This window comes from Rhodococcus sp. DMU2021 (genome assembly GCF_019641445.1).
GTDB lineage: Bacteria > Actinomycetota > Actinomycetes > Mycobacteriales > Mycobacteriaceae > Rhodococcus > Rhodococcus pyridinivorans.
In genome coordinates this window covers 172,857-271,737 of record NZ_JAIFKB010000005.1, presented here as the reverse complement: position 1 = coordinate 271,737, position 98,881 = coordinate 172,857, and the positions used below count along the sequence as shown (strand labels likewise).

The following is a 98,881-nucleotide window of genomic DNA, read 5'->3' as shown; positions in this document are numbered from 1 at the left end:
TTGGTGGCGGTGACGATGCTGGGCTGACCGTGGTTACCCGCACGCCTAGCTTCCGGAGGCGGTGACGTGCGCACCCGAGGTGGCCCGCAGGTCCTCGAGGAAGGTGCGCGACCAGCGGGCGACGTCGTACTCCATGACGTGCGCGTGCATGGTCTTCATGCGCTTCTTCCGTTCGGCCGGGTCCTCCTCTATCGCTTCCACGATCGCGCGCTTGACGCCTTCGAGATCGTGTGGGTTGACCAGAAGAGCGCGGCGGAGTTCGGCTGCCGCCCCGGCGAATTCGCTGAGCACCAACGAACCGCTGCCGTCGGGGTGGCAGGCGATGTATTCCTTGGCGACGAGGTTCATGCCGTCGCGCAGGGGAGTGACCAGCATGACATCGGCACCGGTGTACATCGCGAGCAGTTCGTCGCGGTCGACCGAGGCATGGAGGTAGTGGACGACGGGGGAACCGAGCCGGGCGAACTCGCCGTTGATCCGACCCACTTCGCGCTCCACCTGGTCGCGGAGTTGTGCGTACGCCGTCAAACGCTCGCGGCTCGGCGTGGCCAACTGCACCATCACGACCTTCTCGGGATCGAGGGTGCCTTCGGCGAACAGCTCGTGCAGGGCCTCGAGACGTACGTCGATCCCCTTGGTGTAGTCGAGCCGGTCGACGCCGAGCAGCATGACCTCCGGATCGCCCAGGTCCCTGCGGATCTCGGCGGCACGCTCCTGAACGGCGGTGTCGCGGGAACGTTCCCGGAGCTGCGCGGAGTCGATGGAGATGGGGTAGGCACCGACACGAACCTGCCGGTCGCCGAGAACGATGGTGCCGCCCGACGAGGTCCCGCGCGGTGCCGGAAGTCCGAAGAGCCGGTTGGCGAGATAGAGGAAGTTCTGTGCCCCGCCGGGGAGATGGAAACCGACGAGATCGGCGCCGAGCAGACCGTCGACGATCGCCTTCCGCCACGGCAACTGCAGGAACAGTTCGGTAGGCGGGAAGGGGATGTGGAGGAAGAAACCGATCGTGACGTCGGGCCGGAGTTCACGCAACATCCGGGGAACGAGCTGGAGCTGGTAGTCGTGCACCCACACCGTCGCCCCGGGGGCAGCGGCACGGGCCGCGGCCTCGGCGAATCGCTGATTGACCGCGCGATAGGTCCGCCACCACCGGCGATCGAAAGTGGGTGGGATGAGCGCGTCGTGGTAGAGCGGCCACAGAGTGTCGTTCGAGAAACCCTCGTAGTACTCCTCGACCTCCTGGGAGGACAACTCCACCGGATACAGCGAGAGCCCGTCCTCCTCGAAGGGATCGACCGTCACGTCGGGAGTGCCGGGCCAGCCGACCCAGGCGCCACTGTTGGACCTCAGGACGGTCTCCATCGCGGTCACCAGGCCACCGGGGCTGCGTCGCCAGACCGGCGGGCCACCGTCGGTCGGCGTCTCGAGATCCACCGGCAAACGGTTGGCGACCACGACGAAATCGTCGGAGTTCGGTTCGTTCATAATCCCGCCTTCGTGCAACTGCCTTACGGCGAACCAATCCCACATGTTCGAAATCGACTACTTCTTGTTATCAAGGCGGGTAGGGGGCCGCAAACTGCGTGCACCGCTGCGGGCCTTCGACCAGCAGTTCTCCGGAAGATCAGCTTTCGCTCGGCAGGGGAGCAGCCGGGTTGTCGAACATTTCGTCGATACGCTTCTTGATCTCCGCGGTACTGAATCGCACGCCCTGGTGGAGGGCTGCGGGCGGGAAGAAGGTGGCGCCGGAAACGGGGCTCTGCTCGAGCATCGTCGAGGTCCTTTCGGAAAACAGGCGGAGATGGACCGGGACCTTTGTGGTCGCGGTCGGTGAAGTGACGAGGATCGGCCTGCGTCGTGGCCCGAACGATTCAGCTCGCGGGGTTCGCCGCGAAGAGATCTATGAGTGCCTTGCAGAATGCCGGCAGGTCGCCGGGGTTGCGGCTCGAGACCAGGTTGCGATCGACGACCACCTCTTGATCGACGACGTTTCCGCCGGCGTTGCGGATGTCGGTACGAACGCTCGGATACGACGTGAGGGTGCGGTCGCGCACCACGTCGGCCTCGACGAGCATCCACGGTCCGTGGCAGATCACGCCGACCGGGCGCCCGGAGGTGACGAACTCCCGCACGAACGACACGGCCTTGTCGTCCTGGCGCAGCTGATCGGGATTCGTGGTTCCACCGGGAAGCACCAGGCCGTCGAAGTCGCCGGGGGAGACCTCCGAGACGAGGTGATCGACGGTGTATTTCCCTGCGGCGTTGACGTCCTTCTCCATTGCCTGGATCTCGCCCTGCTCGATCGAGACGAGTCGGACGGTGGCGCCCTCGTCCTCGAGAGCTTTACGCGGCTCGACGAACTCGACCTCCTCGACTCCGTTCGTCGCGAGAATTGCGATGGTCAGTCCGGACAGTCGTGCCCCATCGGCGGAATTCATGTTCGTGTGTCCTTTCTCGGCTGCTGTCAGAATTACCCGGCTCGGATGGTGTGAAACGCGGGCTCTCACGCCTTTTTCCACCCTCGGCGTCACCTGGGGGAAAGGTTGCCGGTCGCGGGCCCCTCCAGCAGAGTGCCGTCGGCAGTGAATCGGGAGCCGTGCAGCGGGCAGTCCCACGACGACTCCGCGTCGTTCCACCGCAGGATTCCGCCGAGGTGCGGGCAGACCGCGCTCACGCGGTGCGTCCGGCCGTCGACCGTGGACACGCCGACGGGACGTCCGCAACTGCGTACCACCCGTCCCTGTCCTTCTTCCGGCTTTGATCCGGAGGACGTCGCGGCCTGCAACCAGCCCTTGGCCATGTGCAATGCGACGGTGGCATTGAGTTTGGCTGCGGTGGGAATGCCGGTCACCAGTTCGGTGCGCCATGCCGCCATGGCGGGCGCCCACGCCTCGACCTCGGGATCCGGCGACTCCGAGAACCGGGACGCGATGATGTGCGCCGCCGCGACCCCGCCGGTCATGCCCCACTTGCCGAAGCCGGTCGCCACCCAGATCCGGTCGGCACCGGGCAGGATGGGCCCGACCTCGGGGAGGCTGTCCATGTTCGTGTAGTCCTGCGCCGACCACCGGTACAGTTCGTGGGCGCCGGGGAAGGTCCGTTGACTCCATCGCAGCAGGTCGTCGTATGCGGAACGGGTCGAATCGTGCCGGCCGACGACGTGTCCGTTGCCGCCGACGAGCAGTAGTCGATCCGCCGACGAGGACGTTCCCGCCGCAGAGGCGGTGCGGAGCGACCGGGTGGGACTGTCCGCGGACAAGAACATCCCTTCCGGCGGGCCACCGGGCACTTCGACGGCGATGGAGTACGAGCGGTCGGGTTCCATCCTGGCGAAGAATGCACCGCGGTCCAGGATGGGGATGCCGGTTGCAAGTACGACGCGATCTGCACGGATGTTGCCGTCGTCGGTGCGGACGATGCATCCTGCGTCCTCGGTGTCCACGGTCTTCACGCGCCGCCCGACGAACACTTCGGCGCCGCACGCACGCGCCCGGTCGACCGCCGTGAACAGAATGGGCATGGGATCGACCTGCACCTGGTCGGGAATCGTGACTGCCGCGGCCACGCCGAAGGGCAGCGGGATCTCACCGACCCTCTCGGCCGGTAACCCGGCGGCGCGGCAGTGGTGGTATTCCGCGTCGATCATGCTCACGTTCGACGGATCCTGCGCGTAGGTATAGGCGTCCGCACGGTCGAAGTCGAGTCCGTGCCGCGTGCAGAAATCGACCACCCATCGTTGTGCCGCGAGGGTGCCGTCGACATATCCCTGACGGATCGCACCGGAATGTCTGCGGCCGATCTGCGACAGGCGTGTGCCCTGCACGACGCTGACCTTGCCGGTGGTGTTCCCGGTGGTCACCGCCCCGATGTCCCGGGCTTCGAGCACCGCAACGCGCAGTCCCCTCTCAGCGAGGAGCAGCGCCGTCACGGTGCCCGTGATCCCGGCGCCGACGACCACGATGTCGTAGCGCTCCCGGCGGGCCGTCCAGTCGTCGTACGTCGCGATGTGCGGGGCGCGATCCCGCCAGAGGGACACCGTGGTCTCGGTAGGCATATGCGCTGGTTACCTCCCCGGCCGGACCGGTAAACGGGGCGCTGCGGGAGCCTCTCGCATCGTTGTTTCCGGTTCGTGATCCGAACCGGGTGTTTCGATGCCGGACAGGTGTGGGTAAACCGCAGTACCACGTCGCGTAAGGCGAAATAAATCAACCGGTTTCGTGGGTGTCCCACGGGAGGTTCCAGTGCTGTCTTCTGAGATGGACGATTTCGGTGGAGGTGAGGGCGTCAGCCGCACCCACCGAGGTGGAAGCGTGCGCTCCCGAGTCGTTCGGGGCGCGGTACGCGCACTCGCGAAGCCGGTCGTCGGGGCATGGATGGCCCGGCCCGACCTCGCGTGGCCACTGTCGGTCGTCGACGGCGCTGCGTCCCTCCTCCCCAAGCCCTCCGGAGCCCAGTACGTGGACGTCGACCTGGGCGCGTGCAGTGCAGAGTGGATCCGCGCGGAAGGACGATCGACCAAGCGCGCGGTGCTGTACCTGCACGGTGGCGCGTTCCTGATGTGCGGATTGAACACTCATCGTTCGCTGGCCGTGAGCCTGTCGGATCGCGCCGACGGCGCGGTGCTCAGCGTCGACTACCGCATGCTGCCGAACGCTCCCATCGCACACGCGGTGGACGACGCGGTACGCGGTTACGAGTGGTTGTGCGAGAAAGGTTATCGGGGAGAGGACATCGTCGTCGCAGGCGACTCCGCCGGGGGATACCTGTCGTTCATGACGGCCCTGGCCATCGCAGAATCCGATCTGCCCCGCCCCGCCGGAATCGTCGCGCTGTCGCCCCTCGTCGACCTCGATTCCGATCGTCGCGCCGAACACGACATGCAGGCGGCCTGCCCCATGTTCCCCGGATCGGCCGTGCAGTCGCTCGTACGCTACATCGAGGGCACCCATACCCGTCTGACCGTCGACGGGGAGCCCGGACCGCTGATGTGCCCGCTCGACAACGACCTCAGTGTGCTGCCCCCGGTGATGATCCACGCCGGTCACGACGAATTGCTGCGCAGCGACGCAGAATCCATGGCGCGGGCCGTGCGGGAGGCAGGGGTCAGCTGCGACCTGCACCTGTGGCGACACCAGGTGCACGCCTTCCCGATCTTCGCCGACAGCGTTCCCGAGAGCCGGCGTGCGCTCGCCGAGGCCGGCCGGTTCGTGCAGTCCGTGACGGACACGACCGGTCGTGCGCAACGGTCCGTCGTCACGCCGATCTCTCGCTACGTCTCCGATTCCGCAGTCGCCTGAGCACTGCAGTGCTCTGAGAACTGCAGTGCTCTGAGAACTGCAGTGCTCTGAGAACTGCAGTGCTCTGAGAACTGTAGTTCTCTGAGAACTGCAGCGGCCCGAATCAATTGGAGTCGGGACCGCTCGGTCGCGGCACTCGTGACCGAGCGGTCCCGGAACCTTCTACAGCACCTACTGCTGCGAACTACCCGAGTGGGCGAATTCCAAGGTTCCGAGATCGGCTTCCGCCACCTCGAAAGGCATCGTCAGCACGGTCGCGGTCGCCCACCCCCGGCACACGAGAACGGCGTCGCTGTCGTGGGATTCGTCGAGTTCGACCGCCCGGAAGGTGACCGGCAAGGCGCGGGAGATGTCGCCGTCGTCCTCGACCTCCCCGATCTCGGCCTGGACGGCACCGAATCCTGCCAGAGGAGCACTGCGCAGTCCGCGTAACTCGTGGACGGGCATGTCGGGGATGTTGACGTTGAGAACCGTGCCCGGACGGCTGTGTTCGACGGCCCACTCGAGAGCGCGACGGGTCACCAACTCGGCGGTCTCCCACTGCGACGGAGCTGTCCCGTTGAGGGACAATGCGACCGCGCGGGCACCGTGGGTGGCCGCGGTCAGGGCTGCACCCACCGTGCCCGAATGCAGGATCGCGTGACCGGTGTTGGGGCCCAGGTTGATTCCGGATAACACGATGTCCGGTGCCGTCCCGAACGCGCCGTACGAGGCGAGGAAGGTGATCAACGCCGGAGATGCTTCCACCGCATAGGATTCCACCTCGGGCAGGTCGTCGAGCGGGCGACGGCTGAGCAGGAGTTTTCCTTCGTCCTGGAGAGCGGTCAAGGATGCACTGGCGCCGCTGCGCTCGACATGGGGCGCCGCGACCTGCACGTCGAATCCCGCCTCGACCGCGAGGCGGGCGAGCAGGGCGAGACCGGGACTGTCGATGCCGTCGTCGTTGACGATCAGTGCTTTCATGAACGCTTCCCCTTCACCTTCCGGACCTCCACCTTCTCGGCCATCTTCTCCACAGCGCCACGATGCCCCGTCGCCAGACCGCGGCGCGTGACGTTGACCGCACCTGCTGCGGCGCCGAGACGCAGCGCGTCCTCGAACTTCGCGCCCGCGGCGTAGGCCGACGCGATGCCGGCGGTCATCGAATCTCCGGCACCGTGGTGGTCCACGGTCTGCACCGAGGGTGCCTCCACCTCCCAGATGGTTCCGTTGTCCAGTGCGATCGCCGGATCGCCGGCGCGGGAGATCACCACCGAGGCGGCACCTTCGTCGTGGAGACGGTGCAAGGCCTCGATGAGATCGTCGAGATCCTCGGACTTCGCGCGACCGTCCTCGATGAGATCCTCGTGGCTCACCTTCAGCACGGTCACCCCGCCTTCGAGGGCCGCACCGAGGGTGGGGCCGGACAGATCGGCGACGACCGGGATGCCGAGGGCTCCCAGATCGGCGCACAGGCGCGTGTACACCTCGCTCGGTACGGCGTCGTCGTTGTGCGGTCCGCCCAGCATCGCGACCTTCGCGCACATCGCGGACGCCAGCGACGCGCTGAACAGATCGTCGGTCTCGTGACGGGTGAGTGCCGGCGGGTCGATCTCCACGATCTCCTTCCGTTCGCCCTCGCGCCGGTCGTGGATGTAGGAACCGTTGGGTGATGCGGTCTCCACGGCATGCACCGTCACGCCTTCGCGGTTGATCATGTCGACGAGGATCGTGCCGGACTCGCCGCCGAACGGTCCGCACAGGTGCACGTCCATTCCCAGGGTCGCCGCCATGCGGCCGATCCAGAATCCCTGCCCGCCGGGATGGACGTGCAGCTCGGTGCTTCCGTCGGGTGCCTTCTCGAGGGTTACCGTGAGGAGCGGGGACGGCGCGAAGACGAAGGCGTACGGGTTGGAGGAGGGGGTGTTCTCGGCTTCCATGCCCGCCCGGATACCCCCTCCGAACAGCGATGACACCCGGCGTCGTGTGACACCTGCGGAAGCGGGGTATGCGTCTGCCGCAAGCGAGCTGTCGTCCAGAGGATGAGGAGCGGGCATGGCCAGGATCGCGACGATCGAGACTTCGGTGGCACCGGCGCGTGTATGGGAGATCCTCGCCGACGGCTGGCGGTACGCGGCATGGGTGGTGGGTGCGTCGCGCATCCGGGCCGTCGACCCCGCCTGGCCGCAACGGGACACCCGGATCCATCATTCGGTGGGTCTGTGGCCTCTCCTGCTCGACGACCACACCGAGGTCAGCGAGGTGGTGCCCGAACGGCAACTGGTGCTGCGCGCACGTGCCTGGCTGTTCGGCAAGGCCGAGATCGCGATCTCGCTCGAACCCACCCACGACGGCGGCACCCGCATCACGATGGCCGAACACGTCGTCGAAGGACCGTACGCCCTCGTCCCCGATCGCGTACAGGAGGAAATGGTGTTGCCACGGAACCAGGAATGCCTGAGACGGCTGGTGCTGCTCGCCGAAGGCGCCACCGAATGAGCGACGCGACGGTCGATGCGGTTGTCATCGGCGCCGGACCCAACGGTCTGACCGCCGCCGCGGTGCTCGCCGACGCCGGATGGGACGTCCTCGTACTGGAGGAACAACCCGAACCCGGTGGAGCGGTGCGCAGCGCAGAACTTCACCCGGGATACTGCGCCGATCTGTTCAGCGCGTTCTATCCGCTCGGTGTGGCCTCACCGGCCTTCCAAGCCCTCGATCTCGCGTCGCACGGCCTCCGCTGGGCGCGTTCCCCGAAGGCCTTCGGTCACCCGCTGGGCCCCGACGACGAGGACGCGATCGTCGTCTCTCCGGATCCGACCGACACGGCGGCCGACCTCGAGCGTCGCTACGTCGGTGACGGGGAAGCGTGGCTGGCGCTGTTCGACCAGTGGAAGCAGGTACGCGGCGCGCTTCTCGAACTGCTCCTCGGTCCGTTCCCGCCCGTCCGGGGTTCCGTGGACCTGCTGCGCACCATGAAGACGGGAGATCTGCTGCGCTACGCGCGCATGCTCGCGCTGCCCGTCACCCGGATGTCGTCGGAGTTGTTCGGCGGTTCGGCGGCGCGGCTGCTGCTCCTGGGCAATGCCATGCATGCCGACACACCGCCCGAGGCGCCCGGCAGCGGCGTGATGGGTTACATGCTCACGATGCTCGCGCAGGACGTCGGATTCCCCGCGCCGGTCGGCGGCGCGGGAGCGCTCACCGACGCGCTGGTCCGGCGCGGCGCCGCAGCGGGTGCCCAGCTGCGGTGCGACTCGCCGGTCGTCGGCGTGGAGGTGCAGGGCGGGAAGGTCTCCGCAGTCCGGATCGCCGGTGGCGAGCGGGTGAAGGTGCGACGTGCCGTCCTCGCCGATACCTCGGCCCCGGCCCTGTACACGCGGCTCCTCCCGGCCGACGCCGTCGGGTCACGGGTACTCGACGACCTGCGCAAGTTCGAATGGGACACCCCGGTCGTGAAGGTGAACTACGCGCTCGACGGCCGCGTGCCGTGGCGTTCGCCCTCGTTGAGCGGGGCCGGCACGGTGCACGTCGGTGCCGATACGGACGCGATGATCCGGTGGTCGGCCGATCTGTCCACCGGGGTCGTCCCCGAGTCGCCCTTCCTCCTCTTCGGGCAGATGACCACCACCGACACGACGCGGTCGCCCGAGGGAACCGAAAGCTGCTGGGCCTACACACATCTGCCGCGGGGCATCACCGACGACGCGTCCGCCGACCACCTCGCCGAACGCGTCGACGCGCAACTCGAGGCCTACGCACCGGGTTTCGGTGCACGCGTGGTCGGCCGGCACGTCCAGCGACCCGGCGACCTCGAAGCAGCCGACGCAAATCTCGTCGGCGGCGCCGTCAACGGTGGAACCGCGCAGGTCCACCAGCAGTTGTTCCTGCGGCCCACTCCCGGTTTCGGCGGACCGCGGACGCCGGTCGAAGGGGTGTATCTCGCCAGCTCGGGTGCGCATCCGGGCGGGGGAGTCCACGGCATGGGTGGCTGGAACGCCGCTCACGCCGCACTCGCGGACGGCAAACGCACCGCTCCGGTGACCCGACGCGTGCGAAATGCCGCTCGCCGGGTGCTGTTCTCGTGATTGCTGGACCTCCCACGCGGAACGGTGGCGTGTTTCACACGGAAGTCGCGCGGGTATCCGCCCGCGAACGGACGGATCCGGGTTTTCGGCCCGGGGTGGTGGAGATGCCGGCGAACTCGAGATACCGAGGTGGTGTGACGTGACAGCTTCCCTGGCGCTGGACGGATCGGATTCGCCGCGGGTATGGCGTCTTCCGGGGGTGTACCGCCCCCAAGAGGATTCGTATCTGCTCGCAGGCGCGCTTGCGGACGCAGGCGGTACGAAGGGTGCGAAGGTGCTCGACTTCTGCACCGGGACAGGGTTTCTGGCGGTGAACGCCGCCATGCTCGGTGCCTCGTCGGTGACCGCCTTCGACATCAACCCGCGAGCCGTGTTCAGCGCCCGCGTCAACGCGTGGTCGCGCCGGCTGCCGATCCGTGCCCGGCAGGGAGGCCTGGACGAGGCGTTGCGCCACGGTCCGTTCGACATCGTCTTGTCGAATCCGCCGTACGTTCCGTGCGACGGGGAGAACCGCGACCCGCGCTGGGATGCCGGCGCCGACGGCCGCTGCGTGCTCGATCCGTTGTGCGACAGCCTGCCCACCCTGCTCACGCCCGGCGGATTCGCGCTGATCGTGCACTCCGAGTTCACCGGTGTGGAGGCAACACTGTCCCGGCTGCGCGAGGCGGACCTCAAGGCATCCGTCGTCGCCCGCAGCCGTATCCCCTTCGGACCGGTCCTTCGCAACCGCACGGACTATCTGTACTCGTCGCAGCTGGCGGAGCCCGGGGCACTGACCGAGGAGGTGGTCGTCGTCCGCGCCGACCGCCCCCGCACGAGGAGTTGAGAACGTGAGCAAGGCACCGAAGATCACGCAGCTCACCGCCGACGGAGAGTGCGAAGCACGGGTCGTGCGGCAGGTGAGGGGCGGTCCCACCCTCGTCGAGGGCCCGGTGCGGATCGTCGAGGACGACGGCGCCGAGACGGTCTCGGACCGTTTCGTGGTGGCCGTGTGCCGGTGTCACCGCAGCGCGCTGTACCCCCTCTGCGACACCAGCCATCGCGCACTCCGTACGCCGAAGGCGGCGGCGCGCACCGACACCTAGGGCATCGAACTAACCTTCCGGTCCGGGCCGGTCCCTGCACAGGGGCCGGCCCGGACGTCGTTCCGGGACCCCGGGCCGCCGGTCGGCCTGTCGTATCGGGGCGGGGTCGTAAGGGTCCGGAAACGACGAATCCCGGGTGCCGTGAGCACCCGGGATTCGCAGTTCTGCCTCGTGCCGAACGTCTCCTTCCGGCACGGACGATCGACAGGGGGTCAGTACCAGTGCGCGCGTCCGCCGATCGCCCGGCCCGTCGCGCCCAAGATCGCAAGGATCACGCCGATCACCAGAAGTATCACTCCGAGTGTGGTGAGGATCGAGATACCGGTGAAGAACCCCACCACCAACAGAATCAGACCCAGAATGATCATTGTCGCCACCTCAGATGTCATGACCGAAACCTGGAAGCCTCGGTGCCCGGCGATCGAATAACCGGGTTGGTCCGTTTCCAAACGTTTGTGACTCGCCTGATCCGGACAAATTCATTCGACGCAGGTCACGGGACGTCCGGTGCGCCCGGATGTTTGGATTCCACCGTGCCTCGGGTATTCGCCTTCCGACACACCCGAGAGCATTCCGGAGGAAGAATATGTCGAACTCGAGCTATACGGTTCCCGGTCTGAGCGATGCCGACGGCTCGCGCACCGCGAAGATTCTCCAGGAGCGCCTGAGTGCCTACAACGATCTGCACCTCACGCTGAAGCACATCCACTGGAACGTCGTCGGTCCGAACTTCATCGGCGTCCACGAGATGATCGACCCGCAGGTCGAGCTCGTGCGCGGATACGCGGACGAGGTCGCCGAGCGGATCGCCGCGCTCGGTGCGTCGCCCAAGGGCACGCCGGGCGCCATCGAGAAGAACCGCACGTGGGACGACTACTCGGTCGGCCGCGACACCGCGCAGGCGCACCTCGCTGCGCTGGACCTTGTCTACGACGGCATCATCACCGACAACCGCAAGGCGATCGACGAGGTCGGCAAGCTCGACCCGATCACCGAGGACCTCCTGATCGGCCAGACCGGCCAGCTGGAGAAGTTCCAGTGGTTCGTCCGCGCGCACCTCGAGAACGCTGCCGGTATTCTCCCGAACGCCGATGCGCAGACGGAGAAGGACGCAGCGGAATCGGCCCGCTGACCGGGACACCCGGACGATACCGACGATGCCGATGGCTTCCACACCCCGAACCGGTCTGCCACGACGCATCGTCGTCACCGGAGCGAGCGGAAATGTCGGCACGGCGCTCCTGCGCCGGCTGGCCGCTCACCCCGCGCAACTCGATATCGTCGCGATCGCGCGCCGGATTCCCCCGGCGCGCGATCCGTATGCGGCGGCGAAGTGGTGCGCCGTGGACCTCGGGGCTCCCGACGCCGCCCGGGTCCTGACTCCGATCTTCGCGGAGGCCGACGCCGTTGTGCACCTGGCCTGGGGATTCCAGCCCTCGCACCGTCGCGACTATCTCCGGCGGGTGGCGGTGGACGGTACCCGCGCCGTCATGACGGCCGCCGCCGACGCCGGTGTCGCGCACGTGATCCACATGTCCTCCGCCGCCGTGTACTCCGAGGGCGCCTACCGTCGGGAGGTCGACGAGTCGTGGGCCCGCGAAGGCGTGCCCACCTGTGTCTACAGCGTCGACAAGGTTGCGGCGGAGACATTCCTCGACGACTTCGAGTCCGGCACGAACGTGCCCGTCCTCACCCGTTTCCGCCCGGGATTCATCGGGCAGCTCGTCTCCGGCTCGGGCCTCGAACGCTACGTGCTGCCCGAGTTCGTGCCCGCCGGCATCACGAACCATCTGCCGTTGATCCCGATCGATCACAAGCTCACGATTCCCGCCGTGCACTCCGACGATGTGGCGGACGCGCTGGTCGCAGCGCTCGAGCGACGGGTGCCCGGTCCGTTCAACCTGGGTGCACCGACCCCGGTGGGAGCGCGGGACTTCGCCGCTCCGTTCGACTGCCCGACGATTCCGGTGCCGCGATGGGGTCTGTCGGCGCTCGCCGAAGCGACCTGGCGCCTACGGTTGCAACCGGTGCAGGGCGGATGGATCGACCTCGCCTACACCTGCCCGATGCTCGACTGCAGAAGGGCCCGCGAGGAACTCGGATGGTCGCCGAAGTACGACGGTCCCGAGGTGTGGTCCGAGACGGTGCGCGGCATGCGCAGCGCGACGGGCACCGACAGCCCCGTCCTCTCTCCGCGCAGCGCGCGCGAACGACTCGCCGCGCTCGTCGAACGTGGGCCCATCGGCCGGCGGATACCGCCGTAACACTCTCGGCCGTAACGCTCTCCTGCGCAGAACCATCCGCCGCCCTCCGTCGTCCCCTGCTGGGCCGTGGAGGGCGGGTTCGTGGAGGGCTGGTTTCGTGGAGGGCCGGATGCGGTATCCACCACCATGACGAAACCATCGAATCGAGCTCACGCTCCCACCACTGCGTCCCGAGCTTCGGGCTGGGTCGGATACGCCTGCATCCTCGCGGGGATCGCTGTCGTCGCTCTCGTACTCTACGCGGCGGGCGACGGATTCGAGGGATGGGTGATCGTCGGAGCCATCGCTGCCGCCGTGCTCATCGTCGTCGGCGTGGTGATGTCCGCGCTCAACCTCCGTCGACGCCGCCTCCGCGGGTCCGGTGGTACCCCCACACACGAACCCGGCCTGATCGACTGAGCCGGGACCCCGGCACCGACGAGTGGAGCCCCGGGACGCACTGTCCCGGGGCTCCACTCGCTGTCTCGTACCCGAGTGTCAGGCCGGTGCCTCCGCCGACGTGAGGAGCGAGCTGCGACCGGCGGTCCATCTGCCCAGCAGATGGCTTCCGAGCCGGCCCTCGAGGAACTCGATGGCCTGCGCACCGAACGAGATGTCCTGCGCCCGAGCCGGATCCTGTTCGATCATGTAACCCACCACGTCGTGCCGCAGGACGAGCTCGTGGACGGCGTCGGCCTCGATGTGCTCGGAGTAGAAGAGGACGCACGCGTCGTCGGCGCCCAGACGCTCGAGAGCCTCGACCATGCGGCGGGCGCTGGGGGCGGTGGTGATCTCGGCCGCGGCGAACATCCCGACCAGCATCGGCGTATATGCGCGGTGCAGACCGCACAACGACATGAAGTTCACCGTTGCAAGGGTGACGGCGGGAACGACGTCGAGATAGCCCAGATAGTCGTCCTTCAGGCCGGCGGCGAGCAGCAGGTCGGCGAACAACCGCGAGTGCATGCGCTCGGCCCGACCTCCGCCGTACTCGTCGAACTCGACGGCGACCAGCGCGGCTTTGGCGCGACCGGACAGTCGCGGGATCGCGAGGGCGTGTGGGTCCGCTTCCTTGAGGTGGTAGATCGAGCGATGCACGAAGAACTCGCGCATCATCTCCCACGTGCCGTTCGCGGCGAGCTCGTGGGAGACACCCCACGAGTCGTCCGGCTCGCGGCACAGGTCCTCGAGGACACCCTGCGGATCGTCGGAAGCCGGGACGTCGGCGCGCAGCCGATCGAGGAAGATGCGCTCGAGACGCGCCCGGACCCCGAGCGGGCCCGGTGCCCATTCCCAGGCCGGGTCGACGCCCGCGAACCCGCGGTAGTGGAGCTCGTAGAGAACGGCCAGAGCGAGTTGGACGTCCTCGCCATAGGCATCCGCGCCGTCGGTCGCGACGTCCCACACGGCATCGTCCACCGGGCCACCGAGTCGCTCGACGATCTCGGCGGAGATGGGTCCGCGGGGCGTGGGAAGCGGAGCGTCGTGCACGTCGCACATCCGGGTCTCATGAGCCATACGCCGGGGTTACCCTCTCGGAGCAGTGCAGAAACGACCCGTCGGTCGGTGCAGAAACGACCCGTCGGTCGGTGCAGAAACGACCCGTCGGTCGGTGCGGACCGGGGAAACGGGCGTGAATATCGATGCAGCCTGTGGGTATCCGGCGGCCATGAGCGAGGACCGCGAACGAGAACCACACACCATCGACGATCCCGGTGAGACCGACGAGATGGCCGAGCGCCCCGCCGACGAGATGCGCGGTTACGTCGGCCGCGGGTTGCTGTCCGGCCGCAAGGCCCTCGTCACGGGCGGCGACTCCGGCATCGGACGGGCGGTCGCCGTCGCCTTCGCGAAGGAGGGTGCCGACGTCGCGATCGCGTACCTCGAGGAACACCGCGACGCCGAACACACCGCCGACCTGGTGCGACGCGAGGGCCGCACATGCCACGTGATCGCGGGCGACCTCGGCGACGCGCAGCACTGCCGGGCGGTGGTGGCCGAGACGGTCGAGCAACTCGGTGGCCTCGACATCCTCGTCAACAATGCCGGCACCCAGCAGCCTGTCGACGATTTCGCCGAGTTGAGCGAGGAGCAGTGGCGCCACACCTTCGCCGTGAACATCGACAGCTTCTTCCACGTGACGAAGGCGGCCCTGCCGCATCTGACGCCGGGCGGTTCCGTCATCAACACCGCGTCGGTCAACGGTCTGCGCGGCAACAAGACGCTCATCGACTACTCGGCGACCAAGGGCGCGGTGATCGCCCTGACCTACTCGCTCGCGCAGGCACTGCAGGACAGGCAGATCCGCGTGAACTGCGTGGCGCCCGGACCGGTGTGGACACCGTTGATCCCGGCGACGATGGACGCGGAGAAGGTCTCCGAGTTCGGGCAACAGGCCCCTTTCGGCCGCGCCGCGCAGCCCGACGAGATCGCCCCGTCCTACGTCTTCTTCGCATCGGAGACGATGTCGTCGTACTACAGCGGTGAGGTACTCGCCCCGCTCGGCGGCGAGACCATGCCGGGCTGACCGGGTGAGCCGGTAGAGAGCAAGAACGGTCGGGCGGCGGCCGGGGTCTGCGCGCGACACTGAACGCATGACCTTCGGCCGTGATCGACTGCGGGAACTGCTCGACGCCGTTCTCGACGAGAACAACGCGACCCTCGAACGGATGGCGCAGCACGCCTACGCGTCGCAGTGGCACTTCAGCCGCACCTTCGCGGTGGGCACCGGCGAGTCGCCGGTGGCGTTGCGGCGCCGGGTGATGCTCGAGCGTGCCGCCTGGCAACTGCGTCACGGCAGTTCGGTCACCGATGCGGCGTTCGCCGCCGGCTACGACAGCGTCGAAGGGTTCGCCCGGGCCTTCGTCCGTGCCTACGGATATCCGCCCAGCGAGGCCGCCCGGGTGCTCGGCACCGGCCGTAGGGATCCCGGGGCGCCTGCGCCCGTCGACCCCGGGGCGCCCGCACCCGTCGACCACTGGGCGCCCGCGCCCGTCGATCACTGGTTGCCCGCCCCCAACGGCGTACATTTCCATCCGCCCACCAATCTCTGGGTCGAGGAGGACGGAGGGCGGTCCACCGCGCCCGACTACCCGGCCGCCGAGGTCCTCGCGCAGATGGTGCAGCACGACCTCGCGGACACCCGCTATCTCCTCGAGCGCGCCACCGAGCTCGACGACGACGAGCGCGACCGGATCAGGTTCCCCGGACTGGTGGTCCTCGAATGGGACGGTCCCGAGGAATCCGTCTCACGTGTGCTCGGCAACCTGGTACGTGCCAAGGAGATGTGGTTGGCCTCGATGGCCGGCGCTGACCACCCCGAGGATTCTGACAACGGGATCGACTCTCTGACAGTGCGTTTCGAGGAAGTTGCTCCGCGCTGGGTGGAGACGATCCGCGACATCCATCGCCGCGGCGCCTGGGGCGACGTGCTCATCGACGCCCTGTGCGACCCTCCCGAGAGCTTCGTCCTCGGGGGAGTGGTCGCCCACGTCCTAACCTTCGCCGCACACCGCCGTCAACTCGCGCGGCACATGATGCGGGCGGTCGGGCTCGACGTCGATCACGGAGATCCACTCGACTGGAACAGGAGCAGCTCATGACCCGGATGATCTACTACACCGCAAGCACACTGGACGGCTTCCTCGCCACCGAGGACCATTCGCTCGACTGGTTGCTCACCCGGGAGTCCGGTGACGGCGGGCCGTTCGACTACGAGAAGTTCATCGCCGGTATCGGCGCCATCGTCATGGGATCGTCCACCTACCGCTGGGTGCTCGACCATGCAGGCGAGGACAAGTGGGAGTACGACCTGCCCTGCTGGGTGTTCACGCATCGCGACGACCTGCCCGTCGCCCGGGCAGGCGACGAACCCGGCGACATCCGCTTCACGCAGAAGGACGTCCGTCAGGTCTACGACGAGATGGCCGAGGCCGCGAACGGCCGCGACCTGTGGATGGTGGGCGGCGGTGATCTCGCCGGACAGTTCGCCGAGCGCGGTCTGCTCGACGAGCTCGTCGTCTCCTTCGCGCCGGTGACCATCGGTTCCGGCCGTCCGTTGCTCCCGCTACACGTGGAGATGCGCCTCACCGAGCTCGGGCAGAGCGGCGAGTTCGCCGTCCTCCGCTACGAGGTGCTGAAGGAATCCACCGGTCGGTTGTGATGCGAGTCACGTGCAGGTACCGTCGGCATCGAGAGGGACACACCTCGTCCGAGGAGGCCGGTCGTGAAACTCAATCTGTTCGTAGCCTGGAGCGCCTATGCGCTCGCACTCGCCTCGATCCTGATGATCGCCCTGACGATCGTCGCCGCGGGGTACGGATTCTCGGGCTGGGCGCTCGTCGCGGCGCTCGGCGCTGTCGTCGCACTCGGCGCGGCATTCGGCATGATGGCCGGAACCGTGCGCCGAGACCGCAGACGGCACTACGACACCCCGCATCTGTTCTGAGGGTGATACCTGACGCGAGTCGGTGAAAGCCGACTCGCATCACTCACACGACATCACGACTCTGCGAGTCTGTGACATCACGACTCTGCGAGACATCACGACTCTGCGAGACATCACGACTCTGCGAGTCGGCGCTTCTCCGTTTCGATGTCGAAAGTCGGCTCCGGCCAATCGAGGTCGAGACGTTCGAACGCGTCGATGAGCAGTTCCGTCACCGCGAGGCGGCTGTACCACTTGCGGTCGCACGGTACGACGTACCAGGGCGCCTCGTCGGTGCTGGTCCGATCCAGCATGTCCTGATAGGCCTGCTGGTACTGCGGCCACAGGGCGCGCTCCGAGACATCGCTCGGGTCGTACTTCCAGTGCTTGTCGCGGCGCTCGAGGCGCTCGGCGAGGCGCTTCTTCTGCTCGTCCAACGAGACGAACATCGCGACCTTCACGATGGTCGTGCCCTCCCGGACGACTTCGCTCTCGAACCGGTTGATCTCGTCGTAGCGTCCGCGCCAGACATTCTCCGGCACCAGTGATCTCACCCGCGCGACCAGCACATCCTCGTAGTGCGACCGGTCGAAGACGCCGAGCTGACCGTTGCGGGGGAGGGCCTTCGCGATCCGCCACAGGAAGTGGTGCCGCTTCTCCTCCTCCGTCGGCACCCCGAAGGCCTTATGGTCGACGCCCTGCGGGTCGATTTGGCCGACGACGTGACGCACCATGCCGCCCTTCCCGGCGGTGTCCATGCCCTGCAGGATCAGCAGCACCGAGCGGGTGCCGCCGGTCCGCCCCTCGGCGAACAGCATCTCCTGCAGATCGGAGAGGACGGCACCACGTTCGGCGAACAGACGTTCGCCGAGCGCCTTGTCGCCGTCGAATCCCGGGGTGCCGTTCGTGTCGATGTCGGCGACGCGGGTCTCGGGCGTCGCCCGGAGGGCTTCGACGATCGATGCGGGCCGGAAGACGTCGTCCTTCGTCATCCCGCCAGCGTGTCACACGCAGGCGTCATCGGGCGTGTGCCACACGCAGTGGTCATCGGGCGTGTGCCACACGCAGTGGTGATCAGGCGGGATCGACACCGTCGGTCTCGGTTGGCAGAGGGTAGGGCGGTCGCGAGATGCCGTCGACCATGTGGCTGCCCCACAGGTCGACCTCCGAGATGCGGGCGGTCGCGGTCTCGGGGGCGTCGGGCACCGTAATCGTCACGGTGGTGCCGGGGGCGGGCGAGGCGTCTGCTCCGAGGGTCTCGGCGAGCCTGCGGAGCCGGCCGCGCCACACGTGCCGGCCGAGCAGGGGGTCGAAACGTCCGGAGATCTCGACGTCGACGGCGACCGTGCGGTTGCCCACGGTGACCTCGGCGGGACCGCGGTAGCCGGGATCGTCCTCGTCGTGCAGGTCGTCGGCGTGGTCGCTCATACCCGCACTATACGTGCAACTTCGAGTAACAGTAAAGGTGTCGATCAGGGAGTGGTCGACGACTCCGGCAGGAGTGGATGCGGTTGCGACTTGAAGCGCACCGGAGATCCGGCGACTCCGGCGATGCCGTTCATGCCGCCCCAGATCATCATCGTCAGATAATCGATCAGGTCCTCGGCGGTCATCGACTTGTTCGAGATCCACCAGTGCGTCGCGAGCTGGATGCCGCCGACGATTCCGTACGCCCACGGCACGGCACCACCCGAATCCATCTCGAGCAGCCGCAGCCGTTCCCCGAGGACGGTAGCGACGAGTTCGGCGATCATCCGCTCCGAATCGGCCACCACGTCGCGCCCCGCCGACGCGCTGTTGCTCATCACGTACAGATAGACCTCGGGATCGTCGGCGACGGTCTCGACGTAGGCGGTGATCGCCTCCCGGGTGAGCTCGTACTCGTCGAGATCCTCCGCGACCGCCGCGTAGATCCGGGGAGCGAGGACCGTCTCGACGTACCGCAGCATCGTCGCGGTCGTCAGGTCGCTCTTGTCGGTGAAGTAGCGGTAGAGCACCGTCTTCGACACGCCGATCTCGGCGGCGATCTCGTCCATGCCGATCTCGTGGCCGCGGGAGCGGATCGCGTTGATGGTGCCGTCCACGAGCTCTTCCCGGCGGGCGATCTTGTGCTCGTGCCAGCGCCGTTTGCGGCCGTCCTGCTTCACGGGCGGGGCGGCCTCGCTCGAGGTCGTGGTCGAAGTCGTCTGCGGTCTGCTGGACACTGTGTGGCACATCCGTTCGGTTTCGATCGTCGGCTCAGTCTACGATCCGGCCCCCCGTCCTTCAGAACTCGAGGGCGATCCGTCCGCCGAGTGCCGACTTTCGGCACAATCGATCGGGTGCAGCTCCTGACGACCGACGACGAGATCAAACGCCGAGAACTCCGCCGTATGAAGGCGGTCGCGACCGGCTTCCTCGTCGCCGCCGCGATCATCTATCTCTTCTGCCGCTGGCAGGAAACCCGCGGCGCCGGCGCATGGGTGGGTTACGTGCGCGCGGCTTCCGAGGCCGGCATGGTCGGCGCGCTCGCCGACTGGTTCGCCGTGACCGCCCTGTTCCGGCACCCACTACGGATACCCATCCCGCACACGGCGATCATCAAGCGGAAGAAGGACCAGCTCGGCGCCAACCTGAGCTCGTTCGTCGGCAACAACTTCCTCGCACCCGAGGTGGTGTCGGCCAAGGTCGAGTCGGCGCAGATCCCGCTGCGGGTCGGTACCTGGCTCGCCGAACCCGAGAACGCCCAGCGTGTGGCCAAGGAGACGTCGACGGTCCTGCGCGGCGTGGTCGGAATCCTGCGCGAGGACGACATCCAGCAGATCATCGACCACACCATCGTCAAGCGGATCGCCGAACCGGAATGGGGACCGCCCATCGGGCGTGTCCTCACCGAACTCCTCGCCGAGAACCGCCACCTGCCGCTCGTCGACATGCTCGCCGAACGCGCGCACCAGTGGGCGCTCGGGAGCCAGGAGACCATCGACCGCGTGATCAGCCGCGACTCGCCGTCGTGGTCGCCGAAGTTCGTCGACCTGCTGCTCGGCGAGAAGATCCACCGCGAACTCGTGGAGTTCACGTGGAAGGTGCGGTCGAATCCCGACCACGAGGTGCGGCTCGCGGTCAACAAGTTCCTCGCCGACTACGCCCGCGACCTGCAAAGCGATCCCGTGACCATCGCCAAGGCGGAGAAGGTCAAGGCCGAGATCATGGGCCGCGACGAGATCACCGGGCTCGCCGCGGCGACCTGGCGGACGGCCAAGCGAATGATCCTCGACTCGGTGGACGACCCGAACAGCACCCTGCGCACGAAGATCGCGGAGAACGTCATGGCGTTCGGCATCCGGGTGCGTGAGGACGCCGAGCTGCGCACCAAGATCGACGGCTGGTTGCTCGACGCGGTGCGTTTCGTCGCGTCCAACTACGCCGACGAGATCACCTCCGTCATCCGCGAGACGGTCGAGCGCTGGGACGCCGAGGAGGCCAGCCGCAAGATCGAACTCGCCGTGGGTCGCGACCTGCAGTTCATTCGCATCAACGGCACGGTGGTCGGCTCACTCGCAGGGTTGACGATCTACACGGTCTCGGAGTTGCTGTTCGCGTGACGACGGTCACGTGCTAGCAAGGTGCTTGCTGTAGCTAGCACTTGTCCGTAGACTTGTCGGTGTGTCCACGGAACCAGATCCGATCGAGGGCTCGGACACGCCGGACGACAGCGCCGGACCGGGGGATATCGCCGTTCGGGTGGTCAACAACGCCGCCCAGGACATCGGTGCCTTCATTCGGTCGCAGCGCGAGGCTGCACAGGTGTCGCTCCGCCAGTTGTCGCAACTGGCCGGTGTCAGCAACCCGTACCTGAGCCAGATCGAACGGGGCCTGCGCAAGCCGTCCGCGGAAGTGCTCGCCCAGATCGCCAAGGGGTTGCGGCTCTCGGCCGAGGTTCTCTACGTGCGAGCGGGGATCCTCGAGCATCGAGCGGAGAGCGCCGTGCGCGACGCGGTGCTCGTCGACACCGTTCTCACCGAGCGGCAGAAGCAGGTCCTGCTCGACATCTACGACTCGTTCTGCCGAGAGAACCAGCAGAACACCGGCGAGGCCCGGCCCGACCATCCGACAGACTTCGACGAGGAGAAAACTCCATGACCGATCCCACCAACATCCGTACCTCCCTCTACGCCGCGGTCGGTGCCGGCGACGCCGTCGTCCAGGCCGTCGCCGACCTCGTGGCCCAGGCGCGCCGACGTGCGGAGACCAACCGCACCGAGGTGGCCGAGCGGGTCGAGACCGCCCGCGACCGCTTCGCGACCCTGCCCGCCGATCTCACCGAGACCGTCGAGTCCCTCCGCGAGCGTCTCGCCGAACTCCCGGCCGAGCTGCCCGAGGAGATCGCGGAGCTGCGCGAGCGCTTCAGCACCGAGGAGCTGCGCAAGGTCGCCGAGGCGTACCTGAAGGTCGCCTCCGACCTCTACACCGCACTTGCCGAGCGCGGTGAGGAGACCATCGAGCGTCTGCGCTCCCAGCCGGCCCTCGAGGACGGCCTCGGTCGCGCCGAAGCCGTGCTCGGCGACGCCGCCGACCTCACCGAGGAAGCCCTCGGGACGGTGGCCCGCCGGACCCGCGAGGTCGGCGAGCAGGCCGCTAAGCTCGCGGGTCGCGCGGCCGGCCGCATCTCCGAGACGAGCGACGAGGTGAGCGAGGCCGTGTCCGACGCCGGCGGCAAGGCCGCCGAGCGCGTCGTCGAGCTCGGTGAGCGTGCCGAAGAGACGGGCTCCGAGACCGCCGGACGGGTCGAGTCGGCCCGCGGCGAGGTCCGCGAAGCGGCCGACAAGGCTGCGGAGAAGGTCGAGTCGGTGGCCACCCCGGTCGAGCCGGTCGAGGTCACCCCGGCCAAGGCTCCGGCCAAGAAGACTCCCGCCAAGACTCCGGCGAAGGCCCCGGCCAAGACGGTTGCCAAGACGCCCGCCGCCAAGGCTCCGGCCAAGACCGCCGCCAAGACCCCGGCGAAGAAGACCCCTGCCAAGAAGGCGGCTCCGCGCAAGACCAGCGGTTCCTGACCTGCAGTGATCGATCGGCCCTCGTGCGAACTCGCACGAGGGCCGATTCTCGTAGACTGGTGTGGTGACCAATGTCGATTCACTTGCCGGTCTGATCATCCTCGCGCTGCAGATCATCGCCATCGCCGGGGCGGGATTCGCGCTGTTCCACGTCGTGCGTCAGCCCGCCGAGGCGTTTCCGGCCGTCGACAAGCTGACCAAGCCCGTCTGGCTCGGCATCCTCGTGGCCGCGTTGCTCGTCCTCGTCGTCTTCGGCGCGGTGGGTCTGCTCGGGATCATCGCGGTCGTCGCCGTGTGCGTGTACCTCGTGGACGTCCGTCCGCGGGTCGAGGAGGTCCAGCGCCCTCGGTGGTAGGGGGTCGGGCCTCCCTTTCGCTTGACAAGTGTGATCCAGATAATGACACTTCGGGTAACGGATAATTTTCCGAGACGAGGTGATCGGCGATGACACTCCTGCGAAAGCACGACAGCCTGCCGGGTGAACACTCCACGGATCACCGGCAGGAGACCGCGCAACGCCTGCTCGATTCGTCGGCGCGGCTCTCCTACGATCCCGAGCTCGAGATCGACTGGGACGCGCCGCTCGTGGACGGCAAGTACGGCATGACCCCGGAGTGGTGCAGTCTCTACGGCACCGACCTGTGGGAACGCATGTCGGAGGATCAGCGCATCACCCTCACCGAGCACGAGGCCGCGAGCATCGCCGGCACCGGGATCTGGTTCGAGATGATCCTCATGCAGATGCTCGTCCGCGATCTCTACCGGCACGATCCGGCAACCCCCTACGTGCAGTTCGGGCTCACCGAGATCGCCGACGAATGCCGGCACTCGATCATGTTCGCGCGGTCGGCGCAGCGATACGGCATCCCCTCCTACCGGCCCAAGCGTTGGATCCGCGAGACCGGCCGGCTGTTCAAGGCCGTCGCGCGCGGCGCCCTCGCCTACGGCGGCACCCTGTTCGCCGAGGAGATCCTCGACATGATGCAGCGCGATTTCATGCGCGACGAGCGGGTGCAGCCCATCACCCGGACGGTGAGTCACGTCCACGTCGTGGAGGAGTCGCGGCACATCCGCTACGCCCGCGAGGAGACACGCAGGCGCTCGGCCCGGCTCGGACGTCTCGAGCGGGCATGGATCCGGATCCACCTCGGGGTGAGCGCGTACTTCGTCGTCACCAGCCTCGTGAACGACCAGGTCTACGCCGCGGCCGGACTCGACGTCGCCGAAGCGAAGAAGGCCGCGCAGGAGAACAGGCACTACCACGACAAGCTCCGTCAGGGCACTCGCCGCACGGTCGAGTTCCTCGACGAGGTGGGACTGATCGGCGGTCCGTCCACTCTGCTTCTGCGTCGCGCGCACGTCCTGTGACGTCGCGCTGCTCCACCGAACCGACAGGAGAATTCCACCCGTGAGAAAGCCGTCCCCGACCGCGTCGATCGCCGCGGGCTCGATCGTCCTCGCTGCCGCGGCGACCACCGCCGTGCTCGTCCGCCGGCGTCGTCGGACGGTCGTCCGTACCGAGGACGTCGCCCCGCACGAGCTGCTGCGCGAACCGGAACTCGAACCCGAGATCCTCGACGTCCGCGCCGACGACGGTGCCCGGCTGAACGTGCTCGCCTATGGCGACGCGGACGCTCCCGTGCTGGTGTTCTGTCACGGCTGGACGTGCAACGCCGCGTACTGGACCCCGCAGATCAACGCCTTCGCGGAGAACTACCGGGTGGTGGTCTACGACCAGCGCGGGCACGGCGACAGCGAGGCCGGGGCGCGGACGCTGGGAGCAGACGTGCTCGCCGACGATCTCCAGACGGTCCTCGACGCTGTGGTCCGGCCCGGTTCGAAGGCCGTGCTCACAGGTCACAGCATGGGCGGGATGAGCATCATCGCGTGGGCCGAGAAGTACCCGGAGAACGTCGGCCGCACGGTCGCAGGCGTGCTGCTCGCGAGCACCGGCACCGACCGGCTGGTCGCGGACTCGGCGATCGTGCCGCTGCCGCAACGCTTCCCGCGGGTGCCGGTGCCCGTCGCGAGCCGGCTCATGGGTGCGACCGTCCCGTTGGCGGCGTCCCCGGTGACGACGCGGGCCCTGCGCTACGTGGCCCTGTCGCCCGGTGCGAGCGCCGCCGAGGTGCAGTTCTGCGAGAAGATCGTGCTCGGCTGCCCGCCGCGCACGCGGGGCGGCTGGGGCAGGGCCCTGAGTGCCCTCGACATCCGTGAGGGTCTGCGCAATCTCACCGTGCCGACGACGGTGCTGGTCGGCACCGCCGACCGTCTCACCCCGCCTGTCCACGCCCGGCGTCTCGCCGAGGAACTCGACCGTGCGGGCAACCTCGAACGTTTCGTGGTGCTCGACGGCATCGGCCACATGAGCTCGGTCGAAGCGATCGACCGGTTCGACGAGGAGCTCGCGCACCTTGTCGAACGAGCCGGTGTGCCCGTCGGCTGAGCCGATCACTCGCACGCACGTCGGCTGAGCCGATCACCCACGCACGAAAGACCGGTCCATCCGCTCGCGGGTGGACCGGTTTCGGCTCGGGGGATCTACCGGAAGACGACGGTCTTACTGTCGTGCACCAGCACCCGATCCTCGAGGTGCCAGCGCAGACCGCGCGAGAGGACCAGCTTCTCGACGTCGCGGCCCTGACGGACCATGTCGCTGACGCTGTCGCTGTGACTGACGCGGATGACGTCCTGCTCGATGATCGGGCCCGCGTCGAGTTCGGCGGTGACGTAGTGGCAGGTCGCGCCGATGAGCTTCACGCCGCGCGTGAAGGCCTGGTGGTAGGGCCGTGCGCCGATGAACGACGGCAGGAAACTGTGGTGGATGTTGATCGCGCGGCCGGCCCAGTGCTCGCACAGTTCCTCCGGGAGCACCTGCATGAACCGGGCGAGGACCACCGCGTGCGGGTCGTGGGCGTCGACGAGCTTGCGGACCTGCTCGAAAGCCGGTGCGCGCTCGGCGGGATCCTTCGGGAACGACACGTAGTGGAAGGTGATGCCGTGTCGCTGCGCGACCGGTTCGAGATCGCGATGGTTGCCGATGACCGCGCAGATCTCGGCGTCGAGTTCCCCTGCGGCGACCCGTCCGAGGATGTCGTGCAGGCAGTGCCCTTCCTTGCTGACGAGCAGCACGACGCGCTTGCGCTTGCCGGTGTCGGAGAGCGTCCATTCGGTCTGCGGGCCGATGTCGGCGGCGACGCTCGCGAACTTCTCGCGCAGCTCGTCGAGTCCGAACGGGATCGACGACGCCCGGACGGCCTGCCGGGTGAAGAACCATCCGGTGTCTTGATCGGCGTGGTAGGCCGCCTCGACGATCGAACCACCGACCTCCGCGAGGAAGGTCGCGATGCGGGCGACGATCCCGGTGGTGTCCGGGCAGCCCAGGGTCAGAACGTAACGTCGATCGTCGGCGGATGAGGCGAGCGTCATGCCCCGATTCTCTCAGGTGACACACGGCGTCCTACTTCCGGTCGGCCCTGCTCCCGGTAGACCCTGTCTCCGGTCGTCAGCCCGAGACCGGAGGACGTCGAACCGTACCCGTGGCGACGAGAGTGGTCGCATCGATCGTGCGCAGTCCGCGTGCGGTGACCTCCTCGGCGATCTGCTGCCGCACCGCCGCCACCTGCCCGGAGTCGAGCCCGGTCAGCACCGCGCGCAAACCGGTGCCCGTTACGAGCGACCAGCACAACTCCTCCGTCGCCGGAAGGAGATTCGACAGGGTGCGGACCTCCACGGAATCGGTTCCGGCGTCCGCGAGCCACGCCTCGAGTGTGTCCGGAGTGTCGATCCGGTGCAGGGGTGTGCGGTCGCGCAGGACGCCGCGCTCGCGCAGCCCGGGGGAGTAGCGCGACGCGACATCGAACACGATCGACGAGAACTCCTCCATCGCGCCGCGTCGCCAGACCGTCACGCCGGCGCGTCCGCCCTGCCTCACGAGCGAGACCAGACGCCAGAAGGTTCGGTCCATGTCCGGGAGGAAGAACACCCCGTAGGAGATCGACAGCACGTCGTAGCCGGCGTCGGGTACGTCCGACGGTGCCTCCCACTGCGAGGCGTCCGCACAGACGAATTCGATGTTCTTCAGGCCGCGGCGTTCCGCGGTCAGGCGGCCGTGTTCGAGCATCTCGTCGGCGACGTCGACGCCGTGGACGAGACCTTCGGGTCCGACGGCGGCGGCGGCGGGAAGCGCGGACGATCCCGTTCCGCAACACGCGTCGAGCACCGCCTCGTCGGGGGCGACGCCGAGCTGGAAGACCAGTGCCTGCCCGGCCGGTCCCCACACCGTCGGGGTCAGCTCGTCGAAATCCCCGCTCGCCGCGTCGAAGGTGCGTGCGGTCTCGGCGGAATCGGCCCAGGGGTTCTCGGGATCGTCGTTCATGCCTGCTCCTCGAGGGCGTAGAACGGCTCGGCGTACCGGAAGGTGCCCCGCAGCTCGGGGTCGTGTGCCGTGAGCGCCCGTGCCTGGAAGTGGGACGCCCACTCCTCGACGTCGGGGGAGATCCCGAGTTCGGCGGCGGGCACGAAACCGAAGCGGGGGTAGTAGTCGGGATGTCCGAGCAGGAGCACGATCGACTCGTCCAGGGCATCCGCCGCACCGAGCACGGCGTGCATGAGAGCGGCGCCCACGCCGGAGCGCTGGAAATCGGGACGGACACCGAGTGGACCGAGGCCCAGGGCAGGGGTGGCGCCGACGTGACCCCGGGTGGCGACGACCTGGCCGACGATCGCGCCCGAGGCGTCCTCGGCCACGAGCGACAACGGCGGCAGCCATGCGTCGCTCGCCCGCAACGACGCGACCAGGCCGGGCTCGACCGGCTCGCGACCTTCCGGGGCGAACGGCGCGAACGCGGCGCGATGCACGTCGGCGGTCGCACGGACGTCGGCGGGGAGTTCTCGACGGATCAGCACGCGATCATTGTCGTGGCCGAAGCGGTGCGGCGGTATCGAATTATCGCCGTCTGCTGTTCCTCCGGACCACCACGACGGCCACAACTGCGACGAGAAGCGCGATCACCAGGATTTCCATGGGAATCGACTACCCGGCACGGGGCGAAGCCTGCTGAGCACGGCCCTCGGATCTCGCCGTGTGGAAAGCTGCAGTCATGTCCGGAACTACGTTGACCCGCGCGCAGGTCGCGTCGATGATCGACCACACCCTCCTCAAGCCCGAAGCGTCCTCGCAGGACGTGCGGGCCCTCGTCGACGAAGCCGTCGAACTCGGCGTGTACGCGGTGTGCGTGTCGCCGTCGATGCTGCCCCTGCGGGCCGAGGGGGTCACGGTCGCGACGGTCGTCGGTTTCCCTTCCGGCAAGCACCATTCCCTCATCAAGGGCGCCGAGGCGCGACTCGCCGTCGACGAGGGCGCACGCGAGATCGACCTGGTGATCGACGTGGGCGCAGCGGTGGCCGGCGACTACAACGCCGTCCTCGCCGACATCCTCACCGTGCGTGAAGCGATCGGTTTCGACCCTGTCCTCAAGGTCATCATCGAATCCGCGGTGCTCTCCGACGAGGCGATCGTCGAGGTGTGCCGCGCCGCGGAGAAGGCCGGGGCGAACTTCGTGAAGACCTCCACCGGTTTCCATCCCGCGGGTGGCGCCACCACCCACGCGGTCGCGCTCATGGCGGAGACGGTGGGCGGCAAGCTCGGCATCAAGGCGAGCGGCGGCATCCGCACCGCCGAGGACGCGGTCGCAATGATCGAGGCCGGAGCGACGCGACTCGGACTGTCCGGCAGCCGCGCGGTGCTGGACGGGCTGCAGAGCTGACGACAGCTCTCGACGGTCTGCCGGACCGGCGTCCTCGCTCACGACAGGAGGCCGCAGCTGCCCTCCTGCTGTTGCTGCTGCTGTCCCTGCGGGGCCTCCGGCAGCACGAAGCGGCCACCCTCGAGGCGGAGATCGATACCGCTGTCGGTGACGTTCACCTCGGTGGCCTGCATACCCAGCGGGTACTGCTGCAGACCCGAGGTCAGGATCTCCACGACGCCGTCGACGAGGGCCGTCGGGAGCCCGATGCCGAGGATCGTCGCGTCGGTCGTCTCGACCGTCACCACACCGCCGTTCACCACCGGTCGCGCGGTGAACTCCGCGAGACCCTGGCCGCCGACCGTGAACGTCAGGGTGCCCGCGTTCTCGTCGGCCATGACATCGGTGACGAGGCCGCCGACCGACTGGCTCTGCACGGTCGCGAGGATCCCGGAGGTGGGCCACGAGACGTCGGCACTCGAGCTGCCGATGGTGCCGGCGCCCTCGGCGGAGTCGCGCAGGTCGACGTCGTTGACCTCGGCGTGCACCTGCATCTGCTGGGCCGGGCCGAAGGCGGTGTCGTCGCTGTCGAGAGCGACCGAGGGAACCTGCCGGTCGAGCAGCTGGAGCAACACCGGCTTCCAGCTCAGGTCGACGTCGACTCCCGTGCCGAGCTCGCTCTCGAAGGACTGGGCGAGGCAGGCCGTCGCGCGGTTGCGGACGTAGACCTCCGCGCCCACCAGGACTGCGACCAGCGCCGCGACGAGAACGACGGCGATCGTGACGGTGCGGTTGCGCTTCCGTTGCGTCATGGTCGCCGATTCTTCCGGACGACGCTGAGGATCGACTGAGCACACGGCCACAGGATGAGGAAAATATGTGAGGTGTACCACATTCTTCGGCTACGCTGGGCGCCATGACAGGGTGGACGGATTCAGGTTACGACGCAACCGGGCGGGCCGATGCCGACGACTCGCTGCGGCGCCTCGCCGCCACACAAGCCGGGTTCTTCACCGCACGCCAGGCCGTCGGTCACGGAATAGCAGCTCACGACTTCGCGGAACGCATCGAGGCGGGACTGTGGATCCGCGTCGAGACCGAACTGTTCCGCCTCAGCGACAGCCCACGGACGAAGTTCGACGAATTCGCCCAATGGTGCACCTGGTACGAGGGGGAAGCGGTCGTCTCGCACCAGAGCGCCGCCGACCTGCACGGCATGGGCCACCTGCAGCCCCGCTTCCTGCACCTGTCCACACCCGACCAGCGCACCGTGCCGAGCAACCGGCTCGCGCTGCATCACCGGACGCTGGCAGAGGAGGACTGCGAGGTCGTCGGGGCCTTCCGGATCACCACACCCGCCCGCACCGCGGTCGACCTCGCGGCCGGCGGCGTGTCCCAGGAAGTGCTCGACGAACTCGTCGGCGACGCGATCGCGCTCGGCCGGGTCGACTCCGACCAGCTGCACGCCGCCGTGGCGAACCAGCCGGCCGCAGTGGCCGACCGGATCGAGCTCGCGCTCCTCGCCGCGGGCTGACCGACCGGAGCGACGACGAACTCGGACAGACGGTCTCAGACCGCGACCAGCTCGGATGCAACGGATGCGCCGGCGGGCGCGACCGCGTCCCACGGCACCGTCAGCACGCAGTCACGCAGACGGCGGCGGGGCGGAGACACCGGGAAGCCCTGATCCCGCAGCAGCTCGAGCGTCGCCTTCCATCGGATCCGCGGCCCGAACGCCGCGTGCGGAGCGCTCGTCGCCCACGCCCGGTCGGCCGCGCGGAGCAGCGCGTGGATCGGCTCGCCCGGGACGTTCCGGTGGATCAGCGCCTTCGGCAGCCGTTCGGCGACGTCGGACGGTCTCTCCACGTGGAACGGGCTCCACGCCAGGGTCAGCGAACGGGGACCGTGCTCGTCGAGGAGCACCCAGGCGCAGCGCCGGCCCAGCTCGTCGCACGTGCCGTCGATGAGCAGGCCGCCGGAAGCGAGGCCGGAACGCAGGTGCGCCCACGCCGGTTCGACCGCCTCCTCCGGATACTGCCGGAGCACGTTGAAGGCCCGGACCAGGGTCGGACGCAGGCCCGCGAGCTCGAAGCCGCCCCGGGCGAACGCGACACCGTCGCGGCCCGGGACCACACGGTCCGGATCGATCTCGAGACCGACCACGCGCAGATCGCTGCGGACCCGACGCAGGCGCGCGGCGAGTTCGAGGGTCGTCACCGGCATGGCGCCGTAACCCAGATCGACCACCAGCGGGTCGGTGGCGTGCGTCAACGCCCTCATGATGTGGGGGTCGTGCATCGCCCAGCGGTCACTGCGGCGCAGCCTGTTGATGCCGGTGGTGCCGCGCGTGACGACACCGACGGGTCCTCGATTGCGCACGCGCTACCGGCCGGCGAGCCAGTCGGCGGTGATGGCCGCTTCGGTGCGGAACACGTCGACGAGATTGGTGAGGATGAGTTCTTCGAGTTTGCCGCCGACGAACGGAATGTGCACCTTGGCCTCGGAGGTGGTGCGGAGCGTGGCGCCATGGTCGTCGCCGAAGAGCTCCATCGTGCCCGTGAGGCTACCCGGACCGCCGGGGATCGAGGCCTGGTAGGTGCCGGTCGCGCCGTCGGTGAACGGCCCGTAGTTCTCCTTGCGCGTGATGACCATGTCCTTCTTGATCACCGTGCGGGCGATCTCCGGCAGGTCGGAACGCGGCAGGACGTGGTGCAACACCAGCGCGATGCCCGATTCGGAGACCGTGAACCCGCGGACGTGGTTCTCCGAGTACTTGCGCATCTCGGTCATCCGCGCTTCCCAGTGGGCGGGGTCGGCGAGAGCCTCGTACACCCGCTCCGGTGGATGAGGGAAGCGGGCGGAGTAGTCGATACGCCGTGCCACGACCGGCCAGGTTACCGCGCCGGACGGCCTGCCCGGAAATCGCGACCGTCCACGGAGAGCTCAGCGGGGGTGCGATCAGGCCGAGTGGTCCCCGTTCAACCACTGCTCGGTGAAGGTGCGCTCCGCGTCGAACAGCTCGACGAGCTGCTCGACGATCATGCCCTCGATCTTGGAACCGAGGAACGGGATCTTCACCTCGACGGTCCCACCGATGACGACGGACGAACCCGCCCCGTCGGTGATGAGGGTCATCCCACCGGTGACCTCGCCGGGCATGCCGTCGACGTGCGCCGAGAACCTGCCCTCGGCGCGACCGCCTGCGAACGCGCCCCATGCCTCGTGACGCCGGATGACGAGATCGCCCGGGCGGAGGCTCGTCACCATGCTCGGCAGGTGCTCGGCCGGGATGGCCTGATGGAGGTCGAGCTCGATCGTGCCGTCACCGGAGTCGGCGCGTTCGACCGCCGCACCCGGGCCCCCGACCTCACTCAGCCGGGTCTGCCAGTACTGCGGATCGACGAACGCCGCGTGGACCGCAGCAGGCGGGGACGAGTAGTTCGCAGTGTGGTCGATAGGGCTGCCCATACGGGGCACGCTACCGTTTGCTGGTGCTTGATCCACGTACCAGGGCCCGGCTCGTCGAAACGGGAGCCACGGTGTCCGAGCAGGTGTCGCTGTCGGAATTCACGACCCTCCGGCTCGGTGGCCCCGCCCGGTATCTCGTCGAATGCACGTCCACCGCGTCGTTGATCGAGGTCGTGCGCCTGCTCGACGAGCAGGAAGTGCAGCTGCTGCTCCTCGCGGGTGGCTCCAACCTCGTGATCGGCGACGACGGCTTCGACGGCGTGGTGGTGCGTGTCGCGACCACCGGTGTCGACCTCCGCGACGACCACGTCCGGGTGGACGCGGGAGCCGAATGGGACGCCGTCGTCGCGGCCACCGTGGAGGCCGGCCTCGGCGGCCTCGAATGCCTGTCGGGCATCCCCGGCTCCACGGGAGCGACGCCGGTGCAGAACGTCGGCGCGTACGGCGTCGAGGTGGGCTCGATCCTGCGTCGCGTCCGCCTGTTCGACCGCGCCACCGGCCAGGACTCGTGGGCCGGCCCCGAGGCACTCGGTCTCGGCTACCGGACCAGCATCCTCAAGCACACCGACGCAGCGGTCGTCCTCGAGGTGGAACTGGACGTGCGGAGCGACGGTTCGTCCGCACCCCTCGCATACCGGGAGCTCGCGGTCGCGCTGGGTGCGGAGGAGGGCGAGCGCCGGCCGGCGGCGCAGGTACGCCAGCACGTGCTCGCGTTGCGCCGCAGCAAGGGCATGGTGCTCGACGCCGACGACCATGACACCTGGAGCGCCGGATCGTTCTTCACGAATCCCGTCGTCCCCGACGACCGCCTGCCGCAGGTGCTCGCGGCCATCGCGGCGAAGGTGGGGGAGGACGTGCGCATCCCGCAGTTCCCCGCGGACGGCGGCACCAAACTGTCGGCCGGATGGCTCATCGAGCGGGCCGGTTTCGTGAAGGGTTTCCCCGGCGCCGACGCACCGGCGCGGTTGTCGACGAAGCACACGCTGGCGCTCACCAACAGGGGAGCGGCATCGGCCGCGGACCTCGTGGCGCTGGCGCGGACGGTGCGCGACGGCGTCGAGGACGCCTTCGGGGTCCGTCTGCATCCCGAACCCGTCACCGTGAACTGCGTGATCTGACGGACGGCCCGCCCGTCGCCCCCGGTCGAACACCCCGAAGGCGGTGGCGGGATCGAAGACCAGCTCCCGCCCACCCACGGTGACCGTGACAGTACCGACGGGGGTGGGCGCGACCGCCTCGCCGCGCCCACCACCGCGGTGGGTCAGTCGGTGACGCGGTGGAACCGGCCGGCATTGGCCTGGTCGCGCGGCTTGACGATGATCTGGTCGAGGTTGACATGCGACGGCCGCGACGCGACGAAGCCGATGATGTCGGCGATGTCCTGGGCGACGAGCGGGGTGATGCCCTCGTACACCTTGTCGGCCCGATCCTTGTCGCCCTCGAAGCGCACCAGCGAGAACTCGGTCTCGACCGCGCCCGGCGCGACTTCGGTGAGGCGGACGGGCTGTCCGAGCAGTTCGCCGCGCAGCGTGCGGTGCAGCACGGCCTGCGCGTGCTTCGCCGAGGTGTAGCCGGCGCCGTTGTCGTAGGCCTCGAAGGCCGCGACCGAGGTGATGGTGACGATCAGGCCGTCGCCCGAGGCGATGAGCTTGGGGATCAGCGCCTTGGTGATGCGCATGGTGCCGATGACGTTGGTCTCCCACATCCAGCGCCAGTCGTCCTCGACGGCCTCGGCCACCGGTGCGAGTCCCTTGGCGCCACCGGCGTTGTTGACCAGCACGTCGACCCGCGGCAGCACCGTGGTGAAAGCGTCGACCGAATCCTCGTCGGTGACGTCGAGCTCGAGCGCGGTACCGCCGATCTCGTCGGCGAGCTTCTGCAGGCGGTCGAGGCGGCGTGCGCCCACCACGACGTGGAAGCCCTGTGCGGCGAGCGTGCGGGCGGTCGCCTCGCCGATTCCGGAGGAGGCTCCGGTGACGACGGCGACGCGGGAATCGGGAGAGATGCTCATGGGGGCAATCGTAGTGTCGGGCACCGGATGCCGCCGCACGTCCCGGCCTGCGAAGTCCTTTCCGTGCGGCTACCCTGCGGCGTATGACCACCACCCGCGGTCGATACAGTTCGGGCGAACAGACCCGGATCCGGCTCGTCGAAGCCGCCGAGCGGCTCTTCGCCCGCAGTGGATACGACGGGGTCACCCTCGCCGACATCCGCAAGGCCGCCGGACAGCACAACTCGTCCGTGGTCGGTTATTACTTCGGCACCAAGGAGGGGTTGCTCGAGGCGGTCTTCTCCCACCGGTTGCCCGCCCTGAACTCCCAGCGGGAAGCGCTCCTCGCCGAGATGCTGCGGACGCGGGAGACCCTCTCGGTCCGCGACCTGCTGTGGATGATCATCCGCCCCCTGGCCGGCACGCTCGGCCGCAACAACCACTACGTCGCCTTCCTCGACCGGCTGTCGAACCACGACCGGTTCGCCGAGTGCTTCCGCGTCACCGGACCGACGGGAACCGAGAGCGGCCGCCGGTCCGACACCGCGCTACGGACCCTGCTCGGGCCGTTGCCCGACGATATCGCCGGGCAGCGTCTGCGGCTGGTCTACTCCGGCACCGTCGGTGCGCTGGCGCGGTGTCACCGTGCAGGCGAATCACCCACCACGGCAGAACTCGCCGCACTCGTCGACGCGTGGGAGGCGTTGCTGCTCGCCCCGGTGTCGGCGGAGACCGCGCACGCACGCGGGGACGTGCAGGAAGATTTCCCACCGGATCGGTGAGGATTGGACACGACGCGGTTCGGGCGATAGTTTGAGCGACATGTCAGTCGGCCACGCCTTCGCACCGCGGGTCACCTATGTGACCGCCGCGCTGGGATCACGGCTGCCTCTGGCGCGCGAACTCTGTTGTCGCTGCTGCGGAAAGTAACTCCGCACCGATCTCGCCCTCGTTGTGCGGGTCCGTCTCCGATCATGTTCTCCACGTCGGGGTCTCGGTGCGTCGATCGTCTCCCGCCCGTTCTCCGGTCATCACGTCCGGATCAGCAGCCAAGGATCAGCGCCGTGTCGGTTCCCACTCTCTCGCCGTCCGTTTCCCTTCCCTCGCGGTCGTCCGCGCCCCGTCGCGCCGCCGGTTCCGCCGTCCGTGGATCCACGCGTGCGACGGTCGTCCGTCCCCGCACCTCCCGTGTGTCGAGCCCCGTCAGGATCGTTCCGCCGGACCTGCGTATCGCCGACGGCACCGGGGCGTCGGTCTTCCGTGTCGCCGCCAACCGCGGACCCGTCTCGCGCGACGTGATCGCCAAGGTCACCGGTGCGAGCATCGCCACCGTCAATCGTCAGGTGTCGGCCCTGCTCTCGGCAGGTCTGCTGCGTGAGCGCGCCGACCTGACCGAACCCGGCGCGGTCGGCCGGCCGCGTGTTCCCGTCGAGGTCGACCACGAGCGGTACCTGACGGTCGGCATTCACATCGGTGCCGTCACCACCGGCATCGTCGCCAGCGACCTGCGCGGTCGCATCATCGGCGCCGTCGAGGTCCCCACGCCGACCGGCGACCAGGACGCCGCGCTCGCGTCGATCACCGCGAGCGCCAAGGCCTTCGTCGGGCGGTGGCACCGCCGCGCCCCGTTGTGGGTCGGCGTCGCACTCGGCGGGCGGGTGGACTCGAACACCGCCGTCGTCACGCACCCGCGACTCGGCTGGGTCGACGCCCGGGTCGGCGCGATCGTCGGTGGCGGTATGGGGCTTCCGGTCTCGGTGGCCGCGCACGTCGAGGCGATGGCCGCCTCCGAGCTGCTCCTCACCCCCGATCGCGACGCCCCCGAGGCCAAGGGCACCGGCCTGTACTTCTACGTTCGTGAGACGGCCGGTGTGGCAATCACTTTCGAGGGCAAGGTGCACACCCCTGCCGGCGGTCCGGGTTCGGTGACGCATTTCCCCACCGGTTCGTCGACCCGGTGCTCGTGCGGCGGCACGGGTTGCCTCGAGGCGACGGTGAGCGATCGGGCGGTCGTGCAGCGCGCGGTGGCCGAGGGCATCCTCGCCGACGGCGACAACACCATTCAGTCGCTCTACCGCCTCGCGCGCGGCGGTTCCGAGGCCGCCCACGGTCTGCTCGTCGAGCGGGCCACCGTGCTCGGCCGCACCGTCGGAATGCTGCGCGACCTGTTCAATCCCGACCGTGTGATTCTCGGCGGACAGGCCTTCACCGAGTACCCGGCCGCGGTTCCGCACGTCGCCCGCGCGTTCGCCGCGTCGACCACCCTGCCGCGCAAGGACATCCGCATCACCGGCTTCGGCAACCGGGTGCAGGCCCACGCCGCGGGTGTCGTCTCGCTCAGCTCGTTGTTCTCGGATCCGATCGCGGCGATGAAGCGCACCGAACTCTGAGCGATCCCGTCGGATTCACACGCTCGGTGGGGCGTCCGTCGCGTCCGCAGCGGCGCCCCGCCGGTCGAGTTCCGCCCGGGCCCGGTCCAGCCCGCCGTGTTCGAGTGCGGCCGAGTGCGATTCGTCGGCCCACACCAGTTTCCCCCGTTCGTGGACCGTCACGGTCATGCGACCGCCGAGATGTTCGATCGAACCGGCGACGTTCCGTCGTTCCGCGGGAACGGGGACCGGCAGGACGTGTGCCGCTCCGAGGGGTGAACTTCCCGAGATCTCCACGCTCCAGCGGGCATTGCGGCCGCGCAGGTGCCAGCTCTCGTCGGTGACCGTCGCCCGGACCGGGGATGTGACGGGATTGCCCAGCCGCACGATGCGCCCGTCGGGTAGTGCGACGACGACCGCCGTGACCTCCGTGTGCAGCGGACCCGAATGCACCTGCCCGCCTGCGAACGCCAGACACGCCTGCGGGTCGGCGAATCCCTGCGCCTGACCCCACCACCACGACTCGGGGAAACCGCCCTTGCCCCAGTTCTTCTCGCCGTAGACCTGGGCGCCGGTCAGATCCCACTTCTCGTCGCCGAGGATCGCGTGCCCTTCCACCCGGCCGCCGAGCAGCCAGGAATGCCAGTACTGGTTGAGACCGGGGACGGAATGGAACACGCTCGACGCGCCGAAGCGGCGTCGCGGCCAGAGCCACAGATCCGACAACCGGATGTCGAGACGGGCGTCGTCGCCGAGATCCATCCACACGCGTTCTCTGTCGCCGCAGAAGACGTCGCCGGCCGATGCGCCGAGCCGATCGGGATCGGAAGCGGCCACCGGATGCGCGGCGGTGCGCAGGAAACCCCCGGGATGGGCGGCCAGACCGAGCGTCGCCCAGTGCGAGCCGGGCCCTCCCGAGTCGTCCGCACGGTTTACCCCGCACAGAGCGATGACGACGCGGCCGGTTCCGGGCTGGGTGAAGCGCCAGAAGTAACCCTCCATCGCGACGCCGTGCGCGGCGAGCGGATTCCCGAAGGGCAGATCCGCTCCCGACGCGCGGTAGCGGGTCCACAGACTCCTCGGAGAGAGATCCTTCGGTGAGAGCCGTCCGTGTCGTTCGTGCACCGCCATGCCCGCTCCGTTCCGTGGATCCGTCCTGTCCGTTCTCCGGATGTACCCAGCATGGCCGTTCCCGTCACGGAACGTGCGGAATCGGGCAGCGATGTGCGGACGCGGGGGAGGTACCTTCACCTCGCGTGGTCGGTCGGCCATAACGTTGACCGGACCGGATCGGACCGAAGAGAACGCGAGAAGTACGTGACAGGAGAGAAGGGCGGCTCGTACCGCGAGTTGTTCGCAGCGCCGGGTGCAGCCGCGTTCTGCCTGGCGGGATTCGTGGCGCGACTGCCGATCGCGATGGTCGGGATCGGCATCGTCACGATGTTCTCCCAGCTCGAGGGGAACTACGCGGTCGGCGGCGCACTGTCCGCGGTGTTCGCGCTGTCGTACGCCGTGCTCACCCCGCTCGTCTCCCGCGCGGTCGACCGGTACGGCCAGCGACGGGTCCTGCCCACGGCGGCGGCCGTCAGTGCGGTCGCCACCCTCGCGATGCTCGCGGGCGTCCGGTTCGAGGTGCCCACGGTGTGGCTGTTCGTCTGCGGGATCCCGGCGGGACTCATGCCCACGATCGGCGCGATGGTGCGGGCGCGGTGGACACAGCTCTACGGCGGCACCCCGCGACTGCGCACCGCCTTCGCGCTCGAAGCGGTGGTCGACGAGGTGTGCTTCATCGTCGGCCCCGTCCTGTCGGTGGGCCTGAGCGTGGCGGTCTTCCCCGAGGCCGGCCCGCTGCTCGGCGCGGTCCTGCTGCTCGTCGGCACCCTTGCCCTTGCGGCGCTGCGCAGCACGGAGCCTCCCGTGCAACCGCACACCGACGACCGTGCGCGGACGAACATCCTGCGCATGCCCGTCCTCCTGTCGATCGTCGTGGTTATGGTCGCGATGGGTGTGGTCTTCGGCGTGATCGATGTCGCAGCCGTCGCGTTCACGGCCGAACAGAACTCGCCGGGCTCGGCCACCTTCGCGCTCGCACTGTTCGCGACGGGTTCGGCGATGAGCGGCCTGATCTTCGGTAGCCGGGTGGGATCGAGGGCTCCGACCCGCCAGTTGTTCGTCGCCACCGGCACTCTCGCCGTCCTGCTGTGCCCGTTGCTGCTCGCCGGTTCGGTGCCGATGCTCACGGTGCTGTACTTCGTTGCCGGATGCGCGATCTCGCCCATCATGATCGTGGCGACGTCGCTGACGCAGCAGATCGTGCCGCCCGACCGGCTCACCGAGAGCATCACGTGGACGGTCGCGGGTCTCGGCGTCGGCGTCGCCGCAGGTTCGGCGCTGGTGGGACAGGTCATCGACCGGACCGATGCCGGCACCGGATATCTCGTGGCGGTCGCCGCGGGCATCCTCGCGGTCACCTGTGCCGGCGGGATCCATGTGCGAGCACGGTTAGAGTGACGCGCATGGCAGTTCGTGAAGTGGCCGGTATCGACGGCACCTCCCTCGTCTATCGCACATTCGGCTCCGAGACGGCACCGGTTCTGGTGCTGCTCCACGGGTGGGCGCAGTCGTCGCGGTGCTGGGGCGACGGGGTCCTCGACGCACTTGCCCGCGACTTCCGTGTCGTCGCCGTCGACCTGCGCGGACACGGTTACTCGCAGGCTCCCGAGACCGGATACGCCGATCGCAGTCTGTGGGCCGGCGACCTCGCCGCGGTGCTCGCCGCCGAGAACGTCTCCGAGACGAACCCGGCGGTGCTGCTCGGTTGGTCGTACGGCGGCCTGGTGATCTGCGACTATCTCGCCGAACACGGCGCGGGAGCCGTCGCCGGCCTGGTCCTCGTGGGTGCCATCACGAGCATCGGCCGTGGCGAGAAGGGCGGACGCGTCGGTGCCTCGATGCGTGCCGCGATCCCCGCCGCGATGTCGGAGGACCCGAAGGAAGCGGTGCGCGCGCTCGGCTCCTTCGGTAACGCCCTCACCGGTCCCGTCGTCGAGGGCAGCGCTCTCCTCGAAGGCAAGGGCGCGGTGTCGCAGGCCTTGTTCGGTGCGAGCCTGTGCACCCCGCCCCGCGTCCGTGCGGCGCTGTTCGACCGGGCGGTGGGCAACGACGACCTGCTCGCCGACCTGGACGTGCCGGTTCTCCTCCTGCACGGCGACGCCGACTCGGTCGTCGACGTCTCCGCGGCGCACCACGCGGCGTCGCTGCTGCGACGCGCCACGACCTCGATCTGGGAGGGCGTCGACCACGGTCCGTTCGTCGAGGATCCCCACCGGTTCGTGTCGGAGGTCGGAGAGTTCGCTCGCACCGCGACGGCGGAGGCGGCGACACGCGAAGATCGGCAGCAGGGCAGTATGGAGGGGTGACGTCCCAGCCCAGCCGCCCGCACCGCGTGGCCGTGATCTCGGTCCACACCTCGCCGCTGGCGCAGCCCGGAACCGGGGACGCAGGCGGTATGAACGTGTACGTCCTGCAGACCGCCGTCGAGCTCGCGCGTCGCGGCGTCGAAGTCGAGATCTTCACCCGCGCGACCTCGTCGGCCGATCCGGCCGTCCAGCAGGCCGCGCCCGGGGTGCTCGTCCGCAACATCGAGGCCGGCCCCTTCGAAGGCCTCGACAAACACGACCTGCCGACGCAGCTGTGCGCTTTCGCTGCCGGCGTGCTGCGCGAGGAGGCACGGCACCCGCAGGGCTACTACGACCTGGTGCACTCGCACTACTGGTTGTCGGGGCAGGTCGGCTGGCTCGCCCGCGACCGCTGGGGTGTGCCGCTCGTGCACACCGCCCACACGCTCGCCGCGGTGAAGAACGCCTCGCTCGCCGAGGGCGACACCCCCGAACCCGCAGCCCGGCAGATCGGGGAACAGCAGGTCGTCGCGGAGTCCGACCGCCTGGTGGCCAACACCGCCGACGAAGCGGGGCAGCTCGAACGCATCTACGGGGCCGATCCCGCGAAGATCGACGTCGTCGCACCGGGCGCCGACCTGAACCGCTACCGGCCCGGCGACCGCGCGGCCGCCCGCGCCGAGCTCGGACTCGATCCGCGCGAGACCGTCGTGGCGTTCGTGGGCCGCATCCAGCCGCTCAAGGCCCCCGACGTGCTGCTCGAGGCCGCTGCGCGGGCACTCGCCGACGATCCCGGCATGCCACTGCGGGTGCTCGTGGTGGGAGGTCCCTCGGGAACGGGTCTCGAGCGCCCCGACGCGCTCATCGAACTCGCGTCCGCGCTGGGTATCGCGTCGCGGGTCACCTTCCTCCCGCCGCAGCCGCCGGACCGTCTCGTCCAGGTCTACCGGGCTTCGGATCTCGTTGCGGTGCCGAGCTATTCGGAGTCCTTCGGTCTCGTCGCAATCGAGGCGCAGGCTTGCGGCACGCCCGTGCTGGCCGCGAACGTCGGGGGTCTCGGCGTCGCCGTGCGCGACGGGGAGACCGGCATGCTCGTCGACGGGCACCGCATCGACGACTGGGCGACGGCGTTGCGTTCGCTCGTCGGCGATCCGGATCGTCTCGCCCGATTCGCGGCGACCGCGCCCGTGCATGCGGAGTCCTTCTCGTGGGAACACACCGCGGAAGGACTGCTCGACAGCTATCGGCGGGCCGGGATGCGCCGCAACCGCGCCTTCGGTACCGGTGAGCATTCGCTGCGACGGCAGCGTGGAGTGTGGAAGTTGCGACGGACGAGGGGAGTCACGGCATGAGCGACCGGCTCATCGAACTGATCGAATCCACGCTGCGCGATCGCGAGCTCGAGTTCTCCGTCAAGGAGGGCGGGCACTTCGTCGTCGAGCTTCCGGGCGAGAAGAAGCTCAAGACGACCACGCTGCTCAGCGTCGGACAGCACGGTGTGCGGGTCGAGGCGTTCGTGTGCCGCAAGCCGGACGAGAACTTCGAATCGGTGTACCGCTACCTGCTGCGTCGCAACCGTCGCCTGTACGGCGTGGCGTACACGCTCGACAAGGTCGGCGACATCTATCTGGTGGGACGCATCGCCGCGCACGCGTTGACCCCCGAGGAGATCGACGCGGTCCTCGGGCAGGTCCTCGAGGCGGCGGACCACGACTTCAACATCATCCTCGGTATCGGGTTCATCACGTCCATCAAGCGCGAATGGGAGTGGCGGGTCTCGCGGGGCGAACCGTTGCGCAATCTCGAGCCGTTCCGTCACCTCATCGAGGAGGAGACCGGCACGCCGTTCGAGCCCGATGTGGACGACGACGAACCCGGGGATCGGCGCGAAGCGAACGGGTGACGGCGTTGCCGGACACCGTTATCTCCCCGTGAACATGTCCGGTTGGAGAGGTCTGCACGGCCGTATGGTGTGACCATTCCCACAATCGAAATCCGCTGAAAACGTCCGGGAAACGGTGCGTTCCCACGAAGCGACCTGGGGTTTTGTCGATCGCCGGTCCGGTTTCTCGCACAGCCGTACCGGAAAATCGAACCGTGACCTCGCCGTGATGAACCCTTACCGTCGATGTAGGCCCGATACCGACGGGCTTTACACACCGGCCCCGCAGCCGCTCGTTCCACCCCCGCGGGATTGTCGGATCCACAATCTGCCGAGGGGTGGAGCGAGAGAGCGACCGGGCGTGCGCCAGCACCGCACCGTGTTGCCGGCACCGACCGTCCAGCCCACATGTGGCGGACCCGTTGCGTCGGGGGCCTCGCAAGCAGCCGGAAAGGATTCATCCACATGGCAAAGTTCACGATCAAGCGCGCCCTGGGCACCCTCGCTGCCTCCACTGCACTCGTTGCGACCCCGTTCGCTCTGGGTGCCGGTACCGCCAATGCCGCATCCGGTAACTGGGATGCCGTCGCACAGTGCGAGAGCGGTGGTAACTGGGCGATCAACACCGGTAACGGCTACTACGGCGGTCTGCAGTTCTCGCAGAGCACCTGGGAGGCCTACGGTGGCTCGGGAACCGCGAACAACGCGTCGCGCGAGGAACAGATCCGCGTCGCCGAGAACGTCCTCGCCGGACAGGGCGTCGGTGCATGGCCGGTCTGCGGTCAGTACCTCTGACCGCAGCGCCCTCCGGGGTGGCGAGCGCAGCTCACACGCCATCGTGAGTGCAGCTCCAGCAGCTTCACAAACCCCGCGTGCGATCCGTCGCACGCGGGGTTCGTGCTTTCCGGCAGGGGAATCGCGCCGGGGACGGTAGCCTCGCAATCCCCACACAGCGTGTGTGACGGGCTTCATAGCCGCTGCGGTAGTGTGAACTCGACCGAAAGTCGGCACGGCGTGCCAGCAGAATGCTCGGAGGATGAGTAATGAGTTTCCGCAGTCCCTTTCCCGACGTGGACATCCCGGCATCGAGTGTCTACGACTTCCTGTTCGGTTCGCTCGACGAGTCCGAGCTCGATCGACCCGCGCTGATCGACGGCGCGTCCGGCACGGTGACGGACTACCGCACGCTCGTGGCCCACATCGACGCCGTCGCCGGAGCGCTGGCCGCCCGGGGCATCGGTGTGGGGAAGGTCGTCGGGCTGCTCGCACCCAACGTGCCGGCCTTCGCCTCGGTCTTCCACGGCATCCTGAGGTCCGGCGCCACCGCGACCACGATCAACGCTCTCTACACGGCCGGGGAGATCTCGAAGCAGCTCGACGACTCGGGGGCCGTGGCACTGTTCACGGTGTCCCCGTTCCTGCCGCAGGCGAAGGAGGCCGCCGCGGCCGCCGGGATCCCCGATGAGCTGCTCTTCGTGCTCGACGGGGCCGAGGGCCATCCGTCCCTGCGCGACGTGCTCACCGAGGGGTCACCGGCTCCCGCGGTCGAGTTCGATCCGGCCACCCACCTCGCGGTACTGCCGTATTCCTCGGGCACGACCGGCCGGCCCAAGGGCGTGATGCTCACGCACCGTAATCTCGTCGCGAACGTCTGCCAGATCATCCCGCGGATGGGTATCGCCGCCGACGACCGCGTGCTCGCACTGCTGCCGTTCTTCCACATCTACGGCATGACGGTGCTGCTGAACGCCGCGCTGTACAACCGCGCGTCGCTGGTGACGATGCCGAAGTTCGACCTCGTCGACTTCCTCACCTACATCTCGGAACACAAGTGCACGTACGTGTTCATCGCGCCGCCGGTCGCGGTCGCGCTCGCCAAGCACCCCCTCGTCGACCAGTACGACCTGTCGAGCGTGCACACGGTCTTCTCCGGTGCCGCACCGCTCGACAAGGAACTCGCCGGATCCGTCGTGAAGCGCCTGGGCTGCAACGTCCGGCAGGGATACGGCATGTCGGAGATGTCGCCCGTGTCGCACGCAATTCCCTTCGAGGACAACGAGACCGAACTCGATTCGGTGGGTCCGACGATCGCGAACATGGAATGTAAGATCGTCGATCCCGCGACCGGCGAGGAAGTCGAATATCCCACCGGCGACGGCGTTTCGGCGCCCGGCGAACTGTGGTGCAAGGGGCCGAACGTCATGGTCGGTTATCTCGGCAATCCCGAGGCCACGGCCGACACCCTCGACGATGACGGCTTCCTCCACACCGGCGACATCGCCACGGTCGACGGGAAAGGTGCCGTCCGGATCGTCGACAGGCTCAAGGAACTCATCAAGTACAAGGGCTACCAGGTGCCGCCGGCCGAGCTCGAGGCTCTGCTGCTCACGCACCCGCAGATCGCCGACGCCGCGGTGATCGGCGTCCGCGACGACGAGGGCGAGGAGGTCCCGAAGGCCTTCGTCGTCCGGCAGCCGGATTCGACGATCGACGAGGACGAGGTCATCGACTTCGTGGCCGCGCGGGTCGCGCCGCACAAGAAGGTCCGCCAGGTCGAGTTCATCGACACGGTGCCGAAATCCTCTGCGGGCAAGATTCTTCGGAAGGATCTGCGCGCCCTGAACGCCTGACGGGCGCACCGGCGACGTGTGGATCCCCGGGAGATCGTGTGTCTCCCGGGGATGCCGCTGTCCGGCCCCTGCTACGGAACCGCCGGGCCTCGACCTCTCGGGCCGTGGAGGACCCTGCCCGATCAGGCGAGCATGTGTGGTTGTCCCGCTCGGTACCGGTCGGCGTTGATGCGCCGCAAGGGTTCCAGTTCGGGCGGTTCGTGCAACTTGTACAGTGCCGGCGGTGCGGCGGGGGAGCCCGCAGTCTGGAGCAACGCACCCACCGCCGCCCGCGCCGATTCGTTCGCGCTCTCCATGGTCGCGAGGTCGATGTCGTTGCGGACGTAGTCGCCCGCGAGGAACAGGTTCGGGATCGCGGTGTGTGCCTCGGGCCGGTTCGCGAGCGACCCCGCGGTGTTGATGAGCAGCGGGTGTCGTTGGTGACGCCACCGGCTCCCCACTTCACGCCGGGATCGAGGAACCACGAGGCGATGTCGTTCTCGTCGATCGCGCCCGTCCCGTCCTCGAGGCAGGCCGACATCTGCGCCCACACCTCGCGGGCGATCTCCTCCGGCGTGCACTGCCTGGCGGTTCTGCCGTAGAGGATACCGGGGGTGTCCCAGTCGGAGATGTCCACCGACAGGCAGTCGTGCGCCGAACCGTCGCCGTACCGTTGGGCGAAGTCGCCGCGCCACAGCGAGACGGCGCGTTCGGCCGGCATCGCCGCGATGAGCTGTCGCGTCAGTGCGGAGACGAGCTGTCGCGTCAGTGCGGAGACGAGGATCTCGAGGTACCCCTTCGACTTGCCGTCGGCCTCGAGGGTCTGCGCCCACGTCTCGTGTTCCCACTGGCCGTTGCGACGTTCGAGGCTATTGGTGAGGAACATGACGAGTTTGCGTATGAAGACCGCGAGTTCGTGCGGCGGGATCGAGCCGCCGAGGGAGAAGGCCGCCGTCAGGCTCTCCTGCAGACTCAGCGGGTCGTAGATGTCGAAGCGCAGCGGTGCGATGGAGGCCGGGGCGGTGAAGTGGGGCGTGCCGGGGATCGCCATCCGGGAGCCGTGTCCCGCAACGGGTTTGTCGAACACGCCGTTCGGGTTTCCGGGGAACGGGATCCGTCGCATCGTGTCGGGGATGTGCTGGTTGAAGCCAGGGAAGAAGCGGAAGCCGTGTTCACCGGGCAGATCGAGGCGGCCGCCTGCCGCGGTGCCGGGGGAGGGGATGCTGCGCGCCTTGCCGCCGAGCGCGGTCGGCTCGAAGACGGTGACCTCGAAGCCGCGTTCGATCAACTCGTGCGCGGCGGCCGGTCCGGCCATCCCGCCGCCGAGGATCGCGACCCGGCGTCCGCCGGAGTGCACCGCCGGTGCGCGGCGGCTCGGCTGTGCGCCCGCCGTGACCGGCAGGGCTGCGGCCCCGAGCGCGCCGAGGGCGGTGAGGACGGTGCGGCGGGACATGCGTCCGTCGGGCTGCGGACCCCGGTGTGGCTGCGGACCCCGGTGTGACATCGAATCCCGTGTGTGTCGGTGATGACGAACTGTGGTGCGCGGCGCCGACTCCCGCGTTCCTGGCAACGTACATTGTCAGATATGGCCCACGATCGGGGGCGCCCGTGGCGAAATCCCCATCCGTGCATGTCAGGATTGGGTCATGACTATCGGAACACTTGTTCTGCTCCGCCACGGCGAGAGCGAATGGAATGCGATGAACCTGTTCACCGGCTGGGTGGACGTGCATCTGACCGACAAGGGGATCGCCGAGGGCAAGCGGGCCGGTGCCCTCCTCGCCGAGCACAATGTGCTTCCCGACGTCTCCTACACCTCCCTGCTGCGCCGCGCGATCAGCACCGCCAACTTCGCGCTCGACGCCGCCGACCGGCACTGGATCCCCGTCATCCGCGACTGGCGTCTCAACGAACGCCACTACGGCGCGCTCCAGGGCAAGAACAAGTCCGAGATCAAGGACGAGTTCGGCGAGGAGCAGTTCATGCTGTGGCGTCGCAGCTACGACACCCCGCCGCCGCCGATCGAGCCGGGTTCGAAGTACAGCCAGGACGCCGACCCGCGCTACGCCGACGTCGACGAGGTTCCCCTCACGGAGTGCCTGAAGGACGTCGTCGCCCGTTTGATCCCGTACTGGGAGTCGACGATCTCCCGGGACCTGCTCGCGGGCAAGACCGTGCTCGTCACCGCGCACGGCAACTCGTTGCGCGCGCTCGTCAAGCACCTCGACGGGATCTCCGACGACGACATCGCGGGCCTGAACATTCCGACGGGCATCCCGCTGCGCTACGACCTCGATGAGAACCTGCGCCCGCTGAACCCGGGTGGCACCTATCTCGACCCCGAGGCCGCAGCTGCCGGTGCGGCGGCGGTCGCGAACCAGGGCGCCAAGTAGCAGCCTCACGGAAGCGAGATCCGACCCCGTTGCCGTTCGGTGACGGGGTCGGTTCGTTCGTGCAGGTCCGTCGCAGAGTGGTCCGTTCTGGGCGAACAAAGGGTGAACAACACTCCAACATCCGAAAAATGGGGTGTGACGTGCGGGAAATGCCGTTGACCCGCTGTCCGGTGGGGTACCGGTGTCATTACGATTCGAAGTGTGAGTGTTACGCAGGCCGTGTTGCTGGCCGTGGTCGCAGCGGTCCTCGGCGGGATCGTCACCGTCGCCGCCGGGAGGCTGGTGCAGCGCCGGGCCCACGGTAGCGACCAAGCCGACCTCACGATGTTCGACGTGCTCGACCGGGTCGTGCACGGGGCGTCGACCGGTATCGCGGTGGTCGACAAGTTCCACGACGTCGTCCTGTCGAACCCGCGCGCCGAGGAACTCGGCCTCGTCCGCAACCGGCAGATCGACGACCGGGCCTGGGCGGCCGCCTGCCAGGTGCTCGAGAAGAGGAAGCCGATCGAACTCGACCTGGGCGCGAAGGCATTGCTCGGCCGCGAGCCCGTCGCGGTGCGCTGCACCGTCCGGCTGCTGCTCGACCAGGATCCGCGCTTCGTCGTGCTCTACGCCTTCGACGACTCCGAGCACGTCCGCATGGAGGCCACCCGGCGCGATTTCGTGGCCAACATCAGCCACGAACTGAAGACCCCCGTCGGCGCGATGGCGTTGCTCGCGGAGGCGCTGCTCGAATCCGTCGACGATCCCGAGACCGTCCGCCACTTCGGCGAACGGGTCCAACGCGAGGCGACGCGCCTCGGCAACATGGTGACCGAACTGATCGCCCTCTCGAAGCTCCAGGGTGCCGAGAAACTGCCCGATCTCGAGGTCGTGGACGTCGACGACGTCGTCGACGAGGCTCTCGACCGCACGCGCCTGACCGCCGAGAACGCCTCGATCACCATCAGCACCGACCGGCCGAGCGGTCTCGAGATCCTCGGTGACCGAACGCTGCTCGTCAGCGCCCTCACCAACCTCATCGAGAACGCGATCGCCTACTCCCCGGCCGGCTCACCGGTGACCATCAGCAGGTCGCTGCGCGACGGCAAGGTCGCTATGGCCGTCACCGACCGGGGGATCGGTATCGCCAAGGAGGACCAGGAGCGGGTCTTCGAGCGCTTCTTCCGCGTCGACAAGGCCCGGTCGCGGGCCACCGGAGGCACCGGCCTCGGGCTGGCCATCGTCAAGCACGTCGCTGCGAACCATCACGGCGAGATCACCCTGTGGAGCAAGCCCGGTACCGGCTCCACCTTCACCCTCCTCGTCCCGGCCCACGTCGAGGACGCCGAGGACGACGAGAACCACACCGCCGACCGCACCGAGAAGGTGGTCGGATCGTGACGCAGACCCCACCCGGGTTCCCGGGCGGACGGATATCGAGAAACAGACGGAGGACCAGCTCGTGACGCGTGTGCTGATCGTCGAGGACGAGGAATCGTTGGCGGATCCGCTCGCCTTCCTGCTGCGGAAGGAGGGGTTCGAGACGACCATCGCCGGCGACGGCCCCTCGGCCCTCGCCGAGTTCGACCGGGAGGGCGCCGACATCGTCCTGCTCGACCTGATGCTCCCCGGGATGAGCGGCACCGACGTGTGCAAGCAGTTGCGGACCCGCTCGGGTGTGCCGGTCATCATGGTCACCGCTCGCGACAGTGAGATCGACAAGGTCGTCGGGCTCGAACTCGGCGCCGACGACTACGTCACCAAGCCGTACTCGGCGCGTGAACTCATCGCCCGGATCCGTGCGGTCCTGCGGCGCGGGGCCGACACCGAGAGCGAGGTAGCGGCGGACGACGGACTGCTCGAGGCCGGACCCGTGCGGATGGACGTCGACCGTCACGTCGTGCACGTCAACGGTGAGCCGGTTGCCATGCCGCTCAAGGAATTCGACCTGCTCGAATATCTCCTGCGGAACTCCGGGCGGGTGCTCACCCGCGGACAGCTCATCGACCGGGTGTGGGGCGCTGACTACGTCGGCGACACCAAGACCCTCGACGTCCACGTCAAGCGTCTGCGCTCGAAGATCGAGGAGGATCCGGCCAAGCCGCGTCACCTCGTGACGGTGCGCGGTCTGGGTTACAAGCTCGAGGCCTGATCGGAGCCGGCATCGGAGCCCGCCTGTGCTGCCGACGTCGCGGGATGGATCGCGATCAGACCCAGTCCCTGGCGTCGCCGGCACAGGCGCGCGAGCTCGTCGTAGGCCGCCGCACCGAGGAGTTCGGTGAGCTCGGGGGCGTACGACTGCCAGACCGGACGCTCGCCGACGTGCGCGTCGGGAGAGCCCGAGCAGTACCAGTCGAGGTCGTGCCCACCCTCACCCCAGCCGCGTCGGTCGTACTCGGTGATGACCGTGCGCAGGATCTCGGTGCCGTCGGGGCGCTCGACCCAGTCCTGGGTGCGGCGGATCGGGAGCTGCCAGCACACGTCCGGCTTCATCTCGAGCGGTTCGATGCCGCGTCGCAACGCCATGGTGTGGAGAGCACAGCCCTGGCCGCCCTCGAATCCGGGACGGTTCAGGAAGATGCACGCACCCTTGTAGCGGCGGGTGCGCAGGGCGGGCTCGTCGTCGATCTCGTCCTCTTCGAGGTAGCCCTTCTTGCCCAGGCCCTTGTCCATGAACTGCCAATCGGCCGGCGTGAGGTGTTTCACTGCCTTCGCCAGCTTCTGGCGATCGTCGTCGTCGGACAGGAACGCACCGTGCGAGCAGCACCCGTCGTCGGGTCGCTCGGCGATGATGCCCTGGCACGCCGGAGTGCCGAACACGCAGGTCCACCGCGAGAGCAGCCATGTCATGTCTGCGGCGATGACGTGTTCGTCGTTGTCGGGGTCGGTGAACTCCACCCATTCCCGAGGAAAGTCGAGAGGGACTTCCGGGGCCGGGTCGAGTTTGTGTGGGGCATGGGACATACCTGCTGTCACAGGTCCCGACGGTAGACCCAGTACCGTATTGATGTGCGCTTAGGGGTACTCGACGTCGGAAGCAACACCGTTCACCTGTTGGTGGTGGACGCCCATCGTGGTGGGCACCCCACGCCGATGAGTTCGACGAAGGCCACGCTGCGGCTGTCCGAGAACATGGACGACAACGGCGACATCACCTCCAACGGCGCCGATCAGCTCGTCGAGACCACCGCCGAATTCGCCAGCATCGCCCGCACCTCGGGATGCGGCGAGCTCATGGCGTTCGCGACGTCCGCGGTGCGCGACGCCGGCAACTCCGAGGCCGTCCTCGAGCGGGTGCGCCGGGAGGCCGGGGTGTCGCTGGACGTGCTCTCCGGCGAGGACGAGGCGCGGCTGACCTTCCTCGCGGTGCGCCGCTGGTACGGCTGGAGCGCCGGAAACATCCTCGACCTCGACATCGGCGGTGGTTCGCTCGAGCTCACCTTCGGTGGCGACGAGGACCCCGAGATCGCCTACTCGCTCCAGCTCGGTGCGGGACGGCTCACCCGCGACTGGTTCCGTGAGGACCCGCCCGGCAAGCGCCGGATCTCGGCGCTGCGCGACTGGCTCGACGCCGAACTCGCCGAGCCGGCGAAGGCCATACGCAACGCGGGCGACCCCGACCTGTGTGTGGGCACCTCCAAGACCTTCCGGACCCTCGCCCGCCTGACCGGCGCGGCCCCCTCGTCCGCCGGCCTGCGGGTACAACGGACCCTGACGGCCAGCGGACTGCGCCAGCTCATCGCCTTCATCTCCCGGATGACCACGGCCGACCGCGCAGAACTCGAAGGCGTCAGCTCGGACCGGTCCGAGCAACTCGTCGCCGGCGCCCTCGTCGCGGAGGCGAGCATGCGTGCCCTCGGAGTGGAGACGCTGCAGATCTGCCCGTGGGCGTTGCGCGAAGGCCTGATTCTTCGGAAGCTCGATACGGATATGGGTGGCGAACTGGTGGTGGCAACCGGATGAGCGAGAATCGCAGCAACGACACGGGGCAGATCTCCGTGGCCGAGCTGTTGGCGCGTAACGGCCAGAAGGTGGGAACACGGGCCGGGGGACGACGCCGACGAGGTGCGAGCGGCGGCATCTCCGTCGCCGAACTGACGGGCGAGATCCCGATCACCCGCGCAGACAGCAAGGTCGAGCGGCACACCCCGACCGATGCGGAAAGCGCTGCCGGGCAGGCGGATTCGTCGTCCTCGACGGCTGCTGTCGAGGCGGAGACCCCGCCGAAGGCCGTCCCGGCGCCACGCAAGGTCGAGACCCCGAAGCTAGAGACGCCGAAGGCGGCGACCTTCGCGCTGTCCGACATCGAGAAGACCACCGTGACCCCGCGGGTTGCCGTCGAGACGAAGACGCCGCCGGTGAAGACCGGAACGAGCACGCCTGCCGTCACGAAGACGCCGCCTGCCGCGAAAACACCACCCACTGCGAAGGCGCCGTCCGGCCCGGCGGCGAAGGTGCCTGCAGCCGCGGATGAAGTGTCGAAGACGGACACGGTGTCGAAGACGGATGCAGTCTCGAAGACGGCCGCATCGACGAAGGCAGCGTCCAAGGCGGCGCCGCCCAAGATCGAGTCGCCGACCGAGGTCATCCGTCCCGAGGCGCTTCCCCGGCGCGCGCGGGCGCATCTCGGAGCGGCAGCGCCCGGCTCGCAGTCCGGTGAAGGAGCAGCGGTCGCCGACAAGAAGGCGGACAAGAAATCCGAGAGGGCGAGCGCCCCGGCGGTGTCGGTGCGCAAGGCCGACGTCGCCGAACCGCGACTACTGTCCGGCCCCGCCAGCGACCTGCAGGGCACCGGTTCCGACGCCGACGACTCGACCGACACCATCGGTGCTGCGGGTGCCGCGCCCGACGCTTCGGAGGGAGTGGCATCGTCGCGGTCGCGGAAGTCCCGCGGCAAGGGTGGGAAGGCGACGTCCGACGCCGCCGACGACTCGGCACGGAAGAGTGCGGACGACGAGTCCACCGACGCGGAGCAGGGCAGTGGCCTCAAGCAATGGGCGTTGCTGATCGGCGAGAGCGTCGCCGCGATCGTCGCGGGCGGATTGCTCTTCAAGGGCTTCGAGCGGTTGTGGGACCTCATGCCGTGGGTCGCCTTCGCGCTCGCGCTGCTGGTGATCGTGGGCCTGGTCGCGCTGGTGCGTGTCCTGCGGCGCACCGACGACATCACGAGTCAGCTCATCGCGCTCGCGGTGGGAGCATTCGTGGCCTTCGGGCCGCTGTTGTTCCTGCTGCCCGGGTGAGCCGATGCCGACCGCGCAGGGAATCCGGGTAGGGCTGTCCACCGCTTCGGTCTATCCGGAGAACACCGAAGCGGCGTTCCGCTTCGCGGCCGATCTCGGTTTCGACGGGGTCGAGCTGATGGTGTGGGCCGAACCGGTGAGCCAGGACCCCACCTCGGTGGAGCGTCTGGTCCGCGAGTACGGCGTGCCGGTGCTCGCCGTGCACGTGCCGTGTCTGCTGATCTCGCAGCGCGTGTGGGGATCCGATCCCGCCGCCAAGCTCGACCGTTCGGTGCGTGTCGCCGAGATCCTCGGTGCGGAGACCGTCGTGGTCCATCCGCCCTTCCGGTGGCAGCGTCGCTATGCGGAGGGATTCTCCGACCAGGTCGCGGCGCTCGAGGCCGACAGCCACGTGGTGCTCGCGGTCGAGAACATGTACCCGATGAGGGCCGACGTCGTCTTCGGCGGTCGTGATCGCGGCGCCGAACGTCTGCGCCGGCGCGGTCCCGGCCGCGCGGTCTCGGCCTACAGCCCGTCGCTCGACCCCACCGACACCGGTTTCGCGCACTACACGCTCGACCTGTCGCACACCGCGACCGCGGGGGCCGACGCCCTCGCGCTCGCGGATCGGATGGGGGAGGGGCTCGCCCACCTCCATCTCGCCGACGGCCGGGGCTCCTCGCTCGACGAACACCTCGTCCCGGGAACGGGCACGCAGCCGTGTGCGGACGTGTGCCGCCGGCTCGCCGCGAGCGACTTCGGCGGGCACGTGGTGCTCGAGATCAGCACCCAGAGCGCACGGACGCGTGCGGAGCGCGCCGGGATGCTGGCGCGTTCGCTGGCCTTCGCGCGCACGCACCTGGATCGCTCGGCGACGCGCGCGATCACCGCCGGCCCCGAGAGTCCCCGGCACACGGACATCGCGCGCGTCCCCGCCTCAGAGGGCAGCGATTCCGGCGGCGAGCACGGCGACGCCTGAGATCAGCACGCCCGCGGTGAGGGAGACGGCGCCGAGCCGGACCGCCGCGAACATCCGGCCGGGCCGCGTCGGATCGGGCCCGAGCACCGACAGGAAGAAGCCTGCCGGGATCAGGATCGCGGCGACGAGCACGGCGATGGCGCCGGCCGCCGACCAACCGGGTGATGCGCCCACGACGTGCGTGAGAACGGCGATGAGCAGCCCGAGGGTGACGAGTACTCCAGCGTGGGCGTGACCGGCACGGAAGAACGTCTTCTGCAGGTCGTTGGTGGGTACGCCGCCCGCGGCGACGCGTAGCAGGAAGGTGCCTCCGAAGGCGATGCCTGCGACGGTGAGCACGGTGCTCCCGAGAACGATGGTCACGAGCGGATGCATGAGGGCCTCCTCGGCCGGTACTCCGTGACTGGATACTACAACTATCCAATACTGGATAGTTGTAGTATCCGGTGTCGAGGAGCGGAGGTGATCGGTGCGTATCTCGGAACTCGCCGAGCGTTGCGGCATACCGCTGCCGACGGTGAAGTACTACCTGCGCGAGGGGCTGCTCATGCCGGGCGTGGCGACGAGCGTCACCTCGGCGACCTACGACGACCGGCACGTGCGGCGCATGGGTCTGGTCCGGTCACTCGCCGCGCAGGGTCTGCCCCTCGAGAAGATCAAGACCGTCGTGGATCTCGTCGACAATCCCCGCGACGACCTCTTCGTCGAACTCGGCCACGCCATCGCCGCGCTGCCACCCTACGTCGAGGACTCGGCCGGTCCCGGCTATCCCCGCGCCCGCCACCTGCTCGAACGCCTCGGCCAGATCTACGACCCACGGTTCGCGGCCGTGGCGCAACTCGAACACGCGCTCGCGGCACTCGAAGCCGCCGGCCTGCGGATGGACGACCGCCGGATCGACGCCTACGGCCGTCACGTCCGCGCCATCGCCGAACTCGACCTCGAACTGCTGCCGACGCACTCCCGGGAAGCCACCGTGGAAGCGGCCGTGCTCGGGACCGCCCTGTACGAACCGGTCCTCACGGCCATGCGCCGGTTGGCCCACCAGCATCTCGCCGCCCGCATGTTCGGGTCCGGTGGACCCCCCACGACCGGCGCCGATCCGGCCCCGAACGACGACCAGGAGCAGCAGTGACCCTCACCGACCAGCCCTTCCTCGACCTGACCTCGGTCACCCGGGTGCCGGGAGAGCACCCGGATGGCACGGCGGCCTGGCAGGCGCACATCGATCCGGTGTGGACCATCGGGCCCAAGGTGCACGGCGGATGCATGCTCGCGGTCTGCGCGTCCGCGGCGCGCAGGTCGGTGCTCGACGCCGGCGTCGACCCGCTCACCCAGCCCCTCGCCGTGAGTGGCTCGTTCGTCGCCGCGCCCAACCCCGGCGACGTCGAACTCACCACCGTCCTACGCAAGCAGGGCAAGCAGATCGCCCTTGTGGACGTCGAACTGTCCCAGGCCGGGCGTGTGGCGGTGCGGGCGAGTGTCACCCTCGGCACGCCGGATACCGAGGAGCCCCTCCACACGGTGCCGCACCGCGCGACCACCATGCCCGCCGACCCGCCGGCCGAGTCGGTGCTCGTCACCCCCGAGCACCCCATGGGGCAGATCGTGAAGTTCGCCGCCACCTCCCACCTCCGGATCGACTCCGCCACCGCGCGTTTCCTCGACGGGCAGCAGGGCGAACCGCTCGTGTCGATGTGGACGCGGCCGTCGCCGGGCGACGAGGCCGACGTCGACACCTCGGTGCTGTTCGCGCTCATGTGCGGCGACGTGTCGGCTCCCGTCGCGATGAACCTCGGCCGTTTCGGCTGGGCGCCGACGGTGCAACTCACCGCCTATCTGCGGCGGGTCCCGGCTCCGGGATGGCTGCGGGTCATCGCCGAGAGCAGCGTGCTCGGCAGCACCTGGTTCGAGGAGGACCACACTGTCGTCGACTCGACCGGCCAGGTGGTCGTGCAATCGCGTCAGCTGGCCATGATGCCGCGCTGATACGCCCGAACGCGGTAGGTCCCGACAGGCGGGTGACCGTGGTGTAGGCCGCACGGACGGTCGTGGCAGGCTGTCCCCATGACGAGAATCGCAGTGATCGGTGGCGGCAGGATCGGCGAGGCGCTGATCTCGGGTCTGCTGAAGAACGGCTTCGCGACCAAGGATCTCGTGGTCGCCGAGAAGTTCGAGGAACGGCGTGAGGAACTGTCCCGGGCCTACTCGATCCGGGTCACCGACAGCACCTCCGACGCCGCGGAAGGCGCCGACGTGGTGGTCGTGGCCGTCAAGCCCAACGACGTGGACGTCGTCGTCACCGCCCTCGCGGCGGTCGACGCCGGGAACGACGACGAGCAGATCCTGGTGTCGCTTGCCGCGGGCATCCCGACGGTCCGCTACGAGACCAAGCTCCCGGCCGGCTTCCCCGTCGTGCGCGTGATGCCGAACACCCCGATGCTCGTCGGGGAGGGCGCGAGCGTGCTGTCCGCCGGTCGGTACGTCAAGCAGCAGCATCTCGACACGGTCCGCGAGATCCTCGCGAGCGTGGGAACGGTCTCCGTGGTCCCGGAGGCGCAGATCGACGCGGTCACCGCGGTTTCCGGATCCGGGCCCGCATATTTCTTTCTCGTCGCGGAGGCGATGATCGACGCCGGTGTCTCGCTCGGCCTGACGCGGGCGGTGGCCACCGATCTGGTGGTGCAGACGATGACCGGCTCGGCCGCGATGCTCACGCGCTCGGGGGACAACGCTGCCGACCTGCGCGCCGCGGTCACCTCGCCGGGTGGCACCACGGCGGCCGCGATCCGCGAACTCGAGCGTGGAGGCCTGCGTACGGCCTTCTACGAGGCGCTCGACGCTGCGAAGCGCCGTTCCGCGCAACTCGGGGCGGCATCGGATCAGCCGTCGCCTGCGGCCCGCGAGGGGCTCTCCGGGACGGCCTGACAGGGCATCCACCCGAGGCACTGACAGGTGTCACTGCGGAACGCTGACAGACGTCACCGTAGGGCGTAGCGTGGCGACGAACAGCCGCCCGCCGGAAATTCCCCAGCTGCATCGTCGCACAGGAACCATTCGTCACGCTAAGCTCGAATCAGCACGTGCGTGTCTGTTCCGCCGGAGGGGAAGCCGGCGGCGCGGGCGTGCCGGAGGTGTGTAATGGTTTCAGGAAACACGCCGTCGAAGGGTCAACCTCAAGACGGACAGTCGGTTCTCGCCGGTACCCAGTTCCTGACGGTTGCCGAAGTGGCAGCTCTCATGCGGGTGTCGAAGATGACCGTGTACAGGCTGGTGCACAGTGGCGAACTACCCGCAGTGCGTGTGGGACGCTCGTTCCGCGTGCATGCGAAGGCCGTCCACGACTACCTCGAGACGTCGTACTTCGACGTCGGATAGAGGTCGGACAGGGACGATCGGCGCATCGTCGGGGACGACGGTACGACGAACGGATCCGGTGCGCGAGGGAAGTCGCGTTCCGGGACGGACCTCGGTTTCACGCCGGGTGGGCCGCCCCGGTAGGATTGCTTGTCGTCGTACCGGCCAGCCGGTGTCGTGAGGCGCTGTTACTCGTCGCCACGAGGCCCAGCGTCGACATACATCAGGCGTACGTCACCGGCGTGCGCAGGAACGCTACAAGGAACGTGAGGGATGCCCACATGGGATCTGTGATCAAGAAGCGCCGTAAGCGCATGTCGAAGAAGAAGCACCGCAAGCTGCTCCGCCGCACCCGAGTGCAGCGTCGTAAACTCGGCAAGTAAGCCCTGCGCCTATCCGATGCCCGTCACCTTCCATGGTGGCGGGCATCGTTCGTCTGTGCATCCCGGTACACGAAAGTTCACCCACGAGTCGTGCGATGGCGGCGAAGTGGCCGTATTGTGGGACGGCATACCGCGTCGGGGCGAATGTGACCGATGACGCGTGCGGTGCAGCAGGGGGTTTCACGAGTGGTTTCGCAGGGGCACGAAGTGGCACGTCCACGAGTCGTGCTGGTCACCGGAGCAAGTCGGTTCCTGGGTGGTTTCCTCGTCACCAGGCTCGCCCAGAATCCCGACATCGAGCGGGTGATCGGCGTCGACACCCAGTCGCCGTCGAAGGACATGCTCCGGCGCATGGGGCGGGCCGAGTTCGTGCTCGCCGACATCCGCAACCCACTCATCGGCAAGATCATCCGCAACATGGACGTCGACACCGTCGTCCACGCGTCCGCCGTCACGAAGGCCCCGAAGTCCGGGAGCCGCACGGCGATGAAGGACATGAACGTCCTCGGCGCGATGCAGCTGTTCGCGGTGTGCCAGAAGGCACCCTCGGTGCGCAGGATCGTGCTGCGCTCGTCGTCCGTCCTCTACGGATCGAGTGCCAAGGACCCCGCGAAGTTCACCGAGGAGATGAGCGCCCGCCGCCGGCCCACGGGCGCCTTCGCCCGCGACATGATAGAGGTCGAGGGATATCTGCGCGGCGTCGCCCGGCGGCGCAGCGACATCGCGACCACCATCCTCCGGTTCGCACCCACCGTCGGGAACCGGCTGCCCGGCTCGGTGTCGAGCTATCTCACCTCCCCGCTCGTCCCCAACGTGCTCGGCCGCGACGCGCGACTACAGTTGCTGCACGAGGAGGACGCACTCGGTGCGCTCGAACACGCGGTCGTCGCCGGACCGTCAGGGACGTACAACATCGCCGGTGAGGGGATCGTCACGATGACCCAGGCCGTGCGCCGGGCCGGTGGCGTCACCGTGCCGATGCCCTACGCGCTGTTCCGCACGGTCGGGCACGCACTCATGGGTTCCGTGATGAACTCCTTCACCAAAGAAGAACTCGACTATTTCCATTTCGGATGCGGACTCGACACCACGCGCATGCGCAACGAGTTCGGATTCGAACCACGCTGGACCACGAGAGAAGCGCTCGACGATTTCGCCCGGGGCCTCGCCCTCACCCGCATCGTGAAGACCGAATGGGTGGACAAGGCCGAGTCGATGGCGCTCTCCGTGCTCGGAGAGACGAGGGAGACGCGATGACGGAGGTCGCGAAGGTCATCCCGTTGCACGCCGGCAACCGCCGTCCCGGCGAACGGGTCACACGCACACCCCATCCGTCGATGGGGCCACCGCCCACCCCCGAGCAGGTGAACCGCACCGATCGATTCCTCGACGACCTGCGCGGCACGCTCGCACAACAGGTCACCGCCACCGCCGAGTTCGTGCGCCGCCGGATGACCGGCGACTACGAAGTCGACGACTTCGGCTTCGACCCGCACTTCACCGAGAACGTCGTCCTGCCGGTGCTGCGACCCCTGTTCGACAAGTGGTTCCGCGTCGAGGTCCGCGGCGTCGAGAACATCCCCGCCGACGGCAGCGCACTCGTCGTCGCCAACCACGCCGGCACGCTCCCCGTCGACGCACTGATGACCTCCGTCGCCGTGCACGACCACGCGGATCGTCACCTGCGGATGCTCGCCGCCGATCTCGCCTTCGGTATGCCCGTGGTGGGGACGGTGACGCGCAAGGCCGGCCACACCCTCGCGTGCCATCCCGACGCCGAACGACTCCTCCGGCAGGACCAGGTGGTCGCGGTCTTCCCCGAGGGGTACAAGGGACTCGGCAAGCCGTTCAAGGAGCGTTACAAACTGCAGCGGTTCGGCCGCGGAGGTTTCGTGTCGGCGGCCCTGCGCACCCAGGCGCCCATCGTGCCGTGCTCGATCGTCGGCTCCGAGGAGATCTACCCGAACATCGCCGACCTCACCTCGCTCGCACGCCTGCTCGGCCTGCCCTACTTCCCGATCACCCCGCTGTTCCCGGCGCTCGGCCCGCTCGGGATCGTGCCGCTGCCGTCGAAGTGGTACATCGAGTTCGGCACACCCATCGTCACCGACGTGTACGAGGAGGCCTCGGCGGAGGATCCGATGGTGTTGTTCGAGGTCACCGACCACGTGCGCGAGACGATCCAGCAGACCCTCTACAAACTGCTCACGCGCCGGCGGAACGTCTTCCTCGGCTGAGCACCTCGAAAATCAAGCCGCTCGGTCGCGGCTGTACTGTCAGGCCGCTCGATCGCGGCGGCGACCCACGAGGACCGCGACAGCACCACCCGCGGCACCGAGACCGAGCGCCGTCGGCACCCCGACCTTCGCGGCCTTGCGCGCCGTCCGGAAGTCGCGGATCTCCCACCCGCGTGTGCGAGCGACCTGCCGTAGATCCGGATCGGGATTGATCGCGACGGCCGTGCCGACCACCGAGAGCATCGGCACGTCGTTGTGGCTGTCCGAATAAGCCGTGCAGCGCTTGAGATTCAGACCCTCACGGATCGCGAGGGCCCGCACCGCGTGCGCCTTGCCGAGACCGTGCAGGATGTCGCCGACGAGACGGCCCGTGAAGACGCCGTCCTTCGACTCGGCGACGGTGCCGAGCGCACCGGTCAGGCCGAGGCGTTCGGCGATGACGTCGGCCAGTTCGACCGGCGTCGCGGTCACGAGCCACACCTGCTGGCCCGCGTCCAGGTGCATCTGCGCGAGCGCGCGGGTGCCCGGCCAGATCTTGTCGGCGATGATGTCGTCGTAGATCTCCTCGCCGAGCCGGCGCAGTTCCTCCGTGGAGCGGCCCTGCACGAACGACAGCGCCTTGTCGCGACCGGACGCGACGTCGTTCATGTTCTCCTTGCCCGTCAGGCGGAACTTGACCTGCTGCCAGGCGAACTCGAACAGGTCGGACTTGTCGAAGTAGTTCCGGGCGACGAGGCCGCGGGCGAAGTGGATGATCGACGCGCCCTGCACCATCGTGTTGTCGACGTCGAAGAACGCCGCCGCGGTCAGATCGCGCGGGACGGGAGCGGTATCGGGGGAGGGCTCGGGTTCGACGCGGGATTCCTGCAACGCGAGGGCGGCATCGGCGCTCGCCTCACCTGCGAGATTGGCGCGGACCTCTTCCTCGCTGGGTCCGAATTTGCGAGAGAAGAGCCGACGTCCGGGACGGATGATGCTCGCCCACGTCTCACCCATGCCCCATCCGTAGGGAAACGAACGTCCTGGCACTCGCACCTCCGGTGTCGTAACGGGCGGGGCTGTCGAAACGGGCGGGCCCCGTGTGACCCCTGCACTTCCGGGCGCCGCACATATGGCGACCGCATGCACGGGCGACCCGCGCCAAGCCTAGCCCGCGACACCGCCCCTCACCGGGAGGCCGTCGCCCCCGTGACGGGGTGTGACGTTCATCTCGACAGGTCGTGCCGCACAGTGGAGGCATGAGTGAGCAATCGTCATCGGCAACGAGCGGCTCCGCGAGCCGTCATCACCTGACCCTTCTCGTGCGCGCCGGGTGCGGTGCGTGCGGTCCTGCGCGCGAGCAGCTCGAGGCGCTCGCGGAGGAGCTCGGCGTCGAGGTCACCTGCATCGACGTGGATGTCGCTGCCGCAACCGATCCCGATCTGAGGGCCGAATTCGGGGACCGTCTGCCCGTCGTTCTGCTCGACGGACGCGAGCACAGCTACTGGGAGGTCGACGAGCCGCGACTGCGCGCAGATCTCGCTCGGTGAGTCGGCAGATCCTCGTCGTACAGCAGGTGGGAAGCACATTCGGGGTGCTTCGAGCAACTTTGTGCATGGCTTCACAAGCGGTTACCGTGGTGTGAACGAATTCCCGGATCACCGTGAGGCCAGGTGTGTATCCACCGGCCGGACGAGGAGCCACGTACCGTGACGCAGTTGCACCCACCGCAGGGCGAGGACGCTCGCGGCACCGCCGAGTCCGGCGAGGGTGCCACTCCCACTCCTCCGGTCCGCGATATCCCACAGGCTACTGTGACGCGTCTCGCGACCTACCTCCGGGTCCTCGGTGCGTTCGCCGAAGCGGGCACTCTCATCGTCTCCAGTGAGGAACTCGCGGCCGCCGCCGGGGTCGGTTCGGCCAAACTGCGCAAGGATCTGTCCTTCCTCGGACCCAACGGAGTGCGGGGCGTCGGCTACGACGTCCTGCGCCTCCAGTCCCGCATCGAAGCAGCTCTCGGACTCGACCGGGGCCATCGCGTCGTGCTCGTCGGAGTTGGCAGCCTCGGCCGCGCCCTCGCCCGGTATCCGGGCTTCGACCGCCGCGGTTTCACGATGGCCGGACTCTTCGATTCCGATCCCGACGTGGTGGGCACACGTGTGGGCGATCTCGTCGTGCGTCACGTCGACGATCTCGAGAACGGAGCCCATGAACTCGGCGCGACCATCGGTGTCGTCGCCACCCCCGACGAGGCAGCACAGCAGGTGTGCGATCGGCTCGTGCTCGCAGGAGTGCGCAGCATCCTGAGCTTCGCTCCCGTCGAACTCGATGTCCCCGACCACGTCGAGATCCGACGCGTCGATCTGTCCGTCGAGATGCAGGTCCTGTCCTTCAACAGCACCCGCAACGGGGAGACCCCCCGGGCCGCGACCGCTGACGTTCGTCCTGCTGCCGGCGACGTACGCCCCGCCGGCATACCGCGGGTGTCCACCCGAAGCTCTGCTCGGCGTACCACAACAGGAAAGGCGGGTCCGATGGGCTCGGCCGCGACCAGAAACGGATCGGTGATCGCGCCGTGAGTGTTCTCCTCGTCGGGATATCGCATAGGAGCGCACCGGTCCCGGTGCTCGAGAAGGTGGCGGTCACGGACACCGACCGCCCCAAGCTCACCGACAAGATGCTGGCGTCGGACAAGATCTCCGAAGCGATGATCGTCTCCACCTGCAACCGGGTGGAGATCTACGCGGTGGTCGACGCCTTCCACGGCGCGCTCGCCGCGGTCAGCGAACTGCTCGCCGAGCACTCGGGTCTGCCCGTCACCGAACTGCACAAGCACGCCTACGTCCGCTACAGCGAGGCCGCTGCCGAACACCTGTTCTCCGTCGCCAGCGGGCTCGACTCGATGGTCGTGGGGGAGCAGCAGATCCTCGGCCAGATCCGCACCGCCTACGCCGCCGCCGACGCTCAGCAGGCCGCCGGCCGCACCCTGCACGAACTCGCCCAGCAGGCGCTGCGCGTCGGCAAGCGGGTGCACTCGGAGACCGGCATCGACGCCGCCGGTGCATCCGTCGTGTCGGTCGCGCTCGACAAGGCCTCGAACTTCCTCGGAGGCGCCCTGAAGGGCCGCACCGCCGCGGTGATCGGTGCCGGCGCCATGGGTGGTCTCGCCGTCGCGCATCTCGTCCGGGCCGAGGTCGGCTCGATCGTCGTCGCCAACCGCACCCGCGACCGTGCCGAGCGACTCGCCGAGACCGCACAGGCCGCCGGTGTCGACGCCGAGGTCGTCGGATTCGACGATCTCGCGACCGCACTGAGCCGCGCCGACGTCGCCGTCACCTGCACCGGAGCCGTGGGCGCCGTCGTCACGCTCGCCGACGCGCACCGCGCACTCGCGCAGCCCGGCCGCGGCGAACGCCCCCTCGCGATCTGCGATCTCGGTCTGCCGCGCGACGTCGACACCGCCGTGGCCGGTCTTCCCGGTGTGCAGGTCTTCGACATGGAGTCGCTGCAGCGCGACCCGTCGGCCGGCGCCGCCGCGACCGACGCGGAGGCCGCCCGCACGATCGTCGCCGCCGAGCTGTCGCAGTACCTCACCGCGCAGCGACTCGCCGAGGTCACCCCCACCGTGACGGCACTGCGTCAGCGCGCCGCCGAAGTGGTCGAGGGCGAACTGATGCGCCTCGAATCGCGACTGCCCGATCTCGACGACGGCCAGCGCGGCGAGGTCGCCCGCACCGTGCGCCGGGTCGTCGACAAGCTCCTCCACGCACCGACGGTGCGCGTCAAGCAGCTCGCGTCGACGCCGGGAGGCGACCAGTACGCCGAGGCCCTGCGCGAGCTGTTCGAGCTGCGCCCGGGCTCGGTCGAGGCGGTCGCGACACCCACCAAGGATCTGAACTCGCTGACCGATCCCACCCTCTCGGGGGATCTGTCCGCCGCACTCGACCCCGCTGTCACCACCGAACTCCAGGCCTCACGAAAGGACGGCACCGCATGAGCACCGAAGCCGCATCGGTTTCCCGCGACGATGTTGCTCGGCAGGATCGTCCCCTGCGTATCGGTACCCGCGGCAGCGTGCTCGCCACGACCCAGGCCGGTACCGTGCGCGACGCACTGATTGCCGCCGGCCGCCCGGCAGAGCTCGTCGTCATCACCACCAAGGGCGATGTGACGCCCGGCCCGGTGCAGCGCATCGGCGTCGGCGTGTTCACCGCCGAGCTGCGCGAGGCGCTGCTCGCAGGTGAGGTCGACGTCGCCGTGCACTCCTACAAGGACCTGCCGACCTTCCAGGATCCGCGCCTCGTCGTCGCGGCCGTCCCCGAGCGGGAGGACCCGCGCGACGCGCTCGTCGCCCGTGACGGACTCGTCCTCGGCGAGCTGCCGCCCGGCTCCAAGGTCGGTACCTCGGCGCCGCGCCGGCGGGCACAACTCGCTGCGCTCGGCCTGGGACTGCAGATCGAACCGCTGCGCGGCAACATCGACACCCGCATCGGCAAGGTCGACTCCGGCGAACTCGACGCGATCGTCATCGCGCGTGCCGGACTGTCGCGGATCGGACGCCTGGACCGGGTCACCGAGTCCCTCGAACCGGTGCAGATGCTGCCCGCGCCGTCGCAGGGTGCGCTCGCCGTGGAGTGCCGGTCGGACGATCCCGAGATGATCGAGCTGCTCGCCGGACTCGACCATGCGCCGAGCCGCGCCGCAGTCGTCGCGGAGCGCTCGCTGCTCGCCGAACTCGAAGCCGGATGCACCGCACCGGTGGGGGCGATCGCCGAGGTCGTCGAATCGCTCGACGACGACGGCCGGGTGATCGAGGAACTGTCGGTGCGCGGATGCGCCGCCGCCATGGACGGATCGGATGTGCTGCGAGCGAGCGCGGTGGGGGCGCCGGAGAAGGCCGAGGAACTCGGTCGCCGTGTCGCCCGCGAACTGCTCGACCTCGGTGCGCGCGAGCTCATGGTCGAGCACGGGGTCCTCCCCGAGACGAGACCTGCCGATGATTGACACAGCCGTCACCGTCACCCGATTTGCCCTTACCGCTGATTTGACCGCACTGGAGAATGACCGATGAGCCGAGTCCGTAAGCACAACCCCGGGCGCATCCTGTTCGTGGGATCGGGCCCGGGCGATCCTGCGCTGCTCACCGTGCGCGCGCGTGACGTGCTGGCGGGCGCCACGATCGCCTTCACCGACCCCGATGTAGACAAGGGTGTCGTGGCCCTCGTCGGTGTCGACCACGGCACCGACCCGGAGACCGGTGAGCCCGTCGCCGAGGTCCGTCCCGCGCTCGGCGAGCCCGCCGAGGTCGCCAAGACGCTCGTCGCCGAGGCGAAGGCCGGTCGCGACGTGGTGCGCCTCGTCGCGGGCGACCCGCTCACCACCGACTCGGTGATCGCCGAGGTCAACGCGGTCGCCCGCACCCAGGTGGTCTTCGAGGTCCTGCCGGGCCTGCCCGCCGGATCGTCCGTGCCGAGCTACGCCGGTATGGCGCTCGGCTCGTGCCACACCGAGGTCGACGTGCGCGGAGAGGTCGACTGGGCCGCGCTCGCCGCCGCCCCCGGCCCCCTCGTCCTCCATGCGACCTCCGGCCACCTCGCCGAGACCGCCAGCGCGCTGGTCGAACACGGCCTGGCGCCGCAGACCCCCGCCGCGATCACCGTGCGCGGCACCACCCGTCAGCAGCGCACCGTCGAGGCCACCCTCGCGACTCTGAACGACGCGGGTTCCGAGCTCGTCGGACCGCTCGTCGTCACCGTCGGCAAGGTCGTCTCGCACCGCAACAAGATGTCGTGGTGGGAGTCGCGCGCCCTGTACGGCTGGACCGTGCTCGTGCCCCGCACCAAGGATCAGGCCGGCGAGATGAGCGAGCGGCTCGTCACGCACGGCGCGATCCCGATGGAGGTGCCGACCATCGCGGTCGAGCCGCCGCGCAGTCCCGCGCAGATGGAACGCGCGGTCAAGGGCCTGGTCGACGGTCGCTACCAGTGGGTGGTGTTCACTTCCACCAACGCGGTGCGTGCGGTGTGGGAGAAGTTCGAGGCGTTCGGTCTCGACGCGCGCGCGTTCTCCGGCGTCAAGATCGCGTGCGTCGGTGAGGCCACCGCTGCGAAGGTGCGCTCGGTCGGCATCATCCCCGATCTCGTGCCCAGCGGCGAACAGTCCAGCCTCGGCCTGCTCGCCGAGTTCGCCCCGTACGACGACGTCTTCGATCCGGTCAACCGGGTGCTGCTGCCGCGCGCCGACATCGCCACCGAGACCCTCGCCGAGGGTCTGCGCGAGCGCGGCTGGGAGATCGACGACGTCACCGCCTACCGCACCGTGCGTGCCGCTCCGCCGCCGGCCGCGACCCGCGAGATGATCAAGACCGGTGGTTTCGACGCGGTGTGCTTCACCTCGTCGTCGACGGTCCGCAATCTCGTGGGTATCGCCGGCAAGCCGCACGCCCGCACGATCGTCGCGTGTATCGGCCCGAAGACGGCCGAGACGGCGATCGAGTTCGGCCTGCGGGTGGACGTGCAGCCCGAGACCGCGCAGATCGGGCCCCTGGTCGACGCGCTCGCCGAGCACGCGGCCCGGCTCCGGGCGGAAGGCGCACTGCCTCCGCCGCGGAAGAAGTCCCGCGCCCGCCGCTGATCTCTGGTGATCCGATGATCCGTGCGCGGTCCCGGTAGTCGCCACTACCGGGGCCGCGCACGACCCGTATGGAAGGTGTTCTCCCCATGTTTCCCGACATCCGTCCCCGCCGGCTGCGCAGCACACCCGCCATCCGACGGCTCGTGGCAGAAACCTCCCTCGAACCCCGCCACCTCGTGCTCCCGATGTTCGTGGCCGACGGCCTCGACGAGCCGCGCGAGATCGCGTCGATGCCCGGGGTGTACCAGCACACCGCCGATTCGCTGCGCAAGGCCGCGGCCGCGGCCGTGTCCGCTGGTGTCGGCGGCCTGATGCTCTTCGGTGTGCCCAGCCCCGAGGACAAGGACGCCCGTGGTTCCGCGGCGAGCGATCCCGGCGGTGTGCTCAACCGCGCGCTGCGGTCGCTGCGCAGCGAACTCGGCGACTCCACGGTGATCATGGCCGACACCTGCCTCGACGAGTTCACCGATCACGGCCACTGCGGTGTGCTCACCGACACCGGCGTCGTCGACAACGACGCGACCCTCGAGCGTTACGCCGAGATGGCCGTCGCGCAGGCCGAGGCCGGGGCGCACCTGCTCGGCCCGAGCGGCATGATGGACGGCCAGATCGGTTTCATCCGGTCCGCGCTGGACGAGGCCGGGCACACCGAGGTCGGTCAGCTCGCCTACTCCGCGAAATACGCCTCGGCGTTCTACGGTCCCTTCCGCGACGCCGTCGGCTCGTCCCTCGAGGGAGATCGCCGCACCTACCAGCAGGATCCGGCGAACCGTCGCGAGTCGCTGCACGAGGTGGACCTCGACCTCGCCGAGGGCGCCGACATGGTGATGGTCAAGCCGGCGATGTCGTACCTCGACGTGCTGCGCGAGGTGGCCGACCGCTCGCCCGTCCCGGTGGCCGCCTACCAGATCTCGGGGGAGTACTCGATGATCACCGCGGCCGCGCAGAAGGGCTGGATCGATCGCGATGCGGCGATCCTCGAATCGCTGGTCGGCATCCGGCGGGCCGGTGCGGACGTCGTCCTCACCTACTGGGCCGCCGAGGTCGCGGGTCGTCTGTCATGAGCTTCCCCGCACCTCCTGTCGGGCCCGGCCCCGCGGCGAATCGTCCCGTTCCCGGAGACGTCACGACGGCCCACCAATTGTGGTGCGGGGTACTCGCTCTCGCCGTCGTGAGTTTGGCGGCAAGTCTCGCCGATCTGCTGAGTCGACGCGAGGAACTGCTCGACCTCATGACCACGATGGCCGCCGAGCAGGCCATCGAGGGCGTCACCACGGAGCAGCTCGAGTCGGCGGTCCCGCTGCTGGTCGCGCTGACCGCCGGCATCGGCCTGGTGATCGTCGGACTGCTCTATCTGGTAGTCAGGCAGCTGTTGAAGGCCAAGAACTGGGCCCGGATGCTGCTGACCCTGCTCGGGGTGTTCATGTCGCTGTCGACCCTGCCCACCGTCTTCGGTGTGGGCGTCGGGGAGGGCGGCGCGGGCTGGATACTCGGTGTGGTGGGCATTCTGCAAGCCGTCGCGACCGTCGGAGCGATCGTGCTGATGCACCGGCGGGATGCCAACCGCTTCTTCCTGCGACTGCCGGAAGAATAGACGTACCACTCGGTTTCGTCCGGCGCGACCGAAGAGTACGGTGGGCTCACCATGTGGGCCGCACGGCCCTTTCCGTCGAGCGAAAAGGACGTCATGCAGGTGGAACCGCGGCCCTATGGGCGCCGTCGCGAATTGGTGTTGATCGCTCTCATCGCCCTCCTCGGACTGGTGACCGCCGTGCTGCTGGTGATCCCCGGCGCGTTCGCCGCTTGACCGACCCGACGGCCCCAGATCCGGCAACCCCTGATCCGGCAACCCCTGATCCGATGGGCACCGACCCGGCCGGGCCGCTGTTCCACGAACCCGGAGCGCGCTGGCGCACGGTCGCCATCGGCCCGCTGGTCTGCGTCGTGGCCCTCGTCGTCGAACTGTTCACCGGCCCCGTCGTGCACTGGGTCGCGCTGCCGATCATCGCGATCGTGCTCGCCGGCTTTTCCTACGTGATGGTCGTGGCTGCTCGTCGGCACGTCAGCGTCGAGCTCACCTCCACGGTCCTGCGGCAGGGCACCGAGGAACTGCCGGTCGCCGAGATCGAGGCGGTGCTGCCGCCGCCACCGGACGACCGGCGCGATCCGGAACGCTGGGAGACCGCCCGGAGCCTCGGCGAACTGGCGGATGTGCCGCGCGGCCGCAAGCCTGTCGGACTGCGGCTCATCGGAGGAACGTTCGTGCGGGCGTGGGCGAAGAACGCCGACGAGCTGCGAGCACGGCTCGGCGAGCTCGTCGGCGAACCCGGTCAGACTGCGACGTCCTGAGGTGGGACGACCGCTCCCTCACGGTCGAGCATGGCCGAGCCGAGCAGGTAGTCGGGCACACCCAGCCCGTCCACGAGCGTCAACGCGTGCGGACGCAGGCTGCGGCACCGCTCGTTGATCCCGCGTGTGACGGCCTTGGCGCGTTCGACCGACAGCAGGCGGTGCTCCATGAACCACGCCTTGTCCTCGTCGATGATCGTCAGCGCGTAGAGATCGCACAGCTCCGACAGCAGGTCGCGGGCGGTCTCGTCCTTGCAGTCCTCGATCGCGGCGACGAACGCCTCGAGCACGACTCGGTCGATGTGCGCGCGGGCGGCGTGCAGAACGTGGTCCTGCACGAAGTTGAAGGCGTCGAACGGGTTGTCCTCACGCTTCATCGCGGCCTGCAGGCGCCGGGCCGCAGTGGACAGCAGGTACTGCTCACGGTCCTCGAACATCGTCACCTGGGTGCCGCGGTCGAAGAGGCTGCCGTCCGCCTCGTTGTCCTGGCGGGTGTCGACGATCGTCTGGATGATCTGCTGCGCCGCGGTGCGCTTCTTGACGATGTCGGAGATGGTGGTCGCGGCGAAGCGCATCCACTCCACCGGGCTCATGCCCTGCACCTCGTCGGCGTAGGCCGTGAGCAGTTCCTTCGCGACCAGCTGGGTCAGGACGTGGTTGTCGCCCTCGAAGGTCGTGAACACGTCCACGTCCGCGCGCAGCGCCGTCAGCCGGTTCTCGGCCATGTAGCCGGCACCACCGCACGCCTCGCGGCACTCCTGTATCGCCCGCGACGCGTGCCAGGTGTTGGCGGCCTTGAGGCCGGCCGCGCGACCCTCGAGCTCGCGCTGTTCCTGCGCGTCGAGTTCCTGCAACGACGTCGACTGCAGCCGGTGCATCGTCGTGAGCAGCTCGTTCTGGGCGAAGCCGAGCGCGTACGAGCGGGCGATCAGTGGGAGCAGGCGCCGCTGGTGGACGAGATAGTCCATGATCGGCACCTCGCCGTCGCGCCCGGGGGCGTCGAACTGGCGACGCTTCTCGGCGTAGCGGGTGGCGATGCTCAGCGCGACCCGCGCCGCCGCACCCGCCGAGCCGCCGACGGTGATGCGCCCGCGGACCAGCGTGCCGAGCATCGTGAAGAACCGTCGGCTCGGGTTGTCGATGTCCGAGGCGTAGGTGCCGTCCGGTTCGACGTCCGCGTACTTGTTGAGCAGGTTCTCCCGGGGGATGCGCACCTGGTCGAAGACGATGCGGCCGTTGTCGACACCCGGCAGGCCGCCCTTGTAACCGCAGTCGGAGGTCGTCACACCCGGCAGGTCGTTGCCGTCCTCGTCGCGGATCGGGACGACGAAACAGTGCACACCGTGCGTCTCACCCTGCGTGACGAGCTGCGCGAAGACGGCCGCGAACCGGGCGTGTTGCGCCGCGCCACCGATGTAGTCCTTGCGGGACGACGGGGTGGGGGAGTGGATCACGAACTCCTGGGTGTCCGGATCATAGGTCGCCGTGGTCTCGAGCGACTGCACGTCGCTGCCGTGGCCCGTCTCGGTCATCGCGAAGCAGCCGAGCACGTCGAGGTCGATGAGCTGCTTGACGTACTTCTCGTGGTGCCGCTCGGTGCCGAGGTTCTCGATGGCACCGCCGAACAGGCCCCACTGCACGCCCGCCTTGACCATCAGCGACAGGTCGGACATCGCGAGCATCTCGATGGATGCGACCGCGCCGCCCGCGTCGCCCGTGCCGCCGGACTCGACGGAGAAGCCCGCCGCGGCATAGCCGTGTTCGGCGAGGATGCGCATCTGCTCGAGCGTGATGGCGCGCGCCTTGTCGGTCTCGGGGGTGTAGTGCGGTGCGAACTTCTCGTGCGCGAGATCCTTGCGTGCGCGTTCGCGTGCTTCGTGCCACGCACCGTCGAGTGCGATGCGCAGGTGTTCGGCTGTCGTCGGCATGCCTCAGACGATAGGTGCGACAAGTCACTCACGGTGTCCCTTTTTCCTGGTAAGGGAGAAAAAACACATGAGGTTTGAGGACCACTGTTTTTGGCAAATCCCGCGAAACTACGGACACTGGAAGTCGTGACTGCGACCCCCGATGCTTCGTCCACCCACGACACTCGATCCGCCGCACTCTTCCACCGGGCATCGAAGGTGACACCGGGGGGCGTCAACTCTCCGGTCCGCGCGTTCGGATCGGTCGGCGGCAATCCTCCTTTCTTCGCATCGGGATCGGGTCCGCTGCTCACCGACGTCGACGGAAAAACCTACGTCGACCTGGTGTGTTCTTGGGGCCCGATGATTCTCGGGCACGCGCATCCGGCGGTCGTAGAGGCCGTCCGATCCACCGCGCCGGCGGGTCTGTCGTTCGGTGCCCCCACCGAGGGTGAGGTCGAACTCGCCGAGGAGATCGTCGCCCGCATCGCACCCGTCGAGCAGGTCCGGCTCGTCAACTCCGGCACCGAGGCGACGATGAGCGCCGTCCGTCTCGCGCGCGGATTCACCGGACGGTCGAAGATCGTGAAGTTCGCGGGTTGTTATCACGGTCACGTCGACGCGCTGCTCGCCGACGCCGGTTCCGGCCTCGCCACCTTCGGTCTGCCCACCTCGCCCGGCGTCACGGGCGCCCAGGCGGGCGACACCATCGTCGTCCCCTACAACGACCTCGCCGCCGTGCGCGCCGCCTTCGAGGCGAACCCCGGTGAGATCGCCGCGGTCATCACCGAGGCCGCCGCCGGCAACATGGGCACCGTCCCGCCGGTGTCCGGCTTCAACGAGGGCCTGCGCGAGCTCACCCGTGAGCACGGCGCGCTGCTGATCATGGACGAGGTGATGACCGGCTTCCGCGCCAGCACGACCGGCTGGCACGGCATCGACGGTGTCTCCGGCGACCTGATGACCTTCGGCAAGGTCATGAGCGGAGGTCTGCCCGCCGCGGCCTTCGGTGGCCGCGCCGACGTCATGGCCCATCTCGCCCCGAGCGGACCGGTCTACCAGGCCGGCACCCTGTCCGGTAATCCCGTCGCCGTGGCCGCCGGCCTCGCGAGCCTGCGTGCCGCCGACGCCGAGGTCTACGCCACCCTGGACCGCAACTCCGAGACCCTCGGGCGTCTGCTGGGGGAGGCACTCGCCGCCGAAGGGGTGCCGCACCGCGTCCAGAATGCCGGCACGCTGCTGAGCGTCTTCTTCACCGATGAGCCGGTGACGAACTACGAGCAGGCCAAGGCCGCGCAGACCTGGCGCTTCCCGGCCTTCTTCCACGCGCTGCTCGAGCGCGGCGTCTATGCACCCCCGAGTGCCTTCGAGACGTGGTTCGTCTCGTCCGCGCTCGACGACGACGCGTTCTCGCGGGTCGCCGACGCGCTGCCGCACGCCGCGCGCGCGGCCGCCGCGGCGACCGCGCCGTAGCACCGCTCTCCTGCCTGCCCAGCCCGATCCGCCCCTCCCACACCCCTCGAGGAACATCGACGTGACCGACGCCGCCCCGTCCGAGACCCGCACGATCGTGCACGTGCTCCGCCACGGAGAGGTCCACAACCCCTCCGGAATCCTCTACGGCCGCCTGTCCGGCTTCAAGCTGTCGGTGACCGGTGAGGCCCAGGCACGTGCGGTCGCGGCGTCGCTCGCCGACCACGACATCGCACACGTGGTCGCGTCCCCGCTCGAACGGGCCCAGCAGACCGCCGCCCCGATCGCGGAGAAGCACGGACTGCAGATCCGCACCGACGAGAACCTCATCGAGGCGGCCAACGACTTCGAGGGCTTGAAGGTCTCGGTCGGCGACGGTGCGCTCAGCCGCCCGCGCCACTGGTGGAAGCTGCGCGATCCGTTCACCCCTTCCTGGGGCGAGCCCTACCTGCAGATCGCCCACCGCATGCTCGCCGCCGTCCACGCGGCCCGCGTGGCCGCGGTGGGGCGGGAAGCGGTGTGCGTGAGCCACCAACTCCCGGTGTGGACGCTGCGCCGCTTCCTCGAGGGCGAGCGACTGTGGCACGACCCGCGTCGCCGCCAGTGCAGCCTTGCCTCGCTGACCTCCCTGGTCTACGAGGGTGACACCCTCGTCGACCTGGTCTACTCCGAGCCGGCCGGCGCCTCCGACCCGAACGTCCACGGCGCATGAGAAAGGTGTTCCGGGCGACGGTCGCCGCGATCTGCGGTGCCGTCCTTCTCACCTCCTGCGCCACCGGGGACGACGCCGTCGCCACCGGGGGAACGTTCGACTTCGTCTCGCCCGGCGGGCAGACCCGCATCTTCTACGACCCCCCGGCCGACCGGGGCACCCTCGGTGAGCTCACCGGCGAGGACCTCATGAACGAGGGCGAGACCATCTCCCTCGACGACTACGAGGGCCAGGTCGTCGTGCTCAACGTGTGGGGCCAGTGGTGCGCGCCGTGCCGCAGCGAAGCCGACGATCTCGAGGAGGTCTACGAGGCCACCAAAGATCTCGGGGTGCAGTTCCTCGGCATCAACGTCCGCGACAATCAGCGCGACAAGGCCCAGGACTTCGTCACCGACCAGCGGATCGGCTACCCGTCGATCTACGACCCGCCGATGCGGTCGCTGCTCGCCCTCGGCCGCAACTACCCGACCTCGGTCGTGCCGACGACGGTCGTCCTCGACCGTGAGCACCGCGTGGCTGCGGTCTACCTGACCGAACTGCTCGCCGAGGACCTGCAACCGGTCGTCGAACGGGTCGCGGCGGAACCGGATTCGGAGCAGTAACAGTGATCCTTGCGTCGGGTGTCGGGGAGACCTTCCAGAACGCGGCCCTGTCGGGTCCGCTGCTGCTGGCGATGGGCGCGTGCCTGCTCGCCGGTCTCGTCTCCTTCGCATCGCCGTGCGTCGTACCGCTCGTTCCCGGCTATCTGTCCTACCTCGCCGGAGTGGTGGGAGCCGAAGCCCCCGCCGTCACCGCCGAGCAGGCCGGTGCCCGCACCACGACCGTCCGCAGCGACGGCCGCCTCCGGGTGGCCGGTGCCGCCGGGCTGTTCGTCCTCGGATTCACCGTGGTGTTCGTCCTCGCGACGGCCTCGGTGTTCGGGGCGATCTCCGCGCTCGCCGTCAACCGCGAACTGCTCATGCGGATCGGTGGGGTCGTCACCATCGTGATGGGTCTGGTCTTCATCGGTCTCATCCCGGCCTTGCAGCGCGACACGCGTCCGGCGCCCCGGCGCATCTCGAACCTTGCGGGAGCCCCGCTGCTCGGCGCGGTGTTCGCGCTCGGGTGGACCCCGTGCCTCGGTCCCACCCTCGCCGGCGTCATCTCGCTCGCGGCGGGCACCGAGGGCACCACCGCGGCACGCGGGGTGACGCTGATCGTCGCCTACTGCCTCGGCCTCGGGTTGCCGTTCGTCGTGCTCGCGCTCGGTTCGGCGCGGGCGCTGCGCGGGGTGGGCTGGCTGCGCACCCACGCGCGGACCGTGCAAATCGTCGGTGGCCTGATGCTCATGGCCGTCGGCATCGCTCTCGTCACCGGTGCGTGGGACCTGTTCGTGTCCTGGGTCCGTGACTCGTTCATCTCGGAAGTGACTCTGCCCGTATGACCGCGACACACACCCCGACCCCCGCACCGCAGCCGTCGCCTCCGCCGCGACAGGCCGCGTTCGGACGTGCCACGGCCTTCGTGCGGAACACCTGGCGCGGCCTGACGTCGATGCGGACCGCGCTGGTCCTGCTGTTCCTGCTCGCGCTCGCCGCGATCCCGGGCGCACTCCTGCCGCAGCGCAGCCTCAACACCCAGAAGGTCGACGAGTACATCGCGGCCCGGCCGACGCTCGGACCGATCATGGACCGCTTCGAGCTGTTCGACGTCTTCGGAAGCTTCTGGTTCACCGCCGTCTACGTGCTGCTGTTCGTCTCTCTGGTCGGCTGCATCCTGCCGCGCTGCGTCGAGCACTTCCACGCCCTGCGCACCCCGCCGGTCGCCGCGCCGCGCAACCTGCAGCGCCTGCCGCACCACACACAGACGATGGTGGCCGAGGCCCCCGCCGACGCCCTCGACCGGATCCAGAAGGAGCTGCGCGGTTGGAAGGTCGTGCGCCGCGAGGGCGGTGCCCGCGGGCGTGACGGCGAGGTGACCCTGTCCGCCGAGAAGGGTTATCTGCGCGAGGCCGGCAACCTGGTCTTCCACATCTCCCTCGTCGGGCTGCTCGTCGCCGTCGCCGCCGGCAAGCTCTTCGGTTACGAGGGGCAGCGCATCCTGGTCGCGAACGGTGAGGAGTTCTGCACCACCTCGCCCGCCTCCTTCGACTCGTTCCGCGCCGGCAGCACGCTCGACGGCACCGGTCTGAACCCCATGTGCGTGCGGGTGAACACCTTCGTCGCCGACTATCTCGACAACGGCCAGGCCGAGATGTTCACCTCCGACATCGAGTACCAGTACGGCGACGACCTCGTCACGAACACCTGGCGCGACGCGCAGTTGAAGGTCAACCATCCGCTGCGGGTCGGCAGCGACCGCGTGTACCTACAGGGTCACGGTTACGCCCCGACCTTCACGATCACCTGGCCGAACGGCGAGACCCGCACCGAAACGATGCAGTGGGCGCCCGACGACGCGACGACCTTCCTCAGCAGCGGCGCCATGCGCTTCGACCCGCCCGGTGGCATGTACCCCGACGCCGACGAGCGCCGGAAGAACCAGATCGCGATCGAGGGACTGTTCGCGCCGACGGCGTCCTTCCACGGCACGCTGCTCACATCGATCTTCCCCGCCCTGACGGACCCGGCTGTCGCCATCGACATCTACAAGGGCGACTCCGGTCTCGACACCGGCAACCCGCAGTCGCTGTTCTCGCTCAACAAGGAACTGATCAATCAGGGGCGCCTCGTGAAGCAGGATCGTGTCAACCTGCGTCCGGGGGAGAGCGTGACGCTCGCCGACGGCACCGAGGTGCGATTCGACAAGGCCACCGACTTCGTCAACCTGCAGGTCTCTCACGACCCGGCTCAGCAGTGGGTGCTGGTCGCGGCGATCTTCATGATGGGCGGACTGCTCGTGTCGCTGCTGGTCAAACGACGCAGAGTGTGGGCACGCGCGTACCCGGACGGTACAGTGAGCGACGGCGAACGACGGACCGTAGTAGAGCTCGGCGGTCTCGCACGAACCGATCAGGCCGGATGGGGAGACGAGTTCGACCGACTGGTCGAGCGCCTTCTCGGCGACGATGCACCCTCCGCCCCGGCGGCACAGGAGAAGAAGAACTGATGACAGAGAACGACACCCTCGCGCAGTACAGCGACTGGGCCTTCGAATCGGCGTTCGCGGTGCTCGTGCTGGCTCTGCTGCTGCTCATCGCCGAGTACGCGACCCACCGGGCCGACGTCGTGGCGGAACGGGAACGCGAACTCGTGGCCGCCGGAAGGCAGCAGGCCCCCGCCGAGCGCGCGACCGGGCCGGGACGGATCGACCAGACGCCGAAGCGCACCGTGTCGCAGCGTCTCGGCAACATGGGACGCGCGCTCGTCGTCGTGGTCGCGGGCCTGCAGCTCGCCTCGATCGTCCTGCGTGGGCTGGCCACCGAGCGGTTCCCGCTCGGCAACATGTACGAGTTCGTCTCGATGGCGTGCACCGCCGCGGTGATCTTCGGGCTGATCGTCCTGCGCAAGCCGGCCTACCGGATCATGTGGGTGTACCTGGTGGTCCCCGTATTGATCCTCATGTTCCTCGCGGCGACGGTGTTGTATGCCGACGCCGCTCCCGTGGTGCCGGCCCTCCGATCGTTCTGGCTGCCGATCCACGTGACGATCATCAGCGTCGGCAGCGGCATCTTCCTCGTCTCGGGTGTCGCGAGCGTGCTGTTCCTGCTGCGCATCCGCTTCCCGAAGGGCGAGGAGCGCAGCGGTGTGTTCGCGGCGATCGCCGAGCGGCTGCCCGACGCGCAGACCCTCGACCGGCTCGCCTACCGCACCACGATCATCGGCTTCCCGCTGTTCGGCGCCGGCATCATCCTCGGGGCAATCTGGGCCGAGGCGGCGTGGGGACGCTTCTGGGGCTGGGACCCGAAGGAGACGGTCTCGTTCATCTCGTGGGTCATCTACGCCGCCTATCTGCACGCGCGTGCGACCTCCGGCTGGCGGAACACCCGCGCAGCGTGGATCAACATCGTCGGCTTCGTCACGGTGCTGTTCAACCTGTTCATCATCAACATGGTCGTGTCGGGCCTGCACTCGTACGCCGGGCTCAACTGAGGCTGCTATCGTCGCGCCGTCGTCCGTGACAGTCGACGGGGGGAGAACGCGGTGAATGGGGCCGGTAACGGGTCGTCGGGGCTCGACGGACACGCATTGGACGCGACGGCGCTGGACTCGTCGCTACTTGTACGTCCGGTCGCCGCGCCGCCGCGGAAGGGCTGGCGGCGGGTCGTCTACCGGGCGACCGGTGGTCGTGTGCACGTGGGGGAGAGTTCCCGGCAGCAACGCAAGGAGGAATCGGCCGAGCGGGTGCGTGCACCGCTGCACGGCTGCCATCGGATCGCCCTGCTGAGTCTCAAGGGCGGGGTGGGCAAGACGACCACCACGGTCACGCTCGGCTCGACCTTCGCGGAGCTGCGTGGCGATCGGATCGTCGCGGTCGATGCGAATCCGGACCGCGGGACGTTGAGTCAGAAGGTGGCCGAACAGACGCCGGCCACGGTGCGCACGCTGCTGCGCGATCAGTCGCTGCTCGAGACATATGCGGACGTGCGCGCCTACACCTCGCAGAACACGCATCGTCTCGAGGTGCTCGCCTCGGACACCGATCCGGCGGTCTCGGAGGCCTTCAGCGCCGACGACTACGAACGGACGTTGGGTCTTCTCGAGCGGTTCTACAGCATCGTGCTCACGGATTGCGGGACCGGGCTCATGCACTCCGCTATGACCGCGATCCTCGAGAACGCCGACACGCTGGTCGTCATCAGTTCCGGTTCGGTGGACGGCGCCCGCAGCGCATCGGCCACGCTCGACTGGCTCGACGCGCACGGCTATCGCGAACTGGTCGAGCGGTCGTTGGCCGTCGTCAACGCGGTGCGGCCGAGGTCGGGCAAGGTCGACCTCGACCTCGTGGTGCGACACTTCGAACAGCGGTGCCGCGCGGTCCACGTCCTGCCCTTCGATCCCCACCTCGAAGAAGGGGCGGAGATCGACCTGGACCGGTTGCAGTCGGGTACGCGGCGCGCCCTGCTCGGACTCGCCGCGGATATCACCGACGGTTTCGCCGCGCGGTGACAGACCGCTCGGCGTAACGCGAACGGTCAGTCGCCCCGCTCCTGATCGGACTCGCCGGTGCCGTCGCCAGTCCGGCGGCGGTGCACCTCGCGATCGACCTTCCACAGGAAGTCGGGATCGTCGTCCGGCCCCATCACGCGGGACGGCGGACGAGATGTGGGACCGTACGCCTTCCACAGCAGGACGGCGAGTGTCACCGCACCGATGAGTGCCAACAGATAGAGCACGTTGCACCTCCTGACCGTGGTGGTGCCGGACGAGGACGTACCCTCGCCGTGCACCTCCGGGCCGCGGCGACCGCAGACCGGTTCGTCCACATTCTAGGTGGGAGGAACCCGGTCCGGCACGTGGGTTCCGCGGGTGGTCGGCCGAGATCCGGCAGGTGTACGCCGGAGGTGCGGATTCTGCTGTCTCGGATCAGCGTGTCGCTTCGGTCGTGAGGGAGCGGAGAAGCGCCAGGACCTCGGACTCACGGAAGCGCCGATGGCCACCGGGGGTCCGCAGCGAGCCCAATCGGCCGGCGTGGGCCCACCGGGTGACGGTCTTGGGATCCACATGGAACAGTGCCGCCACCTGGCCCGGGGTCAGCAGGGATTCCTTCGCGCCGTTGAAAGTGGGTGCGCTCATTGCGAATGTCCTCCCGGTTGTCGTGATCGTGTTGTTCGACGCGATCGAGTTGTTCGATCGGGATGTCCAAGCCCATGGTGGCACCGATACCCCTGGTTGCTCGAACGGTCTACGGTTGGTAAAGCGGAAGTAATAGACAAAACGGACGGATGTCCGACTTACGGAAATCGACGCGGAGCTCGTCGTCCGGGCGGCCGGTTAACCTGGAGTGGTGAACGACGAACGCCGGAACGAACCCTCGGATACCCCCTCCCAGCCCACTCCACACCCTCACGGTGAGGGCGCCACGGCCGCCGACGGTCAGGCGGGGGCCGGGTCTCTGATCCGGGACGTCGCGTTGTACTCGGTGGCCCGACTCGCCCTCGTGGTCGTGCTCACTCTGCTCATTCTCTACGTTCCTCGGGCATTCGGGGTGGAAATCCCCCTCCTTGTCGCGGCCCTGTTCGCCGTGCTCATCGCCCTGCCCGTCTCGCTCGTGCTCTTCGCGTCGCTTCGGCGTCGCGTCAACGTGGGCATCGCCGCGGTCGATGAGCGTCGGCGCACCGAACGCGCGGACCTCGAGAAGCGCATGCGCGGCGAGAACGGGCGGTGACGGCGACCGGTGCGGTCGTCGACCGCAGCGCACCCCGGGACTGGGTCGACAACGCGGTCCGGCTCATCGAGGCCGACGCCCAGCGCAGCGCCGACACCCACCTGCTCCGCTACCCCCTCCCCGCGGACTGGGGCATCGACCTGTACTTGAAGGACGAGTCGACGCACATCACGGGCAGCCTCAAGCACCGTCTCGCGCGCTCGTTGTTCCTCTACGCCCTGTGCAACGGCTGGATCCGTGAAGGGACCCCGATCATCGAGGCGTCGTCCGGGTCCACCGCGGTCAGTGAGGCGTACTTCGCGCGACTCCTCGGCCTCGACTTCGTCGCCGTCGTACCGCGCCGCACCTCACCGGCGAAGGTCGCGCTCATCGAGGCGCAGGGCGGCCGGTGCCACTACATCGACCGCCCGCCCGAGATCTACACCGAGGCTCAGCGGCTTGCCGACGAGCTCGGGGGCTGCTTCATGGACCAGTTCACGAACGCCGAGCGGGTCACCGACTGGCGGGGCAACAACAACATCGCCGAGAGTATCTACTCGCAGATGCGTCTCGAGCGTCATCCCGTGCCGGAGTGGATCGTCGTCGGCGCCGGAACCGGCGGCACGAGCGCGACCCTCGGCCGCTACATCCGCTACCGCCGTCACCGGACACGGCTGGCGGTCGTCGACCCGGAGAACTCGGCGTTCTTCGGCGGGTTCGAGACGGGATCGGCCGACTACACGACGGGCATGCCCTCGCGTATCGAGGGGATCGGACGTCCGCGCGTCGAGCCGTCCTTCGTGCCCGAGGTCGTCGACCGGATGGTGCGGGTGCCCGACGCGGCGTCCATCGCCGCCATGCGGCACGCGAGCACCGTGCTCGGACGTCGGGTGGGCGGCTCGACCGGCACGAACCTCTGGGGAGCCTTCGGCCTGATCGCCGAGATGCTCGCGAAGGGCCGTGAGGGCAGCGTCGTGACGTTGCTGTGCGATGGCGGCGAGCGCTACGCCGACACTTATTTCTCCGACGAGTGGGTCGCTGCCGAGGGGATGGACCTCGCAGGGCCGCTCGCGGTGCTGGAGAAGTTCGCGACCACCGGCGGCTGGTGCCGGTAGAGCCTTCACCACCTGCGCAGATTCCGTTTCTGTCAATCGTCGTTGACGTGCCCTCGGTGTCAACCTATATTGACAACATGAGTGAAGCCACCACCCTCGCCGCTGCCGCCGCGAGCTCCGATCCCGCAGTGGGCCTGCGCGCCGTGCGTGCCCTGCGCCGGCTGCTGGAACGGCTCGAGGAGGTCCAGGTCACGAATGCCCGTGAGCGAGGTTGGTCCTGGCAGGCCATCGCCGACGAGCTCGGTGTCAGCCGCCAGGCGGTCCATCAGAAGCACAATCGGAAGTGCAGGTGATCGACATGTTCGAACGATTCGCCGACGGTGCCAGATCCGCCGTTGTCGCAGCGCAACAGGAGGCGATCCGGGTGTGCGATCCCCGGATCGAGGCGTCGCACCTGCTCATCGGGGCCGCTGTCGCTGCGGACGAACCGCTGCGGGTCCTGCTCGCGGAGGAAGGTCTCACGGTCGACGGGCTCCGCTCCGACCGGGCCGCCCGCACCGCCGACGCCCCGCTCGGTGACGAGGACGCCGCGGCGCTCGAAGCGATCGGGATCGATCTCGACGAGGTCCGGAGCCGTCTCGAAGCGGCCTTCGGCAAGGGGGTGCTCGACGGGAAGAACGCCGATCGGCGGGGCGTCGCGAACCGGCTCGGTCACATCCCGTTCGACCGGGCGGCGAAGAAGTCGCTCGAACTCGCGCTGCGGGAGGCCATCGCACGCCGCGAACGGGTCATCCGTCCCGAGCACATCCTGCTCGGACTGCTGCGCAGCGACGATCCGGCGACCGGCGCCCTCGTGGAAGCGCACGTGCCGCGCGCGCAGCTCCGTCAGCGCCTGAGCGGCCACCTCGACGCCGCTGCCTGACGTCGTCGAGCCTTCGGGTGGTTACCGGGTCGGCTGCGCGGGGGCGACGGCGAGCGGACGCCCGGCGACGAGCGGGACGACCGTCGCCGCGACGAGCAGCAGCGTGCCGACCGCGATCGTCGCGAACGGCCACCACTGACGATCCGATGTCGCCGTGACCTCCGCAGCCTGCGTGTCCGTAGCGGCCGGCGCGGTGCGCGGCAGCGCTTCGGTGGCCGACCGGACGTTGTCGGCGATGCCACCGACGACGTCGGCCACCGGCCCCACACCGTCGACCAGCTGTCCGGTGCCGTCCGTCAGGGCTCGGCCACCGTCGTCGAGGAGAACGAGGCCGTCGCGGAGCTGTCGCGAGCCGTCGGCGGCCTGCGCCATGCCCGCAACGAACTGCGCGTTCGGATCGGTGAGTTCGTAGGCGAGCTGCCGTGCGCCGTCGCGCAACTGCCCGAGCTGGGCGAGGGTGTCCGGTCCGAGGCCCTGCGTGTCGAGGGTCTCGACGAGCCCGCGCAGTCGGCCGGCCGCGCCCTGCGAGACCGGATCTGCAGACGCACCGAGCGTGTCGGCGACAGCTGCGAGTTGCGCGGTGACGTCGCCCTGCATCTCCCCGAAACCGGAGAGCCGGTCGACCACCTCGTCGACGCCACCGCTCACCTGGCGGGCACCGTCGCCGAGCATGTCGACACCGCCGTCGAGTTGTCCGAGACCGTCGGCGAGCTGCTCCCCGCCGTCACGGGCCTGCCGGAGACCGTCGGAGAGCTGGTGGGCACCCTCGTCGAGCTGGGTGCTGCCCTCCGTCAGCTGACCGACCCCGCCGTCGAGCACCGACAGCGGCAGTCCGGCCCGCTGCAGATTGCTCCGCGCCTCGTCGACGCCGTCCGCAGAGGGACTCGGCTCTTCCGAGACGGTCGCGACCGTCGTCTGGGGGCGGTCGAGCCAGGCGAAGACCGAACCCGTGCCCACGAGGAGCAGACCGGCTACAGCGAGAAGCAGGGGGAGAAGACGTGAACGCACGCCGGCCGACGCTACCGTCCGTCGCTGAGAGGCCCCTGAGGGGGAGGGGCGATCCCGGATGGGCCCGATTTGCCCGTTACGAGACCGAGTTCGGTGTGCCACAGTGGCACCATGATTTCTCTGATACTGCGGTTGATCATCAACGCGGTCGGTCTGTGGCTCGCGGTCGAGCTGGTCGACGGGATCGACTTCACCGATCCCGCAGGCGCCTCCGACACGACCCGCAAGGTCATCTCGCTCGTCGTGCTGGCCGCCATTTTCACCGTCGTCAACGCACTCGTGAAGCCGCTGGTGAAGCTGCTGTCGCTGCCGCTGGTGATCCTCACCCTCGGGCTCTTCCTGCTCGTCGTCAACGCGCTGATGCTCATGCTCACCGCGTGGCTGAGCGGATTCACCGAATACGGCCTCACGATCGACGGTTTCTGGGCGGCGCTGTGGGGCGGCGTGATCATCGCGATCGTCAACTTCGTCCTCGGCCTGGTCGTCCCGGACCGCGACTGATCCCGTCCGCCCGCGACCCGGTCCGCCGCGCCCGCGTCATGGTCAGCCGAAGGCCAGCGCGGGCGCGGTGGCTACCGCCCACACGAGCATCGCGACACCCGAATCGCTGAGCGCCGGGATCAGCGCGAGACCGAGGGCACCGGCCCGCACCGGTTTGTGCGCGCGGACCGCGAACGGTGCGGCGAGGAAGCCGGCGAGCGCCCACGGCGTCGCCGCGACCAGCACGAGCGACATCACGAACGGCACGACGACCAGCACCAGGTGGAGCGTGCGGGTCCTCGGGTCGCCCAGCTTGACCGCCAGGGTCCGCTTGCCGGTCTCCGCGTCGGTGGCGATGTCGCGGAGATTGTTCGTCACCAGGACGGCCGTCGAGATCGAGCCGACGGCGACCGCGCAGGCCAGACCCACCCAGTCGACGCGACCGGCCTGAACGAACTGGGTGCCGAGCACCGCGACCAGCCCGAAGAACACGAAGACGCCGATCTCACCGAAGCCGCTGTAGCCGTACGGGTTCTTTCCGCCGGTGTAGTACCAGGCCCCGGCGATGCAGACCGCGCCGACGAGCACGAGCCACCAGGCGGTCGTGACGGCGAGAGCGAGTCCCGCGACGGCCGCGACGCCGAAGCACACGAACGCCGCGCGCTTGACGGCGCCGGGGCTCGCCGCCCCCGAACCCACGAGCCGCATCGGGCCGACCCGCTCGTCGTCGGTGCCGCGGATGCCGTCGGAGTAGTCGTTGGCGAAGTTCACGCCGATGATCAGTCCGAGCGCGACGACCAGTGCCAGCAGCGCCTTCCACCACACGGCCTCACCGAGCCACGCCGCAGCGCCCGTGCCCGCCAGGACGGGTGCGATCGCGTTGGGGAGGGTGCGCGGACGAGCGCCTTCGAGCCATTGACCAGCCGTTGCCATGGATCGATCTTCGCACCCGGGCCTGCCTGCCGCGTCGTGCGCACCCCGTCAGGAGAAGCGCGAGACGAGGGCGCGGCGATCGACCTTGCCCGGTCCACGCAGCGGCAGCGTGTCGACGACCTGCAGCTCACGCGGCGCAGCAGTGGGATCGAGCGTGGCCTCGACGTGGTCGCGGAGTTCGGCGAGCGTCGGCGTCGCGCCGGGGACGGGCACGACGACCGCCGCGACGCGCTGACCGAGCCGGGCGTCGGGCAGACCCACCACCGCGACCTCCCGAACGGCCGGGTGCTCGACGAGCACGGCCTCGACCACCTGGGGGACCACGGTGAGCCCACCGGTCGAGATGGCCTCGTCGAGCCGTCCCAGGATGCGCAGGACCCCGTCGTCGAACAGGCCCGCGTCGTCGGTGCGGAACCAGCCGGGTTCGGCGAAGGCAGGATGGTCGGGCAGGTTCCGGTAGCCCGAGGCGAGCGTGGCGCCGCCGAGCCACACCCGCGAGTCCCCGTCGACGCGCACGTACACGCCGTCGAGCGGCACGCCGTCGTAGACGCAGCCGCCGCAGGTCTCGCTCATGCCGTAAGTGCGCACGACGGTGATGCCGGCCGCGCGGGCGCGGTCGAGGATTGGCACGGGAGTCGCGGCCCCACCGAGCAGGATCGCGTCGAGGCGGGCGAGCGCTGCGGTGGCGTCGGGATGGTCGAGGGCCTTGATCAGCTGCGTGGGAACCATCGAGCTGTACCGGCGGGGGCCCGGCACGGCGTCCACCGCCGCCGGCAGATCCGCAGGATCGAAACCGGCGGACACGTCGACGACGACGGGTTCGGTTCCGGAGAGCAGGCTGCGCAGCAGCACCTGCATGCCCGCGATGTGATGGGCGGGCAGGGCCAGGAGCCACGAGCCCGTCCCGCCCAGTCGGGCGTGGGTGGCGTCGCCGCTCGCGCGCAGCGCCTGCGCGGACAACATGGCACCCTTCGGGGTCCCGGTCGTGCCGGAGGTCGCGACCACCAGTCCCACACCGTCCGCGACGGGTTCACCGGGGCTCAGTGCTGCGGTGAGTCGGAGCGTCTCCCGCTCGTCCCCGGCGGGGACGGGGAGCAGCGCCGGTCCGTCACCGTCGAGCATGCGCTGCAGGGTGGGCAGCACGGAGCGGACGGCGGACCCGGCAGGGACGGGCAGGAGCTCGAGTGTGGTCACAGATCGTATTGTGTCGTGTCCCATCCGCCTGCCTCGAGCTGGCGGCGGACCCGGTCCACATCGTCGGGCGACGGCATGTTGTTGGTGATCTTGCTGATCAGGACCGCGATGTCGATGCGGTTGATCGACAGGTCACCGTCCTCGACCAAGGTGTCGGCGACCTGGGCGACCTCCTCGTCGGACAGGCGCCGCGCGAGCAGTGCGAACAGGGGTACGTAGTCCTGTTCCGGTACCCCTTCGGGGTAACCGGCGCGGAGCCACTCGACGATGGAAGCGAGAAACGGCGGGAGAGCCACCCGTCACTCCGATCAGAAGATGTCGATGCCGAACGTTCCGGCGAGGAAATCGGACGCCAGCAAGAGGATTCCCGCCAGGATCGCGCAGGCGACCACGGCGAAGCACAACACCGCGGCGGTCCGCGCCACGGGGTTCGGTATGCCGTCGCTGCCCCGACCGGCGTCGAGCGTGCGGACCCCCAGGGCGAACAGGGAGGGCAGGCCGGCGCCGAGCAGCAGGCCCACGAGAACGACCTGCCAGAGGGAATCGAGGGTGTGCGTCAACAGGTTCACAAGCGTCCTTCCCCGCTGACCGTTTCGGAGGCACCCGGCGCCGAGGCGAGCTTGTCGTCCCAGTCGGCGGTGACGTTGGAGGCGTCGACGGGCTGCCGGCGCGAGCGCAGCCACATGAACAGGGCCAGGGCGCACAGGATTGCGAACACGACGAGCACGCCGGACATGCCGCCGATGAGGTGGGCGAGCGCCCAGCAGATCGCTCCGACGACCGCGGCGCACGGCAGGGTGATGACCCACGCGACGACCATCCGTCGCGCCACCGACCAGCGCACCTCGGCGCCCTTGGTGCCCAGACCCGTTCCGAGGATCGACCCCGTGGCGACGTGCGTGGTCGACAGCGGCAGACCGAAATGGCTCGAGGTGAGGATGATGGCGGCCGACGACGACTCGGCGGCCAGGCCCTGCGGCGGGGCGATCTCGACGAGGCCCTTGCCCAGCGTGCGGATGATGCGCCAGCCACCGAGATAGGTGCCGAGTGCGATCGCGACGGCACAGGCGACCTTCACCCAGAACGGCATCTCGGTGTCGGCGGTGATGGTGCCGTGGGCGACGAGGGCCAGGAAGATCACGCCCATCGTCTTCTGCGCGTCGTTGGTGCCGTGCGCGAGGGACATCAGGGACGCCGTGCCGATCTGTCCCAGCCGGAAGCCGCGGTCGCGGTGCTCGGTGGCGACCGGTCGGGTCAGGCGGTGCATCGACCAGATGCCCACCGTGGACACCAGCGCCGCGATGACGGGCGCGAGCACGGCGGGAAGCAGGACCTTGCCCAGGACTCCGTCCCACACGACGCCCTGGACACCGATCGACGCCAGTGCAGCGCCGACGAGACCGCCGAACAGGGCGTGCGACGAACTGGACGGCAGACCGAACAGCCAGGTCGAGATGTTCCAGAGGATCGCTCCGACCAGACCGGCGAAGACGATGAGCAACAGATCGGTACCGCCGACGGTGTCGAGGTCGACGACACCCTTCGCGACGGTCGCGGCGACTTCCACGGACAGGAAGGCGCCGACGAGGTTGAGAGTCGCGGACAAAGTGACCGCGGTCTTGGGTTTGAGGGCGCCGGTGGCGATGGATGTCGCCATGGCATTGCCGGTGTCGTGGAAGCCGTTGGTGAAATCGAAAGCGAGGGCAGTGACGACCACCACCAGGAGCACGACGAACTCTGCGGTCACGTCTGTCGATTGTGGGGTAGCGGGCAGGTGAATGTACAGCGACGGGGATGTGAATTCTGCGTCTCGCCGTCACACCCGACCGGTTCTTTCGGACTCCGACCATGAGCGGAGTGCAGAGCAGACCGCACGGCTTGTGTGCAAGATCACCGGCGTCGCGCGACTGCCTCCGGCCGTGCCCGGGTATCTCCGTTCGTCAACGGAGGTCGCGCCGCAAGGGATGGTCCTCGGGGATCTGCACCAGGACGATCGGGATCCCTTCGGGATCCGCGATCCACAGCTCGCGCAGTCCCCACGGCTCCTGCTTCGCACCCCGGACGATGCGCACGCCCTTCAGCGCCAGTTCGGCCTCGGCGTCGTAGACGTCGCGCACCTGGAGCCACAGGGCGCCGTGGAACATTTCGTCGCTGTCGTCGGATCGGCCGTGCGCGGCGATCTCGATGAGCGACTGCCCCGCGAAGAAGACGGTTCCGCCGGGATACTCGCGGGCGATCGCCAGTCCCAGCGTCGAACCGTAGAACTCGAGGGCGGCCTCGGGGTCGCGCGGACGGAGGATGGTGCGGCTGCTGAGGATCTCCACGGTCACTGCTCCTCGGCCGGGCAGGCCTCGTGATGGCGGCGGCCGTGCGTGCGCCGCGATTCCTTCATCTCGGCCTCGAACAGATGGCGCCGGCCCTCCACGAGTTCGTCGCGCACCTGCTTCTCGAACGTGCGGAAGTCCGACCAGTAGCCGTCGTCGAACTCCTCGACGAGCTGGAAGGTCCAGCGACCCTCGGCGATGTTACGTCCGATGATCTCGGTGCCGAGCCGCTCGGCGATCTCGTCGTGCCCGGCCTCGCGGAACAACTCCTCGGCGTCGCCGGTGAGCAGATCGGCGCGGCCCATCAGCTGGTGGAAGGCATAGAGATGGCCTCGCGCCTGCTCGACGGTCTCGAGGGCCTCGGACAGTTTGCCGGTCGCTTTCACAGTGGCGTCGGAGACGCTTTCCGGGCGGGTGTGGGCGGTTCGCGGACTCTGGCGATCGGTCATGTCCCACAGTGTGCCCGAGAGCACACGGTTCGAACGTAACTGAACATATGTGTTTGACGAAGCTTTCGATGGGACATTACTGACGGCAACGGTGCCCATGACAGCGCCGGCCTGCCACAGCGGATCCGACGCAGCCGTTACCGCGGCTGCGCGGCACCGCCGACAACGAGTGAGGAGAACTGCCATGGCGACCGACTACGACGCTCCCCGCACCACCGACATCCTGGGCGGCGGTGGCACTGCCCTGGACGAGCTGGACATCAAGCCCACCGCGGCCGCCGACACCGACGAGGGCGAGATCCTCGAGACCCTCGACCTGCCCGGCGCCGACCTCTCGGCACTGTCGGCGGAGGAGCTCTCGGTGCAGGTCCTGCCGAAGCAGTCGGACGAGTTCACCTGCATGGGCTGCTTTCTCGTCCAGCACCACAGCCGTCGCGCGACGGGCGCCGGCGAGCAGGCCTACTGCCGCGACTGCGTCTGACCTTCCGTCGGACGACCCCTCCCTGCGCGGCGAACCGGACTTTGCACCTGCTGTAGCAGGGGCGAAGCCCGGTTCGTCGCGTCAGGATCAGTAGTAGTGCGGGTAGGGCGACCAGTCGGGCTCGCGCTTCTCGAGAAAAGCGTCGCGACCCTCGATCGCTTCGTCGGTCATGTAGGCCAGACGCGTGGCCTCGCCCGCGAACAACTGCTGACCGACGAGGCCGTCGTCCTGCAGGTTGAAGGCGTACTTGAGCATGCGCTGCGCCTGCGGCGACTTGCCGTTGATCTTCTGCGCCCACTCCAGCGCGACGTTCTCGAGCTCGTCGTGGTCGACGACCTTGTTCACCGCACCCATGTGGTGCATCTCCTCGGCCGTATAGGTGTCGCCGAGGAAGAAGATCTCCCGCGCGAACTTCTGGCCGACCATTTTGGCGAGGTAGGCGCTGCCGTAGCCCCCGTCGAAGCTGCCCACGTCGGCATCGGTCTGCTTGAAGCGGGCGTGCTCACGGGAGGCGAGCGTCAGGTCGCACGTGACGTGCAGGCTGTGACCGCCACCGGCGGCCCAGCCGTTGACCAGAGCGATGACGACCTTCGGCATGAACCGGATCAGCCGCTGGACCTCGAGGATGTGCAACCGGCCCGCGCGGGCCTTGTCGACGGTGTCGGCGGTCTCGCCGCTCGCGTACTGGTAGCCGCTACGGCCACGGATCCGCTGGTCGCCGCCGGAGCAGAACGCCCACCCGCCGTCCTTCGGGCTCGGGCCGTTGCCCGTGAGCAGCACGACGCCCACGTCGGAGGTGGTCCGCGCATGATCGAGCACGCGGTAGAGCTCGTCGACGGTGTGCGGACGGAAGGCGTTGCGCACCTCGGGACGATCGAACGCGACGCGGACCGTGCCCTGCGTGACGTGTCGGTGATAGGTGATGTCGGTGAGGTTCTCGAACCCGGGTACCGGGCGCCACAATTCTGGATCGAAGGTCACCTCGTCACCATAAAGGGCCGGACATCTCGGCGACGTGCGCTGCCGCCCGATAACGTGCACAACCATGACCGAGCAGACCGATCCCCGCGACGACTACGAACACCACGGCGGATTCCCGGTCTACGAACCGGTGAAGGCGGGGCCGAACTACGGTCGCCTCGTCGAGACCTTCCGGCGTCTGCAGGATCTGATGGTCTCCACGAACCCGCCGGACGAGGTCGTCGACCGCGCGATCGAGCAGACCGAAGCACTCGTCGGCCTGCTCGCCGAGCACGCCGTGCCCGAAGGCCGCTCGCCCGCCGGATTCAACGTCGACCTGCCCGGACGCGGCAGCGCGCTGCTGCTGCCGTGGACGATCGAGAAGTACGGACCGGACGGTGTCCGTGAGCGCGGCGTCTTCCGCCGCTACCACCTCGGAGGCAACGGGGCCGCGCACGGCGGCACGCTGCCACTGCTGTTCGACGACCTGTTCGGCATGGTCATCCACGCCAACGGCCGCCCGATCGCCCGCACCGCCTATCTCCACGTCGACTACCGCAGGATCACTCCGATCGAGACCGAACTCGTCGTCGACGGCTGGGTGGACCGCGTGGACGGTCGCAAGGCCTTCTGCAAGGCCGAACTGCGCGATGTCGACGGCAACCTCCTCGCCGACTGCGAGGCGCTGATGGTCCAGTTGCTGCCGGGCCAGCCGTGACCTCCCTGCAGCTCCCGTCCGCGCTGCCCCTCCCGTCCGCGGACGAGTTGCTCGACGGGGCAGTCGTCGTCTCGCTGCCCATGCGCGTCCGGTTCCGCGGCATCACCGAACGCGAGGTGCTGCTGCTGCGCGGACCCGCCGGGTGGGGCGAGTTCGGACCGTTCCCCGAATACGGCGACGACGAGGCGGCGCACTGGTTGCAGTCGGCGATCGAAGCCGCCTGGCAGGGCCATCCGGCTCCGCGCCGCTCCCGGATCGCGGTCAACGCGACCGTGCCCGCCATCGGCCCGGAGCGCGTCCCCGGGGTGCTCACCCGGTTCCCCGGCGCGCGCACCGCGAAGGTGAAGGTCGCCGAAACGGGCCAGGATCTCGCGCAGGATGTCGCTCGCGTCCGGGCCGTGCGCGAACACGTGCCCCACGTCCGGATCGACGCGAACGGCGGCTGGAGCGTGGACGCGGCCGTCCGCGCCCTCACGGCGTTCACCGCCGACGGTCCGCTCGAATACGCCGAGCAGCCGTGTGCGACCGTCCCCGAACTCGTCGAGGTGCGCCGGCGACTGCCCGGGGTGCGCATCGCGGCGGACGAGAGCATCCGCCGCGCCGAGGATCCCCTGCGGGTCGTGCGCGCCGGTGGAGCGGACGTCGCCGTCGTGAAGGTCTCGCCGCTCGGTGGGGTCCGACGCCTCGTCGCGCTCGCCGACGAACTCGCCGGGCACGGCGTCGAGGTGGTCGTCTCGAGCGCCCTCGACTCCGCGGTGGGGATCGCCACCGGTCTCGCGGCGGCAGCCGCCCTGCCCGACCTCCCGTACGCCTGCGGGCTGGGCACGGGTGGCTTCTTCGAAGCCGACGTCGCGCCGGCTCTGCACATGTCCGACGGAGCGCTCGATGTCGTCGCGGTCGAGCCCGAACCCGAGCGGCTCGACGCGCTGCGGGCCGATCCCGATCGAGTCGAGTGGTGGTGCGAGCGGGTGCGTCGGTGCCGTACGGTGCTCGCCGGACGCGGACTGTGACGACCTCGCCGGACGCGGACTGTGACGGCACGGAATCGTCGTATATCGTTCCCCGCGTCCCAACGGTCACAAGTGTCACATCTACGGAGGCAGTGAAAGTGGTTGCAGCTCTGGGCGATGCCCTCCTCGGCGCCGACAAGTTCCCGGCGGTCAAGGCAGACGTCGAAGCCCTGATCGATGCTGAGGTGTCGGACAAGAAGGGTGCGTCCGGTCTCGCCCTCAAGGGTGGCTACGCAGCAGTGAAGAAGGTCGGCCCGGGCATCGTGCCGGGTGCCGTCGAAGGTCTGCTGCCCGAATTCGTCGAGAAGCTCCAGCCGTTCTGGGTGGAGTACGCAGGCAACGGTTCGTTCGCGGACTTCCTGGTCGCCCGCGGCGAGGTCGTCGCCGACGCTCTCCTCGGCGTGACCGACGAGCGCATCGCCGGCACGTCGAAGTCCGGCGTCAAGAAGGTCTACGACTCGCTGCGCCCCTCGGCCAAGAAGCACGTCGTCGAGGCCCTGCCGCGCCTGGGTGATCTCATCCAGAAGCACGCCGGCTGAGCCGACACCAGCGACATCCGGACGTCGCGGTCCCGAACCGGTTCGCCGGTCGGTACCGCGACGTTCGTCGTTCGAGGGGGTCGTTCGAGGGGTCCGTCAGTAGACGGGCTCCCCGTACTTCCAGTAGCCGATGAAGGTCACCGCCGCACGGTCCCAGCCGCACTCGTGCACGAGATGGCGGCGCACGCCGGTCGCGAGCGACGACTCGCCCGCGACGAACGCGTGGGCCGAATCCGACGAGGGCGTCGACTCCCGCACCGCGTCGACGACGAGACTGCCCGGAACCGCCTCGCCATCCGTCCTGATCACCGGATGCACCCGCACGTTCTCGCCCGTCGGCAGATTCTGGGCGCTGAGATCGCCCGGGTGCGGAACCTCGACGAAGACCTCCACGGCCGCGAACGGGTCGAGGGCAAGAATCGAGTCGAGGACGCCGACCACGGCGGGCACCGCGCTCTCGTCGCCAACGAGCAGCCACGACCGTGCTTCGTCGAGGGGCAGGTTGCTGATGCCCTCGTCGAGGATGCCGATCTCGTCGCCGGGCTGTGCCCGCTCCGCCCACGCCGAAGCCGGACCCAGATCGCCGTGCGCCGCGAAATCGATCTCGATCTCTGAGGTCGGACCGAACAGCCCGGTGCCCGCAGGTCGCACACGGCGGAACGTGTAGTTCCGCAACACCGGACGCCGCTCCTCGGGCAGTTCCTGGTATTCGGGCCACCAACGGTCGTCGGTCGCGCCGGGAAGGGTCAGTTCCTGCTGATCCGGGGTGGGGAAGAACATGCGGAACCAGTGGTCGAAGCCCATCGGTGCGATCGAGTCGACGTCGTCGCCGCCCACGGTGATGCGCACGAAGGTCGGGCTGATGCGTTGGGCGGCGAGTACCTGCGCGCGCACCATCCGCCGCGACTCGGGCTTGAGATAGGGATTGCGCCGTGCGGTTCCGGTGCTCTTCGCCATACGGCCCTCCGAGGTTGCTCGGATGCCACCACTGACGACGTGCAGCATCCCGACGATCGTTCAGCGGAGCCTAACCTGTGTCGTCACCCGGGAGTGCCGGGCCGCTGCAGTCTCCGCACCGCGGGCGTCAGTCCCCATTCGGTCCGCCCCAACCGGCTCACCGCGCCGAGCGCGGCGAAGTCGGGGGCACCGTCCTCCGCCAGCACCTCCGGATCGACCGTCACGGCGAGGACGTCGCCCATCACGACGAACGAGTCGCCGATCTCGATCACACGGTGCAACCGGCACTCGATCGAGGCGGGTGCCTCCGCGACCCGCGGGGGCCGCACCCGCTCGCTCGGCTCGGCGTGCAACCCCACCTCGGTGAACTCGTCGATGTGGTGCGGGAACGCCGCCGACGAGGCGTTGACCTTCTCCATCAACGGCACGGTCGCGATGTTGATCACGAACTCGCCCGTCTGCTCGATGTTCCGCAGACTGTCCTTCCGGCCCACGGAGGTGAACTGCACGACCGGCGGGGCCGTACTCGCCACCGTGAAGAAGCTGTAGGGAGCGAGATTGAACACACCGTCCTCGGCCTCGGTGGACACCCACGCGATCGGTCTCGGCACGATTGTCGCGGTGAGAAGGCGGTAGAAGCGGCCGGGACTCGACTCGGCGGGATCGAAGACTGTGCGCACGGCCTCCATTCTGACCGCACCTGTACCCGGCCACACTTCCGGCGCAATTACCCTGGACTCCGTGAATCCGTCCACTGCCCAGGCCACTGCTGTCGTCGACGAACTCGCCCGGGGCGGTGTTCGGGACGTCGTGCTGTGCCCGGGCTCGCGCAACGCGCCGCTCGCCTTCGCGCTCCAGGCCGCCGACAGCGCAGGACGTCTGCGCCTGCACATGCGTATCGACGAGCGCACCGCCGGATTCCTCGCGATCGGCCTGGCCCTCGCATCGGGGCGTCCCGTCCCGGTCGTCATGACCTCCGGTACCGCCGTGGCCAACCTCGCGCCCGCCGTGCTCGAGGCGAACTACGCCCGCGTCCCGCTGGTCGTGCTCAGCGCCAATCGCCCCTACGAACTGCTCGGATCCGGTGCGAACCAAACCGTCGAACAGCTCGGGTTGTTCGGCAGCCAGGTGCGCGCCACCATCAGTCTCGGCCTCGCCGAAGGCATCGAGCAGAACAGCCAGTGGCGTTCGGCTGTCTCCCGCGTTCTCGCTGCCGCCCGCGGAACCCGATCGGGCAACGCCGGCCCGGTCCACTTCGACATCCCGCTGCGCGAACCGCTCGTGCCCGAGCTCGACGCGAAGGGCCCGGTGCCCGAGGGCCGCCCCGACGGCAATGCCTGGACCACCACGGTGAACGCCACCCTCGACGTCCCGCTCGAGATCGACCTGACCCCCGACACGATCGTCGTCTCCGGTCACGGTTCCGCCCACCGCCCCGAATTGTCCGGGCTGCCGACCGTCGCCGAACCCACCGCACCGTTGCACGGCATCCCGGTGCATCCGATGGCGCTGCCGCACCTGAAGCCGCGCCAGGCGATCATCACCGGACGGCCCACGCTGCACCGGCCGGTGTCGAACCTGCTCGCCGACCCCGCCGTCACCGTGTACGCGCTGACCACCGGCCCGCGCTGGCCCGACGTGTCGGGCAACGTCATCGCGACAGGCACCCGCGCCGTGGTGTCGGGAACACCCGACGAGGCGTGGCTCGAACGATGCCGCCAGCTGTCGGCACACACCGACAAGGCCGTGCGCGCCCAGCTCGACGGGCATCCGAAGGCCACCGGACTGCACGTCGCGGCGGTCGTGACGGACTCGCTGAAGCCCTGCGACCAGCTGCTGCTCGGGGCGTCGAACCCGGTGCGCGACGCGGCGCTCGTGAGCTACCCGAAACCCGACGTGAAGGTGCTGTCCAACCGGGGTGTCGCCGGGATCGACGGTACGGTCTCCACCGCCGTCGGTGCCGCACTCGCCTACGAGCAGGGACGGACCGTCGCGCTGCTCGGCGACCTGACCTTCCTGCACGACGCGTCGGGCCTGCTCATCGGGCCGTCGGAGCCGCGGCCGCAGAACCTCACCATCGTCGTCGCGAACGACGACGGCGGCGGAATCTTCGAATTGCTCGAACAGGGCGACCCGCAGTACGCGGGTGTTTTCGAGCGTGTCTTCGGCACCCCGCACGGTATGGACCTCGCGGCACTGTGTGCGGCCTACCGCGTCCCGCACGAGCTGGTGGATCTGCAGGGACTCGCGCTCGCCCTCTCGAACGACACGGCGCCGCCCGCGGGCATCCGTGTGGTCGAGGTCACCACCGATCGGGCCGGGCTGCGCGAATTGCACGCGGCGGTGCGGGCGCAGCTGTGAGCGGACCCGAGCGCGCGCGACGCGCGGTTCTGATGGTCGCGGCGGCGATTTCCGCCCTCGCGGTGATCCTGTTGCTCGGCGCCCTCCGCAACGACCTCACCATCCGCTCCGACACGGGCACGGCCGTCGCGGAGGTGCTCTCGGCCGGCTCCGTGCGGTCCGCCGTGAGTTTCGTCACTCCTGACGGTGTGACGCACAATCCGGAGCTCGGCGTTCTGTACCCGACGGGGCTGACCACCGGGCAGCGGATCGCCGTCGAGTACGCCCGGAGTGATCCCGATCTCGTTCGTGTGACCGGTCGCGACGCCCGCGTCGCCCTGATCCCGACCGGATCGGTGATCGTCGTCACATGGTTGATCGCCACGCCGGTGCTGATCTGGCTGCGGCGGAGGGCGACCGCCGCACCCGCTGTCGCTCCCGACGTGAAGGATCGACAGCTGCAGGTGTGACGAACGAAACGTTCGTCGCGACTTCGTCCATCGGTCACCGAGCTCGCACCTGCTCGACTCGCAGGCTCGCCACGCTGTCGGCGTGCGAGTAGCCATCGTCGCGGAATCCTTCCTCCCGAACGTCAACGGCGTCACCAACTCGGTGCTCCGCGTCCTCGAGCACCTCGACCGCACCGGACACGACGCGTTGGTCGTCGCGCCCGACACGGTCGCAGGCAGGCCACCCGCTCCGTCCGACCATCACGGGACACCCGTCCACCGCGTACCGGCGGTGCGCGTACCGAGGATCAGCTCCCTCCCGGTGGGCGTGCCCGGCCCGGAACTCCTTCCGGTGCTGCGCACTTTCGCGCCGGACGTGGTGCACCTCGCGTCCCCGTTCGTGCTCGGTGCCGGCGGTCTCGCCGCCGCGGGACGCCTCGACATTCCGACGGTCGCGATCTATCAGACGGACGTGGCCGGATTCGCCTCCAGCTACGGGCTCGGCCTCGCCGCGCGTGCGTCCTGGCGGTGGACTCGGCGCCTGCACCGCGGCTGCGATCTCACCCTCGCTCCCTCGACCTCCGCCGTGGACGACCTCGTGGCCCACGGCATCCCGCGCGTGCGGCGCTGGTCGCGGGGCGTCGACACCGACCGCTTCGCGCCGTCCCGGCGGGACGAGGACCTGCGCTCCTGCTGGTCGCCGGACGGCCGTCCGATCGTCGGTTTCGTGGGACGCCTCGCGCCCGAGAAGCACGTCGAGCGGCTCGCGATCCTCGCCCACGACCCGCGGCTGCAGCTCGTCGTCGTCGGCGACGGTCCCGAACGGTCGCGGCTCGAACGTCAGCTGCCGTCGGCCGTGTTCACCGGGCAGCTGGGGGGCGAGGAACTGGCCCGCGCCCACGCGAGCCTCGACGTCTTCGTCCATCCCGGCGAACACGAGACCTTCTGCCAGGCCGTGCAGGAAGCCCTGGCGAGCGGGGTCCCGGCGATCGTGCCGGACGCGGGCGGACCACGCGACCTCGTCGCCCACTGCCGCAACGGTTACCGCTTGCCGGTGGACCGCTTCGTCGAATTGCTGCCCCGAGCCGTCGATGCGCTGCTCGCTCCTGGGGTCCGGGACGAGTTCGGTGGTGCGGCACGCAGTGGAGTGCTCGGCCGCACCTGGCCCGTGCTGTGCGACGAGTTGTTCGCCCATTACCGGCGGGTGCAGGGCCTTCCCGCGCACGCGCTCCGCCGCGCCGCATGAGCGCCGGCGTCCACTAGGGGAGCGGGTAACGTTTCGGCCGTGGCAACAACTCACGGATCACGCGCGTCGCTCGACAAGGACCCGCGTGAGGTCGCGTCCATGTTCGACGGGGTCGCTGCACGCTACGACCTGACCAACACCGTCCTGTCGTTCGGGCAGGACCGCGGGTGGCGTCGCGCGACCCGTGCGGCTCTCGACCTGAAGCCCGGCGAGCGGGTGCTCGACCTGGCCGCCGGCACCGGGGTCTCCACCGTCGAACTCGGACGGTCCGGCGCGTGGGTCGTCGCCACCGACTTCTCCAAGGGCATGCTGCACGCCGGTGAGTTCCGCAACGTCCCGATGGTCGCAGGCGACGCGATGAAACTGCCGTTCGCCGACGCGGTCTTCGACGCCGCGACCATCTCCTTCGGCCTGCGCAACGTCGCCGACCCGGACGAGGGACTGCGCGAGATCGCCCGGGTGGTCAAGCCGGGTGGACGCCTCGTGGTGTGCGAGTTCTCCACACCCGTGCGGGAACCGCTACGCACCGTCTACATGGAGTACCTGATGCGGACGCTGCCGCGGGTCGCGCGGGCGGTCAGCAGCAATCCCGACGCCTACGTCTACCTCGCCGAATCGATCCGGGCCTGGCCCGATCAAGAGCAGCTCGCCCGGCGCATCGAGGCCGCGGGCTGGAGCGACGTGAAGTGGCGCAATCTCACGGGGGGCATCACCGCCCTGCACCGCGCGGTACGCAAGTAGCCGGGCGCATCGGCACCGTGCGGTACGCAAGTAGCCGGGCGCATCGGCACCGCGCGGTACGCAAATTGCCGCGCGGCGCTGTATCGGCGCTCAGGAGAAGAGCGGCTGCCGATCCCAGCGCATCGAGAGATGACCGCTCGTCCGCCACACCCGGGCCACGAAGTCGGCGTCCTCGTCGGTGACGAGATTGCCCATCACCCGCACCGCGACCGACATCATCGTCCGCGACCGCATCGCGATCGGGCCGGTCGCCGGCAGGAACTTCGGGATCGTGAGCAGGCTCGCGAGGCGACGCGCGGTGGAGAACGCCCGGCCGTAGTGGGAGCGCAGCGTCGCCGGCCACAGGTCGGTGAGGTCGTCGGAGTCGAGCAGCCCGGCGAGCAACCGACCGCCTTCGAGTCCGTAGTCGATGCCCTCGCCGTTGAGCGGATTGACGCACGCCGCGGCGTCGCCGATCAGCGCCCAGTTCCTGCCCGCGACCCCCGACACGGCTCCGCCCATGGGCAGCAGCGCCGACGCCACACGCGTCACCTCGCCGAGTTCCCATTCCGTGCGGCGCTGCCGCGCGTAGAGGTCGATGAGATGCCGCAGCGATCCGCTCGCCGGTCGCGAGGCGGTCGCGAGGGTCCCCACTCCCAGGTTCACCTCGCCGGTGCCGAGCGGGAACACCCAGCCGTAGCCCGGCTGGACGGCCCCCGCGTCGTCGCGCAGTTCGAGGTGCGAGGTGATCCACGGATCGTCGCTGCGCGGGGAGGTGGCGTAGGCCCGCGCGGCCACGCCGTAGGTGGTGTCGCGGTGCCAGCGACGACCGAGCACCTTGCCGAGGGGAGAACGCACCCCGTCGGCGACGATCACCGTGCGGCAGCGGACGGTCCGCGGTCCGTCGGCGGTGCGGAAGATCACGGCCGAGACCCGGTCGCCGTCGCGTTCGACGTCGACGGCCTTCGTTCCGTCCACGGCGCGGGCACCCGAGTCGAGCGCGGCCTGCCGGATCCGGGCGTCGAGTTCGGTGCGCGGCACGGCGCTGCCCACGACCGGGAACGACGAGTCGGGCCAGGGGAGTTCGAAGCGGCCACCGAAGCCCTCGAGACGCAGACCGCGGTTGACGGTGCGGGTGCGCAGCCAGTCGCCGAGGCCGAGTTCGTCGAGTTCGGCGACGGCACGCGGGGTCAGTCCGTCACCGCAGGTCTTGTCGCGAGGGAAGGTCGCGGCATCGACGAGCAACACCTCGCGACCGGCGCGGGCAGCCCACGCGGCGGCGGCGGAACCGGCTGGACCGGCACCGACGACGAGAACATCGGTACTGTCGGGAACGCAGGACTGGGATTGCCGCGGATCTCGCGCGGAGTGTTCGGCCACCACCGCTCCATCTTCTCAGGCCGCGATCGGCCGCCTCGACGAGGTGGATCGGGGAACGAACGGCTAGGTTCACTACGGTGAAGTCGAGGCGACAGAACAGGATGGGTACGTCATCGTGAGCACTGAGGGGGCGGCTCGGACCGCTGGTTCGGCCGATGCGGCGCCGAGCACCGTCGTGGCCGGTGTGGAACTCGGCGATCCGGTCCTCGCCGCGACAGTCGGGGACGGCCTCGCGAGCGTCGAGAAACTCCTGGTCGAGGAACTGTCCGACGGTGAGGACTTCCTGACGGAGGCCGCACTGCACCTTGCTAAGGCGGGTGGCAAGCGGTTCCGGCCGCTGTTCACTATCCTCACCGCGCAGCTCGGGCCGAAGCCCACCGATCCCGCCGTGGTGACGGCGGCGACCGTCGTCGAGCTCGTGCACCTCGCGACGCTCTATCACGACGACGTGATGGACGAGGCGACGATGCGTCGCGGCGCCCCGAGCGCCAACGTGCGCTGGGGCAACAGCGTCGCGATCCTCGCCGGCGACTATCTGTTCGCGCACGCCTCGCGGTTGGTGTCGACGCTGGGTCCGTCGGCCGTGCAGATCATCGCGGAGACGTTCGCCGAGCTGGTCACCGGTCAGATGCGCGAAACCATCGGTGTGCGTACCAACGACGACCCGGTCGAGCACTACCTGCGGGTGATCTGGGAGAAGACCGGTTCGCTGATCGCCGCCAGCGGTCGCTTCGGCGGTACGTTCTCGGGCGCTGATCCGGAACATGTAGAGCGTCTCGAACGGCTCGGCGACGCCGTCGGCACCGCTTTCCAGATCGTCGACGACATCATCGACATCGCGTCCGACACCACGGAGTCGGGCAAGACCCCCGGAACCGATCTCCGCGAGGGTGTGTACACCCTGCCGGTGCTCTACGCGCTGCGGGAGACCGGACCGGAGGCGGATCGTCTGCGTGAACTGCTCGTCGGTCCCATCGAGGACGAAGCACACGTCGCGGAGGCGCTCGAACTGCTCGTCCGCTCGCCGGGGATGGATGCGGCGAAGGCGACTCTCGCGACCTACGCCGCCCGCGCTCACGCCGAACTCGATGCCCTGCCGCAGGGGTCGGCGAACGAGGCGCTGCGTCGCCTCGTGGACTTCACCGTCGCCCGCGTCGGCTGACGGACCGTCGTGTCGTCCCGCCCCGGTCGGGGCGGGAACCGCGCCGTTCGCTCGTTCGTTGGACGAATGAGTGGGAAATCGTGGTGCGGAAGGGGTGCGACGTGCACGGATACTCGAACCGTCTCAAGACGGCCGGTCTGTTGATCGGAATGTCCGCGCTGATCGTGTTCGTCGGAGCGTTGTTCGGCAATTCGACGATCCTGCTGATATCGATCGTGCTCGCCGTCGGCATGAACGGCTACGCGTACTTCAACAGCGACAAGCTCGCCCTGCGGGCGATGCACGCCCAGCCGGTCACCGAGGTGCAGGCACCGGCGATGTACCGGATCGTGCGTGAACTCGCGACCGCGGCGCACCAGCCCATGCCGCGGCTCTACATCAGCCCCACCAACGCCCCCAACGCGTTCGCCACGGGTCGTAACCCGCGAAACGCCGCCGTGTGCTGCACGACGGGCATCCTGGAGATCCTGAACGAACGGGAACTGCGCGCGGTGCTCGGCCACGAACTCGCCCACGTCTACAACCGCGACATCCTCATCTCGTCGGTCGCCGGCGCGATGGCTGCCGTCATCTCGGGCCTGGCGAACTTCGCGTTCTTCGCCTCGGCCTTCGGCAACCGGGAGGGTGGCGCGAACCCACTGGCGCTGCTGCTGGTTTCCCTGCTCGGCCCCATCGCGGCGTCGGTCGTCAAACTCGCTGTGTCGAGGTCGCGCGAGTACCAGGCCGACCAGTCCGGTGCCGAGCTCACCGGCGACCCGCTGGCCCTCGCGTCGGCGCTGCGCAAGCTCGCTCTCGGCACGCAGGCCGCGCCGCTGCCACCCGAACCGAAACTCGCGGCCCAGTCGCACCTGATGATCGCCAACCCGTTCCGGGCGGGCGACAAGATGAGCCGGCTGTTCTCGACGCACCCGCCGATGGCCGACCGCATCGAACGGCTCGAGCGCATGGCCGGGATCCGCTGACCGGACGGCACCCCACAGACGACATCCCAGACGACTCCGCCCGCGACGACGGTCGCGGGCGGAGTCGTAGGAGAGGGCGTCGTCGGC

The 98,881-nt window shown here is 68.9% G+C and carries 111 protein-coding genes; 72 read left to right on the top strand and 39 right to left on the bottom strand.

Going from position 1 to position 98,881, the window contains the following annotated elements:
* Positions 1–45: 45 nt before the first annotated feature.
* The 4 genes from K3M35_RS11430 to K3M35_RS11415 all read right to left on the bottom strand — a co-directional run bounded on the left by K3M35_RS11430 (position 46) and on the right by K3M35_RS11415 (position 4,057).
* Positions 46–1,488, bottom strand: coding sequence for a trehalose-6-phosphate synthase (locus tag K3M35_RS11430; RefSeq protein ID WP_006553569.1), 1,443 nt, complete (start codon positions 1,486–1,488; stop codon positions 46–48).
* A gap of 139 nt (positions 1,489–1,627) precedes the next feature.
* Positions 1,628–1,774: a hypothetical protein gene (locus tag K3M35_RS11425; RefSeq protein ID WP_019291152.1), complete on the bottom strand. Its 147-nt coding sequence runs from the start codon at positions 1,772–1,774 to the stop codon at positions 1,628–1,630.
* A 100-nt stretch (positions 1,775–1,874) separates the two neighbouring features.
* Positions 1,875–2,441: a type 1 glutamine amidotransferase domain-containing protein gene (locus K3M35_RS11420; protein ID WP_006553568.1), complete on the bottom strand. Its 567-nt coding sequence runs from the start codon at positions 2,439–2,441 to the stop codon at positions 1,875–1,877.
* A gap of 89 nt (positions 2,442–2,530) precedes the next feature.
* Positions 2,531–4,057, bottom strand: a complete 1,527-nt coding sequence (locus tag K3M35_RS11415; protein ID WP_220666430.1) for an FAD-dependent oxidoreductase — start codon at positions 4,055–4,057, stop codon at positions 2,531–2,533.
* Positions 4,058–4,313: 256 nt separating this feature from the next.
* On the opposite strand from K3M35_RS11415, the gene K3M35_RS11410 reads away from it, so the two are divergent.
* Positions 4,314–5,300, top strand: a complete 987-nt coding sequence (locus K3M35_RS11410) for an alpha/beta hydrolase (protein WP_230826393.1) — start codon at positions 4,314–4,316, stop codon at positions 5,298–5,300.
* Positions 5,301–5,471: 171 nt separating this feature from the next.
* Here K3M35_RS11410 and surE read toward each other — a convergent pair whose 3' ends face one another.
* Together surE and K3M35_RS11400 are read right to left on the bottom strand one after the other, a co-directional pair.
* Positions 5,472–6,263, bottom strand: coding sequence for a 5'/3'-nucleotidase SurE (gene surE, locus K3M35_RS11405; protein WP_006553565.1), 792 nt, complete (start codon positions 6,261–6,263; stop codon positions 5,472–5,474).
* Positions 6,260–7,219 carry a 1-phosphofructokinase family hexose kinase gene (locus K3M35_RS11400; protein ID WP_024101762.1) on the bottom strand — a complete coding sequence of 320 codons (960 nt, stop codon included), beginning with the start codon at positions 7,217–7,219 and terminating at the stop codon, positions 6,260–6,262. Before K3M35_RS11400 ends, surE begins: the two co-directional genes overlap by 4 nt.
* A gap of 115 nt (positions 7,220–7,334) precedes the next feature.
* On the opposite strand from K3M35_RS11400, the gene K3M35_RS11395 reads away from it, so the two are divergent.
* The 4 genes from K3M35_RS11395 (at position 7,335) to K3M35_RS11380 (ending at position 10,452) form a co-directional block, all read left to right on the top strand.
* Positions 7,335–7,778, top strand: coding sequence for an SRPBCC family protein (locus tag K3M35_RS11395; protein ID WP_006553563.1), 444 nt, complete (start codon positions 7,335–7,337; stop codon positions 7,776–7,778).
* The gene (locus K3M35_RS11390; protein WP_024101761.1) at positions 7,775–9,367 is read left to right on the top strand and encodes an NAD(P)/FAD-dependent oxidoreductase; all 1,593 of its coding nucleotides are present in this window, start codon (positions 7,775–7,777) and stop codon (positions 9,365–9,367) included. The genes K3M35_RS11395 and K3M35_RS11390 overlap by 4 nt, the downstream gene beginning before the upstream one ends.
* 199 nt (positions 9,368–9,566) lie before the next feature.
* Complete coding sequence (locus tag K3M35_RS11385; protein ID WP_019291159.1) at positions 9,567–10,193, top strand: HemK2/MTQ2 family protein methyltransferase; 627 nt, start codon at positions 9,567–9,569, stop codon at positions 10,191–10,193.
* A gap of 4 nt (positions 10,194–10,197) precedes the next feature.
* A complete protein-coding gene (locus K3M35_RS11380) occupies positions 10,198–10,452 on the top strand; it encodes a CDGSH iron-sulfur domain-containing protein (protein WP_019291160.1) in 255 nt (84 codons plus the stop codon).
* Positions 10,453–10,664: 212 nt separating this feature from the next.
* Here the strand turns inward: K3M35_RS11380 and K3M35_RS11375 are convergent, their stop codons facing one another.
* The gene (locus tag K3M35_RS11375; RefSeq protein ID WP_006552398.1) at positions 10,665–10,820 is read right to left on the bottom strand and encodes a DUF6131 family protein; all 156 of its coding nucleotides are present in this window, start codon (positions 10,818–10,820) and stop codon (positions 10,665–10,667) included.
* A 218-nt stretch (positions 10,821–11,038) separates the two neighbouring features.
* Here K3M35_RS11375 and K3M35_RS11370 point away from each other — a divergent pair, with 218 nt between their 5' ends.
* The 3 genes from K3M35_RS11370 to K3M35_RS11360 all read left to right on the top strand — a co-directional run bounded on the left by K3M35_RS11370 (position 11,039) and on the right by K3M35_RS11360 (position 13,115).
* Complete coding sequence (locus tag K3M35_RS11370; RefSeq protein ID WP_064061809.1) at positions 11,039–11,584, top strand: Dps family protein; 546 nt, start codon at positions 11,039–11,041, stop codon at positions 11,582–11,584.
* Between the two features lie 25 nt (positions 11,585–11,609).
* The gene (locus tag K3M35_RS11365) at positions 11,610–12,716 is read left to right on the top strand and encodes an NAD-dependent epimerase/dehydratase family protein (protein WP_064061808.1); all 1,107 of its coding nucleotides are present in this window, start codon (positions 11,610–11,612) and stop codon (positions 12,714–12,716) included.
* Between the two features lie 126 nt (positions 12,717–12,842).
* Complete coding sequence (locus K3M35_RS11360; protein ID WP_006552395.1) at positions 12,843–13,115, top strand: hypothetical protein; 273 nt, start codon at positions 12,843–12,845, stop codon at positions 13,113–13,115.
* Positions 13,116–13,193: 78 nt separating this feature from the next.
* Here the strand turns inward: K3M35_RS11360 and K3M35_RS11355 are convergent, their stop codons facing one another.
* Entirely contained in the window at positions 13,194–14,213 is a 1,020-nt protein-coding gene (locus K3M35_RS11355) for an iron-containing redox enzyme family protein (RefSeq protein WP_081263513.1), read from the bottom strand.
* A gap of 151 nt (positions 14,214–14,364) precedes the next feature.
* On the opposite strand from K3M35_RS11355, the gene K3M35_RS11350 reads away from it, so the two are divergent.
* The 4 genes from K3M35_RS11350 (at position 14,365) to K3M35_RS11335 (ending at position 17,142) form a co-directional block, all read left to right on the top strand.
* Positions 14,365–15,222 carry an SDR family oxidoreductase gene (locus K3M35_RS11350; protein ID WP_217579554.1) on the top strand — a complete coding sequence of 286 codons (858 nt, stop codon included), beginning with the start codon at positions 14,365–14,367 and terminating at the stop codon, positions 15,220–15,222.
* A gap of 67 nt (positions 15,223–15,289) precedes the next feature.
* Positions 15,290–16,297 (top strand): helix-turn-helix transcriptional regulator, encoded by a 1,008-nt coding sequence (locus K3M35_RS11345; RefSeq protein WP_220666428.1) that lies wholly within the window; start codon positions 15,290–15,292, stop codon positions 16,295–16,297.
* Positions 16,294–16,857, top strand: a complete 564-nt coding sequence (locus K3M35_RS11340) for a dihydrofolate reductase family protein (protein WP_024101753.1) — start codon at positions 16,294–16,296, stop codon at positions 16,855–16,857. The genes K3M35_RS11345 and K3M35_RS11340 overlap by 4 nt, the downstream gene beginning before the upstream one ends.
* Before the next feature lie 63 nt (positions 16,858–16,920).
* Positions 16,921–17,142: a hypothetical protein gene (locus K3M35_RS11335; RefSeq protein WP_200358490.1), complete on the top strand. Its 222-nt coding sequence runs from the start codon at positions 16,921–16,923 to the stop codon at positions 17,140–17,142.
* Positions 17,143–17,255: 113 nt separating this feature from the next.
* Here the strand turns inward: K3M35_RS11335 and K3M35_RS11330 are convergent, their stop codons facing one another.
* The 3 genes from K3M35_RS11330 to K3M35_RS11320 form a co-directional block, all read right to left on the bottom strand.
* Positions 17,256–18,113, bottom strand: coding sequence for a polyphosphate kinase 2 family protein (locus tag K3M35_RS11330; RefSeq protein ID WP_064061806.1), 858 nt, complete (start codon positions 18,111–18,113; stop codon positions 17,256–17,258).
* An 82-nt stretch (positions 18,114–18,195) separates the two neighbouring features.
* On the bottom strand, positions 18,196–18,549 hold the full coding sequence (locus K3M35_RS11325; protein WP_019291167.1) for a DUF4873 domain-containing protein: 354 nt from the start codon (positions 18,547–18,549) through the stop codon (positions 18,196–18,198).
* A gap of 44 nt (positions 18,550–18,593) precedes the next feature.
* Positions 18,594–19,337 (bottom strand): TetR/AcrR family transcriptional regulator, encoded by a 744-nt coding sequence (locus tag K3M35_RS11320; RefSeq protein WP_024101752.1) that lies wholly within the window; start codon positions 19,335–19,337, stop codon positions 18,594–18,596.
* 156 nt (positions 19,338–19,493) lie between these two features.
* Here K3M35_RS11320 and K3M35_RS11315 point away from each other — a divergent pair, with 156 nt between their 5' ends.
* From K3M35_RS11315 to K3M35_RS11290, 6 genes are all read left to right on the top strand, one after another.
* Entirely contained in the window at positions 19,494–20,705 is a 1,212-nt protein-coding gene (locus K3M35_RS11315; RefSeq protein WP_259443923.1) for a DUF445 family protein, read from the top strand.
* Positions 20,706–20,766: 61 nt separating this feature from the next.
* Positions 20,767–21,243: a helix-turn-helix domain-containing protein gene (locus tag K3M35_RS11310; protein ID WP_006552384.1), complete on the top strand. Its 477-nt coding sequence runs from the start codon at positions 20,767–20,769 to the stop codon at positions 21,241–21,243.
* Positions 21,240–22,154 carry a heparin-binding hemagglutinin gene (locus K3M35_RS11305; RefSeq protein ID WP_220666427.1) on the top strand — a complete coding sequence of 305 codons (915 nt, stop codon included), beginning with the start codon at positions 21,240–21,242 and terminating at the stop codon, positions 22,152–22,154. Before K3M35_RS11310 ends, K3M35_RS11305 begins: the two co-directional genes overlap by 4 nt.
* Positions 22,155–22,218: 64 nt before the next feature.
* A complete protein-coding gene (locus K3M35_RS11300; RefSeq protein WP_024101750.1) occupies positions 22,219–22,509 on the top strand; it encodes a DUF2516 family protein in 291 nt (96 codons plus the stop codon).
* Between the two features lie 89 nt (positions 22,510–22,598).
* Entirely contained in the window at positions 22,599–23,522 is a 924-nt protein-coding gene (locus K3M35_RS11295) for a diiron oxygenase (protein ID WP_006552381.1), read from the top strand.
* 40 nt (positions 23,523–23,562) lie between these two features.
* Entirely contained in the window at positions 23,563–24,600 is a 1,038-nt protein-coding gene (locus tag K3M35_RS11290) for an alpha/beta fold hydrolase (protein WP_064061803.1), read from the top strand.
* Between the two features lie 95 nt (positions 24,601–24,695).
* Here K3M35_RS11290 and purU read toward each other — a convergent pair whose 3' ends face one another.
* From purU to K3M35_RS11275, 3 genes are all read right to left on the bottom strand, one after another.
* Positions 24,696–25,583, bottom strand: coding sequence for a formyltetrahydrofolate deformylase (gene purU / locus K3M35_RS11285; protein WP_220666426.1), 888 nt, complete (start codon positions 25,581–25,583; stop codon positions 24,696–24,698).
* Between the two features lie 76 nt (positions 25,584–25,659).
* Positions 25,660–26,532, bottom strand: a complete 873-nt coding sequence (locus K3M35_RS11280; protein ID WP_220666425.1) for a class I SAM-dependent methyltransferase — start codon at positions 26,530–26,532, stop codon at positions 25,660–25,662.
* Positions 26,529–27,062, bottom strand: a complete 534-nt coding sequence (locus tag K3M35_RS11275; protein ID WP_064061802.1) for a GNAT family N-acetyltransferase — start codon at positions 27,060–27,062, stop codon at positions 26,529–26,531. The genes K3M35_RS11280 and K3M35_RS11275 overlap by 4 nt, the downstream gene beginning before the upstream one ends.
* Positions 27,063–27,256: 194 nt before the next feature.
* On the opposite strand from K3M35_RS11275, the gene deoC reads away from it, so the two are divergent.
* Positions 27,257–27,922, top strand: a complete 666-nt coding sequence (gene deoC, locus K3M35_RS11270; RefSeq protein ID WP_220666424.1) for a deoxyribose-phosphate aldolase — start codon at positions 27,257–27,259, stop codon at positions 27,920–27,922.
* Between the two features lie 38 nt (positions 27,923–27,960).
* On the opposite strand, the gene K3M35_RS11265 is transcribed toward deoC, so the two are convergent.
* On the bottom strand, positions 27,961–28,713 hold the full coding sequence (locus tag K3M35_RS11265) for a DUF2993 domain-containing protein (protein WP_006552374.1): 753 nt from the start codon (positions 28,711–28,713) through the stop codon (positions 27,961–27,963).
* 104 nt (positions 28,714–28,817) lie between these two features.
* Between K3M35_RS11265 and K3M35_RS11260 the strand changes: the two genes are divergently transcribed.
* A complete protein-coding gene (locus K3M35_RS11260) occupies positions 28,818–29,435 on the top strand; it encodes a type IV toxin-antitoxin system AbiEi family antitoxin (protein WP_006552373.1) in 618 nt (205 codons plus the stop codon).
* 35 nt (positions 29,436–29,470) lie between these two features.
* Here K3M35_RS11260 and K3M35_RS11255 read toward each other — a convergent pair whose 3' ends face one another.
* The 3 genes from K3M35_RS11255 to K3M35_RS11245 all read right to left on the bottom strand — a co-directional run bounded on the left by K3M35_RS11255 (position 29,471) and on the right by K3M35_RS11245 (position 31,369).
* Positions 29,471–30,280: a class I SAM-dependent methyltransferase gene (locus K3M35_RS11255; protein ID WP_121208882.1), complete on the bottom strand. Its 810-nt coding sequence runs from the start codon at positions 30,278–30,280 to the stop codon at positions 29,471–29,473.
* Positions 30,281–30,283: 3 nt separating this feature from the next.
* The gene (locus K3M35_RS11250) at positions 30,284–30,784 is read right to left on the bottom strand and encodes a DUF2505 domain-containing protein (protein ID WP_064852884.1); all 501 of its coding nucleotides are present in this window, start codon (positions 30,782–30,784) and stop codon (positions 30,284–30,286) included.
* Between the two features lie 75 nt (positions 30,785–30,859).
* The gene (locus K3M35_RS11245; RefSeq protein ID WP_064061799.1) at positions 30,860–31,369 is read right to left on the bottom strand and encodes a DUF2505 domain-containing protein; all 510 of its coding nucleotides are present in this window, start codon (positions 31,367–31,369) and stop codon (positions 30,860–30,862) included.
* Between the two features lie 23 nt (positions 31,370–31,392).
* Here K3M35_RS11245 and K3M35_RS11240 point away from each other — a divergent pair, with 23 nt between their 5' ends.
* Positions 31,393–32,487, top strand: coding sequence for a UDP-N-acetylmuramate dehydrogenase (locus tag K3M35_RS11240; RefSeq protein ID WP_080678485.1), 1,095 nt, complete (start codon positions 31,393–31,395; stop codon positions 32,485–32,487).
* 143 nt (positions 32,488–32,630) lie between these two features.
* Here the strand turns inward: K3M35_RS11240 and K3M35_RS11235 are convergent, their stop codons facing one another.
* A complete protein-coding gene (locus tag K3M35_RS11235; RefSeq protein WP_006552368.1) occupies positions 32,631–33,380 on the bottom strand; it encodes an SDR family NAD(P)-dependent oxidoreductase in 750 nt (249 codons plus the stop codon).
* 83 nt (positions 33,381–33,463) lie between these two features.
* Between K3M35_RS11235 and K3M35_RS11230 the strand changes: the two genes are divergently transcribed.
* Positions 33,464–34,141: a TetR/AcrR family transcriptional regulator gene (locus tag K3M35_RS11230; RefSeq protein ID WP_112320100.1), complete on the top strand. Its 678-nt coding sequence runs from the start codon at positions 33,464–33,466 to the stop codon at positions 34,139–34,141.
* A gap of 282 nt (positions 34,142–34,423) precedes the next feature.
* Entirely contained in the window at positions 34,424–35,749 is a 1,326-nt protein-coding gene (locus K3M35_RS11225; RefSeq protein ID WP_039585408.1) for an ROK family transcriptional regulator, read from the top strand.
* A 15-nt stretch (positions 35,750–35,764) separates the two neighbouring features.
* Here the strand turns inward: K3M35_RS11225 and K3M35_RS11220 are convergent, their stop codons facing one another.
* Complete coding sequence (locus K3M35_RS11220) at positions 35,765–36,859, bottom strand: tocopherol cyclase family protein (protein ID WP_220666423.1); 1,095 nt, start codon at positions 36,857–36,859, stop codon at positions 35,765–35,767.
* A gap of 51 nt (positions 36,860–36,910) precedes the next feature.
* On the opposite strand from K3M35_RS11220, the gene K3M35_RS11215 reads away from it, so the two are divergent.
* The 6 genes from K3M35_RS11215 (at position 36,911) to K3M35_RS11190 (ending at position 43,638) form a co-directional block, all read left to right on the top strand.
* Positions 36,911–38,239, top strand: a complete 1,329-nt coding sequence (locus K3M35_RS11215; protein WP_259443883.1) for an MFS transporter — start codon at positions 36,911–36,913, stop codon at positions 38,237–38,239.
* 5 nt (positions 38,240–38,244) lie between these two features.
* A complete protein-coding gene (locus K3M35_RS11210; RefSeq protein ID WP_231413341.1) occupies positions 38,245–39,147 on the top strand; it encodes an alpha/beta fold hydrolase in 903 nt (300 codons plus the stop codon).
* The gene (gene mshA / locus K3M35_RS11205; protein WP_064061794.1) at positions 39,144–40,478 is read left to right on the top strand and encodes a D-inositol-3-phosphate glycosyltransferase; all 1,335 of its coding nucleotides are present in this window, start codon (positions 39,144–39,146) and stop codon (positions 40,476–40,478) included. The genes K3M35_RS11210 and mshA overlap by 4 nt, the downstream gene beginning before the upstream one ends.
* Positions 40,475–41,029, top strand: coding sequence for a YbjN domain-containing protein (locus K3M35_RS11200; RefSeq protein ID WP_019291186.1), 555 nt, complete (start codon positions 40,475–40,477; stop codon positions 41,027–41,029). Before mshA ends, K3M35_RS11200 begins: the two co-directional genes overlap by 4 nt.
* A gap of 444 nt (positions 41,030–41,473) precedes the next feature.
* Positions 41,474–41,803, top strand: coding sequence for a transglycosylase family protein (locus K3M35_RS11195; RefSeq protein WP_006552360.1), 330 nt, complete (start codon positions 41,474–41,476; stop codon positions 41,801–41,803).
* A 248-nt stretch (positions 41,804–42,051) separates the two neighbouring features.
* Complete coding sequence (locus tag K3M35_RS11190; protein ID WP_064061792.1) at positions 42,052–43,638, top strand: AMP-binding protein; 1,587 nt, start codon at positions 42,052–42,054, stop codon at positions 43,636–43,638.
* On the opposite strand, the gene K3M35_RS11185 is transcribed toward K3M35_RS11190, so the two are convergent.
* The gene (locus K3M35_RS11185) at positions 43,568–45,070 is read right to left on the bottom strand and encodes an NAD(P)-binding protein (protein ID WP_374107760.1); all 1,503 of its coding nucleotides are present in this window, start codon (positions 45,068–45,070) and stop codon (positions 43,568–43,570) included. The genes K3M35_RS11190 and K3M35_RS11185 overlap by 71 nt on opposite strands.
* Before the next feature lie 193 nt (positions 45,071–45,263).
* On the opposite strand from K3M35_RS11185, the gene K3M35_RS11180 reads away from it, so the two are divergent.
* The 3 genes from K3M35_RS11180 (at position 45,264) to K3M35_RS11170 (ending at position 48,144) form a co-directional block, all read left to right on the top strand.
* Complete coding sequence (locus K3M35_RS11180) at positions 45,264–46,010, top strand: phosphoglyceromutase (protein WP_064061790.1); 747 nt, start codon at positions 45,264–45,266, stop codon at positions 46,008–46,010.
* A 201-nt stretch (positions 46,011–46,211) separates the two neighbouring features.
* Entirely contained in the window at positions 46,212–47,393 is a 1,182-nt protein-coding gene (locus K3M35_RS11175; protein WP_024101733.1) for a cell wall metabolism sensor histidine kinase WalK, read from the top strand.
* A gap of 61 nt (positions 47,394–47,454) precedes the next feature.
* The gene (locus K3M35_RS11170) at positions 47,455–48,144 is read left to right on the top strand and encodes a response regulator transcription factor (protein WP_006552355.1); all 690 of its coding nucleotides are present in this window, start codon (positions 47,455–47,457) and stop codon (positions 48,142–48,144) included.
* Here K3M35_RS11170 and K3M35_RS11165 read toward each other — a convergent pair.
* On the bottom strand, positions 48,126–48,956 hold the full coding sequence (locus tag K3M35_RS11165; protein WP_024101732.1) for a hypothetical protein: 831 nt from the start codon (positions 48,954–48,956) through the stop codon (positions 48,126–48,128). The two genes, K3M35_RS11170 and K3M35_RS11165, sit on opposite strands and share 19 nt — an antisense overlap.
* 45 nt (positions 48,957–49,001) lie before the next feature.
* On the opposite strand from K3M35_RS11165, the gene K3M35_RS11160 reads away from it, so the two are divergent.
* The 3 genes from K3M35_RS11160 to K3M35_RS11150 are packed head-to-tail and all read left to right on the top strand — an operon-like array spanning position 49,002 to position 52,190.
* Entirely contained in the window at positions 49,002–49,955 is a 954-nt protein-coding gene (locus K3M35_RS11160; protein ID WP_072740475.1) for a Ppx/GppA phosphatase family protein, read from the top strand.
* Entirely contained in the window at positions 49,952–51,232 is a 1,281-nt protein-coding gene (locus K3M35_RS11155) for a hypothetical protein (RefSeq protein ID WP_220666420.1), read from the top strand. Before K3M35_RS11160 ends, K3M35_RS11155 begins: the two co-directional genes overlap by 4 nt.
* 4 nt (positions 51,233–51,236) lie before the next feature.
* The gene (locus K3M35_RS11150) at positions 51,237–52,190 is read left to right on the top strand and encodes a sugar phosphate isomerase/epimerase (protein ID WP_019291195.1); all 954 of its coding nucleotides are present in this window, start codon (positions 51,237–51,239) and stop codon (positions 52,188–52,190) included.
* Here K3M35_RS11150 and K3M35_RS11145 read toward each other — a convergent pair.
* Positions 52,149–52,565 (bottom strand): hypothetical protein, encoded by a 417-nt coding sequence (locus K3M35_RS11145; RefSeq protein ID WP_019291196.1) that lies wholly within the window; start codon positions 52,563–52,565, stop codon positions 52,149–52,151. The two genes, K3M35_RS11150 and K3M35_RS11145, sit on opposite strands and share 42 nt — an antisense overlap.
* A gap of 94 nt (positions 52,566–52,659) precedes the next feature.
* On the opposite strand from K3M35_RS11145, the gene K3M35_RS11140 reads away from it, so the two are divergent.
* The 7 genes from K3M35_RS11140 to K3M35_RS11110 all read left to right on the top strand — a co-directional run bounded on the left by K3M35_RS11140 (position 52,660) and on the right by K3M35_RS11110 (position 58,167).
* Positions 52,660–53,325, top strand: a complete 666-nt coding sequence (locus K3M35_RS11140; RefSeq protein ID WP_019291197.1) for a MerR family transcriptional regulator — start codon at positions 52,660–52,662, stop codon at positions 53,323–53,325.
* Positions 53,322–54,179, top strand: a complete 858-nt coding sequence (locus K3M35_RS11135) for a thioesterase family protein (RefSeq protein WP_064061980.1) — start codon at positions 53,322–53,324, stop codon at positions 54,177–54,179. Before K3M35_RS11140 ends, K3M35_RS11135 begins: the two co-directional genes overlap by 4 nt.
* Positions 54,180–54,257: 78 nt before the next feature.
* Positions 54,258–55,118 carry a pyrroline-5-carboxylate reductase gene (proC, locus tag K3M35_RS11130; RefSeq protein ID WP_024101725.1) on the top strand — a complete coding sequence of 287 codons (861 nt, stop codon included), beginning with the start codon at positions 54,258–54,260 and terminating at the stop codon, positions 55,116–55,118.
* Between the two features lie 213 nt (positions 55,119–55,331).
* Positions 55,332–55,568: a helix-turn-helix domain-containing protein gene (locus K3M35_RS11125; protein WP_006552345.1), complete on the top strand. Its 237-nt coding sequence runs from the start codon at positions 55,332–55,334 to the stop codon at positions 55,566–55,568.
* 260 nt (positions 55,569–55,828) lie between these two features.
* On the top strand, positions 55,829–55,930 hold the full coding sequence (locus K3M35_RS11120) for a 30S ribosomal protein bS22 (protein WP_003402602.1): 102 nt from the start codon (positions 55,829–55,831) through the stop codon (positions 55,928–55,930).
* 225 nt (positions 55,931–56,155) lie between these two features.
* Positions 56,156–57,187, top strand: a complete 1,032-nt coding sequence (locus K3M35_RS11115; RefSeq protein ID WP_121208889.1) for an NAD-dependent epimerase/dehydratase family protein — start codon at positions 56,156–56,158, stop codon at positions 57,185–57,187.
* Positions 57,184–58,167 carry a lysophospholipid acyltransferase family protein gene (locus tag K3M35_RS11110; RefSeq protein WP_220666419.1) on the top strand — a complete coding sequence of 328 codons (984 nt, stop codon included), beginning with the start codon at positions 57,184–57,186 and terminating at the stop codon, positions 58,165–58,167. Before K3M35_RS11115 ends, K3M35_RS11110 begins: the two co-directional genes overlap by 4 nt.
* 39 nt (positions 58,168–58,206) lie before the next feature.
* Here the strand turns inward: K3M35_RS11110 and K3M35_RS11105 are convergent, their stop codons facing one another.
* The gene (locus K3M35_RS11105; protein ID WP_006552341.1) at positions 58,207–59,163 is read right to left on the bottom strand and encodes an HAD family phosphatase; all 957 of its coding nucleotides are present in this window, start codon (positions 59,161–59,163) and stop codon (positions 58,207–58,209) included.
* 242 nt (positions 59,164–59,405) lie between these two features.
* On the opposite strand from K3M35_RS11105, the gene K3M35_RS11100 reads away from it, so the two are divergent.
* From K3M35_RS11100 to K3M35_RS11065, 8 genes are all read left to right on the top strand, one after another.
* Positions 59,406–59,696: a glutaredoxin family protein gene (locus tag K3M35_RS11100; protein WP_006552340.1), complete on the top strand. Its 291-nt coding sequence runs from the start codon at positions 59,406–59,408 to the stop codon at positions 59,694–59,696.
* A gap of 159 nt (positions 59,697–59,855) precedes the next feature.
* A complete protein-coding gene (locus tag K3M35_RS11095; protein WP_019291201.1) occupies positions 59,856–60,725 on the top strand; it encodes a redox-sensing transcriptional repressor Rex in 870 nt (289 codons plus the stop codon).
* Positions 60,722–62,143 carry a glutamyl-tRNA reductase gene (locus tag K3M35_RS11090; RefSeq protein WP_024101721.1) on the top strand — a complete coding sequence of 474 codons (1,422 nt, stop codon included), beginning with the start codon at positions 60,722–60,724 and terminating at the stop codon, positions 62,141–62,143. The genes K3M35_RS11095 and K3M35_RS11090 overlap by 4 nt, the downstream gene beginning before the upstream one ends.
* On the top strand, positions 62,140–63,150 hold the full coding sequence (gene hemC, locus K3M35_RS11085) for a hydroxymethylbilane synthase (RefSeq protein ID WP_220666418.1): 1,011 nt from the start codon (positions 62,140–62,142) through the stop codon (positions 63,148–63,150). The genes K3M35_RS11090 and hemC overlap by 4 nt, the downstream gene beginning before the upstream one ends.
* Positions 63,151–63,213: 63 nt before the next feature.
* Positions 63,214–64,779, top strand: coding sequence for a bifunctional uroporphyrinogen-III C-methyltransferase/uroporphyrinogen-III synthase (locus K3M35_RS11080; RefSeq protein ID WP_220666417.1), 1,566 nt, complete (start codon positions 63,214–63,216; stop codon positions 64,777–64,779).
* An 86-nt stretch (positions 64,780–64,865) separates the two neighbouring features.
* Entirely contained in the window at positions 64,866–65,843 is a 978-nt protein-coding gene (hemB, locus tag K3M35_RS11075) for a porphobilinogen synthase (RefSeq protein WP_006552336.1), read from the top strand.
* Positions 65,844–65,950: 107 nt separating this feature from the next.
* A complete protein-coding gene (locus tag K3M35_RS11070; RefSeq protein ID WP_228044622.1) occupies positions 65,951–66,373 on the top strand; it encodes a hypothetical protein in 423 nt (140 codons plus the stop codon).
* A gap of 266 nt (positions 66,374–66,639) precedes the next feature.
* Positions 66,640–67,128 (top strand): hypothetical protein, encoded by a 489-nt coding sequence (locus tag K3M35_RS11065; protein WP_200358474.1) that lies wholly within the window; start codon positions 66,640–66,642, stop codon positions 67,126–67,128.
* Here the strand turns inward: K3M35_RS11065 and K3M35_RS11060 are convergent.
* Entirely contained in the window at positions 67,110–69,056 is a 1,947-nt protein-coding gene (locus tag K3M35_RS11060) for an acyl-CoA dehydrogenase (protein WP_220666416.1), read from the bottom strand. The genes K3M35_RS11065 and K3M35_RS11060 overlap by 19 nt on opposite strands.
* Before the next feature lie 126 nt (positions 69,057–69,182).
* On the opposite strand from K3M35_RS11060, the gene hemL reads away from it, so the two are divergent.
* The 7 genes from hemL to K3M35_RS11025 all read left to right on the top strand — a co-directional run bounded on the left by hemL (position 69,183) and on the right by K3M35_RS11025 (position 76,307).
* Complete coding sequence (gene hemL / locus K3M35_RS11055; protein WP_220666415.1) at positions 69,183–70,508, top strand: glutamate-1-semialdehyde 2,1-aminomutase; 1,326 nt, start codon at positions 69,183–69,185, stop codon at positions 70,506–70,508.
* Positions 70,509–70,569: 61 nt separating this feature from the next.
* Positions 70,570–71,220 carry a histidine phosphatase family protein gene (locus tag K3M35_RS11050; RefSeq protein ID WP_006552331.1) on the top strand — a complete coding sequence of 217 codons (651 nt, stop codon included), beginning with the start codon at positions 70,570–70,572 and terminating at the stop codon, positions 71,218–71,220.
* Entirely contained in the window at positions 71,217–71,822 is a 606-nt protein-coding gene (locus K3M35_RS11045) for a TlpA disulfide reductase family protein (RefSeq protein ID WP_006552330.1), read from the top strand. The genes K3M35_RS11050 and K3M35_RS11045 overlap by 4 nt, the downstream gene beginning before the upstream one ends.
* A gap of 2 nt (positions 71,823–71,824) precedes the next feature.
* Positions 71,825–72,643, top strand: coding sequence for a cytochrome c biogenesis CcdA family protein (locus K3M35_RS11040; protein WP_060650691.1), 819 nt, complete (start codon positions 71,825–71,827; stop codon positions 72,641–72,643).
* Positions 72,640–74,307, top strand: a complete 1,668-nt coding sequence (locus tag K3M35_RS11035) for a cytochrome c biogenesis protein ResB (RefSeq protein WP_220666414.1) — start codon at positions 72,640–72,642, stop codon at positions 74,305–74,307. The genes K3M35_RS11040 and K3M35_RS11035 overlap by 4 nt, the downstream gene beginning before the upstream one ends.
* On the top strand, positions 74,307–75,290 hold the full coding sequence (ccsB, locus tag K3M35_RS11030; RefSeq protein ID WP_006552326.1) for a c-type cytochrome biogenesis protein CcsB: 984 nt from the start codon (positions 74,307–74,309) through the stop codon (positions 75,288–75,290). The genes K3M35_RS11035 and ccsB overlap by 1 nt, the downstream gene beginning before the upstream one ends.
* 51 nt (positions 75,291–75,341) lie before the next feature.
* Positions 75,342–76,307 (top strand): MinD/ParA family protein, encoded by a 966-nt coding sequence (locus tag K3M35_RS11025; RefSeq protein ID WP_064061975.1) that lies wholly within the window; start codon positions 75,342–75,344, stop codon positions 76,305–76,307.
* Between the two features lie 26 nt (positions 76,308–76,333).
* Here the strand turns inward: K3M35_RS11025 and K3M35_RS11020 are convergent, their stop codons facing one another.
* Together K3M35_RS11020 and K3M35_RS11015 are read right to left on the bottom strand one after the other, a co-directional pair.
* Entirely contained in the window at positions 76,334–76,534 is a 201-nt protein-coding gene (locus tag K3M35_RS11020; protein ID WP_220666413.1) for a hypothetical protein, read from the bottom strand.
* 190 nt (positions 76,535–76,724) lie between these two features.
* A complete protein-coding gene (locus K3M35_RS11015) occupies positions 76,725–76,934 on the bottom strand; it encodes a BldC family transcriptional regulator (RefSeq protein ID WP_006552323.1) in 210 nt (69 codons plus the stop codon).
* 208 nt (positions 76,935–77,142) lie between these two features.
* Here K3M35_RS11015 and K3M35_RS11010 point away from each other — a divergent pair, with 208 nt between their 5' ends.
* From K3M35_RS11010 to K3M35_RS10995, 4 genes are all read left to right on the top strand, one after another.
* The gene (locus K3M35_RS11010; RefSeq protein ID WP_064061974.1) at positions 77,143–77,526 is read left to right on the top strand and encodes a DUF4229 domain-containing protein; all 384 of its coding nucleotides are present in this window, start codon (positions 77,143–77,145) and stop codon (positions 77,524–77,526) included.
* Positions 77,523–78,620, top strand: a complete 1,098-nt coding sequence (locus K3M35_RS11005; RefSeq protein ID WP_220666412.1) for a PLP-dependent cysteine synthase family protein — start codon at positions 77,523–77,525, stop codon at positions 78,618–78,620. Before K3M35_RS11010 ends, K3M35_RS11005 begins: the two co-directional genes overlap by 4 nt.
* Positions 78,621–78,697: 77 nt before the next feature.
* On the top strand, positions 78,698–78,913 hold the full coding sequence (locus tag K3M35_RS11000) for an HTH domain-containing protein (protein WP_220666411.1): 216 nt from the start codon (positions 78,698–78,700) through the stop codon (positions 78,911–78,913).
* 5 nt (positions 78,914–78,918) lie between these two features.
* Positions 78,919–79,482, top strand: coding sequence for a Clp protease N-terminal domain-containing protein (locus K3M35_RS10995; protein WP_033096353.1), 564 nt, complete (start codon positions 78,919–78,921; stop codon positions 79,480–79,482).
* Positions 79,483–79,503: 21 nt separating this feature from the next.
* Here the strand turns inward: K3M35_RS10995 and K3M35_RS10990 are convergent, their stop codons facing one another.
* Positions 79,504–80,490: a hypothetical protein gene (locus tag K3M35_RS10990; RefSeq protein WP_220666410.1), complete on the bottom strand. Its 987-nt coding sequence runs from the start codon at positions 80,488–80,490 to the stop codon at positions 79,504–79,506.
* 111 nt (positions 80,491–80,601) lie between these two features.
* Between K3M35_RS10990 and K3M35_RS10985 the strand changes: the two genes are divergently transcribed.
* Positions 80,602–80,991, top strand: coding sequence for a phage holin family protein (locus K3M35_RS10985; RefSeq protein WP_220666409.1), 390 nt, complete (start codon positions 80,602–80,604; stop codon positions 80,989–80,991).
* A 42-nt stretch (positions 80,992–81,033) separates the two neighbouring features.
* Here the strand turns inward: K3M35_RS10985 and K3M35_RS10980 are convergent, their stop codons facing one another.
* From K3M35_RS10980 to K3M35_RS10950, 7 genes are all read right to left on the bottom strand, one after another.
* On the bottom strand, positions 81,034–81,903 hold the full coding sequence (locus tag K3M35_RS10980) for a 1,4-dihydroxy-2-naphthoate polyprenyltransferase (protein WP_220666408.1): 870 nt from the start codon (positions 81,901–81,903) through the stop codon (positions 81,034–81,036).
* A 48-nt stretch (positions 81,904–81,951) separates the two neighbouring features.
* Positions 81,952–83,121 (bottom strand): o-succinylbenzoate--CoA ligase, encoded by a 1,170-nt coding sequence (gene menE, locus K3M35_RS10975; RefSeq protein WP_259443881.1) that lies wholly within the window; start codon positions 83,119–83,121, stop codon positions 81,952–81,954.
* Positions 83,094–83,393, bottom strand: a complete 300-nt coding sequence (locus K3M35_RS10970) for a DUF3349 domain-containing protein (protein ID WP_006552314.1) — start codon at positions 83,391–83,393, stop codon at positions 83,094–83,096. Before K3M35_RS10970 ends, menE begins: the two co-directional genes overlap by 28 nt.
* Before the next feature lie 12 nt (positions 83,394–83,405).
* The gene (locus tag K3M35_RS10965; protein WP_019291216.1) at positions 83,406–83,666 is read right to left on the bottom strand and encodes a hypothetical protein; all 261 of its coding nucleotides are present in this window, start codon (positions 83,664–83,666) and stop codon (positions 83,406–83,408) included.
* Complete coding sequence (locus K3M35_RS10960) at positions 83,663–84,844, bottom strand: inorganic phosphate transporter (RefSeq protein ID WP_200358466.1); 1,182 nt, start codon at positions 84,842–84,844, stop codon at positions 83,663–83,665. Before K3M35_RS10960 ends, K3M35_RS10965 begins: the two co-directional genes overlap by 4 nt.
* 193 nt (positions 84,845–85,037) lie before the next feature.
* Complete coding sequence (locus K3M35_RS10955; protein WP_024101701.1) at positions 85,038–85,421, bottom strand: VOC family protein; 384 nt, start codon at positions 85,419–85,421, stop codon at positions 85,038–85,040.
* A 2-nt stretch (positions 85,422–85,423) separates the two neighbouring features.
* Entirely contained in the window at positions 85,424–85,870 is a 447-nt protein-coding gene (locus tag K3M35_RS10950; RefSeq protein WP_024101700.1) for a hypothetical protein, read from the bottom strand.
* A 184-nt stretch (positions 85,871–86,054) separates the two neighbouring features.
* Here K3M35_RS10950 and K3M35_RS10945 point away from each other — a divergent pair, with 184 nt between their 5' ends.
* The gene (locus tag K3M35_RS10945; RefSeq protein WP_006552309.1) at positions 86,055–86,351 is read left to right on the top strand and encodes a DUF4193 domain-containing protein; all 297 of its coding nucleotides are present in this window, start codon (positions 86,055–86,057) and stop codon (positions 86,349–86,351) included.
* Between the two features lie 87 nt (positions 86,352–86,438).
* On the opposite strand, the gene K3M35_RS10940 is transcribed toward K3M35_RS10945, so the two are convergent.
* A complete protein-coding gene (locus K3M35_RS10940; protein ID WP_024101698.1) occupies positions 86,439–87,332 on the bottom strand; it encodes a 1,4-dihydroxy-2-naphthoyl-CoA synthase in 894 nt (297 codons plus the stop codon).
* A gap of 64 nt (positions 87,333–87,396) precedes the next feature.
* Between K3M35_RS10940 and K3M35_RS10935 the strand changes: the two genes are divergently transcribed.
* The 3 genes from K3M35_RS10935 to K3M35_RS10925 all read left to right on the top strand — a co-directional run bounded on the left by K3M35_RS10935 (position 87,397) and on the right by K3M35_RS10925 (position 89,578).
* On the top strand, positions 87,397–88,029 hold the full coding sequence (locus K3M35_RS10935) for a PaaI family thioesterase (RefSeq protein WP_006552307.1): 633 nt from the start codon (positions 87,397–87,399) through the stop codon (positions 88,027–88,029).
* 5 nt (positions 88,030–88,034) lie between these two features.
* Complete coding sequence (locus K3M35_RS10930) at positions 88,035–89,039, top strand: o-succinylbenzoate synthase (protein WP_259443905.1); 1,005 nt, start codon at positions 88,035–88,037, stop codon at positions 89,037–89,039.
* A gap of 98 nt (positions 89,040–89,137) precedes the next feature.
* Positions 89,138–89,578 carry a hypothetical protein gene (locus tag K3M35_RS10925; RefSeq protein WP_006552306.1) on the top strand — a complete coding sequence of 147 codons (441 nt, stop codon included), beginning with the start codon at positions 89,138–89,140 and terminating at the stop codon, positions 89,576–89,578.
* Between the two features lie 96 nt (positions 89,579–89,674).
* Here K3M35_RS10925 and K3M35_RS10920 read toward each other — a convergent pair whose 3' ends face one another.
* Together K3M35_RS10920 and K3M35_RS10915 are read right to left on the bottom strand one after the other, a co-directional pair.
* Positions 89,675–90,535, bottom strand: coding sequence for a siderophore-interacting protein (locus K3M35_RS10920; RefSeq protein ID WP_259443880.1), 861 nt, complete (start codon positions 90,533–90,535; stop codon positions 89,675–89,677).
* A gap of 83 nt (positions 90,536–90,618) precedes the next feature.
* The gene (locus tag K3M35_RS10915) at positions 90,619–91,224 is read right to left on the bottom strand and encodes a flavin reductase family protein (RefSeq protein WP_039585385.1); all 606 of its coding nucleotides are present in this window, start codon (positions 91,222–91,224) and stop codon (positions 90,619–90,621) included.
* Between the two features lie 52 nt (positions 91,225–91,276).
* Here K3M35_RS10915 and menD point away from each other — a divergent pair, with 52 nt between their 5' ends.
* The 4 genes from menD to K3M35_RS10895 all read left to right on the top strand — a co-directional run bounded on the left by menD (position 91,277) and on the right by K3M35_RS10895 (position 95,311).
* Entirely contained in the window at positions 91,277–92,896 is a 1,620-nt protein-coding gene (gene menD / locus K3M35_RS10910; RefSeq protein WP_064062026.1) for a 2-succinyl-5-enolpyruvyl-6-hydroxy-3-cyclohexene-1-carboxylic-acid synthase, read from the top strand.
* Positions 92,893–93,345 (top strand): DUF3592 domain-containing protein, encoded by a 453-nt coding sequence (locus tag K3M35_RS10905; protein WP_006552302.1) that lies wholly within the window; start codon positions 92,893–92,895, stop codon positions 93,343–93,345. The genes menD and K3M35_RS10905 overlap by 4 nt, the downstream gene beginning before the upstream one ends.
* Before the next feature lie 82 nt (positions 93,346–93,427).
* Entirely contained in the window at positions 93,428–94,570 is a 1,143-nt protein-coding gene (locus K3M35_RS10900) for a glycosyltransferase family 1 protein (RefSeq protein WP_006552301.1), read from the top strand.
* Positions 94,571–94,609: 39 nt separating this feature from the next.
* Positions 94,610–95,311 (top strand): demethylmenaquinone methyltransferase, encoded by a 702-nt coding sequence (locus tag K3M35_RS10895; protein WP_071935515.1) that lies wholly within the window; start codon positions 94,610–94,612, stop codon positions 95,309–95,311.
* A 90-nt stretch (positions 95,312–95,401) separates the two neighbouring features.
* Here K3M35_RS10895 and K3M35_RS10890 read toward each other — a convergent pair whose 3' ends face one another.
* Positions 95,402–96,673: a geranylgeranyl reductase family protein gene (locus K3M35_RS10890; protein ID WP_220666405.1), complete on the bottom strand. Its 1,272-nt coding sequence runs from the start codon at positions 96,671–96,673 to the stop codon at positions 95,402–95,404.
* 112 nt (positions 96,674–96,785) lie between these two features.
* Here K3M35_RS10890 and K3M35_RS10885 point away from each other — a divergent pair, with 112 nt between their 5' ends.
* Together K3M35_RS10885 and htpX are read left to right on the top strand one after the other, a co-directional pair.
* Positions 96,786–97,832: a polyprenyl synthetase family protein gene (locus K3M35_RS10885; protein WP_006552298.1), complete on the top strand. Its 1,047-nt coding sequence runs from the start codon at positions 96,786–96,788 to the stop codon at positions 97,830–97,832.
* A gap of 101 nt (positions 97,833–97,933) precedes the next feature.
* Positions 97,934–98,794 carry a zinc metalloprotease HtpX gene (htpX, locus tag K3M35_RS10880; protein ID WP_024101689.1) on the top strand — a complete coding sequence of 287 codons (861 nt, stop codon included), beginning with the start codon at positions 97,934–97,936 and terminating at the stop codon, positions 98,792–98,794.
* Positions 98,795–98,881 lie beyond the last annotated feature (87 nt).

Bases quoted from the DNA above. Each gene is read 5' to 3' on its own strand.
- K3M35_RS11430 (WP_006553569.1), bottom strand. From the start codon at position 1,488: ATGAACGAACCGAACTCCGACGATTTCGTCGTGGTCGCCAACCGTTTG.
- K3M35_RS11425 (WP_019291152.1), bottom strand. From the start codon at position 1,774: ATGCTCGAGCAGAGCCCCGTTTCCGGCGCCACCTTCTTCCCGCCCGCA.
- K3M35_RS11420 (WP_006553568.1), bottom strand. From the start codon at position 2,441: ATGAATTCCGCCGATGGGGCACGACTGTCCGGACTGACCATCGCAATT.
- K3M35_RS11415 (WP_220666430.1), bottom strand. From the start codon at position 4,057: ATGCCTACCGAGACCACGGTGTCCCTCTGGCGGGATCGCGCCCCGCAC.
- surE (WP_006553565.1), bottom strand. From the start codon at position 6,263: ATGAAAGCACTGATCGTCAACGACGACGGCATCGACAGTCCCGGTCTC.
- K3M35_RS11400 (WP_024101762.1), bottom strand. From the start codon at position 7,219: ATGGAAGCCGAGAACACCCCCTCCTCCAACCCGTACGCCTTCGTCTTC.
- K3M35_RS11395 (WP_006553563.1), top strand. From the start codon at position 7,335: ATGGCCAGGATCGCGACGATCGAGACTTCGGTGGCACCGGCGCGTGTA.
- K3M35_RS11390 (WP_024101761.1), top strand. From the start codon at position 7,775: ATGAGCGACGCGACGGTCGATGCGGTTGTCATCGGCGCCGGACCCAAC.
- K3M35_RS11375 (WP_006552398.1), bottom strand. From the start codon at position 10,820: ATGATCATTCTGGGTCTGATTCTGTTGGTGGTGGGGTTCTTCACCGGT.
- K3M35_RS11370 (WP_064061809.1), top strand. From the start codon at position 11,039: ATGTCGAACTCGAGCTATACGGTTCCCGGTCTGAGCGATGCCGACGGC.
- K3M35_RS11365 (WP_064061808.1), top strand. From the start codon at position 11,610: ATGCCGATGGCTTCCACACCCCGAACCGGTCTGCCACGACGCATCGTC.
- K3M35_RS11360 (WP_006552395.1), top strand. From the start codon at position 12,843: ATGACGAAACCATCGAATCGAGCTCACGCTCCCACCACTGCGTCCCGA.
- K3M35_RS11355 (WP_081263513.1), bottom strand. From the start codon at position 14,213: ATGGCTCATGAGACCCGGATGTGCGACGTGCACGACGCTCCGCTTCCC.
- K3M35_RS11350 (WP_217579554.1), top strand. From the start codon at position 14,365: ATGAGCGAGGACCGCGAACGAGAACCACACACCATCGACGATCCCGGT.
- K3M35_RS11345 (WP_220666428.1), top strand. From the start codon at position 15,290: ATGACCTTCGGCCGTGATCGACTGCGGGAACTGCTCGACGCCGTTCTC.
- K3M35_RS11340 (WP_024101753.1), top strand. From the start codon at position 16,294: ATGACCCGGATGATCTACTACACCGCAAGCACACTGGACGGCTTCCTC.
- K3M35_RS11330 (WP_064061806.1), bottom strand. From the start codon at position 18,113: ATGACGAAGGACGACGTCTTCCGGCCCGCATCGATCGTCGAAGCCCTC.
- K3M35_RS11325 (WP_019291167.1), bottom strand. From the start codon at position 18,549: ATGAGCGACCACGCCGACGACCTGCACGACGAGGACGATCCCGGCTAC.
- K3M35_RS11320 (WP_024101752.1), bottom strand. From the start codon at position 19,337: ATGTGCCACACAGTGTCCAGCAGACCGCAGACGACTTCGACCACGACC.
- K3M35_RS11315 (WP_259443923.1), top strand. From the start codon at position 19,494: ATGAAGGCGGTCGCGACCGGCTTCCTCGTCGCCGCCGCGATCATCTAT.
- K3M35_RS11305 (WP_220666427.1), top strand. From the start codon at position 21,240: ATGACCGATCCCACCAACATCCGTACCTCCCTCTACGCCGCGGTCGGT.
- K3M35_RS11295 (WP_006552381.1), top strand. From the start codon at position 22,599: ATGACACTCCTGCGAAAGCACGACAGCCTGCCGGGTGAACACTCCACG.
- purU (WP_220666426.1), bottom strand. From the start codon at position 25,583: ATGACGCTCGCCTCATCCGCCGACGATCGACGTTACGTTCTGACCCTG.
- K3M35_RS11280 (WP_220666425.1), bottom strand. From the start codon at position 26,532: ATGAACGACGATCCCGAGAACCCCTGGGCCGATTCCGCCGAGACCGCA.
- deoC (WP_220666424.1), top strand. From the start codon at position 27,257: ATGTCCGGAACTACGTTGACCCGCGCGCAGGTCGCGTCGATGATCGAC.
- K3M35_RS11265 (WP_006552374.1), bottom strand. From the start codon at position 28,713: ATGACGCAACGGAAGCGCAACCGCACCGTCACGATCGCCGTCGTTCTC.
- K3M35_RS11260 (WP_006552373.1), top strand. From the start codon at position 28,818: ATGACAGGGTGGACGGATTCAGGTTACGACGCAACCGGGCGGGCCGAT.
- K3M35_RS11245 (WP_064061799.1), bottom strand. From the start codon at position 31,369: ATGGGCAGCCCTATCGACCACACTGCGAACTACTCGTCCCCGCCTGCT.
- K3M35_RS11235 (WP_006552368.1), bottom strand. From the start codon at position 33,380: ATGAGCATCTCTCCCGATTCCCGCGTCGCCGTCGTCACCGGAGCCTCC.
- K3M35_RS11230 (WP_112320100.1), top strand. From the start codon at position 33,464: ATGACCACCACCCGCGGTCGATACAGTTCGGGCGAACAGACCCGGATC.
- K3M35_RS11220 (WP_220666423.1), bottom strand. From the start codon at position 36,859: ATGGCGGTGCACGAACGACACGGACGGCTCTCACCGAAGGATCTCTCT.
- K3M35_RS11215 (WP_259443883.1), top strand. From the start codon at position 36,911: ATGGCCGTTCCCGTCACGGAACGTGCGGAATCGGGCAGCGATGTGCGG.
- K3M35_RS11210 (WP_231413341.1), top strand. From the start codon at position 38,245: ATGGCAGTTCGTGAAGTGGCCGGTATCGACGGCACCTCCCTCGTCTAT.
- K3M35_RS11200 (WP_019291186.1), top strand. From the start codon at position 40,475: ATGAGCGACCGGCTCATCGAACTGATCGAATCCACGCTGCGCGATCGC.
- K3M35_RS11195 (WP_006552360.1), top strand. From the start codon at position 41,474: ATGGCAAAGTTCACGATCAAGCGCGCCCTGGGCACCCTCGCTGCCTCC.
- K3M35_RS11190 (WP_064061792.1), top strand. From the start codon at position 42,052: ATGAGTTTCCGCAGTCCCTTTCCCGACGTGGACATCCCGGCATCGAGT.
- K3M35_RS11185 (WP_374107760.1), bottom strand. From the start codon at position 45,070: ATGTCCCGCCGCACCGTCCTCACCGCCCTCGGCGCGCTCGGGGCCGCA.
- K3M35_RS11180 (WP_064061790.1), top strand. From the start codon at position 45,264: ATGACTATCGGAACACTTGTTCTGCTCCGCCACGGCGAGAGCGAATGG.
- K3M35_RS11165 (WP_024101732.1), bottom strand. From the start codon at position 48,956: ATGTCCCATGCCCCACACAAACTCGACCCGGCCCCGGAAGTCCCTCTC.
- K3M35_RS11155 (WP_220666420.1), top strand. From the start codon at position 49,952: ATGAGCGAGAATCGCAGCAACGACACGGGGCAGATCTCCGTGGCCGAG.
- K3M35_RS11150 (WP_019291195.1), top strand. From the start codon at position 51,237: ATGCCGACCGCGCAGGGAATCCGGGTAGGGCTGTCCACCGCTTCGGTC.
- K3M35_RS11145 (WP_019291196.1), bottom strand. From the start codon at position 52,565: ATGCATCCGCTCGTGACCATCGTTCTCGGGAGCACCGTGCTCACCGTC.
- proC (WP_024101725.1), top strand. From the start codon at position 54,258: ATGACGAGAATCGCAGTGATCGGTGGCGGCAGGATCGGCGAGGCGCTG.
- K3M35_RS11125 (WP_006552345.1), top strand. From the start codon at position 55,332: ATGGTTTCAGGAAACACGCCGTCGAAGGGTCAACCTCAAGACGGACAG.
- K3M35_RS11120 (WP_003402602.1), top strand. From the start codon at position 55,829: ATGGGATCTGTGATCAAGAAGCGCCGTAAGCGCATGTCGAAGAAGAAG.
- K3M35_RS11110 (WP_220666419.1), top strand. From the start codon at position 57,184: ATGACGGAGGTCGCGAAGGTCATCCCGTTGCACGCCGGCAACCGCCGT.
- K3M35_RS11105 (WP_006552341.1), bottom strand. From the start codon at position 59,163: ATGGGTGAGACGTGGGCGAGCATCATCCGTCCCGGACGTCGGCTCTTC.
- K3M35_RS11100 (WP_006552340.1), top strand. From the start codon at position 59,406: ATGAGTGAGCAATCGTCATCGGCAACGAGCGGCTCCGCGAGCCGTCAT.
- hemC (WP_220666418.1), top strand. From the start codon at position 62,140: ATGAGCACCGAAGCCGCATCGGTTTCCCGCGACGATGTTGCTCGGCAG.
- K3M35_RS11080 (WP_220666417.1), top strand. From the start codon at position 63,214: ATGAGCCGAGTCCGTAAGCACAACCCCGGGCGCATCCTGTTCGTGGGA.
- hemB (WP_006552336.1), top strand. From the start codon at position 64,866: ATGTTTCCCGACATCCGTCCCCGCCGGCTGCGCAGCACACCCGCCATC.
- K3M35_RS11065 (WP_200358474.1), top strand. From the start codon at position 66,640: ATGGGCACCGACCCGGCCGGGCCGCTGTTCCACGAACCCGGAGCGCGC.
- K3M35_RS11060 (WP_220666416.1), bottom strand. From the start codon at position 69,056: ATGCCGACGACAGCCGAACACCTGCGCATCGCACTCGACGGTGCGTGG.
- K3M35_RS11045 (WP_006552330.1), top strand. From the start codon at position 71,217: ATGAGAAAGGTGTTCCGGGCGACGGTCGCCGCGATCTGCGGTGCCGTC.
- K3M35_RS11035 (WP_220666414.1), top strand. From the start codon at position 72,640: ATGACCGCGACACACACCCCGACCCCCGCACCGCAGCCGTCGCCTCCG.
- ccsB (WP_006552326.1), top strand. From the start codon at position 74,307: ATGACAGAGAACGACACCCTCGCGCAGTACAGCGACTGGGCCTTCGAA.
- K3M35_RS11015 (WP_006552323.1), bottom strand. From the start codon at position 76,934: ATGAGCGCACCCACTTTCAACGGCGCGAAGGAATCCCTGCTGACCCCG.
- K3M35_RS11000 (WP_220666411.1), top strand. From the start codon at position 78,698: ATGAGTGAAGCCACCACCCTCGCCGCTGCCGCCGCGAGCTCCGATCCC.
- K3M35_RS10995 (WP_033096353.1), top strand. From the start codon at position 78,919: ATGTTCGAACGATTCGCCGACGGTGCCAGATCCGCCGTTGTCGCAGCG.
- K3M35_RS10985 (WP_220666409.1), top strand. From the start codon at position 80,602: ATGATTTCTCTGATACTGCGGTTGATCATCAACGCGGTCGGTCTGTGG.
- K3M35_RS10980 (WP_220666408.1), bottom strand. From the start codon at position 81,903: ATGGCAACGGCTGGTCAATGGCTCGAAGGCGCTCGTCCGCGCACCCTC.
- menE (WP_259443881.1), bottom strand. From the start codon at position 83,121: ATGGGACACGACACAATACGATCTGTGACCACACTCGAGCTCCTGCCC.
- K3M35_RS10950 (WP_024101700.1), bottom strand. From the start codon at position 85,870: ATGACCGATCGCCAGAGTCCGCGAACCGCCCACACCCGCCCGGAAAGC.
- K3M35_RS10945 (WP_006552309.1), top strand. From the start codon at position 86,055: ATGGCGACCGACTACGACGCTCCCCGCACCACCGACATCCTGGGCGGC.
- K3M35_RS10935 (WP_006552307.1), top strand. From the start codon at position 87,397: ATGACCGAGCAGACCGATCCCCGCGACGACTACGAACACCACGGCGGA.
- K3M35_RS10920 (WP_259443880.1), bottom strand. From the start codon at position 90,535: ATGGCGAAGAGCACCGGAACCGCACGGCGCAATCCCTATCTCAAGCCC.
- K3M35_RS10915 (WP_039585385.1), bottom strand. From the start codon at position 91,224: ATGGAGGCCGTGCGCACAGTCTTCGATCCCGCCGAGTCGAGTCCCGGC.